A 115343-nucleotide genomic window follows, 5' to 3' on the forward strand; every position below is an offset into this window, starting at 1 on the left:
CCAGCCTTGTTTTCTTTCTTCAACGAGCCGGATGCCTAGTGTCATAATAGCGGATCCCATCACACTAAACGCAGCCATTGACATTAAATAATGAGCTTGCCATAACTGCTGATCGTCCATTCCTGAATTAAAAATTCTTGTAAAAACGACGTAAAAAACGATGGGCATGAACAATGACCAAAATACATAGTAGGGATTACGGAAAATTCTCAAAACCTCGAACTTACATTGCATCAAAAAACCGTTCATTTTAGATTACCTCCCTTTTTTCTACTAGCTGTTCAAACGCATCCTCGAGACGTCCGCGTTCAATTTCGATATTTTCAACGGAAAGTTTCTGAGAAAAAATAGAGGCTAGGACTCCATCTGTATGATCCGTTAATAAAAATATCCGACCATTCTTTTCATACAAATCTGTTACATGCGGAAGATTTATTAATTCCTCATAGTTAATTGCAGAAATTGGCGTAAAAGAAACAGACTGTTTTAATAACCTTGCCTTTATACTTTTGGGGGTTCCGTCCCCGATTATTTTTCCTTCATGAAAGAGAATGACTCTTTCGGCAATATCATCGGCCTCCTGTAAATAATGGGTTGTAAATAGAATCGTTTTACCACGTTCTTTCAAATCGATCACTGTATTCCAAAATAGTTTTCTTGAGGTTACATCCATTCCTACGGTGGGTTCATCAAAAAATAACACATCAGGGTTTCCTGCCATAGCAAGCGCAAAGCCAAGTCGTCGTTTTTGACCGCCTGAAAGTTTATTGGCACGTTTTTGTAACTCATCCTTTGTAAATCCAGTAAAAGCAACTAGTTCCTCATATGATAAAGGGTGTGGATAATAACTTCTAAAAAGCTGGATAACTTCCCGTACCTTTAGTGCATCAATCACACTTACCTCTTGCAGCAATGCTCCGATTTTCTCCCGTACGGCTTGTTTCTTTGGATGACTCCCAAATAATTGAACACTCCCATCACTTGGCTCCAATATCCCAAGCATCATCATTATGGTTGTTGTTTTCCCAGCCCCATTTGGCCCTAGAATAGCAACAACCTCACCCTTTTGAATTGAAAAGGAAACCTGATTAACAGCCATCTTGTTTTTAAACAACTTACTAACTTGGTTTACTCCAATAATAGATTCCATAAAAACACCTCCACCATCATTGTAAAACCGAAGGACCACCAAAATTAGTGGATAATGTCATCAACCTACATGACAATTGTCATCTGGGACACAGGGACAGGTTCCTTGTCCCGCCATTTTTTTCCTGGGACAGTGGACCTGTCCCCTTGACCCACCTCTGACTCACGGGAAAAAAGTATGTTTGATTTTCTTGAAATTCCGTAAACTAGGGAAAATACATATAGATTGTTTGGAGGAGGAGTACGAAAGTATGAAGACGCAAAAGTTGCAGTTGCCACTTCAAACCTCAAGTTTGGTTGTAGGTTTTATGGTGTGGGTGATTCTTTCTTCCTTAATGTCGAGCATTAAGCAGGATATACCTTTAACCGATAACCAGACTGCTATGGTTACGGCCGTTCCTGTCATCTTGGGTTCACTGATGCGAATACTATTAGGATATTGGACAAATAAATTTGGGGCCAGATGGTTGTTTTTCCTTGGATTTGTTATCCTGATCCTTCCTATTTTTTATATCAGTATTGCTGATTCCATGTTTGATTTGATTCTAGGAGGACTTCTTCTCGGTATTGGGGGAGCCCTGTTTTCGATTGGGGTTACTTCCTTACCGAAGTACTATCCGAAGGAACGTCATGGATTTGTCAACGGGATTTATGGTGCAGGTAATATTGGTACTGCAATCACTTCATTTGCAGCACCAGCGCTTGCAATTAGCATTGGGTGGCAAAGTACGGTTCGCTTGTTTTTAATACCTGTCATTTTATTTGCACTTTTAAACTTTTTGCTTGGTGACCGTAATGAACCTAAAGTAAATAAACCATTAAGTGAACAGATAAAAAACGTTTATAAAAATGAAAAGCTTTGGTTCATCAGCTTATTTTATTTTGTAACCTTTGGCTCTTTTGTTGCGTTTACAGTGTACTTGCCGAACTTTTTAGTCACTCATTTTGGATTAAGCTCGGTCGACGCAGGATTACGAACAGCTGGGTTTATTACACTCGCTACCCTTTTAAGACCAGTTGGGGGTTGGCTTGGGGATAAGTTTAATCCGTATCTCATTTTGTTTATTGTTTTTAATGTGATCACGTTCGCAGGCGTGCTCTTGGCGTTTACACCCGATATTGTTTTATACACAATAGGCTGTTTACTCATCTCTATATTTGCGGGAATTGGGAACGGAACAATCTTCAAGCTCGTCCCATATTATTTTTCGAAGCAAGCTGGGATTGTTAACGGAATTGTGTCCGCAATGGGGGGATTAGGTGGTTTCTTCCCACCAATTGTTCTCTCAATTGTGTTTGGTATGACGGGACACTATGCGATCGGGTTTATGTCGCTCGCGATGTTTGCACTATTAAGCTCTGTATTCGTTGTGTGGATGTTCTATACGGAAAGAATTCAACTTGAGGCAAAGCTTATCGAGAATGTTGCTCAAGGAATGATGGTTACGAATCCGAAAGGCATTATTCAAAAAGTTAACCATGCATTCACAACGGTTACCGGATTCGAACCGAACGAAGCAATCGGAAAATCCCCAAGTATTCTCCGTTCAGGAAAGCATGATGCTGCGTTTTATGAACAAATGTGGGATTCAATTCGCTCGAAGGGATTCTGGCAGGGAGAGATTTGGAATCGACGAAAGAACAAAGAACTTTATCGAGAATGGCTGACCATTAGTGAAGTGAAAAATGAAGCCGGCGAGGTTAAATATTATGTTGGTCTCTTTAACGACTTGACTGAAAAACAGGAGACATGATAAAGGGCTGGGGTGCAAACCTCGGCTCTTTTTATGATGGTGGAACCACTTTATAACGCAAATATTAATAATAAAACGCAATTACAAAAAATAACACGCAAATCCACGAAATAAAGCGCAATTATCCAAAATAAAACGCATATCTACGATTTACGAAATTAACCCCAATTCGAAAACACCCCTTTTTCAACTCCAACTAACTCGGTAACCCAAATTTATGACATTTTTCGCAAAATGTAAGCTCGTAAGTTTAACGGGAATTAAGATGGAAAGGATTATGAAGGAAGAAAAAATAATCTTTTGTAAATGATGAAAGGATGATAGTTATGTCAACAGGACCAAGTTTACGAAAAACAGATTCTCATTCAGCGATACACGAGGCGGCACTTCATGAAGCGAAGGAGCTTAGAAATCTATTTAGAAAGTGTGTTGAACAAGGAGATAAGGAAAAAGCATTACAAGTGGCGGAGATTGCAATTGACCATTGGGAATCAAGAACACTCAAGCATGCGGATTCCGAAGAAGAAGGATTGTACAAAGAAATAATTGAACAAAACCCGAAACTTGAAAAACTAGTGAATCAATTAACCCGTGACCATGATTTAATGCGCCGCATAGTTGCAACGATGAAGAAAAGCCTTGAGACACAAGAAGCGGATTACCGGATGATTCCACTACTAGATAGCCTAATTATCATCGATGAAATCCATAATGATGATGAAATGAATAAACTGCTAGCATCTAACGAATAATAAAATGAAAAATTAGGAAATAGAGGAAAGGGGATGTAAATGGGTAAAAAAGATGTAATTGAGGAAAAGATGCTGCGTTTTGCGGCTCCCAACTTATATAAGAAGATGGTTGAAACATTTTTAGCATATAACATTCATTCTTATGACATCTACGCCACGGTTGTGAAGCAGGAAAAAGGGTTTGAGCTCACTTTGCGATTCTCTGAATCATTTTCACAAGCTGTCACAGGCTTCGTAAGTTTTGAACAGGCAGAGAATCCGGATGAAGAGGTTACGAGCTTTTTTAAGGAAACTGCAGAGAAATGTAAAAATCAGTTGATTTCCGACTATTACAAGATGATTAAACTATAGAGCTATTAGTATAAAAATTCTACTGACTCTAATACTTTCAAGGAACAAAGAGTGATAGGTTCTATTAAAAAAAGGAAGGGGTTGATTGATTGTTTTCAATGGAGAATGACGTATTGTTAATTGATGATCGGGAAGATTTGATTGCTGTTCTAAGAATGAGATTTGGTGACATCCCTGGAAAAATAATTGAAGAAATCTATCAAATTCAGGATATTAGTACACTTCAGCGACTTATTCTCGCCGCAGCAAATGCATCAAGCTGGAAAGTCTTCCTCGAAGAATTCCAAGCGGGAACGCAAAGCTTCAGGTTAGTGGGTGAAGATTTTAACCCATTGGCAAATATTCTAAAGGGAAGGGATGGAGACTTTGGCAAAACAGAATAGTCTCTTCCACTCGCTAAAGCATTTAGTGCGTGGAGAGCGTATTAACGATGGTTGGACAGAAGAAAATCCACGCCCGCGTGACTGGGAATCAATTTATCGCAATCGCTGGGCCCATGATAAGATTGTCCGTTCCACACATGGGGTGAACTGTACAGGTTCATGTAGCTGGAAGATTCATGTGAAGGATGGAATCATTGCCTATGAAACTCAGCAAACAGACTATCCATCTACTGGTGATGATTTCCCAGATTACGAGCCCCGCGGATGCCCACGTGGTGCGAGCTTTTCATGGTATACATACAGCCCTACTCGGGTGAAATATCCATATATACGTGGTGACCTTCTCGCTCTTTGGAAGGATGAGCTTAATAAAGCGGACAACCCTGTACAAGCTTGGGAAAATATTGTCACCAATCCTGAAAAACGTCAATCATACGTATCCGCCCGCGGTAGAGGTGGTTTCGTAAGAGGAAATTGGAAAGATATATGCCAAATGATTGCAGCATCGACCATTTATACGATTAAAAAATATGGTCCCGACCGGGTAGTAGGTTTCAGCCCAATTCCAGCGATGTCGATGGTGAGTTATTCAGGTGGAACAAGATTCTTATCGCTAATCGGTGGAACCATTCTTAGTTTCTATGATTGGTATGCAGATTTGCCGCCAGCATCTCCACAGGTTTGGGGCGATCAAACTGACGTGCCAGAAAGCGGTGACTGGTACAATACAAAATATTTCATTATCTGGGGTACGAATATTCCGCAAACAAGAACCCCTGACGCACACTTTATGGTGGAAGCACGCTATAACGGAACGAAAGTAGTTGGAGTAAGTCCAGACTATGCGGAGTATGATAAATTCGCTGATATCTGGTTGCCTGCCAAAGCAGGGACAGATGGAGCACTTGCAATGGCTATGACTCATGTCATTTTAAAAGAATTTTATGTCGATAAAGAAACACCTTATTTCCGTGATTATGCGAAGCAATACACAGATTTACCGTTTCTGATTACCCTTACTAAAAAAGGAGAGAACTACCGTTCAGACCGGTTCCTGCGTGCATCTGATTTTTCCACTGAACACGAGCTTGGTGAATGGAAGACAGTCGTTTGGGACGAGAACTCTAATCAAATCGCCGTGCCAAATGGAAGTCAAGGATTCAGATGGGATAGTAGCTCGAAATGGAATCTTGATATGACAACAGAAGACGGCACAAGCATCAATCCAAAGCTTAGCTTTATTAAGATTTGCGACGAAGTAGCGATGGTAGAGTTCCCTTATTTTGCAGAACAAGATGGCGGAAAAATTGAGCGTGGTGTTCCAATCAAACGTATGAAGGACCAATCCGGTAATGAGTTGATTGTAACAACTGTTTATGACTTGATGCTCGCACATACTGGTATAAACCGCGGGTTAAAGGGAGACTATCCGACTGACTATAATGATGCTGAAAGACCCTACACACCTGCATGGCAAGAAAGCATTACAGGTGTGAAAAAGGAACACGTCATCCAAGTTGCGCGTGAATTTGCTGAAAATGCGGCATTAACACAAGGTAAGTCGATGATAGCAATGGGTGGAGGTACAAATCACTGGTTTCATAGTGATCAAATCTATCGCTCCATATTAAATCTAGTTTTACTTACAGGCTCACAAGGTGTGAATGGTGGAGGCTGGGCTCACTATGTTGGACAGGAAAAGGTGCGTCCGTTAGAGGGCTTCTCTCAAATTGCATTTGCCAATGACTGGGTAAAAGCGCCGCGTTTTATGAACGGAACATCTTTTTTCTATTTTGCAACGGAGCAGTTCCGCTATGAATATGACTTTGATGAAAGAGAAACGGACTGGGGTAGCCAGTATTCAAATATGCATCCGGCTGATTTTAATGCGCTGTCTGCACGCCTAGGGTGGTTACCAAGCTTCCCATCCTTGTCACAAAACACGCTTGATGTCATGAAGGATGCTCGTGCAAAACATAGTGATGACAAAGCTGTAACGGAGTATATTGCGAAACAGTTGGTCGATGGAAACCTAGAGTTTGCCATGGAAAATCCGAACGATCCCCGAAATTTTCCAAGAGTCTTCTTTAATTGGCGCTCCAATTTATTAGGGGACAGCGGAAAAGGCCATGAGTATTTTGTAAAGCACTTGATTGGTTCAAAGGATACGGTGTTATCGGATCCTGAACAGTCGTGGCAGCCTAAGGATGTTAAGATTTCTGAAAAACCTCCTGAAGGCAAAACAGATCTTTTCGTGAGTATGGATTTTCGAATGACAAGCTCAGGATTGTTCTCTGACATTATCTTACCTGCAGCGACATGGTATGAAAAACAGGATATCAGTACCACGGATTTACATCCATTTGTACATCCATTTAACGCGGCGATTAGTCCACCTTGGGATACTAGAAGTGACTGGGATGCATTCCGAGAAATTGCAAAAGCTTTTTCTGAGCTTGCAAAAGACCATCTGCCGGCCCAAGAGGATCTCGTCATTTCACCACTCGCTCATGACACAATCAATGAAATTGCTCAGCCATTTGGAAAAGTGAAAGATTGGCGCAAGGGTGAAGTAGAAGGAATTCCGGGAAAAACAATGCCGAACTTTAATTATGTGCAGCGTGATTATCCAAATGTGTATGACATGTGGATAACAGTCGGACCGAATATTAAAAATGGTTATGGAACGAAAGGTGTAAAAATTCCTGGGGATAAAGTGTACCAATCCTTATTAAATCGCCTAGGACCGTCCAAACATGAAGGAGTTGGAAAAGGCTACCCGTCCTTATACACAGATGTACAAGCAATTAATGCAATTCTTCTCATGTCAGGAGCAACGAATGGGAAGCGTGCTGTTGAAGGCTGGAAATCAATGGAGCAAAAGACTGGGAAAAAGCTTGAACATATTGCTAAAGAGCGTGAGGAAGAGGACTTTACACTAGATGCCCTAACGATTCAGCCTCGACAAACCCTTTCAACACCTGTTTGGAGTGGCCTTGAAAGTGATGGCCGTCGTTACTCACCTTTTACCGTAAACAAAGAGTACCACATTCCGTGGCACACACTTACTGGACGTCAAAGCTTTTATTTAGACCATGAGGTGATGCTCGATTACGGTGAAGGTCTTCCGCTATATATTCCACCGATTAACAAAGGTCCTTTTATAAAAGGGGAAAAAGAGGTGGAGAATACCGGAAAGTCGATAACGCTTCGGTATATGACACCTCACCAAAAATGGGGTATCCACACGATGTTCACAGATACCCGAAACATGATCCAGCTATTTAGAGGCTGGCAGGTTGTCTGGTTGAATGAAGAGGATGCTGCTGAAATCGGCATTAAAGATAATGACTGGATTGAGTTATACAACCGTAACGGTGCAGTAGTAGCAAGAGCAGTTTTAACATATAGAATGCCTCGCGGTGCTGTCTATATGCACCATGCCCAAGATCGGGTTATGGGTGTACCTGGTAATACAATCAATAAAAACCGTGGTGGAACACATAACAGCGTGACAAGAATTTATCCAAAGGCAACACATATGATTGGTGGTTATTCACAGCTCAGCTATGGATTCAATTATTATGGACCAACTGGTAGCCAAAGAGATACGTTGACAATTGTTCGCCCATTAAAGGAGGTCGACTGGCTTGAGAATTAAAGCACAAGTGGCAATGGTCATGCACTTAGATAAGTGTATTGGCTGTCATACTTGTTCTGTCACATGTAAAAATGTATGGACGAATCGACCGGGTATGGAGTACGTCTGGTTTAACAACGTTGAAACACGTCCAGGACCAGGGTACCCGAAAGAATGGGAAAATACGGATCGCTATAAAGGTGGTTGGACATTACGAAATGGAAAACTACACCTACGAGCCGGTGGTCCAATTTCCAAACTTGCAAACATTTTTTACAATCCAAATATGGCAGAGCTTGATGATTTTTATGAGCCATGGACATACGATTTTGAACATCTGCATAATGCAAAAAAAGGGGAAAACATCCCTGTAGCACGACCAAAATCAATGATCACCGGAAAATACATTGATAAGCCTGAATGGGGGCCAAACTGGGATGATGACCTTGCCGGAGGTAGTGAGGTCGTCCCGATGGACCCTAACGTGCAAAAGCTTCAAGAGCATATTGCCATGGAATATGAAAAAACATTCATGATGTATTTGCCGCGGATTTGTGAGCACTGTTTGAATCCATCCTGTGTTGCGTCCTGTCCATCAGGTGCGCTGTATAAAAGGGATGAAGATGGAATTGTTCTTGTTGACCAAGATGCTTGCCGAGGCTGGCGTTTTTGTATGAATGGTTGCCCTTATCATAAGGTGTACTATAACTGGAACACACATAAAGCGGAGAAGTGTAATTTCTGTTACCCACGAACAGAAGCTGGTCTTCCAACAATTTGTTCAGAAACATGTGTTGGTCGTATCCGTTATATTGGGGTTGTTTTATATGATGCTGACCGTGTAAAGGAAGCTGCATCCGTTGAAGACCCGAAGGACTTATATGAATCACAGCTCTCTGTCTTTTTAGACCCATTTGATCCAGAAGTAATTGAAAAAGCAAAAGAGCAAGGTATTAATGCAAGCTGGATCAAGAGTGCACAGGAGTCACCAGTTTATAAAATGGCAATGAAGTGGAAAATTGCGTTACCGTTGCATCCTGAATATCGCACAATGCCGATGGTGTGGTATGTTCCGCCACTTAGTCCAATCATGAACCACATCACAAATGAGAATGGCTTAAGTGCAGATGGATATATTCCAGCAGTTGATGATATGAGAATTCCGATGGAGTATTTAGCGTCGATTTTATCAGCTGACGATACGAATGTCATTCGCCGAGTGTTACTTAAAATGGCAGCCATGCGTGTTCATATGCGTGCCAAAACAGTTGGGGGAATTGATGAAGTGAAGAAATCGAAGCTCTTAAAAGAAGCAAATACAACTGTTGAGGAGCTTGAAGAAATGCAACGCCTATTGGGTGTAGCAAAATACAATGAACGCTTCGTTATTCCGACAGGTCGTCGTGAAATGGATGAAGACCTCCATTACAAACAAGGCGCATGTAGTATTGAGGATTTAGCACCACCTGAAGGAATGGTGACTTATCCATTTGAAAGAAGTGGAAATCAATGACCAATAAAGCAAAAGCAATATTAATAATCATGTCACGAATTCTCGAATATCCGGACAAAACCCTTCACGAAGGGTTTCCGGAAATTGAGGAATATGTGAAAGCAGAAGTTGGCTCAGTAAAAATGAGAAATGAAATCTTAGCAAGGATTGCACCACTTTTTAAGATGCCATTATTAGAATTACAGGAGCTCTATGTAGAAACCTTCGATTATAAGGATAAAACAGGTCTTTATTTAACAGCCCATGAATTAGGTGATAGTAGAAAACGTGGAGCAGCATTAATTAAGCTCCAAAAGTTAATTGTCGAAGGTGGGTTTGAATATCACGGGCAGGAGATTGTGGATTATATTCCAATGTTATTTGAGCTATTAGCTCATGCTCCAGATGGCGAGAATTTTGAACGATTATATCGCCGCTTAGCTTTTGCGGTTGATCGAATCCACAAAAACCTATTCGATTCAAATCCATACCACCGGATTGTGGACTTGTTAATGATGTTTGTCTTTGAAGCACCAGAAGCAGAAGAGATCACATTGCTGGAAAATCAGCGTGAGGAAGCAGATTTAGAAGAGCTTCCATATCCAATGCTTTATCAATAAATGTTCATAACTTGTGGATGATGTGGATAAGTATGATGCTTTTCTGTGGATAACGTGGATATTGTGGAAAAATAAAAATGTGAAACGCTCATCACGATCCACAAAAGGATCCACAGGTTGTGGAAAACAAATGTTCTTATGTGGATAAGTATATACCACAATTTGTTGAAAGGGGGTCATTAGATGGAATTACACTTCTGGTGGACGGCCTATCCTTATATATGCATTGCGATCCTTGTAGTTGGGACATTTTATCGCTTCGTGTTTCGAGGGAAAAGCTGGACAGCGCCATCGACGGAAATTTTTGAGAAAAAGTGGTTACGTTATGCTTCCGTTATATTCCACTACGGGATTATCTTTGCCTTTATCGGTCATGTGATGGGGATGTTGATTCCCCTGGAATTCTACAACGCGATTGGAGTGGATGACCACACGTACCACCTATTTGCAATCGTAGGCGGTGGGTTTGCCGGACTGATGGTTGTCCTCGGATTGCTCTTATTTTTAATTCGAAAGTTTGTCATTGAACGAGTCCAAGTTCATACTTCAGCGGGTAGTTATTTCACAATCATTCTATTGTTACTAATAGCCGGTTTGGGTACATATATGACAATCGTCTACAATACAACAGTAGCAGCTTATGAATACCGAATTTCAATCGGGCCATGGTTTCGAAGTTTATTCACATTAAATCCACAGCCTGAATTAATGCTTGGAGTTCCGACATTATTTAAAGTGCACGTTATTTTGTCTTTTCTATTATTTGCATCTATTCCATTTACAAAGCTTGTGCATATGTTTAGCTTCCCGTTGCGTTATCCAACAAGAGCACCGCAGCAATATCGCGCACGTAATGGATTTTCGAAAAATACACGTCAGAATTAAGGGGGAGGGCTATCCTCCTCTTTTTGTTTTGGAATCCATACATGGAGACAAATCAGGAGTTTTATTAATAAACAGAGTCGGAAAGAGTTGGTGATTGAGACACACTCTTTAATTATTGAGCAGTATGAGTCAGAAAGCGGTCTTGAATCTGACAGAGAATTTATTGTTTGGTTGGGGGGTGTCGGAAAGAGTTGGTGATTGAGACACACTCTTTAATTATTGAGCAGTATGAGTCAGAAATTGGCCTTGAATCTGACAGAGGATCTATTGTTTGGTTGAGTGGTGTCGGAAAGAGCTGGTGATTGAGACACACTCTTTAATTATTGAGCAGTATGAGTCAGAAATTGGTCTTGATTCTGACAGAGAATCTATTGTTTAGTTGGAGGGTGTCGGAAAGAGCTGGTGATTGTGACACACTCTTTAATTATTGAGCAGTATGAGTCAGAAAGTGGCCTTGATTCTGACAGAGAATCTATTGTTTCGGTTGAGTGGTGTCGGAAAGAGCCGCTGATTGAGACACACTCTTTAATTATTGAGCAGTATGAGTCAGAAAGTGGTCTTGATTCTGACAGAGAATCTATTGTTTAGTTGGAGGGTGTCGGAAAGAGCTGGTGATTGTGACACACTCTTTAATTATTGAGCAGTATGAGTCAGAAATTGGCCTTGATTCTGACAGAGAATCTATTGTTTCGGTTGAGTGGTGTCGGAAAGAGCCGCTGATTGAGACACACTCTCAAATTACTTAGCAGCTTAAGTCAGAAAGCAGCCCTGATTCAGACAGAGATTCAAATAATTAGTTGAACCCGTCAAAAATTGACAAATTATTTTATTTTTTATAATATTACCTTGAACTCGAGATAAATAAAATTAAGATAATTACATTGAATACATTCATATATAGTTGGAAAATAAATGAGATAGATAGTAATGGAGATAATTACTATGAAAACAGCGGGCATTCATCATATTACTGCGTTTGTTGGACTTCTCCAAGAGAATGTTGACTTTTATGCCGGTGTTTTAGGCCTTCGCCTTGTAAAACTCCGAGTCCAATCGATTTGTGACGTCAATATCAAGTGAAGGTACGCTAAATGGTGCACCTTTCAGTTATTTTAATATAGTATCTTCAAATCCGCCCCTTGTTTCAATATCGGTCCAAAGAAAAAAATGGGGTAATGAAAGACACAGCTAGAAACATTATAGAAGGAAAAGAATTTGTCGTTCATATTGTGGATGAAAGCAATGTCGAACAAATCAATAAGACGGCAGCAAGTCTTCCTCCAAATGAAAGTGAAATTGAACTTGCTGGACTGACTCCAGTAGAAAGTAAGAATATAAAAGTACTGGGAATCAGGGAATCTAAAATTCGCTTTGAATGTATTTTAGAGCACTCCATTGAATTAAGTGGTCAAGAGGAAAATTCCGGTTGTGATTTGCTAATCGGAAAAGTGGTCTAGTTTTATGTCAATAAGGAACTGTATAGTAATGGAAGGATCAATCAAGAAAAATTAGGGGCAGTAAGCCGATTGGCAGGAAATTATTACGCGAAAATAGGAGGTTTTTGAAATTGAGAGACCAAAGTAGTCATGATTGGTCTCTCTTTTTCTTTTTCCTTTGATTTTGACTTTGGTTCTGATTTTGACGTTGACTATGGTTCATGTTTTGACTTTGATTTTGTTTCATATTTTGACGTTGACTATGGTTCATGTTTTGTCTTTGATTTTGGTTCATGTTTTGGCTTTGACTAAGATTTATGTTTTGACTTTGACTATAGTTCATATTTAGGCTTTGATTTAGGTTCAAGTTTTGACTTTGGTCCTGGTTCAGGTTCTGGTTTTGGTTATTTTTAATGATTTCTTCAAGCTGTTTCACTTTTTCCTGAAGACTATCAATATCTTCCTGCATCTTTTTCTTATCTTGATCTGACTGGTAATCGTCTACTTGAGATTGAAAGTCCGCAGCAGTATCTGTATTTAGCTGAATGATTGCACCAATAGTTGCTAAAGCATCACCGGTAGCAGATAAAACACCGCCAATTATTCCTAAGATGGTTCCGCTATTGTTAGGTGGTTTATATACAAAGTTGTTCGGAGTTGAGTTCGAGTTGTTTACATTTATTTCAGGTTCAGCAGCTGAGGTGATAACAGTAGCCCTTTTATCCTTTTCCATGAACTCCCCCCATAACTATTTCAGATATTATAGGGTCACAATTAGCCCATTTCTAATATATTCACCCAGACTTATAAAGGTGTAGAATTAGTTTTTAATAATCAAACTCTATCCTGTTTTTGTTTTAGGTACAATCTTACGAGGAGTAAAATTGATATCCTCTGATGAATAGACGGTTACGATAAGAGTTCCTCCATGTACCTTTGCACGAATTAAAATCGGCTGATTGTATGTATTCTTAAAAAGAAAGTCAGGCCCATACCAACTCACCGTTGCATCGCGCCCAGGTGGTACATAGCCAACTCGTTTGGTGTGAGAATAGCGTTTTACAATTTCAACACCTGCACGATCAACGGCATTAAAGAGTGTGGAGGAAGTCTGGCATATTCCACCCCCGATTCCTTCAATTAGTTCTCCTCGAATGATTTCAGGTGCAGGCTGATACCCTCTAGCAGCAGTTCGTTTTCCAACAACTTTATTAAAAGAGAAGGTTTCATTTTGAAAAAGAACATAGCTATCGATGGCTGCTGCTGATAGAGCGATATTTGTGGAGCGCTTCTTATTGGAAGAGTTAAAGTGCGTCACATACTGCCCAATCTGTTTTACTCGAATCGTTGATAATAGCTCGCTATCTACACGGGGATAAATACGCTGTATCGGTACTTCAAGGTATTCTCCTTTTCCGAAGAACGAAGAGTAAAACAATCTTGAAAATTTGTCTTTATCTAATTTTATACCCACATGTTCTTTGATAATTTCATTTGACTTGCCAATTTTTGCATCCTTTGGCTCCTCATATACCTGTTCTTCTAAATAGGTAAGAAAGTCTGTGAATTTTTTTATGTTTAAGGTGGGTATGCCGAGCAGTGGTATAGAGTATTCAGAACGATTAATAGTTGCGATTGGTTCTCCTTTATAGGTTATGTAAAGATTATCCTGAGGATGGAACTGCTGTACAGAAAGGAAAAACAACATTGCCAACAATATTTTCAGTGTCCCCACCACCTTTTCGAAACTCTTTTTTTATAGTATGGATGGTTACTTCAAATTCCATTAAAAATAGGAGAAGTTTTTTCGTTTTAAAATTTGTAACAAATTGTTCAAATTCAAAAAAAAGCCTGTGATTTGCGTCACAACAAGGTTTAAGGCATTTATGTTAAGATAATTATTTTTTACAAATACTTCCTTCCCTTTTCTGTAACAACTTTTTGATATCTCGCATGTTATCATCATTTACACAGTGATAAGCTTTATAAAATAATTTCGCGAAATAAAATTTAGCTTCAATTTTTTCAAGATATTACGAAAAAAACAAGTAGCTAAAAAATTTTTGACAACTTTGTGAAGTTGTACACATATTCGTCACAAGCCACATAGTTGTGAATGAAGAGCATCCATTCGGAAAGGAGTACACTAATGAAAATCAAATGGTTTTTCTTATCGATGGTTATTACTATTGCCACAGTGCTTGCAGGTTGTGAACCCGTAATGGTTCTTGATCCTAAAGGCCCACAAGCCGAGAGGCAAGCCCATGATATCTTACTCTCAATTGGAATCATGGCATTCGTAATTATTGTCGTTTTTGTATTGTTAGTTTATATGCTTGTAAAATATCGAGCTTCTAAAATGCCAGAGGATTACGAGCCACCACATATTGAAGGGAATCCGTGGGTTGAAGCGATTTGTATTGGTATTCCAATCTTAATTGTGGGTTATCTATCAGTTGTTTCGGTTCAAAGTAACTACATTGTCGAGTCAGCTCCTCAAGGCTATGAAGAGCAAGAGCCATTGGTTATTTATGCATCATCCTCCGATTGGAAATGGCACTTTAGCTACCCTGAAGAGGATATTGAAACAGTCAATTATCTATACATCCCAACTGATCGTCCACTTGAATTCAGACTTTATTCATATGGTCCAATCACAAGTTTTTGGATTCCACAACTTGGTGGGCAAAAGTATGCCATGGCCGACATGATCACAACTTTGCATCTTGCAGCCGATGAGCAGGGTGAATTAATGGGACGAAATGCAAACTTTAGTGGTAAAGGATTTGCGGAAAATAGGTTTAGTGTAAATGCCGTATCTCCAAAGGATTTTGAAGAATGGGTAGATGAGGTTAAAGAAACTGCACAACCTCTCACTGAAGAAAAGTTTGAAGAGATACTAGAACCAGGTCATCTCGGACAAATGACGTTCACCGGAACTCATTTAGGGTTCGCACCACCGCCAGAGCATAACCATGGATCAGATGATACTGAAAAAGGTCATGAGGACCATGAGCAGGAGCATTCAGAGCACGAAGGTCATTCAGAACATAACAATCATTAATAACAGAAATAAATTGAACGCCGAATTTATACTTCAGATAGGAGTTTAAAAAGGAGGATGAAGAGGACCACGTCAACAAAAACGCCACGGCCTCATGTCTTGTCGGCACTAGCACGTCCTGTGCGTCGAAATTTCAAGTGTCTTATTCACCGGACTTTTTAAACATCATCTTCATTTGAAAGGAGTAACAACGGATGGAATTCTTCGAACGTTTTGCCATACCACATCCAAGTCCCGCCATCTATGCAGCGATGGTTGCAATTGGACTTACGGTAATTGGAATTATCGCCGGATTAACCTATTTTAAAAAATGGGGTTACCTATGGCGTGAATGGTTAACAACCGTTGACCACAAACGAATTGGTATTATGTATTTAATCTCCGCATTAATCATGCTGTTCCGCGGTGGGGTAGACGCGGTTATGATGCGTGCACAGCTAGCTTCACCTGAGGCGAAGTTATTAGATGCGCAGCACTATAATGAAATTTTTACAACACATGGTGTAGTCATGATCATGTTCATGGCGATGCCGTTTATCATTGGATTCATGAACTATGTTGTTCCACTTCAAATTGGTGCGCGCGACGTAGCATTTCCACGCTTAAATGCGATCAGCTTCTGGCTTTTCTTTATGGGGGCAATGCTATTTAATATCTCCTTTGTAATTGGGGGATCACCTGATGCTGGTTGGACATCATACTTCCCACTTGCTGGTAACGAGTTCAGTAAATCAGTTGGAACAAACTATTATATGCTCTCGTTACAAATTTCGGGTCTTGGTACATTGATGACTGGTATCAATATGATTACCACCATTCTAAAAATGAGAGCACCTGGTATGACATTAATGAGAATGCCAATGTTCACATGGTCTACATTAATAGCTAACTTAATTATCGTAACGGTTTTCCCTGTATTAACAGTTGCATTAGCAATGGGTACAATGGATCGTCTATTTGGAACACATTTCTTTGCAAGTACAAACGGTGGAATGGATATGCTTTGGGCAAACCTATTCTGGGTATGGGGACACCCTGAAGTGTATATTTTAATCTTACCTGCGTTTGGTATTTACAGTGAGATCATTTCAACCTTCTCAGGAAGAAACTTATATGGTTACAAATCAATGGTTGGTTCAATGGTCATTATCTCAGTTCTTTCATGTCTAGTTTGGGCGCACCATTTCTTTACAATGGGGCAAGGAGCAGCATCAAACAGCTTCTTCTCAATCACAACAATGGCGATTGCGGTTCCAACTGGTGTGAAAATCTTTAACTGGCTGTTTACCTTATGGAGAGGTAAAATCCGTATGACAGTACCGATGCTTTACTCAATTGGGTTTATTCCACTTTTCACAATCGGTGGGGTAACTGGGGTAATGCTCGCGATGTCAGCAGCTGACTATCAGTATCACAATACAATGTTCCTAGTGGCACATTTCCATAACACAATTATTCCTGGTGTAGTATTCGCAATGCTTGCTGCACTCACATACTATTGGCCAAAAATGTTTGGCTTTATGTTAAATGAACGAATCGGAAAATGGGCATTCTGGTCTCTATCAATTGGATTTGTTTTAGCGTTCTTCCCAATGTATATTACTGGATTAGACGGTCAGGCTCGTCGTATGTACACATACTCTGAGTCAACTGGATTTGGTCCATTGAACATGCTTTCATTCATTGGTGCTGGAATCATGGCGATTGCCTTCATTTTAATTGTGTATAACATTTATTACAGTATCCGTTATTCACCAAGAGATATTGGAAGCGACCCATGGGATGCACGTACTTTAGAGTGGGCAACACACACACCTGTTCCTGAGTATAATTTCGCATTTACACCAAGTGTGAATTCCAGTGAGCCATTCTGGGATGATAAGAAGAAGAAGCACAAGCTCTTCCCAGGTAAAATTGAAAAGATTCACATGCCGAACAATAGTGGTGTTCCATTTATCATGAGTAGTATCTTCTTTGTATGGGGCTTCTCGTTCGTATTTGCGATGTGGCCATTGTTGATTATTTCAACAATTGGTATCTTTATTTGTATGGCATACCGTTCATTTGAACAGGATCATGGACGATATATTACTGTTGAAGAAGTAAAGGAAACAGAAGAAAAATTAGGAGGTGCTAAGTTATGAAACTAGATCACTCGCAACCTCTTGAATATAGTACGCACGAAAACGAGTTAAATATTTTTGGTTTCTGGATTTTCCTTGGTGCCGAAATTATGCTTTTCGCAACCTTGTTTACATCTTATTTTACATTAGAGAACCGCGTCGGCAGTGGTCCATCAGGTGCAGAGATTTTTGAAATCTCACCTGTGCTAATTGAAACATTTCTACTATTAACAAGTAGTTTTACAATTGGTCTTGCAGTTCATGCGATGCGCCTTGGCAGACAAAAGGAAATGATTGGATTCTTCGTAGTAACATTGCTTTTAGGTTTAACCTTCCTAGGTGTTGAAATCTATGAGTTTGTTCACTATGTCCATGTCGGAGCTGGACTACAAACAAGTGCGTTTACAGCGATGTTATTAACAACATTAGGAACACATGGACTTCATGTTACATTTGGTTTATTTTGGGGAACGATGATTATCCTCCAAATAAGAAAAAGAGGCTTAACTGCACAAACTGCTGGTAAATCGTTTATCTTTTCATTGTATTGGCACTTCCTAGATGTAGTCTGGATCTTCATCTTCAGCTTCATCTATTTGAAAGGAATGATGTAATATGAGAGAACTATTTCCAGCAAAACAAGTCATGGGCTTCGTATTTTCATTAGTTCTTACGCTTATTGCTCTTTCGGTGTACTTCTTAGATTTATCCTTTACGGCAGGACTAACAATTCTGATTGTAACGGCATTTGTGCAAGCATTGCTGCAACTAATTGTATTCATGCATGCTGGTGAATCAAAGGATAAATGGGCAATCTACGGAAATGTATACTTCATGATTTTTATAGCGTTAATTACAATACTTGGTACATTATTCCTGCTTATTTGGGATATGTAATGAAAGTAAGAGTGTCTTTATAGGCACTCTTTTTTTTATGGAGAATAGTAAGGTTAAGGGTTTAATATAGATTATGAGAGGAGGGGGGACCGTTGTATGCTTCGTTTCGATTGAGGTTCAAAGCTTTCATGATTGATTATATATTAATTTTGTCATATTTAGGTTTCCTGTTTATTGCGTCAGTATTTTTGTTTCCGAGTTTGCAAGAATTATTCAAGGGCTCATTAGTAGTCGCGCAGTTCTCAGGATTTATAATGGTGACTTTGCCAGTTTCTCTTTATTTCATAATTAGCGATTCAAAAAATGTCGGACAGTCATTTGGAAAACGTAAATCAGGAATAAAAGTGGTCAAGAAAAGTGGCGAAGCCGTGCCTTTGCTGCAAATGGCTTTTCGGACAATCTTAAAGTTATTACCTTGGGAGTTTTCACATTTTCTTGTATATCGTTTAATTGATATGGGCGATGGGGAGTTTCCTTTCACTTACACAGTGATTGGTGGGCTCATCTACGCGCTTATGTTTTCTTATATTTTGACATGTATTTTTACAAAAAGGAAACAATCTATATATGATCTACTAGCGAAGACGTATGTGTTAAAGGTGCAGTAATACTGCATCTTTTTTTGCAAAATAAAAAGCTTAGCCGAATGAGTGGCTAAGCCTATACATAATTAATTGATTTATTTATTTAATCTTGTTTGCGCCTTGTGCCTTAAGTAACATTTCTTCAGACGCGATCAAAAATAACCCCATTAAAAAGACAAAAATAGCTCCCATGACCGTTCCGATTCCGATTGGTGTTAGCACACTAGAACCGCTTCCGAAGAATCCAAGACAAAAAATAATGATACCGGCAATAAGCACTGTTCCCCCAAAATACTTAACAGCCTCAAGCATAGTAGATTTCATTTTTCCTCATCCTCCTACTATATATTATTAATCTTGTTCACAAAATTGTCAAATATAATTCACTAAATGTTCAAAAGTTATATTTTGGGCGAGGAGTGCCGAAGAAACATTAAATGAAGTTGGCTCGAGTTCAGACATGATTATGGTATTCGTAGCTGTCATGTCCGAGGTTAGTTTGGTTTCAGACATAATCATGCTATTTTGGAGCTGTCCTGTCTGAAGTTAGCACATCTTCAGACACGCACTTGCTATTTCTTAGCTGTCATGTCCGAAATTAGTTTGAGTTCAGACACAATCCTGCTATTCTGGAGCTGTCCTGTCTGAAGTTTGCACATCTTCAGACACGCACTTGCTATTTCGTAGCTGTCTTGTCCGAAATTAGTTTGAGTTCAGACACAATCCTGCTATTCTTGAGCTGTTGTGTCCGAAGTTAGCTCAGCTTCAGACACAATCCTGCTATTTTGGAGCTGTCGTGTCCGAAGTTAGTTTGAGTTCAGACACAATCAATCTATTTCGTGGCAGTTCTGTCCGAAGTTAGCTCATCTTCAGACACAATCAATCTATTTTGTAGCTGTCCAGTCCGAAGTTAGCTTGACTTCAGACACAATCCTGCTATTTTGGAGCTGTCCAGTCTGAAGTTAGTTTGACTTCAGACACAATCATGCAATTTCGTGGCTGTCTTGTCCGAAGTTAGCTCAGCTTCAGACACAATCCTGCTATTTTGTAGCTGTCCAGTCTGAAGTTAGTTTGACTTCAGACACAATCATGCAATTTCGTGGCTGTCTTGTCCGAAGTTAGCGCAGCTTCAGACACAATCCTGCTATTTCGAGGCAGTCCAGTCCGAAGTTAGTTTGACTTCAGACACAATCAAGCTATATCGAGGCAGTCCAGTCTGAACTTAGCGCAGCTTCAGACACAATCAAGCTATATCGAGGCAGTCCAGTCCGAAGTTAGCTCAACTTCAGACACAATCAAGCATCCTCGTCGCCCCCTTGTCCGAAGATTGCCCGATTTAAGACACAATCATGCATTTTCACCTCAAACTTGTCCAAAGTTAAACTGATAGTAAAACCGACACAATTTATACTCAGGTCGCGCTAGGAGCATTTACAAACTAATTATGTTACCATGGTGAAAACTAACTTAAATGAGGTGTAAAAAAATGAAAATTGAGGTTTGGTCAGATTATGTATGTCCATTCTGTTATATAGGAAAGCGACGCTTGGAACAGGCTCTTGAGCAATTTCCACATCGTGATCAAGTCGAAGTAGAATTCAAAAGCTTTGAGCTAGATCCGAATGCAAAGCCATATTCAGGTCAAAGTATTCATGAATTACTTGCTTCAAAATATGGTATGCCAGTGGCTCAGGCCAAGCAAATGAACGAAAATTTAGGTCAGCAAGCTGCGGAACTCGGTCTAAACTATAATTTTGATGAAATGAAAAACACAAATACCTTTGATGCCCACCGTCTTACAAAGTTTGCGGCGACCGTCGGCAAAGAAAAAGAACTCACTGAGCTTCTTCTTCACTCGTATTTCATTGAAGGAAAACTAATCAGTGACCACGAAGTATTAGCGGGTCTTGCAGAATCTGTAGGGTTGGAGCGACAGGCCGCGTTAGAAGTGTTAAAAGATGAGAAGAAATATGCGAATGATGTCCGAATTGATGAAGCGACTGCTCAACAAATCGGTGTTACCGGCGTTCCGTTTTTTGTAATCAATCAAAAATATTCTATTTCTGGTGCACAGCCAACTTCCACTTTTCTTGGTGCACTCCAACAGGTTTGGAAAGAAGAACATCCAGCACCAAAACTTCAAGACCTTTCAGGTGGCCAAGGTGCAGTTTGCACAGATGAAAGCTGTGAGATTCCTACAGATAAATAATAACCATGTGCAAAGCCCTTGTGGTTTTGCACATTTTCTTTTACCTGAAAAGGGAATTCAAAGTATCATTCCGAATATATATGAAGGTATAAAAAAAGGGGTGGTATCCATAACGTTCCAGTTAGATTTTGAAATTAGCCTCGTTTCAGTTATTACGTTATTAATTGGATGGGGAATCATTGGTTTTTTATCTTTTAGGATTTATAGAAAACAAGATGTGAAACCAACTATATGGAAGATAATTCTCGTTTTACTTATTGGGCTTTTTTCTTTTTCCTTTAATATGAATTTCTTTGATACATTCATGAAACTTCCAATTTTACCCTTAGGTGTATGGATTCTCTACTTTTTTCTTAAATCAAAAAAAGGGCGCTGGGATAGATTCCGGAAGTATGCATGGCTCGGCTTTTTCGCGAACTTTCTATTTTTAGTATTATCCTTTGCCTCGATTGGTCTCCAGCATGTTATTTATTCGCCTAGTAATCTATCAACCTATATTTCTAATGTGGAAAATGCAACAATTATCAACACTCACCCTTCTGCAGGGGATGTAACTTTACAAAAAGATCAATTACTAAAACTACTTCCTGTTATGAAAGAAACTAAGTTTTTTAGTGATAAATGGTATGAGGAAACGTATATGAGTGGAGAGCCGAATACTCGAAAAGAACGATTTCCATATCAAGTGGTGGGTGTTAAGGAAAAATGGGGAAGTGGGGTTGTTACCACCATTGTTATAGAAGATGATGGGAAAGGTTTATTAATTACAACACCTAAAAACCAATATTATTTTCGCTCCCCAGAAGTTTTTTTAGAAGGGGTGAAAAGTAAATGAGACGAAGAACGATACTAAGTTTACTTGGATTGGTTGCTCTGCTTTTCGTCATTTATTATTTTTATCTAGCTAGACCTACAAACTTTGCTACGACTGATACTTATAAAAGGTATTCTGAAGTAACTGAGATTCTTGATGTAATAGAGATTGATAAGCGCCACGTTTTTGTACCAATGGTTACAGAAGAAAACGAATATGGAATGAGCTTGTGGGTGTGGAAAAATCATAAATGGAATATGGAATTTGATAGTACAGTTGGTGGCCCTAGGATAATCAAACTAAAAAATAATGATCCAAGTTCCTATCAGGTTTTTTGGAATATTCATCCCGATGACCAAATAAGTTATGGAGAATTATATTTATTGAAAAAACGTAATTATCATATTACAGAAGGAATACATAATTATTATCCTGGTTTGCAATTGAAAACGATTTTAGATTTTGAGGGTACACCCTTTGGAGTAACAGAGCTTCCGGATGAGTGGCAAAAAGTGATGGAAGCATCGATAAAATTGGAAGAAGCAAGGCAACCGGATCCTATTTTTGAAAGCATGTTTCCTGTGATGCAGGATGTGTACTTCGGCTGGATTTCCTATAACAGCGACCATGTAAGGCAACAAGCGGATGCTACTAATGTAGGTGGAGCTTCATGGGGTGGTGGTGTTGATATCCAGCACGTCGTAGATATACCAGAAGAGGAGCTTGAGTATTATAAGGTGGAGGACTAATAAGGAAATTAACAGACCAACTAAGCTCATATAATCATTACTCATCACTGATTAATCTAAAATTGAGATATATATTATTTAAAATTGATATTTGTTAGATTAATTGAGAAGTTATAAAATATTTCTAGGGGATATGAATCAAATATAGGTTGAAATTTATTAATGAATGGATCTGCCCCTAGAAATAATAAAAAAGAACTTTACGTGTGAGGAAGGTGAGCAGCATGCTGAGTATTAATCCTGAGCAATTTATCTTGAAACCATCTCTTGCGACCATTACCTGTGAACCAAACTGGCAATGGAAGCGGAAAGAGCCTATTCCGAACTATGATTTGTTTTATGTTTGGAATGGAGAAGGAAATTTGATTTTAAACGGTCGAGATTATTCAATAAAACGAGGAAGTTGCTTTTTATTCCTTCCAGGCGATTGGACGACTGCCACCCAGAATCCTCAGAATCCACTTACAATAACCTACATCCATTTTGACTTAGAGAACGAACCAAGTCTAATACCAAATTCATATCGCATTATTCAAGACGCAATCCCTTTTGAGTCTCTCTTAACACAATATGTTCGATTATTTTTAATCAAAACATTTGGGGCAGAAACGGAGGCAAAGCTGATTCTCAAACAGTTGATGATTCAGCTTTTGCGAGAGGAGCATCAGGTCGAAGAACGAAACGACCAAGGTCAAACTTCTCTCCTGTCAGCGATTAGGGAAGTGGCAAATTATGTGCAGCAACATCCTAGCGAGGGACATACGCTTGAAAGTTTGGCGGCTCGTGCGAACTTTTCTCCAAGGTATTTTTCGCTGAAGTTTAAGGAGATTATTGGCAAATCAGTGCGCTCCTATATTGTAGAAGCTCGTATAAAAAGGGCGGAGCATCTCCTGCATTATACAGGAATGACGGTAACTGAAGTAGCTCAAGCATTAGGCTATGATAATCTGCATTTTTTTAGTCGACAGTTTAAAAAATACACAGGGAAAAGCCCTTCTGAAATTCGTTAATTAAAGTAATTACAAGCACCTAACCATTGTGGTTTAGGTGCTTTTTTTTTATCTGAGCTGGGTTCAACACTCTGTTTGAATTATGCACTCATCTGACACTGTGGCCCATGATTATAAGCTGTTAGTCCAAATCATACACCTATTCTGACTGAAAGCGTAGTTTGATCAAAAAGCTCGTCACAATCCCAGACTTATTCTGACTCTTGGACGCAAGATCTCAAGCTGCAAGTCAGAAACCCACACCTTTTCTGACTGTATGCGCCGTTTGATCATTATCCTAGTCGCAATCCCAGGCTTATTGTGACTCTGAGGCCCATGAATCTCAAGCTGTTAGTCAGAAACCCCATCTAATCTGACTGCAAGCGCCGTTTGATCATAGTCCTTGTCGCAATCCAGGCCTTATTGTGACTCTTGGACGCAAGATTTCAAGCTGATAGTCAGAAACCCACATCTATTCTGACTGTAAGAGCCGTTTGATTATAGTGCTTGTCGCAATCCCGGCCCTATTCTGACTCTGAGGCCCATGTATTACACGCTTGGAGTCAGAATCCCATCCTTATTCCGACTGCAATTGTCGTTTGATAATAATGCTTGTCGCAATCCCGGCCCTATTCTGACTCTAAGCCCCATGTATTACACGCTTGGAGTCAGAATCCCATCCTTATTCCGACTGCAATCGCCGTTTGATCATAATGCTTGTCGCAATCCCGGCCCTATTCTGACTCTAAGCCCCATGTATTACATGCTTTGAGTCAGAATCCCACCCCTATTAAGACTTCAAGCACCATTTGATCATACTGCTAGTCGCAATGGGGGCCTTATTCTGACTACAAGCGCCGTTTGATCATAATCCCTGTCGCAATCCCGGCCATATTCTGACTCTGAGATCCATGATATCAAGTTGTAAGTCAGAATCCCCCCACCTATTCTGATTGCAAGCACCTATTAAACGTGACCGTTGTCCCTTAAACAGTGCATTTATTCAAACAGGAAAAATTATGTAAAAAAGTGCAAACTTTACACAGAATAGTCTAAATATTTATGAGAAAGAGGATGATACGATTAAAATGACAGATCAATATACATGTTTGGCTTTTACTGTGAGCAATAAAGCCAGAAAAATTCTTAAGAAAGAGTGATCTCAATGTGTGGAATTACAGGATGGATTGATTGGCAACAGGATTTGAAACACCAAGAACAAATCGTCGGTAAGATGGCGCAAACATTAGCAAAGCGTGGTCCAGATGCTTCTAATGTTTTTAGTGATCATCATGCTGCACTGGGTCATACAAGGTTAATTGTTGTGGATCCTTCCGGAGGAACACAGCCGATGACAAGGAGATCAAAAAACGGGCATGCCTTTTCAATGGTCTATAATGGAGAACTTTATAATACAGAGGATTTGCGTAAAGAATTACAAAGCCGTGGATATACATTTCAATCCCACTCCGATACGGAAGTTCTTCTTACTTCTTATATTGAGTGGCGAGAAGAATGTGTAGAGCGGTTAAATGGTATTTTTGCTTTTGCAATTTGGGACCATCAGCAAGAAAAACTTTTTATTGCAAGGGACCGACTTGGGGTCAAACCGTTATTTTTCAAACATACAGATAGCACTCTTTTATTTGGGTCAGAGCTTAAAGCCATTTTGGCACATCCAAATGTAAAGGCGGAAGTAGATCGCGAAGGTCTTCGGGAGGTTTTTGGGTTAGGACCATCCCGTACACCAGGGCATGGGATTTATAGAGGAATACAAGAATTAAGGCCGGCACATATTCTTATGTTTGATCGGAACGGACTAAAAATTAAACGTTATTGGAACGTCGAAAGCCGCAAACATTCTGATTCATTAGACGATACGGTGGAAGAAGTGAGATTTCTAGTGAAAGATGCCGTTGAAAGACAACTAGTTGCGGATGTTCCGGTCTGTACATTTTTGTCAGGTGGGTTAGATTCAAGTGCCATAAGTGCGATTGCCTCGAACTACTTTAACCAACAAGGAAGAGGAAAGCTTCATACGTATTCGATTGACTATGAGCGAAATAGTGAGTTTTTCAAATCAAGCTTGTTTCAAGTGGATGAAGATAAACCATGGATTGATAAGATGACGCAATATTTGGGTGTCAATCATCATTCAAAGATTATTACGCAGGAACAACTTGCTAGTCGATTGGAGGATGCGGTAAAAGGTAGAGACCTACCTGGAATGGCGGATATTGATTCTTCTCTGCTTTGGTTTTCCGAGGAGATCAAACAAGACTTTACGGTTGCTTTATCTGGAGAATGTGCGGATGAAATTTTCGGTGGGTACCCTTGGTTTTATAAGAAAGAGTTACTGCAGGATAACCATTTTCCATGGATGAAGTCTGAAGAAGAAAGACATAAGCTTCTATTACCTCATTGGCAAAACAAATTAAATCTAAAAGACTATGTTCAAGAACGATACAACGAAACATTACGAGAGGTTCCAAGATTAGAAGGAGAAAGTCCAGAAGAGTCACGACGTAGAGAAATATTTTATTTGAATATGATCTGGTTCATGTCTACTTTATTAGAACGAAAGGACCGCATGAGTATGGCTGCTAGTCTAGAAGTACGTGTTCCATTTGCGGATCACCGACTCATTGAATATGTGTGGAATATCCCATGGGAGATGAAGATGTTAGAAGGAAGGGAAAAAGGAATCTTAAGGAAAGCATTAGAGGGAACTTTACCTAATTCCATTCTGTATCGAAAGAAAAATCCTTATCCGAAAACTCATAATCCAGATTATTTGAATCTCGTAAAAAATATGCTAACTAGCGTAATCGAAAAGAAAAACTCTCCAATTCTAGAATTGGTTTCAAAACAAAGGGTAAGAGATATCATTGATTCTGATGGTGCATCATTCACAGTTCCTTGGTTTGGGCAGCTAATGACAGGACCTCAGCTTATCGCACATTTAGTGCAAATCAATGTGTGGCTTGATTCTTATAACGTGAATATTGTTGATTAAACTCCTATTTCGACAGGCGAAAAGGTAGAGATTATACCAAATGTGAAGGTAAAACAAGTTGTGTCATTCAGTGTAAATTTTATAGCGAATAGTTTAAATATCTTCCAAAATAACGATGCTACTATTAACTTAACAACGAAACAGATAAGGAACAGGGGTGATACAAATGCATCGATTAAAAAGACATGGTTTATATGATCCTCAGTTTGAACATGACGCTTGTGGTATCGCCTTGCTTGCAAATATTAAAGGTGGTAAAACACACACCTTAGTAAGTCAGGCGCTAACAGCTCTTGAACGATTAAATCATCGCGGGGGTCAGACTGGTAGTGAGAAATTAGGAGATGGGTCTGGAATTCTAACAGAGCTCCCGCACGATTTATTTGTACATGAGTGGAAGTTAAAAGGTAAACAACTTCCATTCATGGGTGCTTACGGAGTTGGGATGCTATTTTTACCCCAAGAGTTAGACCTAGCGACAGAATATAAATTGAGAATAGAAGAAATCGTGCAGTATGAGGATCTAGAGATTTTTGGATGGAGAGATGTACCAACGAATGATGAAGAGTTGGGAAGCACGGCTAAACAATCACAACCATCTGTTCATCAATTATTCGTTACTTCCGTCAATAAGGAACTAGACAATGATCAATTTGAGCGGTTGTTATATATGGCTCGGCGAAAAGTAGAGAAAGAATTCAATGACGCTGAAGTAAATCAGGATGACTGCTATATTGTTAGTTTTTCATCAAGAACCATCGTATATAAAGGACTTCTTTTACCGAGCCAGTTAAGAAGCTATTATGAGGATTTAAGGCGAGATGATTATCAATCCGCGATGGCCATGGTGCATAACCGATTTAGTACGAATACCTTTCCTAGCTGGAGAAGAGCGCAGCCAAACCGAACATTAATGCACAATGGAGAGATTAATACGATAACGGGGAATGTAAACTGGATGCTTGCACGTGAACCTGTTCTTCGTTCAGACCTTCTGGAAGATAATGAAGCTCTTCACCCAGTGATTGACCTGGATGGCAGTGACACTGCAATGTTTGATAACGCATTAGAATATCTAGTGATGTCAGGATGGTCACTCGCTAAAGCAATGATGTTGATGATCCCAGAACCTTGGCAGAATAACAAACTTCTATCTGACAAGAAAAGGGCATTCTATCAGTTTCATAGTTGCCTCATGGAGGCTTGGGACGGTCCAGCAGCCATGGGCTTTACAAATGGAAAACAGATTGGAGCTTGTCTAGATAGAAATGGGTTAAGGCCAGCTCGTATTATCCTTACAGATGATGATTTCCTATGTTTATCTTCGGAAGTAGGAGTAGTAGATATTCCAGAAGAAAACATTATTCTAAAGGATCGTCTAAAACCGGGACAAATGCTTTTAGTAGATTTTGAGAAGAAGAAGCTACTACTAGATGAAGAAGTAAAACAACAGTTTATTAACGAACATCCTTATGAAGATTGGGTAGCTGAGACAATTACACCAATTGAAAATCTACCTATAACAAAGAAGAAAGAATCAACAGAAAGCAAAGAGGAACTATTACGTATTCAAAAAGCGTTCGGGTACACCTATGAAGAGTGGGAGAAAATAATTAAACCGATGGCGCAAGAAGGAAATGAACCAATTGGTTCTATGGGATACGATGCTCCGCTAGCCATTCTATCATCAAAACCTCAATTACTATTTAATTATTTCAAACAGCGTTTTGCCCAAGTAACCAATCCTCCAATTGATGCAATCCGAGAAGCATATGTCACATCAATGGAAGTATTACTAGGAGCCGAGGGGAATTTATTACAACCGAAGACTGAAGATTACAAAAAAATAAAGTTAAGCACCCCGATCCTGTCTGAAGTAGAAATGAGAACAATTCAAAGTTTGGATAGTGATGTTTGGAAAGTATCGACTATTTCGATTCTCTTACCTGTACAAGGAATGACGATTCAGGAACGTCTTCAAGAAATACACGCAACTGCTGAAAAAGCAGTAAGGGATGGAAGCAATCTAATCGTGTTAAGCGATCAGGGAATCAATCAAAATCAAGGTGCAATTCCTTCTCTACTAGCTGTATCAGCTCTGCACCACCATTTGATACGACAAGGGCTTAGAAGCAAGGTAAGTATCATTATAGCATCAGGAGAGCCTAGGGAAGTTCACCATTTTGCAGTGCTACTCGGATATGGAGCAAATGCCATCTTTCCATATCTATTATACAAATCGCTTTCGAAACTAAGTGGTGAAAACTTAATCAAAAATTATAAAAAAGCAGTTACAAAAGGAATCCTGAAGATCATGTCAAAAATGGGGATTTCGACAGTTCAGAGTTATATTGGTGCCCAAATTTTTGAGGCTGTTGGGATTAGTGAAGAGGTAATCAACACGTATTTTCCGCGCACATCTTCTCGAATAGGCGGTCTTCAACTCGAGGATATTGCGAAAGAAACCATTAATCGACACAACCAGGCATGGCTAAATGAAGATCCCACCCTAGATGAAGGTGATGACCTCCAATGGCGTGTAAACGGAGAGTCACATTTGTACCGACCAGAAACTATCCACACCTTACAGCATGCCTGTCGAACCGGTAACTATGAGGTTTACAAAAAATACAGCCACATGATGGGGGAAGATACTGAAAAGAGCATTACGCTCAGAGGGATGTTCCGCTTAAAAAGTAACAGAAAGCCGATTCCTATTGAGGAAGTTGAACCAATTGAGTCTATTTTTAGACGCTTCAAAACAGGAGCAATGTCATACGGCTCCATTAGCATAGAGGCTCATGAAGCAATTGCTGTAGCCATGAATCGGATTGGAGGGAAAAGTAATTCAGGTGAAGGTGGAGAGGATCCACAACGTTTTATACCGCTCATTAATGGAGATTCGAAATTAAGCAGAATGAAGCAAGTGGCTTCCGGACGATTTGGAGTGACAAGTCATTATCTTGTAAATAGTGATGAAATCCAAATAAAAATGGCACAAGGAGCAAAACCGGGTGAAGGGGGTCAACTCGCTGGCCATAAAGTCACCGTATCAGTAGCGAAAACGAGGGGATCGACACCTGGTATTGAGTTAATCTCACCTCCTCCACACCATGATATCTATTCGATTGAGGACTTAGAGCAGCTTATATATGATCTGAAAAATGCGAATCCAAGTGCAGATATTAATGTAAAGCTTGTTTCAGGAACGGGTGTAGGAACGATTGCTGCAGGTGTTGCCAAGGCTAAGGCTGATGTCATTTTGGTAAGTGGCTATGATGGTGGAACAGGTGCGGCAGCAAAAACGAGCATTAAGCATGCTGGTATGCCGTGGGAACTAGGATTAGCTGAAGCCCATCAAACCCTCATGCTAAATGGCCTTAGAAATAGTGTGAGGCTTGAGGCTGATGGAAAATTGATGAATGGCCGAGATGTCGTAATTGCAGCATTGTTAGGTGCAGAAGAATATGGTTTTGCAACTCTTCCACTTGTTTCACTTGGTTGTATCATGATGAGAGTTTGCCACATGGACACATGTCCAGTTGGAATTGCGACTCAAAACCCTGAACTTCGAAAGAAAATGATGGGGACAGCGGAACATATTGTTCATCTAATGACTTTTATTGCGCATGAAGTTCGAGAATATATGGCTAAATTTGGTTTTAAAACGATGGATGAGATGATTGGACGCACAGACGTAATCCAGATAGATAATCCTAAAGCTTGGAAACTACAAAATCTTGATTTGTCTCCACTTTTAGTCAGACATGAAGGTGAAAGAGTTTCATCTAAAAAGCAAGACCATCAACTGGAACAAACACTCGATTATCGAGAATTGCTTCCAATAAGCAGCCAAGCGTGGGTTAATCAGCAGACTGCAAGGGATGTTTTCCAAATTTCTAACACAGATCGATCTGTTGGAACATTGACTGGCAGTGAAATATCAAAGCAATTTGGAGCAGTTGGCTTACCTGAGGATACGCTTCACTATCTATTCAAAGGATCAGCTGGTCAAAGTTTCGGGGCATTCATACCAAGTGGACTTACCTTAGAAGTAGAAGGTGATAGTAATGACTATGTTGGGAAAGGCCTATCCGGAGGAAAAATTATTGTCCGCCCATCCAGTATATCCACACTTGTTGCCGAAGAGAATGTGATTATCGGGAATGCGGCGTTTTATGGAGCAACTAGCGGAAAGGCATTTATTCGTGGAAAAGCAGGAGAAAGATTCTGTGTTCGTAATAGTGGTGCAACTGTTGTAGTAGAGGGTGTTGGCGAACATGGCTGTGAATACATGACAGGAGGCAGGGCATTAATCCTAGGGGAAGTTGGGAAAAATTTCGCTGCAGGTATGTCTGGAGGCATCGCTTATATATATGAACCGGCTAATCAACGTTTCCAACATGAATATAATCCAGAACTAGTTCTACTAGAATCCATAGAAGATCTTGAGGAAAAGAATATGGTTTACAGCCTCTTGAAAGAGCATTATGAATACACAAATAGCCCCTTGGCTTATCGCTTAATTCAAAATTGGAAAAAAGAAGCGGCTCAATTTATTAAAGTAATCCCTCGGAATTATAAATTAATTCTTGAAACGCAAAATCTAGTTGTTTAACGACTACTTAATACTAGTTTCCTAAGAAAAGAGGTGTCGATTTGGGAAAACATACAGGATTTTTAGAATATAAGCGGCAGCCCGCAAATTATCGTGAACCACTGCAACGATTGAAGGATTGGAAGGAAATCTCTGTTCTGCCTCCTTCAAGAGATCTAGTTAACCAAGCGGCACGATGTATGGATTGTGGAGTCCCCTTCTGTCAGAACGGAAGTGTTCTTGGAGGGATGACTACCGGATGCCCTTTATATAATCTAATTCCGGAATGGAATGAACTCGTTTATCGAGGAAATTGGAAAGAGGCTTATGAGAGATTAAGTAAGACAAATCCGTTTCCAGAGTTTACCGGAAGGGCATGCCCGGCCCCTTGTGAGGCAGGGTGTGTAGCCTCACTATATGAAAGTTCTGTCACGATAAAAAATATCGAATGGGCTATTATCGATAAAGCCTTTGAGGAAGGTTGGGTAACTCCACAGATTCCAAAGAAAAGAACAGGAAAGAAAGTTGCGATTATCGGTTCAGGACCTGCAGGATTAGCCAGTGCATCGGAACTGAATCAACAAGGACATTCCGTTACAGTGTTTGAAAGGTCAGACCGAGTTGGAGGATTGCTAACGTATGGAATTCCCAAAATGAAAATTGAACAACCTGTTGTGGATCGTCGGATTAATCTTTTAAGAGATTCAGGAATCACGTTTGTGACGAATACAGAGATTGGTAAAGATTATCCTTTGGAAAAACTAGATTCAGAGTTTGATAGTGTGATTATCTGTACCGGAGCAACAAAGCCACGGAATGTGGTGGCGGAAGGAAGAAATCTAAAAGGTATCCATTTTGCAATGGATTACTTGCATCGCAATACGAAAAGCATGCTTGATTCTAACTTCGCGGATGGGAATTTTATTTCTGCAGAAGGCAAAGACGTCATTGTGATTGGTGGGGGAGACACAGCGACAGACTGTGTGTCAACGGCTCTCCGACATAATTGTAAAAGTCTAGTCCAGTTTGATATTTATCCTGAGCGGTCAACCAGTCGTACGGAGGAGAATCCTTGGCCGCAATATCCAATCATTCACAAGCTTGATCATGGACACGAGGAGGCATTAGCGAGGTTTGGAAGTGACCCCCGTGCATATGCGACATCAGCTATTGAATTTTTAGGAGATGAGAATGGGCACTTAATAAGTGTTAAGAGTATCGAAGTTAGGACGATAGTGAATGAAAACGGAGAGAAAATCAGAGAGCAAATCCCAGGTTCAGAAAGAGTCTGGCCTGCCCAGCTTGTTTTATTAGCGGTCGGATTTGAAGGGATGGATCAAGATCTCTTAGAGAAATTCAACCAAGAAGGAAATACAACGAGAGCCGACAAACTAGAAGATCCTTACCAGACAAACAAGGAAGGAACCTTCATAGCAGGTGATGCCCGCCGCGGTTCAAGTTTAATAGTATGGGCTATTCAAGAAGGAAAAGAAGCTGCAGAAGCCTGTCACAACTACTTAATGAGCATTTAACTTTATTCAGTAAAGTCCCCATTCTGTAAATACTGGGATGAAAATAAAGTGAATATAAATTCAGTTTGTGTTCAAACACAGACTGAATAAAGTTAATCCCTCCGGCGGATGCCACAGATTTTTAAAGGGAACTTTTCGATTAAGTAAGATCAAAGACTAAGAACGCCACGTCCTGTGGCAACGTCTTTATGACCCACTTCATGTGGGCCTAAAATCTGGCGTAAATACGCCAATGCGCATTTGATTGATATGGAGGAGTACCAATGACATTAACAGACTATACCCAACAACTCTTTGCTGATCGAATCGGTGGATCGTCGTTCGGACTCAAAGATGAGATTTTTAAATTTGAAAAAATAAAAAGGGCTAAAAAAGCTGCCTTAAAAGAGAATCCCAATATTGAATTAATTGATTTAGGGGTTGGTGAACCAGATGCAATGGCTGATGAAGCGGTTGTAGAAAAGCTGTCATTAGAAGCAGCAAAGCCAGAAAATCGATTCTACTCAGATAACGGAATTTCTGAATTTAAGGAAGCGGCTGCTCGCTACATGGAAGAGGTATTTGGGGTAAGCGACCTTAATCCAGAAACGGAAATCAATCACGTAATTGGCTCAAAATCAGCACTTGCGATGTTGCCAGCAGCTTTTATCAACCCAGGTGACATCACACTAATGCCAACACCAAGTTACCCTGTACTAGCTACTTATACAAAATATTATGGGGGTGAAATCGTACAGCTGCCGCTATTAGAAAAGAATGGATTTTTACCGGATCTTAGTCAAATTGATCAGGATACATTGAAAAAGGCAAAACTACTTTACTTAAATTACCCTAATAACCCAACTGGTGCTGCGGCAACTAAAGAATTTTTTGAGGAAGTAGTTGCATTTGCAAATCAGAATAACTTAATCGTTGTCCATGACGCAGCCTATGCCGCACTGGTATTTGACGGTGAGAAACCACTTAGTTTTCTATCAATCCCCGGAGCAAAGGAAGTGGGGGTAGAGCTTCATTCTTTATCAAAATCCTTTAATATGACCGGATGGAGAATAGGCTTTATCGCCGGACATCCAAATCTAGTTAAGGCATTTGCAACAATTAAAGACAATAGTGACTCAGGCCAATTTATACCTATCCAAAAAGCAGCAGCATATGCCTTGGCACATCCAGAAATTACAGTAAAAACAGCTGAAAAATATTCACGCCGCCATGAATTACTTGTTAACGCGCTTCGTGATTGTGGATTTAAGGCGGAAAAACCGAAGGGCTCCTTCTTCCTTTACGTAGAAATACCTGTTGGAGTTGTCGGAGGTCCGACTTTTACAAATGCAGAAGAATTTGGACAGTACCTGATTCGTGAGCACCTTATTTCAAGTGTGCCATGGGACGATGTGGGCAACTATATTCGGTTCTCAGTGACCTTCCAGGCAGACAGTAGGGAAGGTGAAAAGAAAGTCATAGATGAGATCAAATCACGGTTAAGTAGAGTCCAATTCATATTTTAGAGAAGGAAGGTGAGTGTAAGTGCTTTTTACAAAAATGCATGGTTTAGGTAACAATTATATCATTTTCAATCTCTTAGAATCCTCCTTGAGGGAACAGGACCTTACTAGCCTCGCCAAAGCGGTATCCGATGTGAATTTTGGCATTGGTTCTGATGGGATGATTCTCATCTGTCCATCAAGTGTAGCGGATTTTAGAATGAGAATATTTAATGAGGATGGATCAGAAGGAAAAAACTGTGGAAATGGACTCCGTTGTGTTGCAAAATATCTGGTCGATCACTTGTATGCAGAATCAAACACATTTTCAATAGAAACTCTAGGTGGAATTGTGTATGTGACTGTTACAACCGGACACAAAAATGTCGTCGAGTCAATCACAGTTGACATGGGAGAGCCTAAATTACTAAAAGGAATGGTCCCTATGGCGGGCGACCCTTATTCAACAACAATCAATGAACCTGTAAGTATTGGTGATAATCAATTTCTTTTAACTTGCCTTTCAATGGGGAACCCACATGCAATCCTTTTTGTTGACGATGTTCATGAAGTACCACTAGAGACACTAGGTCCTGCCATTGAGCACTCATACCACTTTCCTGAAAGAGTAAATGTGGGAATCGTCCATATCAGAAACAGTAATGAAATTGATTATAGAGTGTGGGAGAGAGGTTCCGGAATTACAATGGCTTGTGGAACCGGTGCTTGTGCAGCTGTAGTTGCAGCCACGTTAACTGGGAAAATAGCAAAACACATACCTGTAACGGTTCACCTTCCAGGAGGTGATTTGGAAATCAGGTGGGATGAGAACAATCATATTTGGAAAAAAGGGGCTGCAGAGTACATTTGTCACGGTGAGATCGATGTACAGGCATCCTTAGCAAGGCATATTACAAAAATAAATTAGGATTAGTTAGTTTTCGCCCGTATCTAGACAGTGATATCTGATGCCTTGATGAGTAAATAGCAACGATGTGAGCGGTAGCGATACTAATTACAAATATAAGAGGTTGTTCAAAAAGTCGGCCAAAAATGACACATCGAATTTCTGCGTTGGCTTGCTTCTCCGTTCCTCACGTATTAACTGCATACGTTCCGGTACTCGAAGCTGCTCCGCCTTGAAATTCTCGGTCCTTTTTACCCTACTTTTTGAACACGCACTATAAGGAGGAAAATTTTATGGGAAGAACTTATACGAAAGAAGAAATTCTACAAAACGCAAAAGAGGAGAATGTACGCTATATTCGCTTACAGTTCACAGACTTGTTCGGTATTATCAAAAATGTAGAAATTCCGGTTAGCCAATTGAAAAAGGCATTGGATAATCAAATGATGTTTGACGGATCTTCAATTGAAGGTTTTGTGAGAATAGAAGAATCCGATATGTATTTATACCCAGACTTAAATACATGGCTTATCTTTCCATGGAGTGCAGATGAAAGCAAAATTGCACGGCTAATCTGTGATGTATATTTACCTGATGGCAATCCATTCCCTGGCGATCCTCGCGGAGTGTTAAAGAGAGTATTGAGTGAAGCAAATTCCTTAGGGTTTACGGCGATGAATGTCGGCCCAGAGCCAGAATTCTTTTTATTCAAGACCGATGAAAAAGGCAACCCAACTATGGAACTAAATGATAATGGAGGCTATTTCGACTTAGCTCCAACTGACCTGGGTGAAAACTGCAGACGCGATATCGTACTAACATTAGAGGATATGGGATTTGAAATCGAGGCATCCCATCACGAAGTGGCTCCTGGACAGCATGAAATTGATTTCAAATACTCTGATGCTGTTGATGCTGCTGACCAAATCCAAACATTTAAGCTTGTTGTGAAAAATATTGCGAGAAAACATGGGTTACATGCAACCTTTATGCCTAAGCCACTTTTTGGAGTAAATGGTTCAGGGATGCACTGTCACCAATCCCTATTTAGAGGAAACGAAAATGCATTCTTCGATGAAAGTGATGAATTAGGTCTAAGTGAAACAGCGAAGCAGTATTTAGCTGGAATTCTGAAGCATGCGCATAGTTTTGCCGCAATCACAAATCCAACAGTTAACTCCTATAAACGTTTAGTTCCAGGATATGAAGCACCAAGCTATATTGCATGGTCAGCGAAAAATCGTAGTCCGCTTGTACGTGTTCCAGCAAGCCGAGGGTTAAGCACACGTATTGAGTTGAGAAATCCAGACCCATCTGCAAACCCATACCTTGCCTTAGCAGCTATGCTTGCTGCAGGTTTGGATGGTATTCGAAATAAACTTCAATTAGGGGATCCTGTGAATCTAAATATCTATCATATGACAGATGAGGAAATGGCAGAGTTAGGAATTCAAAGTCTTCCGGAAAATCTAAAAGAAGCTGTTACAGCCTTTTCAAAGAATGAGCTACTCATTAATGCCTTAGGAGAACATATTAGCACCCATTTTATTGAAGCAAAACAAATTGAATGGGATCAGTTCCGTACTCAAGTCGACACATGGGAAAGAGACCAATATATGACTCTTTATTAATCTATCCGAATAGAAATTTGTCTAACAGATGAAATAGCCCCGGACACAAAAAAAGTGCCGGGGTTTTTGCTTATTATTTAACTTGGAAAATAAACCTAATATAGCCTGTCAAACACATATTTTGTTAATGGGAAGTTTGATGTATAATATTAAATGATTCAATAGTTGAAAGCGAGTGTTCTAAATGGGACGTAAATGGAACAATATTAAGGAAAAGAAAGCGTCTAAGGATGCAAACACAAGTAGAATCTACGCAAAATTTGGACGTGAAATTTATGTAGCAGCAAGACAGGGCGAGCCTGATCCTGAGTTAAACCAAAACTTAAAGGTCGTTCTTGAACGTGCAAAAACATATAATGTACCAAGAGCAATCATTGACCGTGCGATTGAAAAAGCAAAAGGTGGCGGAGAAGAAAATTACGATGAGCTTCGCTATGAAGGCTTTGGACCAAACGGATCAATGGTTATTGTTGATGCATTAACAAATAACGTGAACCGTACTGCATCTGAAGTGCGTGCAGCATTTGGTAAAAACGGTGGAAACATGGGTGTCAGTGGTTCAGTAGCCTATATGTTTGATGCAACAGCTGTGTTTGGTATCGAAGGAAAAACAGCCGATGAGGTATTAGAATTATTAATGGAAGCAGATGTAGATGTACGTGATATCTTGGAAGAGGAAGAATCTGTCATCGTCTACGCGGAGCCAGAACAATTCCATGCTGTCCAAGAAGCATTTACAAATGCTGGTATTACAGAGTTTGCAGTAGCAGAGCTTACCATGCTTGCTCAAAACGATGTAACCCTTCCAGAAGATGCACAAGCAAAATTCGAAAAAATGATCGATGCACTAGAAGACTTAGAAGACGTGCGCCAAGTCTACCACAACGTCGACCTAGGCGAATAACAAACAAACCAGACCCTTTGGGACAGAGGGACAGGTCCCCTGTCCCAAACCAAGGGTCTTTTTTTGTGTGTATAAAAGTGTGGGTCGAGGGGACAGGTTCCTTGTCCCACACTTTTTTACGAAAAAATTTTTCGAACATTGAAACTTTATAATCCTTTTTGCGTATGGATACTACAGAAGTTTTTTGAGGGGGAAGATTATGTATCCTGGAGATATGATGTTTAATGCTGTTCCAATTTTTATAATGATTGGGTTTATTGTTGTAATCGTACTCGTTATTCTTAATCTAGGAAAGGGAATCAATCAGTGGAAGAAGAACGAGGATTCTCCTAGGCTAAGTGTTCCTGCAATAATAAAATCAAAGCGCACACATGTTAGTAGACATACCCACCATCATACAGAGCCACACCACCACGATCATGTAACATCATCGACAAGTTACTATGTTACGTTTGAGTTTGAGAGTGGAGATCGATCTGAGTTTATGGTATCTGGTGGAGAGTACGGTCTTCTTGCCGAAGGGGATACGGGGAAACTGACATTTCAAGGAACACGTTATTTAGGGTTTGAAAGATTGTGAGCATAAAAGGATTTTGTCGATTTTTCTAGAATTATAGACATGAGGAGGGGTTTTACAATGTCAATTGAACGATTTTTAGAGGAACAAAATAAAGCAATTCGCGAATTACATATTAAAGGTGCAGAAGCATCATGGATGGCCGCCACAACTGGTGAAGAGGAGTGGAATGCAAAATCAGCAGAAGCAGAAACTGCTTACAGTGTTTATTTTTCAGATGCGGAGCGCTTTGAACAGGTGAAAGAATACCTCGAACAGACGGATGATTCAGTTCAAAAACGCCAGCTAGAACTACTATATTCACAAATGCTTGAAAACCAACTCCCGGAAGACAAACTAAAGGAAATGGTTGAATTATCAACAGAATTAGTAGGTGTATTTAATACATTCCGTGCGACTTTAGACGGAAAGCAAGTTTCGGAGAACGATGTTCGCCAAATTTTAATAAAAAGCAATGATCTTGAACTAAGAGAAGAAGCATGGCATGCAAGTAAGCAGATTGCAAAAGAAGTAGAAGAAAAATTATTGAAACTTGTGAAAAAGCGCAATGAGGCGGCCCGTTCACTAGGTTTTGAAAACTTCCATCAAATGAGTTTTGAATCACAGGAACTTGACCGTGAAGAGATTTTTTCTATTTTTACAGAGCTTAAGCAGCTTTCGGATGAACCATTCCGTGAACTAAAGCAGGAAATGGATGAAGAACTTGCTGAACGATTTGGTATCAAAGTAGAGGACCTGCGTCCATGGCATTATGCGGACCCGTTTTTCCAAGAGGCGCCGCCATCTAAGGAATTAGATTTGGATCCGTTTTATGATGGGAAAAATCTTGAAGAATTATCAACACAGACTTTCGCAAAAATGGGTATGGATATTACAGATATGCTGCAAAAAAGTGATCTGTATCCAAGAGAGAAGAAAAATCAGCATGCATTCTGTACCGATATTGATCGCGAGGGTGATGTACGTGTCTTAAGTAACAATGTACCTTCCGATTACTGGTCCAATACAATGCTACATGAATATGGGCATGCGGTTTATTTTAAATATATTGACCGTGATCTACCATTCCTATTGCGCAGTCCAGCACATACACTAACAACTGAGGCAATTGCGATGCTATACGGTCGTTTTGGGAAAAATCCTGAATGGCTTCAGCAGTTTTTAGGGTTAGATCAAGCGCAAGTTGAAGAGTTGAAGCCACTCATTGAAAAATCATTGCGTCGTCAAATGCTGATTGCGGGCCGTTGGATTATGACATTTGTGTTTTTCGAACGTGAGCTTTATGAAAATCCGGATCAGGATTTGAATCGTTTATGGTGGAAAATTGTCAGTGAGATTCAATTGTTAACGCCGCCAGAAAATCAGGATTATCCACATTGGGCTGCGAAAATTCATTTTACGTTGGTTCCGGTGTATTATCAAAACTATTTACTTGGTGAGTTAACAACTTCTCAGCTGCAGCGCTATATCGAGAAGAATATATCAACAGATCTTTTCACGGAAAAAGTGGGAGAATTTTTGTTAAATGATTTCTTTAAGCCAGGTGCGTTATATAATTGGAATGAAAAAATAGAAAGAGCCACTGGTGAGAGGCTAAACCCGCAACATTTTGTTGATCAGTTTGTTGCGGTAAAATAAAATGAGAGAGCATATCTCTCATTTTTTTCTTCAAGAGGAGGGTAAAAATGTTCTCTTTTTTTGGTGCGAAATGTGCGATTTGTAAAAGAAAAATTAAGCCTTTGCGACAATATGTCGATGATAAGGGGAATACAATAAAGGTGTGCATTCCATGCTCGGAATACGCGGAACGGCGGGCTTATAAAATTCGAAGATAAAGAAGGTTGAAATAAGTTGTATTTAACAGTTAAAGAAACAGCAGAATATTTATCAATCCCGGAAGAGCTTATAAAAAAACTTGTCCAAGAAAAAAAGGTACGTGCACTTTTCGATGGGGAACAATACTTATTAAATAAGGAACAATTCAACACTACCCTCGAGCAGCTTGAAAAATACAAAAAGCTCTACCTAGAATGGCTAAACGAACCCATCCCAGAAGATATTGATGTGAAGGATGAAGATTAAGGTGGAACACAGGGACAGGTCCCTTGTCCCACCATTTTTTTACAGGGGCAGTGTACTTGTCCCTAATACCCTTTCTTATAGTCCACGACATTCCTCGGCAGAACTCCGCCTTGAGCGTAGCTTTTTAGATTCGGGATAAAGATATCTTCAATGACACGTTTGGTGTAATGCTCTGTTGAACCAGACGTATGTGGTGTCACTATCACATTTTCAAAGTCCCACAGCGGGCTGTTTTCTTCAAGCGGTTCTTTTGTAAATACATCCAAACCTGCCCCAGCGATTTCTCCTGAGCGTAGTGCCTCAATTAAATCATCTTCAACAACAATTTCACCGCGTCCGATATTAATGAAAAATGCAGAAGACTTCATTTTTTTAAACTCTTCAGCCCCAAACAAATGATGCGTTTCATTAGTCAATGGCAAAGTTACTACGACATAATCACAATGAGGCAGAACATCAGACAGCTGGGCCGTTGTATACATCTCATCCACAAATTCCTCATCCCGGTCAGAGTGGCGAACCCCAATTACCTTCATACCAAAGGCCTTAGCAATCTTCGCCGTTTCCTTCCCAATATGACCGACACCTATAACCCCAATTGTCTTTTCATGAATTTCCAGATTCATATCGGCATGATGCCACTTTTTCTCTTGTTGATTACGGACATATGTATGTATTTTTCTCGTTAACCCGAGGATTAAGGCAAAAATAGTTTCTGAAATCGGATAGGCGTGAACTCCATTTGCGCTCGTCAGAACAATATTTTTCTGCTCCATTTCCTCAAGTGGCATACTATTGACACCAGCACTCCAGCTTTGTAACCAGCGAAGCTTTGAGTCAGCAAAAATGGAATGCTCCGCAATTTCTTTTTTCCAGCCAACAATAACCTCAGCATCTTTTAGATGATCTAACCAAACAGATGAATCTCGTCCCGCAACAATCTCCCAGTCAGGAACAATCTTTTTAATCTGATCCAAATGAAATTCTTCTATGTTTTGCGTAATAACTAGTTTTGCCATGTAAGTCCCACACCCCAATTTTTTATTTTTATCATAATACAGACTGGCACGTATTACCAGCCTCCGGTTCACAGGGACTGGTTCCGCGTCCCACCATATTTTTACAGGGACAAGGGACCTGTCCCTCCGTCCCATTTGTTTTAGTTGTTTGGTGGTACTCCAGCAGGATTGGAGTAACATCGCTATCCAGAAATTAGGAGGATGGAGGTATTCCAGTGGCGTTGGAGTATCATTATTACCCAGATATTAGGAAGGTGGTAGTAATCCAGCATCATTTGAGTAACATTAAAATCCAGAAATTAGGAGGATGGTGGTACTCCAACATCATTGGAGCAACATCAAAATCCAGAAATTAGGAAGATAATGATAATCCAGCCATATTGTAGTGTCACCACCTACCGAATCATAAGAAATTAATGGTACACAAGCCGGTTAGTTTTGCTCCGAGCAAGTAATTTTGACCAAATTTTGATGAAAATATGGCTAAAATGGTAATTCTATTTATTTGTGAAATATTTCACATGACATAAAACTTGTTCCGATGTATGATTGACTTGTAAGAAAGTTTGTTCAGTAGTGAACAAACTAAGTCTTAAAACAAACATATATGTAAACAACCTTTTATAGGATGGAGGTCATTGATGATGAAAGCATGGGATGGTTTTAAAGAAGGAAAATGGCAAAAGGACATTGATGTACGTGACTTCATAATAGAGAACTTTACACCATATGAGGGTGACGATGAATTTTTAGTGGGACCGACCGAAGCGACAAATACGCTATGGAAGCAGGTAATGGAGTTAACAAAGCAAGAGCTGGAAAATGGCGGCGTACTTGATATGGATACGAAAATTGTATCTACGATTACTTCACATGGTCCTGGTTACCTTGATCAGGAAAAGGAGAAAGTGGTTGGATTCCAAACGGATAAACCCTTTAAGCGCTCACTTCAACCGTTTGGTGGAATTAGAATGGCGGTTGATTCTGCGAAATCCTATGGGTTTGAAATAGACCAGGAGATTGTAAAGATCTTTACTGATTATCGAAAAACGCATAATCAAGGTGTATTTGATGCTTATACATCAGAAATGAGACTTGCGAGAAAAGCGGGTATTATTACAGGACTACCTGATGCATATGGTCGTGGAAGAATCATTGGTGATTATCGCAGGGTAGCCCTTTATGGTGTCGATAGACTCATTGAAGAAAAAAAGAAAGACCTTCTTGAAACTGGAAATGGAACCATGACTGACGACATCATTCGTGACAGAGAAGAACTTTCTGAACAAATTCGTGCACTACAGGAATTAAAGGAGCTAGCTGTCTCCTATGGCTATGACATTTCAGAACCGGCTACAAATGCAAGGGAAGCATTTCAATGGCTATACTTCGCGTATTTAGCAGCGATAAAAGAACAAAATGGGGCAGCGATGAGTTTAGGACGTGTGTCCACATTCCTAGATATCTATATTGAAAGAGACATTAAAAACGGCACTCTAACCGAGCAAGAAGCACAGGAAATTGTCGATCATTTTGTCATGAAACTGCGACTCGTTAAGTTTGCAAGAACACCAGATTACAATGAGCTATTTAGTGGTGACCCTACTTGGGTGACAGAATCTCTAGCAGGTGTTGCGCTTGATGGGCGTCCATTGGTTACAAAAAACTCATTCCGTTTCTTGCATACTCTAGACAATCTTGGACCAGCACCTGAACCAAACCTAACTGTACTTTGGTCAGTGAAGTTACCTGAAAACTATAAGAAATACTGCGCAAAAATGTCTATCAAAACAAGCTCCATTCAATATGAAAATGACGACATTATGCGAGAAACGTATGGGGACGACTATGGCATCGCGTGTTGTGTATCGGCGATGACAATTGGAAAGCAAATGCAATTTTTCGGAGCAAGAGCGAACCTAGCGAAAGCTTTAATCTACGCAATCAATGGTGGAATTGATGAAAAACTGAAAATCCAAGTTGGTCCGACATACTCACCAATTACCTCAGAGTATCTAGACTATGAGGAAGTTCTTGAAAAATATGACCTCATGCTTGAATGGCTTGCAGGACTTTATGTAAATACATTAAATATCATTCACTACATGCATGATAAATACAGCTATGAACGATTAGAAATGGCATTGCATGACCGTGAAATCTTACGAACAATGGCATGCGGAATCGCGGGGCTATCTGTGGTCGCTGATTCACTAAGTGCTATCAAACATGCTAAGGTTAAAACCATTCGGGATGAAAACGGAATTGTAGTAGATTACGAGACTGAAGGAGACTTCCCGAAATACGGAAACAATGATGATCGTGTTGACGACATCGCAGTTGAGCTTGTGAAGCGTTTTATGAATAAGATTAAAAAACATAAAACATACCGCGACTCTGTTCACACACAATCCATTTTAACCATCACATCTAATGTCGTGTATGGGAAAAAGACAGGAAACACACCTGATGGCCGTAAAGCTGGGGAACCATTTGCTCCTGGTGCTAATCCACTCCACGGCCGTGACACAAAGGGTACACTTGCTTCATTGAGTTCTGTCGCGAAGCTTCCATATGAATACGCGTTAGATGGAATCTCAAATACTTTCTCAATCGTACCGAGAGCTTTAGGAAGAGAGGAAGAAGCGAGAATTAGTAACCTAGCAGGTTTACTTGATGGATATATGATGAAAAAAGGTCACCATTTAAATGTGAACGTCTTTGACAGAGAAACATTAATGGATGCAATGGAACATCCGGAGTTATATCCGCAATTAACAATTCGTGTATCAGGTTATGCCGTGAACTTTATCAAACTAACAAGAGAACAACAAATTGATGTGATAAACCGAACATTCCACGAAACCATGTAAGGATGTAAGAAAAGAGGAGGACGATTAGCATGAACGGACGCATTCATTCCATTGAAACCTGTGGAACGGTAGATGGACCAGGACTACGTTATGTTATTTTCACTCAGGGGTGTTTGCTCCGTTGCCAGTTTTGTCATAACCCTGATACTTGGAAATTAAATATGGGGAAGGAAATGAGTGTTTCAGAGATTATCAATGATATCAAAACCTATCTTCCTTTTTTCCAAGCATCGGGCGGTGGTGTTACCGTAAGTGGTGGTGAGCCTTTGCTTCAACTTGACTTTCTAATCGAGTTGTTTAAAGAATGCAAGAAGCTTGGTATTCACACTACGATTGATAGTTCTGGCGGATGCTTTACACGTGCTCCTCATTTTATGGAGAAATTAGAGGAATTACTGCCACTAACTGACTTAATTTTACTAGATATTAAGGAAATCGACCCGATAAAGCATAAGGAGTTAACGGGCCTATCCAATGAACATATACTGGATTTTGCTCAGTTTCTATCAGATAAAAATGTTCCAGTTTGGGTTCGACATGTACTCGTTCCAACAATTAGCGATAATGATGAGGATCTTACAAAACTATCAGAGTTTATAAAAACACTAACAAATGTGAAAAAAATTGAAGTCCTCCCATACCACAAACTCGGTATCTACAAATGGGAAAGTCTAGGTCTGGAATACAAACTCAAAGGAGTCGAACCCCCAACCGAACAACGAGTCAAAAATGCAGAAAAAATCCTAGGGGCATAGGGTCTCTCACCTGGGACATAGGGACAGGTCCCGTGTCCCACCATATTTTTACAATCAACTTAACAAGTAAGCGGCGATAGGAGCATATAATCTTCCTCTTGCTGCTTTTTTTGTTGGGATATGAGCCGATTTCAAAGCAGGAGATATGGTACAGATAACGAAATGTAGTTGAGGATAAAAAATTTTAAGTAAGTTGAAACAAATTCGGGGTTGAAACGACTTATTACTGATTGGGGGCGAGGCATTGGAGAATATGTCGTTCGATATAGAAACTATTTATGATACGTATTACCGGGATGTTTATCATTTTGCACTCTTTTATACAAATAACCGTCAAGAAGCAGAAGATATCACACAAGATACTTTTATTAAAATTATGAAAAACTTAGGCAGTCTACAAAATCCAGAAAGATTGAAAACATGGATTTTCTCGATAGCAAAGCATACGGCAATTGATCTTAAACGAAAACAAAAGTTTATTCAATACTTACCAGATTGGATCTACGAAAAGGAATCAGAAGAAGCTACGCCTGAAAAGAAGGCCATCCAAAAGAAAGAATGGGAAGAACTACAAGAAGCTCTCATAAAATTAAAGCCTACTTATCGGTCCATCATTATCTTACGCGGACTAAAAGAGTTGTCTGTTAAAGAAACCGCTGAAATCATGGGATGCAGTGAAAGGAAAGTACGTGTCGATTACCACAGAGCGATTCAACAAATGAAAAAACATATTATAGTACACGAGGAAAGGTGGGGACTCAATGAACAATCGAAATGATGAGAAATGGTTAAAGCCTTTAAAAAATCGTCCTGACCTTGAACCAAATCAAATTTTTGCAAAAGAGCTAAAGAAAACACTAAAGGAAAAACAAATAATAAAAAGAAGAAATTTTTCAGGGCTCAAAATGTGGGTCCCTGTAACAGCGGCAATTCTGCTGTTCTCCATCATATCTATGTCCTATGTGACAAGTAATTTAGATCAAGGGCAGCAGCCAGTAGAAACCGAAACCAAGGAAACTGCAAATGTCATTAATCCGGATTTTGATGCATTGTTGGCCGAGAATCCTGCGTATCAACAAATGTATGAATCAGTCTTAAAGGTAACGACAATAGAAAAAGCTAGTAAGCTAGTAGTCCATTTCTTTGAGGCACTTCATGTCGAAGATAAGGAATTCCTTAAAAATAATGTGTTTTTTGTGGCAAATCCGGAAAAGGAAGTTGATGTATTACTTGATTTTTACAAGGGGATTGATGTGAAATCCATAGCTGTTAGCGAGTTAAATGAAAGTCAGGCAGAACCTAGTCTAGAAATTGTCTTTTCTTACAAACAAAATAATGAGGAAAAACTCCATCATATTCATATTAATTACTGGGATGAAACAACAGTAGAAATTTATGCCCCTCTAGACGAGTATGTACCAGAGGTCAAAAATGATCTAGAGCTTAATGAGGTAGAAAGAGTAGCTTATGAGGAATTCAAGCTTGAGCATGATCTTGAGGCAATAAGAACACTAGAGCCAATCAGTGTTGCGAAACTATATCTCCAAGCGAATGCGGACGGTGATCAGGAAACTTCATATGCTCTGTACACAACAAGAGAAGAGTATGTGATGTGGTCGAAAGAGGAAGATAAGAAGTACTGGGAAAAAGAAACAAGGAATCCCGAAAGCTACAAGGAACCTTTTTACGGTTTAGGTTCAGGAACGTTTCACCAAACGAACGAATATCAAGGATATATTTCCTTTCGTAATCAAAATGGAGACATGGGCTTCCAAATGGTAAAAGATGAAAACGGCGTATGGAAAGTAGCCTTCATGCCAATTCAATAGTGAAATTAAAAAATCCAACCTCATTTAATCGGGAGGTTGGATTTTAATTATTGAAGTCTAAAGCCTTCTTCATATAAATAGTCTTCGGCTTCATCATAGGAGCCAAAGGCTTCTTCTAAGTTTAGGCCGGAATATATATTCCACCATTCATCCTCGAGTACAAGTAGTAATGTATGTCCCTCATCATTAACCCAACGTTCTTCCTGTCCTTCACCAATGATGGCATTTTCCCTTGCTAAAGGAGAGTTCGCAGAAAGGGATTGAATCGATTCTTTCACGATTCGTCTTAGCTCAGCTTCGGAGAAATCCCGTATATTAATAAATCCCTTCGCATCGACTTCGTAGTTTTGAAGGTTTCCGGCGTACACAAAGCCATTACCATTTGGATGAAGATGCTGTACAACAATCTTCTTTTCAAAGACGCTGTCATTATAATGAAAATTAACTCTCCCTAAAGATACATTTTTTCGTTCCAATTCCGGGAATGATTCGATGACCTTAAGTTTTTCCTCGAAAGATAGCATATTCATGTCCTCATTTCTTTTAATAAATAATTTATTGAATGATTTCCTTCACTCGCCCAACTTGTCCATCCTCTAATCGAACCTTAATTCCGTGGGGATGGAAACTAGACTTCGTTAAAATATCTTTCACAATTCCTTTTGTCAGTATACCAGTACGCTGGTCTTTCTTTAACACAATTTGAACTTCAATTCCCGGTACTATATCAGCACGATTCTGCCCATTCATCACAAAAACCCTTCCATTAATTATTTGTCTACCTAGTTTACCCTACATTGGGACAAAGGGACAGGTCCCGCGTCCCACCATAATTTTCCTGGGACAGTGTACCTGTCCCTCTGACCCACCTTCCGGTCGAGCCCACCGAGCTGACTCACACAAAAAAAGATGGCCCTCAGGCCATCTTCACCTTTAATATAGCTGTATAGGATGCATCGTTGATTCTAATGCTTTGAATTCATAGCCTTGCTCTTTAAGATAGTCTAATAGTTTAGGTAAATGCTCGAGTGTCTCTGGTCTTTCGTGCAACAGAATGACAATTGGCTGATTGACACGATTCAATTTAGTTAGCTGCTCAATTACACTATCTACGTACCGGCTATCCCGAAATTGCCAATCCCGGCTGTCAATATTCCAATCCCACATCTTGTAGCCAGCAACATCTACAGCTTCTTTATATGCGTCAGTCATATATGGTGCGCTGCCAAATGGAGTGCGGATGAGATCTGATTCGATTCCTGTTAATTCAAAAAGCGTCTGTTGTGTTTGGTCCATTTCACCAACAACGGATTTCGAAGATTGATAGAATTTGTTTTTATCATGTGTGACACCATGAAGTCCTACGCTATGTCCTTTACTTGCCATTTCCTTGACTGCATCAGGATAATTTTTCATATTGTTGTCTAACATAAAAAAAGTTGCTTTCGCATCATACTGATCGAGTAAAGCAAGGATATCCTTTGAAACCTTATGAGGACCGTCGTCAAAAGTGAGATAAACAGCCCTTGAAGGAGGGGCAGGTGTTTCCTTTGGTGCTACCTGTTCTTGATCGTCTTCCTGTTTCACATCTTCTTTGGGAGTTGTTGGTTGCACAGGATCTGGATCTGGTGCTGGTTCTTTTGTTGGCTCAGTTGTAGGTGCGGAATCTTCTTTAGCGGGTTTTTCCGCTTCAATATTTCCTGTTGGTTTGTCATCAACTCTAAGTTCATCATCTATTGGTTCATATTTTTCAGGAGATTCAGCAGGTGCTACAACCTCAATTATCGGTTCAGATGCATCTGCTTCTAGAAAAAACTTAGTTTTAAGTAGAAAAAAAGAATACAAGAGTAACAACACAATAAAGCCAAACAACGCAATAATTTTGACAATGTTGCCCTTTTTCATTTTTCTCGCATTCGACATTAAGCATACCTTCTTCGCTGTGATATTCTTCAATATATAAGACGTTTATATTGCGGAAACGTTTCAGTTTTATTACAACATTTTTACAAGATTTGTATAGACAAGCCTTATAGTAACATATGGAAAGACTTTGAGGAAGAAGAAATTATGGAAAAAAAAGGTTTTTGAGAATCAAATGCTCGTAGTCTAATATAATAAAGGACAATTTACTTGTTTCAACGATAAAAATAGTTAATAATCCACTTATAAGATCTTTTAATGAAGGGGGATTCTCGATTTGAAAATGAGGGTTTCAGCCGTTCAATATCATCTTCACACAATCAGTTCCTTTGATGAATTTGCGGCTCAATGTGAGCATTATATAAAAACTGCAATGGAATTTGAAGCGGAATTTATTTTATTTCCAGAATTCTTCACTACACAGCTTTTATCAATTGGTAGGGAGGACGGTTCAAGTCTCACTATTGATGATCTACCAAGCTTTACTGAAAGCTACCGACAGCTTTTTTCAAACCTTGCCAAACAATACAATGTCCACATTATTGGCGGAACACATGTCATCCGAAAGGGCGACCACCTCAACAACGTGGCTCATTTATTTTATCCGGATGGAAAAATTGGGGAGCAGGCCAAGCTGCATATTACCCCAACTGAAGTGAACGAATGGAATATGACTCCAGGAGAAGATTTCCAAGTTTTCGATACAGATAAAGGTCGTATTGCAATGTTAACTTGCTATGATATCGAGTTCCCTGAAATTGTTCGAATCGCAAAGGCAAAGGGTGCCGATGTGATCTTTTGCCCATCTTGTACAGATGACCGCCATGGCTTCCATCGTGTGCGTTATACAAGCCATGCAAGAGCTGTGGAAAACCAAGTCTATGTTGTTGGAACAGGCACGGTTGGTACTCTACCAACGGTTGATTTTATGCGTGCAAACTTTGGTCAGGCAGCGGTTATTACACCAAATGATATTCCATTCCCACCAAAAGGAATTTTAGTGGAAGGTGAAGTAAACAACGACATGATTGTAACAGCAGACCTTGATTTGGATCTTCTCTATGAAGTACGTGAACGAGGTGCGGTTACAACATGGCGTGACCGTAGAACGGACCTTTATCCTGATTGGAAATAATTGAAAGAGAGTGAATGAGATGGAATACAAAAGAATAACAAGCATCAATGACCCGTTATTTTTTAAAATGCATGAATTAATGAAAAGTGTGTTTCCTAAAGAGGAAGTTCTAGACTTTGAACTTTGGAAGGAGCCGCTTGAGGACCCTAGTATTCGTGTTTTCGTTGCGGTACATGACGATGAGGTCGTTGGGACAACGGAATACCGTTATTATCCAGACTGGAACATTGCAATGACTGACTTTACGATCATCGGTCAACCAGGATTGAGTATCGGTCGCTTTTTAGCACAAAACCGCAGTAAGGATTTACAGGAGTTAGCTGCTGTAAATGGTAAAGAGTTATTCGGAATGTTTGCTGAAATCTACGATCCGTATCAAGTTGCACACTATGAATTTGGAACAGTTAAACCAATGGATCCGTTCGTGCGCCGTGAGGTTCTGTCTCATCTTGGTTATAAACGTATAGAACTCGACTATGTTCACCCATCATGGAACAATGACGGGGAAGCAGTTAAGGGGCTAGATCTATGTTTCATGCCTAGTGATGACCAAGTATCTGAATTACCAAGCCAATTGGTTGTTGATTTCTTAACAACGTATTATACAGTTCTTCCAAACAAACCAGCAGATTGGCTTGAAATGGTGAACAGTCTAAAAGAAATAGAAACCGTAAACTTACTTCCATTATAATAATAGATCCATATTTAAATCTAAATGGTTTAAATATGGATTTTTTTTGTCTGAAAAATGTCTGAAAAACGACATGTGATATAAATCATATTCCAGCGGGGGAGAGAGGATTTACAATAAAGTAAGAAGTGTATGTTTGGAAGGTTTTTTGGCGTGGAGAATTCAAATTCGCAGGAATGTAACCTTCTGAGCAACCAATATCCGAAAAGCTGGTGATATTGTGATTAGTCAAATTTTAGATGGTTTTAGTTTTCACTCCCAATGGAATGGGGGTATCATCTTTTTTACCTTGATATTAATTGTCTTATATATGTTCCTATTACCAACACCAAAAGATCATCCGAAGCATAAATCCATAGCGTTTGCCGGAAGTATGCTGCTAATTCTTTTGGCTGTGGGAAGTCCTTTGAACCTATTAGGGCGCATGCTGTTTCGTGCTCACATCATACAGATTGTTGTTGTACTTCTTATTGCAGCACCTTTGATTGTAATGGGATTAAAGACCAATCTGCTTGAAAAAGCACTTCGAAAAAATAGTGTGAAAAAGGTTTACAGTGTTTTAACTCATCCCGTGTTTACAATAATTCTCTTCCACGGTTTGTTAATTGGATATCACGTACCTGTTATGTTTGACTGGATTCGAACAGGATACTTTACAAACTATTTCTTTTTAATTGGCTTGATAGTAGCAGCCGTCTTACTGTGGTGGCCAATCATCGGACCGATCAAAGAGCATGATCAGATGACTTTTAAGAAAAAGCTCATTTATATAGTGGTCAACATCGTATTGTTTTTACCAGTGACTCTGTTTTTATGGCTCGCAAAAGATGCGTTGTATTCTGTATATAGTGACACAAGTCAAATGCTTGCTGCATTGGCATTATGTATGCCTCTTGGGGAAGAGATTCCGCCGGATTTATTAGAAACGCTACTCCCCTATCCACCAATTGGAGAACAAAAAAACGGAGCAATCATCCTATTTATTACACAAACACTGATACTCGGCTTGAGTGCAATATGGTTGTATATGAAAAAAGGCAGGAAGTGAATTCCTGCCTTTATTGTTTAACTTAGTTTTCCAATGTAGGCTAATTCTGAGACGTCATTTGAGTCGGTAGAGCCATCAAGAATTTTGCGGATATCGAGTAAAGTATCCTGTAAACTAATCGATTCTCCTTTTTTACCTGTAAAGGCTTCGGCTACATAAAATGGTTGAGTTAAATATGCTTCAAGACGCTCACCACGTTTGTAGGTTTGGACTTCTGTTTCTGGTAGCTTTTCAAGCCCATGCACAGTAACGAGTGAACGGAGCTCGCGGTATCTTCGTAATAGTTTTTTTGCTCGCTGTTGGATTGTGAAATGTGTTTGGTCTAGGTGTGCCCCTTCAAGGACAGAAGAGGTTGAGTATACTGGATTGATTGCAGGATATTGATGTCTTGCAGTGAGGTCAGCGTCAAATTGCCATAAGGTTTCAAGTGGTCCAAATGGAACATCCTCATCTACAACATCCCCTTTTAAGTCCACAAGAACCGTTGTAACAGAGTTAATTCCAATTGAATGTAATTTTTCTTGCAAGATTTGGATATCCCCTGTGATTACATGTGATCGGTCAGCTGCAAAAACAATTTCACTCGACTTTCCAAGCTTTGCAATTTCATCGTAGGCTTCTTTAATTGTTTTTACTTGGAATTGAACTTCATCTAAAACATCAGTAATTCCTAGATGATCCCCTTCCGGTAAAAGCAATACTGTCTTGAAATCATTGTTACGCAAGCGATGGAATAATTCGGCAAGAACTACAAGTTGCCCCATTCCTGGGCGAGCGACAAGACCAACTGTACCACCTTTTGCTAACGGAGCAAATACATCAAGCGTTTTAATCCCAGTTTCAATCATTTCCATTTTCTCCCCTCGAATTAATAATTCATCCACACTACATTCAGCTAAATCAGCAAGCGCCACAAGTGTGCGTACCTCTGCACGACCTACAGGAATTTTTCCAGTACACAGATTGGATACAGTGGCTGGACGTAATCCCACAGAACGGGCAGCAGTTGTTAAATTGGGTACTCTTCTGCGCAGCAATGAAACATTGAGTCGAATATCTTCCAAATTTTTCACCTCCTGTTACTTTTTAGAGTAAACTAAATTCCGCTTTGACGCAATAGATATTTTCCTTACAGCGTAATTTTTTTTACGGTTGTGGGTTAAGAGTTCTAAAATTGATAGAACAAAACTGTCATAAGGAAAAACGTAACGTTTGTCCAATCTTAGTGAACCAGGCCACACATCTTTCAAATGAGTGGCTATTTACATAATCTCAAACTTAATAAAGGCGAACGGGTGGCCATAATTATACTCTCACAAGGCGAAAGCTGAATAAGTGAGGGTACTCAATGAGGCGTATCATACCCTCACAAAGCGAAATCCACCCAAGTGAGGGTACGAATAAGGTGTAATCGTACCCTCACCAGCCCAGAGCCACCCCAGTGAGGGTGCGAAAAAGGAGTAATCGTACCCTCACCATCCACAGAAAACTCTCTCGAGGGTACGAACCCGACCGAATGCGACTATCCCTACAACCTAAACAAGAATACACCCACCAACCGTATCCCATACTAAACCTAAAAACGGAAAAACAAGGAGCTGCCATGACGGAAATCATACCTGAATCATTTTTTCATCAACCTACATTAGAACTAGCAAAAGCTCTCCTCGGATGTAAGCTTATAAAAGAAACCGAACAGGGCGTAGCATCAGGCTATATTGTAGAAACTGAAGCCTACAAAGGCCCACTTGATCGCGCAGCGCATTCTTTTAACAATCGAAGGACGAAGCGGACAGAGGTGATGTTCGGCAAACCGGGTCATGTCTATACTTATCAGATGCACACTCATTGTCTCGTGAATGTTGTCAGTAACGAAATGGACATACCAGAAGCGATTCTTATCCGAGCGGTGGAGCCAGACCAAGGTATTGACCTCATGTATGAACGCCGCGGTCAAATGCCCATCAAAAATCTAACAAACGGACCAGGAAAACTAACGAAAGCATTAGGAATAACAATGGAGGACTATGGACGCACATTTTTTGAACCACCCATATACATCACTAAAGGCTATATTCCAGAAAACATCTCAATCGGTCCACGAATTGGTATCGAAAATACAGGAGAGGCAAAGGATTATCCGTGGCGATTTTGGATCACTGACAATCCGTTTGTTTCCCGTAAAAGATAAGGGTTTGCTCATACCTGAGCAGCCCTTTTTTTCATAAAAACTTACGCCTTCTAAGCCTCAGGTCCTAGTGAAAAATATAACTGGGGCTCATTATAGCAAATCGAAATTCAGGATAAGATTGAATCATGAAAGGAGGAAGTAAACATGAAAAAATTCGGATTGTTTATTCTTGGAGGTATTGCAGCAATTGTGCTTTTATCGCAGGTTGGACCACTGATTGGTTTAGTGATTAGCCTAGCCATTCTGTATTTTGCATTTAAACAGTTTATGAAAACTGATTCAACGCTAGGTAAGGTAATATGGGCCACTGTCGGGGTTATCGCTCTTATTGCATCAGCTTCAAATGCACCTGCAATTCTAGGCGTCGTAGCAGCATACATCCTCTATGTTGTCATTAAAAAATGGAAAAAAGAAAAAAACGAAGTCGTTACTGAATCATCTGACCCATTTACTAACTTTGAAAGACAATGGGCTGAATTGAACAAACGTTAATTAATAGAAATACGATTATTCATTAAAAAGGAGAATGATAAAAATGGCAAACCTATTAACTCGTATCAAGGACACAATTTTAGCAGATTTTCATGGCATATTAGATGAGAAAGAAAAGAAAAACCCAATCTCGTTACTTAACCAGTACCTACGTCAATGTGAGGCGGAAGTTGAGAAGGTTCGCAAGCTTGTCGAGCGTCAGCACTCTCTAAAGGATCAATTTGCAAGAGAACATCGCGAAGCAGCAGAACTTGCTGAAAAACGTAAATACCAAGCGGATGTAGCGCAACAAGCTGGAGAAACGGAATTATATGAGTTTGCTGTTCAGGAACAAGTTTCATATGAAGAACGTGCTGCTAAATTACAAGAAGCAATAAAAAATACAGCAGCAGAACTTATCGGCCTTGAGAAAAAGTATGAGGAAATGAAGCATAAGCTAAAAGACATGCATATTAAGCGTATGGAACTAATGGGGCGTGAGAACATTGCGCGAGCGAATCATCGCATGAACCAAGTTCTGGACACAAATGCATATACGAATAAGGCTTCAAGAACTTTTGAAGAAATGGAATCATATCTTGCTCGTCTTGAACATCAAGTAAATTCTTCTTATCATCGCAATACAATCGATGCAAGAATTGCACAACTTGAAAAAGAAGTGAAAAATGAAGAAACACATTCAATTTCATAGTGAAAACATGGTATTCTAAGAAGGCGTAGACAATCTACGTCTTCTTAGCCCCTATACTTTACGGGCAATAATCAATGCATTCAATGAAATGAAGGGAGGATCCGGACGTGTTAAATAAAATTAAATCAGACAACCTTAATGCATTTTTTCTTCTTGGCATCATTTTATTAATCATTGAAGTTACGTTTTTTAATGGCGGAGTCCTTTTCTCTTTTGTAATATCGTTTGGATGTATTTATATTGGCCGTAAAAAATTGCCGCGAACATTTGGCAAAATCCTGTTTTGGTTTGGATGGATTAGTTTAGCTTTTACCATTCTAAATATGATGACAGTAAAGTTTTTGATTCTTGCCGTTCTTATTTATTTACTTATTCAATTTATACAATCTAAGAAAAAACCTCATTATATTAAACCTGATATAAAAGAATCAGAAAAAACATCTAAACAAGAACCTATTCTTAGACGTCAGCCATTGTTTCAAAACATCGTTATGGGTCAACAAAAAACACCAGAGTATGTGTATGAATGGAACGATGTGAACATTCAGTCAGGAATTGGCGATACGATTATTGATTTAAGCTACACGGTTCTACCTAAAGGTGAATCAGTTATTTTTATTCGAAATGTGATTGGGAATGTTCAAATTTTTGTTCCGTATGAGGTAGAAGTGAAGGTACATCATTCTGTCCTTTATGGAGCCACAACAATCTTTGAAAATCAAGACGCTAAAACGGTGAACCAAACACTTCATTATCAAACTGAACAATATGATCACGCCGAACCTAAGCTAAAGATAGTCACTTCCATTGGAGTGGGGGACCTTGAGGTGAAACGAGCATGAGTACCGTTAAAAAACAAATAATTGTTGGTATTTGTGTCTCAGTGTTTTTATTTGTATTGGCCCATGTCATTGTATTCATGGCTTTTCCTTTAGCGAATTGGGCCGCACTCTGGCAGACAAAGCTTATGGATTTGCCGTATATTATTTTAACCTTGAGTCTAAGCTTAATTGCGGGGCTTGTTTTTGGAATCATGTCGGGGTATTTATGGAGAAAACAGTTGCTCTCTGTTTCTAATGCGATTTATCAAATTGAACAGGGGAGAACCATTTCTGAGATCCCCGTCAACCAAACTGCGGAATTCAACACCATATGGGAGCGGATTAAAAAGCTACAAACTCATATTGCGGAGCAAACAAAACTTTCCCAAAAACTTGCAAATGAAAAGGCTGAGGATCAGGAAAAACGAATACAACAAATTGTTTCCGATGAGCGTAACCGTTTAGCGAGAGAACTCCATGATTCCGTTAGTCAACAACTCTTTGCTGCATCGATGATGATGTCTGCTATCAACGAGTCTAAGCCACGAACTGATGAACGTGAGGCAAAACAGTTTAAGCTTGTTGAGGAAATGATTCATCAATCACAATTAGAAATGCGGGCACTCTTGCTCCATTTACGTCCAGTTGCATTAAAAGGAAAGACACTCCAAGAAGGAATCCAGGAGCTATTAGTTGAATTATCACAAAAGGTACCTGTAACCATTGAAACAAAGATAGAGGACTTTCAAATTGATAAAGGGGTCGAGGACCACTTATTTCGCATTCTTCAAGAGTCTGTTTCAAACACCCTCCGCCACGCAAAAGCAAATCGGTTAGAAGTCCTGCTCATTAAAAGGGATGAATTTGTCATTTTACGAATCGTTGATGATGGTATTGGATTTGATGTGGAACAAGCGAAAACCGGTTCCTATGGTCTACAGAATATGTATGAACGTGCTGTGGAAATAGGCGGTACAATGCGGACCGTTAGTCTTAAAGATAAAGGAACACGGATTGAAGTAAAAGTACCTGTGTTAGAGGGTGGAGAAAATGATTAAAGTATTATTTGTCGATGATCATGAAATGGTAAGGATAGGAGTTTCTTCCTACTTATCGGCACAGCCAGATATTGAGGTCGTTGGTGAAGCAGATGATGGAAAAATAGCGGTTGAATTAGCGCTAGAGCTTCGACCTGATATCATATTAATGGATCTCGTAATGAAGGAAATGGATGGCATTGAGGCGACAAGAAGAATTATTGAGAGCTGGCCTGAAGCAAAAATCATCATCGTCACAAGCTTTATTGATGATGAAAAAGTCTATCCTGCTTTAGAAGCGGGAGCAACGAGCTATATGTTAAAAACATCAAAGGCAAGTGAAATAGCTGAGGCCGTTCGTAAAACCTATCATGGACAGTCTGTTTTAGAGCCAGAAGTTACAGGGAAAATGATGGTTCGAATGAGACAAAAGGAAAAACAGCTTCCACATGAAGAATTGACAAACCGTGAAATGGAAATCTTGCTTTTAATCGCTGATGGAAAAACGAATCAAGAGATTGCTGATGAACTTTTTATCGCACTAAAAACGGTAAAAGTACATGTAAGTAATATCTTAAGTAAGCTAGAGGTACAAGATCGAACACAAGCGGTCATATACGCATTCAAACATTCTCTAGTACAATAAAATAATTTTTCGACAAAAAACGCAGATTTCTTTCTGTGTTTTTATTTTTGTATTAAACTGAAAGAACGTTTTTATCTAGTGGGTATTATGACCTATACGTCAATTACCATATTTTATGCGATTCAGGAAGATTTTTATACCTAATTAACTATTTAGTTTGTAGTACAGATGGTTTATAATTGAAAAGTCGATATTTGACGAATTGCGTCTGTGACTTTTGGCCCTTTTTTGTAATAAAAAAAGGATTATTGCATATATATCTAGAAATATAAGAGAAAATGGAGAAAAAGAGATGCAAAAAATGGATAAAAGAACGGTATTCTTATATGAGGAAAAAAGAACCGTAACCTGGTTTAGTATTTTATTTTTTATCATACTAATTGGCTACGATATCTTTTATTATTTTATTTATCCTAGATATGATTCAATAGTATCATATGGTTTTCCGACAGATTTTGTCTATGTAATGTACTTCTTTATTCTATTATTAATTCCTTTGATATTTTTTAATAATCGTAATAAAAAGCAACATTATACTAAATATTATTTTTTCTTTACCTATACAATTTTAAGCTTTATTAATGAACTTTTTACTTATTGGAATAAACCTGAATCATTTTCAAGTGGTAATGCTGTAGAAGTTTTCTTTGTTTTATTTTCTCCAATTTTTGTGAGCAAAAGATATTTCTGGACAGTTACAATAGGTTTAATAATTAAATATTTATTACTAGGTGGTCTACTCGCAAATACATTAGTTGCTTTCCCTATTGTATTAACAATTGTACTTGGGGTAATTGCTTATATTTTCTTAAACAGATTTCAAAGTTATATCACTGCTTTAAGCACCTCTTATGATCAACAAATGGAAGGAATAGTAAAAGGTGTTATTGCAGCCCTTGAGCTAAAGGATCCATATACAAGAGGCCATAGTGAACGAGTAGCAAAATATGCGATGGTGTTAGCGAAAGAGTTAGGATCATTTACGAAGGATGAATTAAAATCCTTTAACTATGCCTGTCTTTTACATGACATTGGTAAGGTGAATATTCCTGATTCTATATTAATGAAGCCAGCGAAATTAACAAATGAAGAATATGAAATCATCAAAACACATCCTGTTGTAGGTGAAGAAGCAGTAAAAAACGTAGAAGGACTTGGCTCGAGTATTAGTATAATTAGATCACATCATGAAAGATGGGATGGAAAAGGATATCCTGACCAGTTAAAAGGAAATGACATTCCGTTAAATGCTCGAATCACAGCGATAGCGGATGCTTTTGATGCAATGACCTCCTCTCGTTCTTATCGTGGGGCACTCCCTGTAGAAGAGGCTTATGAGCGGATCCTTCAAGGTGAAGGTACTCAATTTGATCCGAACCTTGTAGCGATATTTAAAAAGGTATACCAACAATGGATATATATTCAAAAAGAATCCTAGAAGAAAAGATTAAAAATCGGGAGGTGAAAATATATGAAAATCAAAAAGCTAAATAAACTTTTAGCTACTTGCTGGTGGTGCGGATTTGTACCAGGTGGACCAAGAGGTTAATTTATAATGAAGGATGCTTACAAAAAGTGGAGCATCCTTTTATTTTGAATAAAATAGGTAGGTGTGAAAAATGCAATTAACTGCTGATTCTATTATATGTTTACACGAGTTATTGATACGTACAGATAATAAGAATTTTATTATTGAAGATCTAGTAACTCATGAATTTTATGAAATGCCAGTGGTATGCATTGATGCAATTGAGTTGATTAACGACGGTTTATCACTTGGTGAAATTGAACACCTACTTATTGAAAAATATCCAGATGAAGAGATTGATTTACTGGATTTTGGCCAACAATTGCTGGAGTTAGATTTAGTAGAAATGGTAGATGGAGCAAAAGTAAGTCTAGAAAAGACACGTAATCATGAAGAATTAGGCCTTAAATGGATATCACCGAAACTAGGGAAGATTTTCTTTAATCGGTTTACTCGTTTTTTCTATCCATTACTTTTGTTAGTGAATCTCTTTCTTTTTGTGAAAGATACTGATCTTTTTCCTCGTTATCAGGATCTTTTTGTCTTTGATACAATGATGTTTAATATTCTTTTGTATGCCGGAATTTCAATTGTTTTAATCTTTATTCATGAATGTGGACATATTTTGGCTATCCGTTCTTTTAATCTTCCAACACGATTACAAATTGGCAGTCGATTGTTTTTTGTTGTATTTGAAACGGACCTTACACAAGGGTGGAAACTCTCCTCAAAGGACCGAAACTTGTTGTTTTTAGCAGGCTTGTATTTTGATAGTTTCATTCTTTTTATTGCCCTAATCTTAAAAATGTCTAACGCATCCTCACACGGGTTTATTAATGGAATTATTAGTTTGATTATTTTCGATATTGTCATCCGGATTATTTATCAATGCTGTATTTATATGAAAACAGATCTTTATTATGTTTTTGAAAATAGTACGGGGAATTATAATTTGATGGAAAGTGGAATTGAATACTTAACAGCATTATTAAATAGAAAACGAAAAGCAGTAAAGAATAAAATAATTGTTTTCTATTCCTTTTTCTTTTTGATTGGAATTTTGTTGACCTTCTCTATGTTTAGCTATTACTATTTACCTCAATTAGTATATATTATGATAAATGTTCTCCCTGGGTTTACTGAGTCAGTATCATCACTAAAATTCTGGGATGCTCTCGTTTTTTGTGCACAAATGTTGATATTCCTTTTACTACTCTCCTACTCATTATTTAAAAAATTCGAAAGTAAGAGAGAATATAGGACTATATACTCAGGTGAGGAAAATAATATATAATAAAAAAAGCATAATCATTTAACTAAGTGAGGATTGATATGTCTTATCAAAAACATAGCACTCTTCTTTTACATGAAGAGAAAAAGGCTTTACGTCTATATTTAATATTGTTTTATAGCATTTTAGTGCTATATGATTTTTTCTATTATTTTATATACCCTTTATTTTTTAACGAAAAGATTGGACTTCCTACTGATTTTGCTTATGGAGCCTATATATTAATAATTGTCCTTATTCCAGTCTCTTTTTATTTAATGAAATTAGGTAAGCTACATTTAATCAAATATTATTATGTGCTGGCATATCTTTTGGTTTCTGGAATGGATGATGTACTCACTTATTGGGGGAGTAATGAAGTTTTTAAGAGTGGGAATGCAGCTGAAATTGTCTTTTTGCTATTCTCTCCTATCTTTATTAATAAGAGATTTTTTCTGACAGTATCAATTGCCATTACAATGAAATATGTATTGATTGGCCTATTATTAGGAAATGGTATTGTAATGGCACCAATCCTGCTAATTGGTATGTTTGCACTTATTGCCTATATCCTCCTAACCCGTTTCTACTCGTATATCGAAGCACTATCGGTAACGCATGAGGAGCTCCGTAATAAGGAGAAGCTTGCTTTTATCGGGCAGATGGCAACTACAATTGGTCATGAAATTCGTAATCCGTTGGCATCTTTAAAAGGGTTTACCCAGCTTCAGCGGGAGAAACATAAAGAGGATGAGGCACAATATATGATCATGGAGCAGGAAATTGATCGGATTGATTCAATTCTTAATGATTTACTGGTTATCGGCAAACCAAGGCAAATTAATGTGACGAAATGTAATCTAAAGAAACTTATTGAGTATGTCCTTTCAATCTTTGAGCAATCTGAGAACGCGAGGAATGTTGTAATTGATCTGAAAATGGATGAAGCTGTTTTAGACATCGATTGTGATGAAAAACAAATGAAGCAGGTATTCTTAAATCTCATCAAAAATGGCTTTGAATCCATGTCAGAGGGTGGTAAGCTAACGATTAATGGCAGCCAAACTGCCAATAACATGTTATCGATTATCATTCTTGATGAGGGCAGTGGAATACCTGAGGATGTACAGGAAAAGCTGTTCCAACCATTCTTTACAACAAAGGATTATGGAACCGGCCTAGGCTTAATGGTGTCTAAAAAAATCATTGAAGATCATAATGGACAAATTAGCATTAATAGTAACCTAGGAAATGGAACAAAGGTAGAGATTATATTACCGATTACGCAATAAAAAAGTCGACTCTGGAAGTCGGCTTTTATTTTTTACAATAAAAATATAATGCTTATTTTTGAAAGATTAAGATAATTTAGCTAAGAAATCGATATGATAGACTTTCTTTGGCCTGCCTCTTAATTTTTTCTGCTTTTTATAAGAAACTTCTGCTACTCCCCTTTCCTCAAGCTTTTGTAAGATACGGTTTGCAGCTCTTTGAGATATCCCAAAATGAATGGCAAGATCATCAGAAACAAGTTCAGTTGTTTGAAGTTTTTCCATAACGGCCATTACTTTTTGGATATGTAATGCAGAAATGCCTATTTGGCTACTAAATTTTTCAATTTGAATGTTCAGTTGATTTGGAATTTGTAAACATGTCTCATCTCCAAGAGGTCCGATTAATTGATCATCTTCGGTCATAATATAGGATGTCCCGCGATCCATTCTTCTTTCTTTGTTGGCGTGTTCAGCATTGAAACGAGCCTCTTGCAAAGTATTTCCGATTCCCCAACCAATATCTATTTCGTATGGTAATGTTTGTTTAAGATCGGACAAAAGCGAACATTGTGTAAACTCATTTGTAATGTCCTTCAATGCCTTATAGTTTGTAATGACTTCAAAATTTAGGAAGTTCCTCTGAATAATAAAGCCATATTGATTTTTTCGATTGTATTCTAGCAGGGCTTGATTCAACATTAACATTTTCCGTTCCAGGTCATGATTCGTATCGGGGCTTATTGTTATCTTTGAAATAGCAATATTCCCAATCACAACTTGATTTTCCGTTAAACGCATCAGTTTGATTTGATTAATAAAATCATTCACTTTTTTAATCATTGATTCTAAGGAAGGATAAACGACTACATGCTTGATTCCGTATTCAGTTAATTTTTTTGATATACTACTAACCCTCGTAAAAGAAAAATCGATTTTGCCAGCTTCATATAAGGTTACATGCTGTTGAAACACGTCATCATATACTGTCTCTGTGTCAAATGACTCAATATCTTCGTTATAAAAGTAGGGGAATTCTTCTTCTTCTAACCATTCCTTTAATCCTAGAAAATTATTTTGTTCAAAAATAAAATCAATTAATGTTCTTGAAATATCAAAATTCTTTTCTTTTAAAATTGTTTTGCATAATGTTTTATAAAAATCACTTTCTTTTAAATCAAAGTAAATGGTAGGTTTTTCAAAGCTCTTTAATTCCTTTTTCATATAAAAATAGGGGACCTGACCACTAAAGATGATGCCATCCATAAAAAGGGCGTTTTTCTCATACATTTCTTTAATTTCATCAAAGTTTTCGTATGGAAGAAACGTAAACTTACATTGCCTTTCAAAAAAGTTTTCTAACTCTCTAATCCACGTTAATGAATTTTTTGCAGTGATGATTCCTAGTTGAAACATCTATTAACTCCTTGTTTTTATCTTTTATTATACTATAGCAAAAATAGGCATTATAGAAAATAGTCAGAATCTTACATTGAAATTATTTATTTTTTCAATTATGATAGAAACCATATTAGGAAGTGGACAAAAGGTGTCCGAAAATAAACCAAAATAAAAGAGGTGATGTGATGGCTCAACCAACAGTTGAAACTCAGAACAATCAAAATCAAAAAGGATATATGCGAATATTAAACTTTATTGAAGTGTTAGGTAATAAACTACCACATCCATTTATGTTATTCGTATATTTAGCAGGATCAATGATTCTGTTATCTTGGGTCGTTAGTCTATTTGATGTGACTGTTGTCCATCCAGGATCTGGTGAAGAGCTAGAAATTAAAAGCTTAGTTTCTGGTGAAGGGCTACAGTTTATATTAACTACAATGTTGGATAACTTTACTGGTTTTAAACCGTTAGGCCTCGTTTTAACAATGATGCTAGGGATTGGACTAGCTCAGAAGGTTGGATTGCTTGAAAGTGCTATAAAACAGTCTATTATGAAAGCGCCTAAAGCGATTATTACCTATGCTGTGTTTTTTGTAGCAATTATGGGGAACATTGCATCTGATGCTGCATTTGTTATCATTCCACCACTTGCAGCTGTTATCTTCCATACTATGGGTAGACACCCGATTGCTGGATTAGCTGCAGGATTTGCGGGGGCAGGGATTGGTTTTACGGCAAACATTCTTGTTGCTGGAACTGACGCACTCCTTTCTGGAATTTCCACAGAAGTAGCAAAAACAATAGACCCAAATGTAGTAGTTACTCCTATTGATAACTGGTTTTTCATGAGTGCTTCTGTATTTGTTCTTACTGTAGTTGGGGTATTTGTCAACGATAAGATCGTTGAACCAAGGCTTGGTTCATATGAGGGTGGCAAGGTTAGCAAGGAATCGCAGGAAGTAGATCCGTTAGAAAAGAAGGCACTTAGAAATACATTGATTGCTGCACTTATTTATATTGGTGCTATTGTAACTTTGATTTATATTCCTAATTCTCCATTAACAAATGAAGATGGAGGTTTAATTCCTTCTCCATTCTTAAGTGGAATCATTCCGATTATTTTTCTTTTCTTTGTTGTCTGCGGTGTAACTTTTGGGGTAACAATGAAGAAAATAAAAAGCACATCTGATGTACCAAAGTATATGACTTCAGCCATTACCGAAATGGCTCCTTATATCGTACTTGTATTTGCAATTGCACAATTTATTGCCTATTTTAACTGGAGTAATCTTGCTACATGGATTGCTGTTAATTGTGCAGAATTCTTAAGTCATGCAAATATCTCGGGCTTAGCTGTTATCATTGGTTTTGTGCTCTTAACGGCATTGCTTAGTTTATTTGTTACGAGTGGTTCGGCATTATGGGCACTCGAAGCTCCAATCTTTGTACCAATGCTAATGCTATTAAACTATCATCCTGCTTTTGTTCAGGTTGCTTATCGTATTGGGGAATCATCTACCAATATGCTGACACCACTTAATCCATATATTGCGATTATCCTCGCATTTATGAATGAATATGATAAAAAAGCTGGAATTGGTACATTGATGGCATTAATGATTCCATACACAATCGCATTTTTAATTATCTGGATTATTATGCTAGTTGTATTTGGTCTATTGGGTATTCCAGTGGGGCCAGGTGTAGGAATGTACATGAACTAATATTAAAAAGTTAGTAGATTATTTGTTTTAGGAGGAGGGATTAATACCCTTCTCCTATAAACATTTAACATCTAAAAGGGGTGACCAAGATGTCAAGAAACTTTTCACAATTGGTAGAAGAGATTTATCCATCAATGGTTGAATGGAGACGCGATTTTCATAAATTTGCTGAATCTGGTTGGGTCGAATTTCGAACTGCTTCCATTGTTGCTTCCAAACTATCAGAATGGGGTTATGAGGTTAAGATTGGTAAAGAGGTAGTCGATCATAATGCTCGAATGGGTGTACCGCCGCAATCAGTACTTGAAATGCATGAAAAAAGAGCGTTAGAGCAAGGCGCAAAAGAAGAGTGGCTCCCATATTTATCTGGGGGATATACAGGCGTAGTTGGTGTATTAGATACAGGAAAACCAGGTCCAACTGTTGGTTTACGATTTGACATGGACGCACTAGATATTCAGGAATCTAACGCAGAAGATCATTTTCCTGTTAGACAAGAATTCCAGTCTGTTAATTCTGGGATGATGCATTCTTGTGGACATGATGCGCATACATCAATCGGTCTTGGACTTGCCAAGCTATTAACAGGAATGAAAGAGGAACTGACGGGTAAAATTAAACTCATTTTTCAACCAGCTGAAGAAGGCGTACGTGGTGCAAAATCCATGGTTGAAGCAGGAGTCGTCGATGATGTTGATCTATTTATTGCAGCACATGTTGGTACAGGTATTCCTTTAGGCGAGGTTGTTTGTGGTTCTAATGGATTTTTATCAACGACGAAATTAGATGTTACGTTTTCTGGACAGGCTGCACATGCTGGAGCAAAACCAGAAGAAGGTAAGAATGCTCTACTTGCTGCTGCTTCTGCGGTTCTTGGCTTACAAAGTATCCCTCGTCATAGTGGTGGAGCATCTAGAGTTAATGTCGGGGTACTTCATGCTGGAAGTGGAAGAAATATTATCCCACAACATGCTCATTTAAAGGTTGAAACTCGCGGAATCAATACTGAAGTGAATGAATTTATGTTAGAAAGTGCAAAAAATGTACTAAATGGCGCTGCTTCTATGTATGGAGTAGATGTTGAATATGACATTGTTGGGGAAGCGCGTACTAGCGATTCAAGTGAAGAATTAATCGAATTTATGCATGAGAGCATCGGGAATGTGACAGGCGTACAGTCTATCGTCAAGGCGTCTTCTTTTGCTGCGGGGTCAGAAGATGCAACCTACATGATGGCTAGAGTAAAAGAAAATGGGGGACTTGCAACCTATAGCATTCTAGGAACTACTTTAGCTGCAGGCCATCATAATGAAAAGTTCGATATAGATGAAACAGTCATGAAAATTGGAGTAGAATCATTTCTACACATCTTAACATCAGTGAAAAATCGACAATGGGGGTAAGTGAAAATTGAACTTTGTTCAGAAAATAAACGACTATATTGAGGCAAAAAGAGACACTTATATCAAAATTAGTGACCAAATTTGGGATTTGGCTGAAACAAGGTTTGAAGAGCATAAGTCTGCGGACGTTTTATGTCAGGCACTTGAAAATGAAGGCTTTAAAGTTGAACGTGGAGTAGGTGGAGTCGAGACTGCATTTACTGGTACCTTTGGAAGTGGAAAGCCTGTTATTGGGATTTTAGGAGAATTTGATGCCCTTTCAGGAATGAGTCAAAAAGCAGGGTCAACCACATATGAACCTCTCGAAAAAAATGGTAATGGTCATGGTTGCGGACATAATTTGCTAGGAACTTCTCCATTAGCAGCGGTTATTGCTGTTAAGCAATATATGGAAGAAAACAATGTATCTGGTACTATTAAATATTTTGGATGCCCTGGTGAAGAAGGTGGTTCAGGAAAAACATTCATGGCAAGAGAAGGCGCGTTCGATGATATTGATTGTGCACTCACATGGCATCCTCATTCAACGAGCGGAATATTTACCCTATCAACTCTAGCTAACTATCAAGTTTATTTTACATTCAAAGGAGTAGCTGCTCATGCTGCAAACTCCCCACATCTAGGTAGAAGCGCATTAGATGCGGTTGAATTAATGAATGTAGGTGTTAATTATTTACGTGAACACATTATACCAGAGGCACGAGTCCATTATTCGATTACCAATACAGGAGGATTTTCTCCGAATGTTGTCCAAAGTGAGGCACAAGTTCTCTATTTAATTCGAGCACCTCACATGAAGGATGTAAGAAGTATATATGAACGTGTTGTAAATATTGCTAAGGGCGCAGCCTTGATGACGGAAACAAAAGTCGAGGTCACTTTCGATAAAGCGTGCTCAAACTATATTCCAAATAATGCTCTAGGGCAAGTGTTACATAAACATTTGGAGAATGTAGGCCTTGCGGAATATAACGAAGAAGAAATGAGTTATGCGGAAGAAATTAGAAAACAAATTTCAGATGATGATGTTAGTAATGCCCTTAATGAGATGAAAAAAGTGGCTGGATCAAAGGCCAACTTAATTACTAGAGACTTTGCATCAAAAACATTCAACGACCTTGTGGTCCCTTATGAAGAATCAAATGGTATTTTGTTTGGTTCATCAGACGTTGGTGATGTAAGTTGGATTGTACCAACAGCACAATTCTTTGGGGAATGCTTTGTATTGGGAACACCACTCCATTCATGGCAGTTAGTTTCTCAAGGAAGAACATCAATTGCTCATAAAGGAATGCTTCAAGCAGGTAAGGTGTTAGCTAATACAGCATTAGATTTATTCCTTCGTCCTGAGGTAATTGAAGATGCAAAAGTTGAATTAGAAGAAAAATTAGATGGAAATCCATATGAATGCCCTATTCCAAAAGGGGTAGAGCCATCACCATTAGCATAATAAGGTAGACAAAAAAGAGGCGCATGATTCATTCATGCGCCTACGCTATTGGACAACTTATTTTACTTCTGCTTTAGAATCATTCACTTCTTTGTTTTGATGCCACATTTTAATATGAGTTAATAGAGTAAATGTAAAAAAGAAATTCATCGCCAGCACGCTAACTAGTAGTTGTAAGTCTCCAAAATAAATGCCGGTATAACCTTTTAACTTTATTACAATGAAGCCTTCAAAAAGTAATAAAAAGAAACTTAAAAAAACTGCAATACCTGTCCGTATCATCATTAGCTCCCCCTTATGTATTGTAAAACCTATTTATATTTTCAGTAATTGTGGATAATTTGTGAACTTACTTAAAATTATACACTACTCTTTAATAATGCGTAAGATGTAAGCGCTGCTAATTATTTGGCAAACATTTTTTCTCAGTTAAGGTGTTGCAAGCAAAAGTAATAATGAATATTCCATAAAAGGAAAATATAGGTTGCCTTCGTTAATGGTGTATACTATAATCAAAAATACGTCTTTTACATATTGTATCGGAAAAATTAGTTCTTTGAGCTTACTTACCATGGATTATCAGCTAATTCATGGTTTTTTCTTCTTGAAAAATGGAGGTGGATTGATGATGGAGGAGAAACATCCTAACTTCGATGAGGAAGCAGAACGATTGGACTTTACGAAAAAGTATATGGATATTGTCATTCAGGCATCAGAGTCAACCGAGGAGAATTTTCGTGAAAATTTAAAGGGAGCCTTAGATGGTGTAGATTTCAAAGACAGTAGCTTGAGCTATCTTAATATGTTAACGAATTCAACCTTACTAAGACGAACGCATGAAGAGGTGCGGAATCTGAAGAGAAACCGCAATAAACCTTACTTTGCGAGAATTAATTTTAATCGAGAAGAAACGGGAAAAGAGGAGGTTCTCTACTTTGGCAAGGTCTCTCTCTTTGATAAGGAAACCCAACAGCCTATAATTGTGGATTGGCGCTCACCTGTTGCAAATCTCTATTATGATGGCCGCCTAGGAGATGTATCATATGAGGCTGAGGGTGAAGAGTATAATGGGTATTTAGCATTAAAGCGCCAGTTTATCATTGAGGATGGGGAACTCGCGGAGATTCGAGATGTTGATTTAACAACTACCGATGAGCTTCTGCAAAAATCGTTGTCTGAGAGTGCGAGTAACCGCTTAACCGATATTGTATCAACCATTCAAGAGGAGCAAAACAGTATTATTCGTGCGGATCTGAACAAACCCATTATTGTCCAAGGCGCCGCTGGAAGTGGGAAAACAACAATTGCCCTACACCGCATCTCTTATTTTATATACACCTATGCAGAATATTTTTCTCCTGACCAGCTGATGATTCTAGCACCGAACCGCCTTTTTATTGATTATATTTCTGAGGTGCTTCCCGAATTAGGTGTTGATCACATCCAGCAAACGACGTTTGTTGATTTTGTGAAAAAATGTCTTGGAAAACCCATTAAGCTCACAAAAGCAGATTCAAAGCTACTCGGATTCATCCATGATGAATATAAAAATGCTGAAATGATTAAATGGATTTCAGCTTTCAAAGGCTCCCTTGAGTACCGTGATATGCTTGAGCATTATGTGGAGGATATTTTAAGCTCGTTGCTACCAAAAGAGGATTTCTTTGTTTCAAAATTTCGGCTATATAAGGCGAGAGATATTCATCATTTAATGACCTATGAATATCGCTATCTTCCATATTATAAGCGAATCGAAAAAGTGAAAAAGGTGCTTCAAAACACAGTCCGTTTGGAAAAGAAAAAAATGCTTCATAAAGTGACAAAGTTTTATGATGATAAGCTTGATAACGTATTATTCAAAACTCAAATTGATCCGGAAAAGCGTCGTCGCTATGTGACAAAAGCGCTCGATAAAAAGGCAGAGCTTATTGAAGAAATTACGAAGCAATCCCGTACAGCTGTTAATACCTATATTAAGAAGCTTCCACATCACGATGTATTCTACTATTTTCAAAGGTTTGTGACGGAACTATTTCCCACCTACGCTTCAGGGTATCTGACGGATAAGCAAATCCAATTCTTTATGGACTATCAGAAACAATTAAAAAAGTCATATGAGCTTGAGGATTTAGCTGGGCTTTTATTTTTGAAAGCAAAACTTTATGGTGTTAAAAAGGAGCTGAAGGCTCGCAATGTTGTCATTGATGAGGCGCAGGATTATAGCTATTTTCAGCTAGCAGCATTAAAAACAGCACTTGAAACTGACATGTTTACGATCGTAGGGGATTTAGCCCAAGGAATTCACTCTTACCGAGGCATTAACAACTGGGCAACAGTTAGGGACAATATTTTTCCGAGGGCAACCTATAAAACGCTACAAAAAAGTTACCGGACGACAATTGAAATTATGAATGCAGCAAACCAATTACTTGAGCTACTGCACTTAAATCTGCCAATGGTTGAGCCGGTTGTCCGTCACGGAAAAAAACCTGTTTTTCATCAAATTAGTGGGTCTGAGAAAGAAACTGTTCACACCATGACTGAGGTAATTAAGACTCTTTATGATGACAATATGAAAACAGTGGCAATCATAGGCAAGACCAATAAAGAGTGCCAAAAACTAGCGAAAGCCTTCAATAAGTATAGTGCTCTTCCCGTGCAGTTTTTAAAAGAGAATGAGGAAATTAATAAGGAAGAGGTCGTTATTGTCAGTTCGCATCTATCAAAAGGATTGGAATTTGACGCAGTGATGATTTACTCTAACGAGGAAGTCTTCGATCATAATGAAATAGAGATCAAGCTTCTATATGTATCCATGACCCGTCCATTGCATCGGCTACACTTTTTCGGAACGGATCTTACGAATTTTTTACTAGATAAAGTGGATGAGGAGTTATATGAAAAAACGCAAAACACTTGATAAGTGCTTTGCGTTTTTTTGTCTAGCTCCAGGCGCCACCGGCTCTCTGGTCTAAGCCTATCGATTCGGAAGGTTGGGGTTGTCTTTTGCTTGTCGCCTAAAGCTGAGTGCCCTTCACTTTTCTTTTTAAAATACTTTTGTTGTCCAAGATTCAACATTCCATACATCTGTCACAACATCATGATAAAATTCAGGTTCGTGGCAAATAATCAGGATGCTTCCTTTGTATTCTTTAAGGGCACGCTTTAGTTCATCTTTTGCATCAACATCAAGATGGTTTGTCGGCTCGTCAAGAAGGAGGATGTTTGTATCTCTATTAATTAATTTACAGAGACGTACTTTTGCTTTTTCCCCACCACTTAATACTTCAACTTTGCTCTCGATATGCTTTGTAGTCAAGCCACACTTTGCAAGTGCTGCACGAACTTCATACTGGTTGAAGGAAGGGAATTCACTCCAAATTTCTTCAATACAAGTATTATAGTTAGCTTCTTTAATTTCTTGTTCAAAATAGCCGATTTCTTGGTTCTCACCTAGCTCAACTGATCCAGATAGTGGCTTATTCATGCCAAGGATGCTTCGTAATAGAGTTGTTTTTCCAATCCCGTTTGCCCCAACCAACGCAATCTTTTGGCCTCTTTCCATGCGAAGATTTAGTGGTTTTGAAAGTGGATCATCATACCCAATCACAAGGTCCTTCGTTTCAAAAATAAGCTTACTTGACGTTTTACCTGTTCTAAAATGGAATTCTGGCTTCGGCTTTTCCTTCGCAAGCTCAATGACTTCCATTTTATCGAGTTTCTTTTGGCGTGACATTGCCATATTTCGTGTAGAAACACGCGCCTTGTTTCGGGCAACAAAGTCTTTAAGCTCAGAAATTTCTTGCTGCTGCTTTTTGTAGGCAGCCTCAAGCTGTTGTTTTTTCACCTCATAGACTTTCTGGAAGTTATCATAATCCCCAACATAGCGATTAAGCTCTTGATTTTCCATATGATAAATAAGATTAATTACACTATTTAAAAATGGAATATCATGCGAAATCAGGATAAATGCATTTTCATATTCTTGAAGATAACGTCTAAGCCAGATAATGTGCTGCTCATCCAAATAGTTGGTAGGCTCATCGAGTAATAAAATATCTGGTTTTTCAAGTAAAAGCTTCGCAAGCAATACCTTTGTACGCTGACCACCACTTAAATCTTGAACATCACGCTCAAGTCCTATATCCTCTAAACCCAGTCCACGGGCAATTTCATCTACCTTCGCATCAATAACATAGAAGTCATTGTTTGTAAGAGTATCCTGGATAGTTCCTACGTCCTCAAGCATTTTTTCAAGTTCTTCAGGGGTTGCGTCACCCATTTTTCCGTAGATTTCATTCATTTCAGCTTCCATATCAAAAAGATATTTAAAGGCATTATTTAATACATCGCGGATGGTCATTCCTTTTTCGAGCACCGTATGCTGGTCGAGATAGCCAACGCGAACATTTTTTGACCATTCAATTTTCCCTGCATCCGGCTCAATTTTACCAGTGATAATATTCATAAATGTTGATTTACCTTCACCATTAGCTCCAATCAACCCGATATGTTCACCTTTTAACAAACGAAATGAAACATCATTAAAAATTGCACGATCACCAAAACCATGGCTCACATTTGAAACTGATAATATACTCATCTATTTACACCTTTTTCATAGTTTAGTTTCTCGACAAATTGCACTATTACGATTATAAACGAGAAATCAAGCGGTTGGAAAGGGTACTTTATTAGTAGAACAGTAAAAATTTTCTTTTCGTTAAATAATCTGTGGACTTGCCTCATATCTATTTAGTATTGATAAAAAAAGATAAGGGGCTACAGGATGAAGACTTTCTTTAAAGGAACATTGTTACTGATTATTGCAGCATTTATTGGTGAGTGTGTTGAGTTCTTAATTAATCTCGTTCTGGCAAAAGAGCTTGGTGGGCACGGAATGGGATTATATATGACCATTTTGCCCTCCATCTTTTTGGTTGTCATTTTGGCAAGTCTTGAGCTACCTATTTCCATTTCGAAATTTATTGCCGAAAAAGAGGACAGGTATCACAAGAGCATGCTAAAGCATGCCACTGTTTTAACAACTGTTTTTACAGCGATTATTATTTCACTCGCATTTGTGATTCTACCGGTCATCCCTGTTTTTGATGATTACCATCCATTTGTTAGATGGCTAGTTATATTGTTTATTCCTATCGTTTCATTTCTCTCGATTGCCAGAGGATATTTTATGGGCATTCAATCGATGGGGCGAATTGCATTTGCGAATTTCCTCCGTAAAGCAGTCCAGTTAATCTTGTTAGTGTTTATTTATCAATTACTTGAATTTGAGATTCATACTTCAATCCTTATCGCTTTGTGTACACTTGTTGCAAGTGATTTAATCGTTTTTGGTTATTTAGGATATGAGTACCTTATTCACTATCGCAGATTAGGTCACCGGCCGACATCATCACTAAGTGGAAAAGCTGTACGCAAAAACCTGCTTGCTGTTTCCTTGCCGACAACTGGAATGCGGATTTTCCATGCTATTTCACATGCTGTTCAGCCATTTTTAATAAAGGCAGCCCTTCTAAAAGCAGGCATGCCCGCAGCAGTAGCAACTGAGCATTTTGGGTTGATGACTGGGGTCGCGTTAACAATTGGCTTTTTCCCAGCGTTTATTGCGCACTCATTATTGATTGTGTTAATACCAACTGTATCTGAGGCATACGCAAAGAGAGATATGTCTATGTTGCAAAACCTGCTAAAACAGGTGATGAGAATGACCTTTTTGTACGGGGTCCCAGCCTGTGTAATTTTTTACTATTTCGCAGAACCACTGACACATATATTCTTTGAATCATCAGCAGCAACCGTGTATTTGCAAATGTTATGGCCATATTTCTTATTCCACTTCTTCTTAATCCCGATGCAAGCTTATTTAATTGGGCTAGGGTTGGTAAAGGATGCGTTTATCCATAATGTATGGTCAACTGTCGTATCATTTGGGATTATGTTTGCCTTGGGCTCCCTTCAAACACTCCAAATGGAAGGAATCATCATTGGCATGAATATGGGCGCTGTTTTACTTGCATTTATGCATTACGTAACAATCTGTAGGAAAATTGGTGTTTCAGTGTTTTCAATCAAGTTTTTACACACGGCGCAATAGTTTGTTTTGTTTGTCTTTATAGTAACTTTGTGATAAAATGAGCATGATTAATGTCTAGCAGTCATTAGTCACATTTTTTATCTTAATAAGAAAGTATCATTTTAATAAATGAAAATGCATTTTTAAAAAGATTGGTAAATGGTAGAATACGATTAAGTCTAACCATGGCCTAGCTTCTATTTGTGTAGAAGTTAGGCCATTTTTTATTGCTTTTTAGGAGGATAATAGATCGGATGTTTAGGAGTTACATGACAAAACAGGAAGAATTAACACAAATCAGCAGCTATGTGAGCAAACAAATAAAATCAAAGTTTGGTAAAGGACCCGAAACTTGCTTTACGTCGATTTCGGAACAATACATTGTGGTTCACATAAAAAGATTCATGACAAAAATTGAATATGAGCTCGTTGAAAAGGAGGATATTGAAACCGCCGAGAGAATCCGAAAAAATATTATGGAAGACCTATTTGTTCCTATTCAGGAAACGTTAGAGGAGCTATTGCATATAAAGATCAACCAATTGTATCAAGACTGGAACTTCCAAAAAAACACGGGTGTGCTTCTGGTGGAAGTGGTTCAAGAAGAGAGGACGCCTTCGGAAAATTCGCTTGAATTTAAGTTGCTACGAAACGAGATCAGCAGACAAAGTGAATTTTATCAATATCAGCCAAAAGAGCTTGAGTTCACAAAAATCGGTTCAACAATTTATATTATTAGATTTGCGGGATATTTACTGCCAATTGAAAGGTTGTTAATAGAGAAAGGTATGCACATTCTCTCAGAAAGGGAAAATAGAGTTCGAAACAACTACAATGCAAATATAAAGAGATTCAGCAAGATTACAAAAAAAGAAATAGATGATATCTTTATGATTTGGAATTATGACAAAGATGTAAGCTATAAAGTTTTTTATTGTAAGTAAGAATTTCCTAATAAAACCTACCGAAAAAGGCAAACTAAACGTGTATGTGGAAAAGCAAGGGAAACGATGCTACAATAATAGAGGCTAATGAATATAAGGTCATTGGTTATTGTAGTGAATTCCCTAAAGGTGGGAATCACATGGATTTACAGGAAGGATTAAAATACATAAGTAGTTACACAAGCAAACTTCTTCGTAATAAATTTGGACGGGGACCTGAAGCCTGTTTTGCGGCTACAGCCGACCAATTTTTAGTTTTGCAAATCCGTGGTTTCATATCTCCAATGGAAGAGGTCCTTTTACAGGAGAATCAGCGTATTCAAGTGGAACATGCAAGAGATGTTATTATCAAAAGTATTGTAGCAGAATTAAAAGGTGTATTTCAGGTAACCCTTGAAACGGAAGTAAAGACATTTTTTCATGATTGGAACTTTCCGAATAATACAGGCGTCATTATTGCAGAATTGGAAAATCCATTAATACCAATGAAAAAGAGTGAGGAAATTAATTTTTCACTTCTTGAATCCGAAGTCGCAAGGATTAGCGAACTCGTTGAAAAGACTCCTGAGGAAACGTCTAGTTTCCAAATTTCCCCGAAAGTTATTATCGTGAAGCGTGAAGGAATATTGGTTCCTATTGAAAAGGCGTTAATCGAGGAAGGCTTTAAAAAAGAGCTCCATTTTACAAAGGACGATCTTGAAAAAAATATCTGCACCGCTATGGAAAGTTTGATCAAGTATTTCAGCGTACGGTTACCGATATCTTTGTTGACTGGAACTTTAAAAATGATAACAGCTTAATTTGTTTTATTTTATAATAAATATGGTAAATGCGAGGATGTCCTATTTGGACAAGCCTTCGTCATGGCCTAACTTCTATTTATGAGGTTAGGTCTTTTTTCTTTTTGGCTATTTTCGTAAACTTTGTTGCTTTTTGATCCGATTATGCGAGGGATATATTATTGTCCATTCAGTGATTTCAGTGGATGGTACGAGATCCTCGAAAATGCTGGCATTTTCTTCGTGCGGTGTAGTTTCAAGGAAGCAATTCAACGTCCTGCGGGAATAGCGAGCCAGGCGAGACCCCGCAGTGAAGCGAGGAGGCTTGCGGATCGCCCGCGGAAAGCGAGTACCAGGAGCGGAAATCACCCTACAATTAAAAACAACAATCTGTTAGAAAGGAGCCTTCTTTTTTTAATAAAATAGAGAAAAGGTTGGGGAGAAAATGGGAAAGAGAAGATGGAAGGCATTAAATTTTGCGATATTTCTGTGTTCAGTGATTTTGGTATTGGGTCAATTCATTTTTGTTGGTTTTATGAATCGGTGGGAAGTGTATCTCTTCCTAATCGTATTAATTGCATCACTATTTTCTATTTTTGAATCGCGTAAAAATCGAGAGTTCCGCTTTTTGGTGGAAAATGCTCCATATGCAATTGTTCTGATGCGTGAAGAGAAAATTTTCTATATAAATGACATGGGGAAATTTCTTATCGGTGCTTCAGACAATCATTCAGTCATCGGACATCCGCTGTATGATTTTGTCCAATATGAAGCTAATGAGACAACGAGAAAAGTAGAAAAAGGACATAAATTTAAAAAGATAACAGAAGGAACAATTGACCATCCGGTATTAGGCGAAATTTTTGTAGAGTTAAAAGTAATGCCGATTACCTACAAAGGTGATAGTTGTCAATATATAGTCATCCGAGATGTTACGGAAGTGAAGAAGAGCCAAGAGCTTCTTCAACAAACGGATAAACTTTCGATGATTGGTGAAATGGCAGCAGGGATAGCCCACGAGATTCGAAATCCACTTACAAGTTTAAAGGGGTTTGCACAACTTTTACAGGATGAAAAAGCTACAAAAATGATTAATGGTTACTCCGAAATCATGGTATCCGAAATAGACCGGATTAACACTATTGTTGGTGAAATGCTATTACTCGCTAAGCCCAAAAAACTTGAGCTTAAGAAAGCAAAGCTCACAACGATTTTGAATGAAGTGGTGTTTCTCTTAGATACACAGGCAATTCTGCATAATATCCGAATCAAAACAGCCTATGATGATGAAATAAAAAATGCGTTCATCAATTGTGAAGAAAATAAACTGAAGCAAGTCTTTATTAATATTTTGAAAAATAGTATCGAGGCAATCGATGATGGAGGAATCATCGATATTACGTTATATCCAAAAGGGAATAATGCGATACTTCGCTTTGCTGACGATGGGTGTGGGATCCCAAAGGACAAATTGGAGAAAATCGGCAAGGCGTTTTTCACAACTAAAGAAAAAGGCACAGGCCTTGGTTTAATGATCTGCCAAACCATTATTCAAGAGCACGGCGGCCAACTAACAATCGATAGCGAGGAAAACAAAGGCACAACCATAGAAATTACATTGCCGTTAATATCTGCAGGTCTTCATCTGGGATGAAGACTTTTTATTTTGAGCTGTTGGGCGAGTGAGGGGCATTGGTGGGATGCAAGATTTGAGCTCAAGCTGAGCCGCTCGTGTGAATGAAGTCCCGAACGCGACTGGAGCTGTCGTGCAAAGTCCTTCATGATGCTGATGAAGTCCCGACCACAGGCAGGGTCCGCGTGCAAAGTCCTTCATGGCGTCGATGAAGTCCCGAGCGCAGGGAGAATCCGCGCGTAGAGTCCTTCATGGTGCTGTTGAAGTCCCGAGCATCAACAGATCTCATGCACAAAATCCTTCATTGCAATGACGTAGCTCGTTAGGTGTGCTCTTTTTAAAAGTTAAGGTCTTCATCAAACGATGAAGACCTTAACACAAGACACATAATGAACTTAGTCATCCGAATCCGATGGCTTTACAACTTTTAATCCACTATCAGCATCTGGACTTTTCTCCGCGATATACTTTAACACCGATAGCTTATTATTCCAGAACTGGTCGAAATAACTTAGCCACTCGTGCAGCTCTGATAACGATTCGGGCTGGAGGCGATAGCGTTTTTCTCTACCAATTTTTTTGCCGCTCACTAAATTGGCCTCGGCAAGAATGTGAAGATGCTTTGCTACGGCTGTCCGGCTCATCGAAAAGTGACTAGTGATCTCTGAAATAGGGAGTTCCTGATTTGAAAGTAAACGGAGCACCTCTCTTCGTGTTGGATCAGCAATCGCTTGAAAAACATCATATTTCTGGGCCGTCTCTGCCACTAATTAGTCGCCACCTGACGAAGTTTTTGTACAATACCTGCCCAACCGCCATTCATTGTTTCGCGGATTTCTGAAGCTTTACGATTTGCTTTACCAATGGTTTCTTCAGAATCTTTCCAACCACCATGAATGAGAGTGAACTCAGTTTTTCCATCGACTTCTTTTAATAGAAACTCCACAACCCAACCTTCCGTGTCCCAGGCAAAAGTAAGAAGATGTGGCGCCTCTACTTTTAACACTTTACATGGAGAGGGTCCGAAAGGAGATTGGATATGAAATTCATGGCCTTCCTCCGCTACTAAATCATTGGGCATGAACCAAGTCCCAATTCCTTCCCCGTTCGATACAAGGTCCCATACTTTTTCAATAGGTGCTTCAATTAAAACAGTTTGTTTTATATCAGGTGTTTTTGCCATAATAAAATCTCCTTTACGATTATATAAAACCATTTGGTTTCGTATTATGATTATATGAAACCAAAAGGTGTTATGTCAATAGATTTTCATATGTAGTATAAGCATCATTGTTGTGGATAATTCTGGTGGTTTTGCAAGAAAGATTTTGTCCCTGATATATTGAATGTGACAAAAAATAGGAGTATGCTAGAATATGTAATTTATAATTTTGCTATTTTACCATATTATATTGAGGGGGAATTACCCTATGGATATGCTGACGATTCTTGGACTAGCTATCTCTTCTGGAGCGACAATTGCTCTATTAAAAATTATCGCTATTGATATTATATTATCTGGAGACAATGCTGTAGTAATTGCAATGGCTACCAGAAACCTTCCAAAAGACCAACAAAACAAAGCTATCTTTTGGGGAACGGCAGGAGCGGTTATTCTACGTATTTTATTTGCGGCCATCATTGTTTACTTGCTAAAAATTCCTTATGTGAATGTGATTGGTGGAATATTACTCCTTTTCATTGCCTATAAGGTTTTAGTTGAAGAAGAAGGAGAAGCACATGTGAAGTCTACAAATGGCATTATGGCAGCCATTGGTACGATTATCATGGCAGATGCTGTAATGAGTCTTGATAATGTAGTTGCAGTTGCGGGTGCTGCCAACGGTCACATTGGTATGATTGCACTAGGTGTTTTCATTAGTATTCCTATTATGATCTTTGGTTCTAAGTTCATCGTAAAAGCAATGGACAAATATGCTTGGATTTCATACGTCGGTGCAGGTATTCTTGCATGGACAGCAGGTGAAATGGTGATGAAGGACAAGGGATTTACTAACTTCCTTCACATCGAACATGGTCCAGTTTCATACTTAATCGCAGCAGTATTAACCGTTCTAGTATTAGGACTAGGATACTTGAAAAACAAAAAGATTGCTGCCAAAAAAGAGATTCAAAAAGCAGCTTCAAAAACAGCATAATAAAAAGTAGTAGTAAAGGCCGAATCGTTTAGAGATTCGGCCTTTTTCTTTTACATATGACAATACCAGAGGCTAATTGAAAAAACCCCATAATGTCTTTTATGGGGCAAGATTAATTATTTTGCAATTTTATGAAGCTTTGTGATGATGCTTAACGAGCGACCTGTTCCGATTGCAACTGATTCGAGTGGATTTGGTGCAAGGTGTACCGGGACAACAATTTCTTGGCTGAGCCAATCCTGCATGCCATTTAATAACGCGCCGCCCCCTGTTAAAATAACCCCACGATCCACGATATCACCACTTAATTCTGGTGGGCAATCCTCTAGGGTTGCGCGGATTGCTTCTAAAATATGAAGTAGTGATTCTTTTAGTGTTTCTTGAATTTCGGTTGAACGCAATGTAATGGTTTTAGGAAGGCCAGTGACAAGGTCACGTCCACGAATATCCATTGTTTTTGCTTCGTGTTCAACAAGTGCATAGCCGATTTCGAATTTAACCTGCTCAGCAGTATGCTCTCCGATAAGGACATTGTATCTTTTTCGTACGTATTGGATAATATCTTCATCAAACTGGTCTCCGCCAATTCTAACAGAGTTGCACGTAACAACACCACCAAATGAAATAATGGCGACCTCTGTATTGCCTCCACCGATATCTACGATTACGTTTGCGACCGGTTCATCAACTGGTAAATCCGACCCAACGGCTGCTGCAACTGGTTCTTCAATTAAATAAACTTGTTTGGCACCACATTGTCTAACTGCGTCTTGGATCGCACGTCGCTCGACAGATGTAGACCCAGAAGGTGTACAAACGACAACATTCGGTTTACGTAGCGAGTAACCTGTCTTTTGACTCACTTTTTTCATGACATGACGAAGCATGTCCGCAGTCATATTGAAGTCAGCAATTACACCCTTACGCAAAGGGCGAATGGCTACGATTTTTTCAGGTGTCTTACCAATCATCCTTTTCGCTTCTGCCCCAACGGCAATGACTCTGTTACTTTCGGTGTCAACCGCCACTACTGATGGCTCATTAACGATGATTCCTTTATTTTTCGTATATACAAGAATATTTGCAGTTCCTAAATCAATTCCGATTTCCACGTTTGAAAACATTGTTTATCTCCATCCTTTATAAAGTTTGGGGTTATATTTCTAATAGACTAAAAATGGTTTTCCGAAACACTTTAAGTCCACATTGTATTTATAAAAGTAGTCATTTCAACCCACTCACTCTATAATGATTCACAAAAAAATGTCGATTTTTGGGGGTTGTTGTCAGATTGTAAAAATTGAAATATAGGAGAAATATATGAGGAGAATGGCAAAATGTTCAAAAAACACGTAAAATAGTATTAGATGTAACACTCCAAAAAGGAGGGCGAAAACAATGGATTTTTCAAGTATAGTGTCAGAGGATAAAATTCGTAAGGCCTATAAAGAAGGGGAGTTTGATAACTTACCTGGATATGGGAAACCTCTCAAGCTTGATGATGATTCTGCAATTCCTGAGGACCTTCGAATGGCTTATCGAGTCATGAAAAACTCAGGGTTCATTAATGAAGAAACCGAAATTAAAAAAGAACTCCTTACAATTGAGAACCTCATTGATAACTGTGAGGATGAAGTTCAGCGACAAATCTACCAGAAAAAGCTAAATGAAAAACAATTTCGCTTAAACCAAATTCTAAAAAATAGAAAGACTTCGCATTCAGCCGTTTTTAAAGACTACCAAATGAAATTGCATAATAAATTTAAATAATGGTTTAAGGGGTCAAAACATTGCGTTTTGACCTTTTTTTATAGGAGGGAAAGAGAGTTATGAGTGAAAATGTAGTGTTAAAACGTATTTATGAACCAGCTAGTAAAGAAGACGGAAAACGGATCCTAGTTGACCGTATTTGGCCACGGGGCATTTCAAAGGACAAAGCACAACTCGATTTGTGGATGAAAGAAATCGCTCCTAGCACCGAGCTTCGCAAAGAATTCAACCACAAACCCGAAAGATTTGAAGAATTTAAGGAACATTACATAAAAGAACTGCAACAGACTGAGGAGAAAGAAATGGCGCTAAATCAGTTGCTTGAGATGGCGAAGGAAGAAAAAGTTACTCTTTTGTATGGTGCAAAGGATGAAGTACATAACCAAGCGGTCGTGCTAAAGGAAGTATTGGTACATGCAATGGACGAGGCCCAAAAGGGTTAGTGGCAGTATTTTTGAAATAGCAGCAGTAATTCAGAGTTAGTGGCAGTATTTTTGAAATAGCGGTAGTATTTCTGCGATAGTGGCACTATTTTGAAATAGCACCTGTATCAGTAATTAAATCCACCATATCAGGTTGCTACCTTCCACCAAATCAATAATAGCAATTATTTGACTAACTTGTATATACAAGTTAAACTACAACTACAAATAAGTTTGTTTCCTTTATGAAATACTACAAACATGAATTACTTATATGGTGGTGTAGCAATTGAAGCAGCCTTGGTGGAAGAAGTCTGTGGTTTATCAAATTTATCCAAAGAGTTTTAAAGATACAACTGGAAACGGTGTCGGTGACCTACAAGGGATCATTGAAAAGCTTGATTACCTGAAAAACCTTGGTGTGGACGTCGTTTGGCTAACGCCGATTTACAAATCTCCACAGCGGGATAACGGGTACGATATTAGCGATTATTTTGCGATTCAAGAAGAATACGGTACGATGGAGGATTTTGACCGCTTGCTAGAGGAAGCTCATTCACGCGGTATTAAAATCATCATGGACATCGTTGTGAATCATACCTCGACTGAAAACGAATGGTTCAAGCAGTCCAGACAGTCAAAGGACAACCCGTATCGCGACTATTATATTTGGAAAGACCCTAAAGATGGTCGTGAGCCAACGAATTGGGAATCAAAGTTCGGGGGGAATGCCTGGAAGTATGATGAAACAACAGGTCAGTACTATCTCCACCTTTTTGACGTAACCCAAGCGGATCTTAATTGGGAAAATGAAGAGGTTCGTCAAAAAGTATATGACATGATGACTTTTTGGTTTGAAAAAGGGGTAGATGGTTTCCGTCTAGATGTAATCAATCTTATCTCAAAAGACCAGAGTTTCCCGGATGATGACGGATCTGTCCCTCCAGGTGACGGCCGGAAGTTTTATACAGATGGGCCGCGCGTCCATGAGTTCATGCACGAAATGAATCAGAATGTTTTTTCGAAATACGATAGTATGACTGTTGGGGAAATGTCCTCAACAACCATTGAAGATTGTATTAAATATTCAAATCCTGACCGTGAAGAATTGAGCATGACCTTTAATTTTCATCATTTAAAGGTGGATTATCCGAACGGTGATAAGTGGACAGTTGCCGACTTTGATTTCCAAGCCTTAAAGAGAATCCTTTCAACGTGGCAGGTTGAAATGCATAAGGGTGGAGGTTGGAATGCACTGTTCTGGTGCAACCATGACCAACCACGGATTGTTTCAAGATATGGGAACGATGGTGAGTATTTAACGGAATCCGCAAAAATGCTTGCAACTACCATTCATATAATGCAAGGTACGCCTTATATTTACCAAGGTGAAGAGTTTGGAATGACCAATCCGAAGTTCAATGACATCTCTGAGTATCGTGATGTTGAGTCCATCAATATCTACAATATTAAAAAAGAACAAGGAATGAGCAACGACGAAATTATCGAGATTCTTAAACATAAATCTCGTGATAATTCTCGGACACCTGTGCAGTGGGATGCAAGTGAACATGCTGGATTCACAAGCGGAACGCCATGGATTAATGTTGCTTCAAATTACAAAACAATCAATGCGCAAAATGCGTTAGAGGATAAAAACTCAGTCTTCTATCATTATCAAAAATTGATAAGGCTCCGTAAGGATTATGACATTATTACGTATGGAGATTATGAATTATTGCATGAGGACCATCCTGAAATCTTTGCGTATGTTCGTAATGGTGAGAATGAGAAGCTTCTAGTTGTAAACAATTTCTATGGAAGAGAAACAACATTTGAAATTCCTGCAGGATTAAATGTAAGTGAGTATACAAGTGACTTACTCGTTTCCAACTATGAGAATTCGCAAATAGATATTTCAAAAGGAATCAAATTACGTCCATACGAATCCGTTGTCTACCATTTGATAAAATAAACAATGAGCCATACCTTAGGGTGTGGCTCATTTTCATAAACGTTATTCTTTTTCATTCGGTAGAGGGTCGATTCTTTTTGAATCATCGTTATCCATCGAAGTGGCGACAAAGTAAAACCAGAATCCAGCGGAGATAAAATACAACACAGACATGCCAATGAGCGTTAGCCAAAGTCCTAGCAAATGTATTCCCCCCTTTAGATGGGACACAGGGACAGGTCCATTGTCCCAAAGTTACAATGCCCTTTTTATAGATATATGCAAGGGGGAAAAGTTATTGACATAATCTTATAAATTATGTAGCGCCACAATAAAAAAACCGCCATAAGCGGATTTTAATAAGGGTTATTTTGGTTTTGGGTCCAATCTCCTTTTGTAAGGTAAAAATAAATTAGGTTTTCTCTTAGGACGGCGTCTCTTTTAAAACCTAGGCGATTTATTAGGGCAATTGATTTTTCATTACGTGGGTCTACGGTTGCGTCTATGGTTTCAAGGGACATTGCATTAAATCCATATTCCAATAATAATTTCATAGCTTCAGACATGAACCCATTTCCCCAATGCCCTTTGGATAGATCAAATCCAACCTCACCAATAAATTCATTATGATTTCTAATATAGTGGAAACCACAGGTACCAATAAACTCCTCTTTTTCTTTTGTGAATATTCCCCAACGGCAACCGGTATCTTCTAAATGATAAGTAATAATTTCTTCCGCTTCAGTAAGACTTTTGCATGGTTCGATATCCATATAACGTGTAATGTCCTCATCGGAAAATAGCTGAAAAACCTCTTCGGTATGCTCCAATGTGAGCACTTTTAGGTATAACCTTTCCGTTTCAATATCACGGTATTTCAATGATTTTATTAACATTTTATCCCTCATTTTCCCTCAAAAAAACTATCCAAACAAAAATGTCCAGATAGTCATATATGGTTCTATGTATTATTTGTTTTTGCGCAAACTTCCGAGTTCTTCAACAAGTGCCTGCATTTCGTTAGGGCTAAATGAGTTCTTTTTCATGGTAAGGTCGTAAATGTCTTTTAATTCTTCGTACATTTCTTCATCGAAATGGGAAGGCTTAATGGCACCAAGGTTAAGAACTTTAAGTTTTTCTTTGATTTTTTCTATCATAAACTCTACGTTTTCGACCGACTTTTGTGAGAGATCCATGTTTTCATCCTTTCAATTTTCAGTGTATTCTTATTGTAACACGTTTCTGCTATTATTTAATATGGCGAGGTACGGAAAAATATGACATGAAGGAGAATGGACAAAAATGATAAAGGTATTATTCGTATGCTTAGGGAATATCTGTAGATCACCTATGGCAGAGGCTATTTTTCGTGATTTAGTACAAAAAGAAGGGCTCGCGGATCGAATCCAAGTAGATTCAGCGGGTACTGGGGACTGGCATATTGGACATCCGCCACATAAAGGCACTCAAACCATTTTAACAAAATATAATATCTCATTTGAAGGGATTAAGGCACGTCAAGTGATGCCGGAGGATCTCGGTCAATTTGATTATATTATTGCAATGGACTCAGATAACTTAGGAAACCTTCAAAAAATGATAACTGGCGAAAAAACAGGTCGGATTCAACGGCTACTTGATTTTGTTGATGATAGTAAGGTTGCAGATGTACCTGACCCGTACTACACTGGGAATTTTGATGAGGTGTACGAGCTTGTGACCAACGGTTGTAAACGATTGTTAGAGGTCATCAAAAAGGAAAACCTAGTTGGAAAGGAGTAATACGAATGGCGAAACGTAATAAAATGGTGGAAGGCATGGTCATAGGTGCTGCCATTGGTGCAGCAATTTCTTTACTTGATAAGGAAACAAGAGAGCAATTTTTACATACTAGTAAAAGAGTGAGTAAAAAGGCAGTTGAAGTGATGAAAAATCCACAACGATATACAGATCTTGTTAAGGAACAGTTCAATTCCGTTCGTACAACAGTGGAGCAGGTTGCAGAGGATGTTCGTATCGTAACCTCAAAAGTAAATGAAATCGTTGAAACAACACCAGAAATTGTCGAAGTTGTAAAAGAAACAAAGGATGTAATTGCTAATAAAACGGAAGGTATGAGGGACGATAATATAGAGAGGTGAAGAAATGACCGAAGTTCGAACCTTAGATTTGCGGTTTATTAAGGAATTAATTTTGCGATATAAGGAAGATGAAGTAGGGAGTATGTCTGCAGAATTAGCCTATTTTTTCTTGCTTTCTTTATTCCCATTTTTAATCTTTCTCGTGACACTTATTGGATACCTGCCAATATCCCAAATAGATGTGTTGGCGTTTGTCAGACAATATGCACCTGAAGGCACAGTTGATATGATTGAAGAAAACTTAAACGTTATAGTTAATTCAAATAAAGGCGGGCTATTATCAATAGGGATCATTGGTACCTTGTGGTCATCATCCAATGGAATCAACGCGGTCGTTAGGTCGTTCAATAAAGCATATGATGTAAAAGAAACCCGGAACTTCTTTATCACTCGTGGGATTTCAATACTTCTCACATTTGGGATGATATTTGTTATTATAGTCGCTTTATTATTACCCGTCTTCGGAAAACAAATTGGGATTTTTATGTTTTCGTCTTTTGGCTTGTCTGATGAATTTCTAGATGTGTGGAATGGAATTCGTTGGATTGTGAGTGCAGCTATCCTGTTTCTTGTATTTACGTTTTTGTACTGGGTGGCGCCAAACCGTCCATTAAAAATCAAAGAAATAATATCAGGCTCCTTTTTTGCGACTTTCGGTTGGATGTTCGTTTCCCTGGCGTTTTCCTATTATGTGAACAGCTTTGGCCATTATTCCACGACCTATGGCAGTCTAGGTGCCATCATTGTACTGATGATTTGGTTCTATCTATCAGCAATGATCATCATCATCGGAGGAGAAATCAATGCCATTTTGAATTGCCATCGAATTAGGGATGGCCGTTAATTTTCCGTAAGTTACCTTCATGGAATGTGAGGTAGCGAGAGATAATAGAGGTGTAAGTACAGTACAAGGGAGGCCTTTATTATGTCTAAAAAAGACGGTGGAACAAAGCAAAAGGGAAAGAAAAATAGCCCAAAACAAAAAACTAGCAGTTCTGCAAACGGCAGCAACGGCTATCACTAAAAAAGAGGACTTGACCGATGGGGTCAAGTCCTTATTTTATGACTTCAATAAGCGTAGTCCGTTTAAAATAACGAGAATGGTGCTTCCTTCATGGCCAATGACGCCAAATGGGAGGTCAATGATTTGAAAGAAGTTTGACAGGATTAACAGCATAATCACACTGATAGAAAAAATAATATTTTGTTTGATAATACGGTTCATGCGTTTTGAAAGCTTTACGGCTTCAGCAATTCGCGGAAGATCATTTTTCATCAGCACGACATCAGCAGTTTCAAGCGCAACATCCGTTCCTTGACCCATTGCAATTCCAACATTCGCAGTTGCCAAAGCAGGTGCATCATTGATTCCATCTCCAACCATCGCAACAGTCTCATAATTAGAAATAAGGCCTTTAATGTGGTTCACCTTTGTTTCTGGCAAACATTCTGCAATATGTTGGTCAACATGACTTTCAGCCGCAATGGCTTCAGCTGTTTTTTCGCCGTCTCCAGTAAGCATAACGGTATAAATCCCAAGGTCTTTTATGTCAGAAATAGCTGAAACTGTATCATCGCGGACAACGTCTTTAAGTGCGAGAATACCAGCAATATCTTCACCTGATTTTACATAAACAATCGTTTTACCTTCAGAAGCCAGTTGTTTCGCGATACCATTTTTAAAAGTAGCTACAGCTTCTTTTCCAACAAGATCAGCTTTACCAATTAACCACTGTGTCTCACCGACAATTGCTTTAACTCCATATCCAGGCATATCCTCAATGCCATCTATCGAGATAAGCTTCTGACCATTTGTCTTAGCATGATTCACAATCGATTGTGCTAATGGATGTGTAGATTGATTTTCAATTGAAGATACAATTTGTAAAAATTCGTTATGATCAATTGAATCAGATACAATTACATCGGTTACGACAGGTTTTCCTTTTGTCAGAGTCCCTGTTTTATCAAATGCAATAGCTTTTAGATTACCTAACTGCTCAAGGTGAACCCCACCTTTAAACAGGATCCCGCGTCTTGCTCCATTAGAAATCGCCGATAATGTTGCTGGCATAATGGAGGCAACCAGAGCGCATGGGGATGCAACTACTAATAAAATCATTGCTCGGTAGAAGGTCTCGTTCCATGTCCAACCTAATACAAAGTGTGGAAGAAACATCATTAAACCTACCGCAATTAAAACAAATTTGACGTACGTACCTTCAAATTTTTCAATAAATTGCTGGGAAGGGGACTTTTCACTTTGAGCGGATTGGACCAGCTTAATAATTTTTTGGAACAATGAATCTTCATTCGGCTTTGTCACTTCAACAGTGATGGACCCACGAAGATTAACTGTCCCCGCAAATACATCGTCACCAAGGGATTTGCGTACAGGAATTGACTCACCTGTAATGGCCGCCTGGTCCACGTTTGTGTCGCCTTTTAAAAGCTTACCGTCAGCTGGAATGCGCTCACCTGGTTTGACTAAAATCGCATCGCCAATTTGTAGAGAAGAAACATGTACGATTCTCTCAAGGCCATTTACAACAAGTGTCGCTTCTTCAGGCTGAAGGCCCATAAGTGAAGAGATTTCCTTATGACTTTTATTCATTGTATAGGTTTCAAGAGCACCACTTAATGCGAAAATAAAGATTAAAATCGCACCCTCATTCCAGTATCCGATGATTGCAGAGCCTATGGCTGCAAAAATCATTAACATTTCTACATTTAATTCTTTTTCCGCAATCGTATCAGTGATACCTTCCTTTGCTTTTGCATAACCACCTATTACAAACGCGAGAAGATACATAACAATGGAGGTGGTGTTGTGTTCGAAATGCCCTAATGTCCAGGCAATCGCAATTAAAACACCACTCGTTAGCGCTGCTATTAATTCACCGTGCTGCTTTACTTTTTCAAGGAGCGGAAAAGATTCATTATCTGTTTTATATACTTGCTGTCGTCTTGGCGCAGTCTTTACTTCTGTACTCATTTCGTTCGCCTCCATTTTCTAATTGAGAAAAACAATCAATTATACATATCTAATTGAGAATAAAAATCAACTTGACAATGCTAATTGAGAAAGGGAATCACAATCAATTGGCCATTTAAACAAGAAAACTGCAATCTTTTCGATAGCAGTTACTAATTTAATTGATTTTTACTTTATAATTATTATTAATTATAACATAATACCCAATTTTTAAAAGTGTTTTTTATAATAATTTTAAATAAGCTTACATGTTCATAAAAAAACAACTCGCCAACGAATGACGAGTTGTTCTACTTTATTATTCTGCGATTTCCTCATAGTGAAAATAGGTGGTGTTATAGATATGCTCAATATCTGCATCGGTCATATACATAAGCTCCGTTTTAGTAATTCCCCTAACTTTCTCAATAAACTCCATCATGTTTTTGCGCTCTTGCCTACTCATTACAATCATCCCCTTAAATTAATTTTCGTTCAATACACCTGTGTTAGAACAGTATATTAATTTATAATGTATTATATAACAGATTCTCAAAAAGCGTCAATAAGATTCTGAAAAATAGGCAGAAAATCATAGAAAAACAATAATAGCTCAAGGTGCCTTACGATTGGCCAATGACCTCGATCCAATGGCACTTGGAGCTAGATAATAAAAAAGACTCCCTATATAAGGAAGTCAATTTTCAACAGTTTTGGTTGCCGTCCTCGTACCAAAGACAGAGAGAATAATAAATATTAAAAACAGAATCGTACCTATGACATTGAAAAAGCTGATACTTTCAAAGAATTGGATAAACAGTCCACCAACAAACGGTCCAACAAGGCTTCCGATGCTAAAGAAAACGCCACATAGAAGGTTTCCGGTCGGCAACAAATTCTTTGGCATTAAGTCTGTCATATAAGAGATTCCAAGTGAGAACGTTGATCCAACTGCCATTCCTGCAAACGTAATGCAGAGCCAAAGTCCGACATGAGAGTGCTCAAGGAAGCTTGCAATGGTAAAACTTAAAAATCCTAAAAACAGTACAATAATTAAAATATTCCTTCGGCCAAACTTATCACTTAGAATTCCCAATGGAAGCTGGGTAATGATACTACCGAGCGCAAATGAAGTTAGTAGAATTGAAACAAATCCCACATTTAAATCAATACGTAATCCATAAACCGGGAAGCTTCCGTTAAGAGAGGACTCAAGAAAGCCATAAGCCAATGGCGGTAGAAAGGCAACCCATGCATACTTCCAGGCTTTTGAAAAACGATTGAATGTCTCTCTAAATGAATTCACCCCTAAATCCTGTTCCGGAAACTCATTATTTAGTAGAAATAAAAAGAACCAACCAATTAAACAAAGGACAGAAGATAGAATAAATGGCAGGGTTTCATTAATATTAACCAAAGGTGTCATTAACGGACCAGTTGCAAAGCCAAGCCCAAAGAATAATCCGTATAAGGAAATGTTTCTTCCACGCTTATTTTCAGGAGAAAATGATGTAATCCATGTTTGTGTTCCAAAATGCAAGGAGTGATCCCCAATTCCGATAAAGAGTCTTAGTACAAACCAGAACCAAAATGATTTCCATAATGGGAACATGGCAAGTGACACGACAACGAGCAATCCTCCAAATAGAATGACAGGTTTGTAGCCATATTTCCTTAACGGATATTCCATAAATGGCGAAACAAGTAATATACCTATATATAATGCAGTTGCGTTTAATCCATTTAAGGTAGATGACATTCCCTTATTCTCAAAAATAACCGCAATTAAAGGAAGCAGCATACCCTGGCTAAACCCAGAAACTGCAACAATACTAACTAATATCCAAAACCGTAATCTCATGTTGTATTTCCCCCAGTTTCATTTCACAATCTAATGATACAAAATTAATCAGGGGTTGGAAATGGAAAAGAATGATTCTCTTTTCTTTTCATTCTTTGGAGAATTTGAGTAAACTTAAGATATCAGACAAAGACAGGGGGCATTTTTCATGATTTTTAAGATGCAAGAAGTCGGCTTTTACACAGATGTTGAATTTGGTAAGTTACAAGTTGCAGGAGACGAAACATATGGGTTTCGACCATATCAGCTTCTCGTTTCGTCTATCGCAGTTTGTAGTGGGGGAACACTTCGCAAGGTCCTTGAAAAAAAGAGAATGCAGGTAGAGGATATCACCATTAAAACTGAAGTGGAGCGCAATGAGGCTCATGCGAACCGGGTCGAGAAAGTTTACATTCACTATGTGATAAAAGGAAAAGATTTAGCCGAACAAAAAATCCAGCGTTCGATTGAAGTTGCTCATCGAAATTGTCCGATCGCCCAATCCGTAGAGGGAAGCATCGACATTATTGAAACATTTGAGATTGTGGATGCATAAAAATACTTAAATAGAACATAATTTTTAAAGATAAAAACTACGCTAATTATGGGCGTAGTTTTTTACATTTTCGTTTCGCTAAGTTAAAAGAAGGGTAGTGTTCCTATGAATCGAATCTTCTTGATTATGGTGATTATCGGTGTACCTTTATCTATCATTGGAGGCCTGCTGCATTGGCCAGCTGTTATCATGTTTATTGTGTACTGTTTAACCATTATCGCTTTGGCTGGATTTATGGGAAGAGCGACGGAAAGCCTTGCCATTATTGCTGGTCCAAGAATTGGTGGTTTGTTAAACGCAACTTTTGGAAATGCCGTTGAACTTATTATTTCTATCTTTGCTTTAAAAGCGGGGCTTGTCACAGTTGTGCTTGCATCACTAACTGGTTCAGTGCTTGGTAACCTATTACTAGTAGGCGGTCTTTCCTTTTTAGTGGGAGGTATTAAGTTTAAAAGGCAGAAATTTAGTGTACATGATGCGCGACACAATTCAGGTCTATTAATTTTTTCTGTCATACTTGCTTTTGTTATTCCAGAAGTTTTTTCAATGGACATGAATGATAGTGATACATTTACACTAAGCGTTGGAATTTCAATCATTTTAATCATGTTATACTTAGCTGGTCTTTTCTTTAAGCTTGTTTCACATCGAGGCATTTATCAGGAAGATTCCGAACAGGTAGAAAAAGAAAATGAAGAGCATGAAGAACCTGAGTGGGGGAAATGGAAGGCATTAATTATCTTGGCGCTGTCAACGATTGCGGTAGGGTATGTGTCTGAAAACCTCGTTCATACCTTTGATGTCGTGGCGGAAGCGTTCGGTTGGAGTGAAATATTTATCGGAATTATTATTGTGGCAATTGTCGGAAATGCTGCTGAGCATGCATCAGCCGTTATGATGGCTTATAAAAATAAAATGAATGTTGCCATTGAGATAGCAATTGGTTCAACGTTACAGGTAGCGATGTTTGTTGCGCCGTTACTGGTATTGATTTCTTTATTCCTAGACACACAAATGTCGCTTGTTTTCTCTATGCCAGAACTTATTTCTATGATAACAGCGGTATTCTTAACTATTGCACTAACAAATGATGGTGAAACGAACTGGTTCGAAGGTGGCACTCTATTAGCTGCATACGCCATCATGGGAATTGGATTTTATTTATTATAAGAAAAAAACGACTCTGTGTAGAACCTCCACACAGAGTCGTTTGGTTTTGTTTTAATCTTCTAAGTACTTTTTAAGGGATAACTTAACTTTTTTCAATGGTGTTCTCATCGTCCGGCAACTCGATAGCATACCCCCTCCATTAAGGTATGGTCTCCTTATCCCTCCTTCATTTAAGGTATACTTAATAATATTTACGCAACATTAAAAATATTCAATTTAATTTTAAAAAAATGAAAAAATATCGATTAATTTTTTTAAGTTGATTATAATAAAATCCAATGTTTGAACTTTTTTTGAAAAAATTTAACCTTTAGGGAGCTCGTTTATGATCACACGGCGAATCTTATTTTTTTGCGTTGGGTTATTTGTTTTAGCATTGGGAATCAGTTTAATGATCATTGCAGATATTGGGGCTGGCGCATGGGACGCACTCAATGTTGGACTTTCAGAGACAATCGGCCTTACTGTAGGAAATTGGGTTATGATTGTTGGTATTTTTGTCATGCTTTTAAATGCATTTTTACTTAAGGAACGGCCAGCGTACTTATCAATTGGAACTATCATTTTAATTGGCTTTTTTATAGATTTTTGGTTATTAATTGCACTAGATGAAATGAATTTAGAAGGATTTGTAGTGAAGGCCATTGTTTTGCTAGGAGGGTTAGTAATCGCATCACTTGGGATTGCAATCTACCTGCAAGCTAAGTTTCCACTCTCACCGCTCGATAATCTGATGCTCGCGATCAGCAAGCGATTTAAGTTAAGATTTGGGATTTCAAAAACAATTGGTGAGGCAACAGGTTTGGTATTGGCCCTTTTATTTGGAGGACCAATTGGCATTGGAACTTTGGTTGTTACTTTCGGAATTGGACCGATTATCCAATTCTTCTATCCTCATTGTGAAAGGTTGATGGAAAAGGGCTTCAGTTCTAAGATAAAACCGAAAATTAGTTAGTCTGCCTTCCGGGTGAACCGGAAGGCTTTTTATATTGGAACAAACCTCGTTTTGTCCGATATATTGGGGTTTAAGTCCGATATAATCTGATTTATGTCCGATAAAATGTGCTCAATGTCCGATATATTCAAATATATGTCCGATATCGAAATAGAAGCAAAGAATAGTTAGTCGGGCCTTCCTGTAAACCGGAGGGCTTTTATAATGGAGTAAACCTCGATTTGTCCGATAAAATGGGGTTTATGTCCGAAATAATTTGATTTATGTCCGATAAAATGTGCTCAAAGTCCGATATCTTATCAACTGTGTCCGATATATTCAAACATATGTCCGATATCTAAATTGAAAGCAAGGAATAGTTAGTCGGGCCTTCCTGTAAACCGGAGGGCTTTTATAATGGAGTAAACCTCGATTTGTCCGATAAAATGGGGTTTATGTCCGAAATAATTTGATTTATGTCCGATAAAATGTGCTCAATGTCTGATATATTCAAATATATGTCTGATATCTAGATTGAAAGCAAAGAATGGTTAGTAGGCCTTCCGGGTGAACCTAAAGGCCTTTATAATGGAGCAAACCTCGATTTGTCCGATATATTGGGGTTTAAGTCCGATATAATCTGACTTATGTCCGATAAAAAGTGCTCAATGTCCGATATCTTATCAACTTTGTCCGATATATTCAAATTTATGACCGATATCCAGATTGAAAGCAAAGAATGGTTAGTTGGCCTTCCTGTGAACCGAAAGGCCTTTATAATGGAACAAACCTCGTTTTGTCCGATATATTGGGGTTTAAGTCCGGTATAATCTGATTTATGTCCGATAAAATGTGCTCAATGTCCGATATATTCAAATTTATGACCGATATCCAGATTGAAAGCATAGAATAGTTAGTCGGCCTTCCGGTAAAAACGGAAGGCTCTTATAATGGAACAAACCTCGATATGTCCGATATATTGGGGTTTAAGTCCGATATAATCTGACTTATGTCCGATAAAATGTGCTCAATGTCCGATATCTTATCAACTTTGTCCGATATATTCAAATATATGTCTGATATATAGATTGAAAGCAAAGATTAGTTAGTAGGCCATCCGGGTGAACCGGAAGGCTTTTTTGTATGCAATTTTTCGTAATACTTATTTGCCCGAGAAATTTCTAATAAAAGGATGGATAATCCGCAAATACTTCGAAAAAACTAAACACAAAGCCAAGGAAAGGAGTACCGATCTATGAAACGATATTTTCATTTTATAGTTGCCGCCATTTTTATGTTTAGTTTTGTTGCAGGAACAGCGATGGCGGAAGGTACCGAAAAGTCAAAGGGTAATAAAGCAGATAAATTCAAAATTCCTAGTTCTGTTTTAGACATATCACAAGATAATACGTACCCGAACCCAACGCAGGATTTGCCATACCTACAACCAAGTAAGCTTACAAAAGAGCTTATTAAGAGTGCTGATGTAGAAATCGAAAATCCAGATCTCATTCGTATCTTAAATGAGTCGGCAATTCAGACGACACCCCTAGCGGTTGGGTATCGCGCAACGATTTATTTAGGCCAATGGCCACTGAACTATGAATCGTCTGAAACAAGCACGAATTGGGAATATGAAAAAATCAATACGAATTATTATGACAATCGTGGTGGAAAGACTCCATATAAAATCCACTACAAACAGGAAATGCAGAAGTTTGTCAAAGGTGGACTAACAGCGGAGATTCAAGATGCTGAAGATGTAAAGAAAATGATGCTGATTGAGGCTGCGAAAAAGTCGAAGCTTCCACTTTCCTTTAAAACGATTATTGGTGGAGGAACGAAAAAAGATCAAATTTATAATGTACCCCCGAAAAAGCTAGGATACTTATATGCCTATGCGCCAGCCGTTAATGAAAAGGGGAAGGTTACATATGGTGAGGTTTATCTCGTTCTAAAAGGAAGCAAAAAATCAATCGTTGTTAAAAATGTAACTCATCAAGGAATCGGTGCATGGATTCCAGTCCAAGACCACGTTTCTTACGGTTTCCTCGTATCAGACACCCCAAGATAAACCCGTTAATACGGGATAAAAAAATTCGGGCGACACTCTGCGCCCGAATTTTTTATAGATTTGTACTCCGTTTTGTAAAGTCATCCTCTTTGTAATACGCATTTTTCACGAGAATATTTGGTCCAAGGCATTTGACTGCAGAGCAGTGGCAACTAATTTCCTTCGCAATTTTTGTTTGTGACCAATTGTCATATGCATCTTGTAGCGAGGTTGTCTGGATATTACCCAGTGGCGGAGTGTCTCCGAAATCAGTTACGATAATATCCCCGTTGAAAATATTCACATTCAATCGAGAGCGACCATCCGGGTCATTACGCACTGTTACATTTTTACTTGAATAAAGTCTCTTTAGTAAAGTAAGATCATCCTCATTGTGACTGCACGGATAAAATGGCAAGGTGCCAAACAACATCCACACATCCTCATTGCGAATATCAAGGAGATGATAAATGGCGCTCCTAATTTCTTCAAGTGACAACACCTCTAGATTGCTTGCAAAATCGCTTGGGTACATAGGATGCACCTCATGTCGGCCGCACTCCATTTCCTCTACAATTTGTTTATGAATGGTTTCCAAATGTGGAAGAGTACGTTTATTTAACATGGTTTCTGCAGCAACCATTACTCCAGCTCTCGATAAAGCTTTACTATTTTCAATCATGCGCTGAAAATAACGTTCGCGTTGTTCAAATGATGGCTTTTTCTCCATCATCGCAAATCCACCTTCAACAAAGTCATCGACCGTTCCCCAGTTATGAGAAATATGTAGCACATCTAAATACGGAACAATTTTTTCATAACGCGCGAGATCCAGTGTGAGATTTGAATTGATTTGAGTACGAACCCCTCTTTCATGGGCATACTTAAGAAGAGGAACCACATAATTCGCAACCGACTTCGTCGACAGCATTGGTTCGCCACCTGTGATACTTAAGGACCGAAGCTTCGGAATTTCATCTAGGCGTTTTAACAATAAATCGATGGGTAAAGCATTTGGATCCTTTGGTTGTAATGTGTAGCCAACTGCACAATGCTCGCATCTCATGTTACAGAGATAGGTCGTTGTAAATTCAATATTGGTAAGTTGCATTGAGCCATACTGCTCAACATCTAAATAAGCCTCCCACGGGTCATGTGCGGGAGAAATTCGAATAGAAGATTGTAATTTTGACATATGTAACTCCTTTATACAGATTTGTTAAAACACAAATCGCCATAGGCATTGTATTGAAAAGAATAATAGTTGTCAATGCAAACATCTTTTACTAAGATATTAAGATATCGGAAAATGAAAGGAACGTTGTCACTTGGGAAACGCAATTCAAGATAAGGACTTACAAATAACCTATTTAAAAAATCGACTAAATATGTTTTTAGAGGTAATTGATTCATTGGACCCTGAATCAACTGATCTAGAAGACATCGACCGTCTAATTGGGATGCTCGATGACTTGGAAGGAAAATACGAACGATTTAAAAAGGATTGGAAAGAATAAAAGATTGAAGGACGCTCAGCATTCGTGCTGGGCGTTTGTTTGTTTTTGAATCGGTAGACTGAAGGGTAGCGAAAAAACTTCGAATCGTGCCCGATTGTCGTGCGAGAAGGAGCGAAGGGTAACGCACGGATGTGGATCGTGCCCGATTGTTGAGTGAGAAGGAGAGAAGGGTAACGCAAGGATGTGAATCGAGCCCGATCGTTGAGTGAGAAGGAGAGAAGGGTAACGCAAAGATGTGGATCGAGCCCGATCGTCGTGCGAGAAGGAGCGAAAGGTAACGTAAGGATGTGAAACGTACCCTATCGTCGAGTGAGAAGGAGGGAAGGGTAACGTAAGGATGTGAATCGTGCCCGATTGTCGTGCGAGAAGGAGCGAAGGGTAACGCAAGGATGTGGATCGTGCCCGATTGTTGAGTGAGAAGGAGAGAAAGGTAACTCAAGCATGTGGATCGTACCCGATCTTCGAGTGAGAAGAAGAGAAGGGTAACGCAAGCATGTGGATTGTACCCGATCTTCGAGTGAGAAGGAGAGAAGGGTAACGCAAGGATGTGAATCGTGCCCTATCGTCGTGCTAGAAGGAGAAAAGGGTAACGCAAGCGAGTGAATCGTGCCCAATCGTGGAGTGAGAAGGGGCGAAGGGTAACGCAAGCGAGTGAATCGTACCCGATGGTGGAGTGAGAAGGAGGGAAGGGTAACGCAAGCGGTGGAATTGTGCCCGATCGTTGAGTGAGAAGGAGCGAAGGGTAACGCAAGCGAGTGAATTGTACCCGATCATCGAGCGAGAAGGAGTGAAAGGTAACGCAAGCGAACAGCAACAGTACATAAAAAAACAGTGGATTTAAGAAAATCCACTGTTACTTAGTTTATATGGAACCGTCCTCGTGCCCTTGGTTCTTCGTCTCTAAAGTCAATCCTTCGACAACAACGTCTTCATCAATTTCCAATAGCAAGCAGCGCTTGCCTTGGTACATAATGTATTTGACGTATTTGAGGTCTTTTGGACCAAGTGTGAGCTTAGCAACTTTGGTGTTGATTTTGATTGATTTTGGAACGAGATTCGCTGCTTTGAATTCATGTCGCTCATCATCGACTACACTTTTAAAAGCATGTTCCACCTTTACGGTGTCCACATTTTCTACGCCGCTCACCTTTAAGATGCGCTCCACGTCTTGGTAGTTGATCATCGGTGGTTCGCTTTCTTCCTGTTCCTCTTCTTCTTTTTCTTGAACGAAGCGGTCAATTTCCTCATACACGTTTGAAATAACCTCAGATTCTACCTTGTCCCCAATGACGTTTTTCAAGATCATTTCAAAGCCAATTTTATCATCTTCCGCTGTCATGATATCTTCACAATTCAACACATCGGAAATAAACGTATAGCTAGGCTCATTCGCCTTTCCAGATGCATAAAGGATATGATTTACGTCGGCTGCATTGTCGTTAAAGGCTGGAAAAAGAAAACCTGTTAACGGAGCAGTCAGATTTATTACTGGGTCCAGCTCAGTATTTGGTTTAAATGTTCTCTCAATATAGTCAAAAACCAATGACTTTTTCGGTTGGTCCATTTTATTCACACTGCAAAGAATGAGCGGGCTAAAATAAACCTCATCAGAGCCGCCAACCTCAGATTCTGGGTCACGTTTTCGAGTTGGCTTACGGTATTCGGCACGGATGAATGTCACTACAGTGTCAAACTCGTAAACCTTATGGGCGTACATTTTCTCCACGATTTGTAGCATTTGCTCCAACCATTCTTCGGTGTCCTCCATTTGTAGTCCGTCGTACAGAAGATCGCGTGTGCTATTCTCCACACCGTGTTGGAACTTCAATTCAAACAGCTTTGTATCAAGTTGACCTGCTAATGTCTTTTTAAAGTTATCTAAAAACAATTCTTGCGCTTCCTGCTCAAGTAGCTCGAATGGCTGGCAAATATGATGATAAATCTCATTGGATTCTTTTTTAACATATACATTGAAAATCTCTTTGATGTTTAAGTATTGATTATTTAGCTTAAATTGCTTTCGGATGTTTGCGATATCTTTTTTATTCACTAATCTCAACTCCCATTTTCTGATTATACATGCTGGCATCAAAAATTGTAATGATTGATTTTTTCGTTTATGTATGAGCACTACCGGTATGAAAACCCATATATATAAGGTAAAAAGCAAACAGGGGAAGATATCATTGGGCATACAAACTAGTAAATTTAGATGGGTTATTTTTGCTTCTGTTTTGTTTACGTATGTGGTCATGTCAAGTCAGCGAACCGCACCAGGATTGATTACAGACCAACTGATGACGGATTTTCAAGTAACAGCTACCACGATTGGACTCCTCACGAGTATCCAATTTTTTGTGTACACAGGTCTACAAATGCCAATGGGTATCTTGGCGGATCGATATGGACCAAACTTTTTTCTGATACTAGGTGCCATCCTTACAGGCGTTGGAACCATCATTTACAGCTTGGGAACCCACGAAGTCATCCTCTTTTTTGCAAGAATTCTAACTGGGATAGGGGATGCAACCATTTGGGTGAACTTGGTGCTGATTTTAAGCAGATGGTTTAATGAAAGAGAATTTACCCGGCTAATTGGTGTCGCAGGCATGACTGGTAGCCTTGGTTTCTTAATGGCAACTGTCCCTTTTTCAGCATTAATTGTTTTACTAGGTTGGCGAGGCGCTTTTCTTTCAGGGGGAATTCTACTTTGCTTGTGTGGGATTTTTCTTTACATTGTACTTGTCAAAAAGCCGGGCCACCCGATGATTGAGAAAAAAGAAGTTCAGCGTGAAAAAACATCAGTTTTACTCCGTCGAATTTTTACCAATCGGCAGGCATGGGCATTGTTCTTATGTCATTTTGGGCTTGTTGGAGGGTATTTAGGTTTTATAGGTTCGTGGGCAGTACCTTATGGAATGGATATGTATGGCTTGACACGATTGGAAGCAAGCCAGCTTATTATGTTTAGTTTGATTGGTGCGCTAATGGGTGCACCGTTAATCGGCTGGATTTCAAGTCGATTAGGGTTAATCAAACAACCTTATATCATTTTTCATATTGTAACGGTGTTATGTTGGTCTACTTTTCTTGTTTTCAGAGAGGGACCTCCATTATTCTTGCTCATTTCACTTTTCTTTATTATCGGATTTTCGTTCGGTTCAAATTCTCTAACCTTTGCCGTCGTTCGCCAAACGTTCCCGACAAGTGAATCAGGTATGGTTTCTGGATTTGCGAACACGGGTGGGTTTTTAAGTGCCGTATTGCTTCCGGCCATTTTCGGTGGTGTGTTAGACCACGTTACCTTTGGATATTATTATGGCTTTATCATTCCTTTGATTTTTTCAGTCTTCGGTTTGATAGGAGTGAACCTTATAAATGAAAAACCTCAGGTTGCAACGATTCCCGTAAGATAAAATCTGGAATCGTTTGCAAATCCCTTCCCGAAAAAAATAGATAGGGGTATAATGAAAATTGGATTATAAATAACATGTATAAAAATGGGGATATAAGGGAAAGGGGAATACAGATGGATAAGCTACAACAAAGTATGTACAAGTTAATTGTAGAGACATCAACAAGACTTCCAAAGGATGTACGTAGAGCGGTTGCTCGCGCAAAAGCGAGTGAAAGTGCGGGTACTCGTGCTGCTATGTCTCTTTCAACCATCACCAATAATATTTCAATGGCAGACGTAAATGTATCACCAATCTGTCAAGATACAGGTCTACCAACTTTCAAAGTGAAAACTCCTGTTGGAGTGAACCAATTAAAAATCAAAGCTGCGATTCGTGCAGCCATTGTGGAAGCGACTAAAGACGGAAAGCTTCGTCCAAACTCAGTTGATTCATTAACTGGTAAAAACAGCGGGGATAATCTTGGTGAAGGTGTTCCGGTTATTAAGTTTGAACAATGGGAAAAAGACTACATCGATGTTCGCCTTATTTTAAAGGGTGGCGGCTGTGAAAACAAAAACATTCAATACAGCTTACCATGTGAATTAGAAGGACTTGGTCGTGCGGGCCGTGACTTAGACGGTATTCGTAAGTGTATCATGCACTCTGTGTACCAAGCACAAGGACAAGGCTGTAGTGCTGGATTCATCGGCGTTGGAATCGGTGGAGACCGTACATCTGGCTATGAATTAGCGAAAGAACAACTTTTCCGCTCTGTTGAAGATGTTAATCCAAACGAAGATCTTCGCAAACTTGAAGAATACGTAATGGAAAATGCAAACAAGCTTGGCATCGGAACAATGGGCTTCGGCGGCGAAACTACTCTACTTGGTTGTAAAGTGGGCGTTATGCACCGTATCCCAGCAAGCTTCTTCGTATCTGTTGCGTACAACTGTTGGGCATATCGCCGTCTAGGTATCACTCTTGATGCTGAAACTGGTGATATCAAAGATTGGTTATACAATGAAGGAGAGGAAATCGACTTCTCTAAAGAACAAGAAGAGGTACAAGAAGTAAAATCAGAAACTCGTGAAGTTGTGCTTCAAGCTCCAATCACTGAAGAGCAAATTCGTGAACTAAAAGTAGGTGACGTGGTTAAAATCTACGGCCGTATGTTCACAGGTCGTGACGCTATCCACAAACATCTATCCGAAAACGATGCACCTGTTGATCTAAATGGACAAGTCATTTACCACTGTGGTCCGGTAATGCTTAAGGATGAAGATGGAAACTGGCACGTAAAAGCTGCTGGCCCAACAACAAGTATCCGTGAGGAACCTTACCAAGGAGACATCATGAAAAAATTCGGCATCCGTGCTGTAATCGGTAAAGGCGGAATGGGACCAAAAACGCTAGCTGCACTTAAAGAGCATGGTGGAGTTTACCTAAACGCAATCGGTGGAGCTGCACAATATTATGCAGACTGCATCAAGTCAGTCGACGGTGTTGATCTAATGGAATTCGGTATTCCGGAAGCAATGTGGCATCTATCTGTTGAAGGTTTCACTGCCGTAGTAACAATGGATTCACACGGCAACAGCTTACACGAGGATGTTGACAAATCTTCATTAGAAAAACTAGAACAATTCAAAGAGCGTGTATTCGCTTAATTTGATTAGTGCCCGTTACGTATTGTGCGTAGCGGGTTTTTTAGGTTGGTTGGAGGTTAGGGCACAAATAATTGGAGTTAGGTCACAATTAGTCAGACTTAGGGCAGAAATAATGAAGGTTAGGGCACAATTATTCGAGAATAGGGAACAAAAACCATTTAGTATCACTCAGCTAGTGTTCACAACAATGCATTTCTAATAAACGTTCAACAAAAATTGAAATAGACTATCATAAATGGTTTTGTGGAGCATACACACTCAAAATAGGAAGAGCATGATAGTTAAAACCTTTTTAAAAGTACAAGCTAAAAGTAATTACTCCTAAGTATGTATGGCAAGAGGAGGCTCGCGGTACACGCTCAAAGCGAAAATGCTCAAGCATGTATGTTAAGAATGGTTTAGCGGTACACGCTCAAAGCGAAAATGCTCAAGCGTGTATGTCAAGACCAGTTTAGCGGTACACGCTCAAAGCGAAAATGCTCAAGCGTGTATGTCAAGACCAGTTTAGCGGTACACGCTCAAACCCAAAATGCCCCAGCATGTCCCGCAAGACCAGTTTAGCGGTACACGCTCAAAGCCGAAAGTCCCAAGCATGTCCCGCAAGACCAGTTTCAAGGTACACGCTCAAACCAAAATAGCCACCGGCATGTCCTGCAAAACAACCTCACGCTACAAGCTCAGCCAAAAATACACCCCAGATGTCCAGCAAACCCAACCAACAACCCAACTCCACCCCACAAATTTTATTCAAAAAACCCATCAAAATCTTTTTGGCAATGTATTCGTGCATGAACTCCCTAAATGTGGTAAAAACTAACTCTACTACTAACGGAGTTTGGGAGGTTTTACTTTTGAAAAGGCTTTTGGGCTTACTTCTTCTTTTAACTGTTACCTTTTCATTGGTTGGTGCCCACCAGGCAGCAGCAGCTTATTCAAATGCGCCCATCCATTGGGGCTTCAAAAAAAGCAAGAATCATGAACCGGCATCAGCTGGTGAGGAGTATGATAAACTACTCGCAAAATATGGGGCATTTTATATTGGGGACACAACTAAGAAAGATATCTATCTAACCTTTGACAATGGCTATGAAAATGGCTATACCGAAAAAGTTCTTGATGTGTTAAAAGAGAAAAAGGTTCCTGCAACATTCTTTGTAACCGGACATTATCTAAAAGATCAGTCCGACCTCGTCAAACGAATGGCAAAGGAAGGACATATTGTTGGCAATCATTCATGGTATCATCCGGATTTAACAAGAGTGAGTGACGAGCGACTCCGAAAAGAGTTAGATTCAGTTAGGGAGGAAACGAAAAGGCTGACTGGGCAGGATGTCGCCTATCTTCGACCACCGCGCGGCATTTTCAGTGAACGTACCTTAGCATTATCGAATGATTTGGGCTATCAAAATGTATTCTGGTCACTTGCATTTGTTGACTGGCATATCAATAATCAAAGAGGTTGGGAGTATGCCTATAACAACATCATGAGACAAATTCATCCAGGTGCAATTCTATTGTTACATACAGTATCAAGGGACAATGCGGAAGCGCTTGGTAAAGCTATCGATGATTTACGGGAAGAAGGGTATACCTTCCGAAGCTTAGATCACCTAATGGTTGAAAGATCCATTAAAGAAGAGCTGCTATTAAACATGAATTAAATCGGAAAAGGACTTAGAATTTGTCTAAGTCCTTAGTTATTAATGTCTAGCTTCAGGCGCCATCGGCTCGAGGTCATAAGCCAATTGCTTCGGAAGGTAAAAGACACCTTCTGTCAGCGCTTGTCTTATGCTTGTCGCCTAAAGCTGAGCGCCTTGCACTTTTCTATTTTACATATATTTTTCAACTAATTCATAGCATCTTTCTTTGGTGACCTGTGCTAGAGTACTTGTCTTTACTAAAGCCTCCATTGTACCACCTTTGTACTGTTCTGCTTCGTCACTTGCCGCCTTATATTTTTCTTTAATCCATCGGCGTTGTTCTTCACGTAACTCATCCATTTCTTCAGTCGGAAGTTGTTTCTCAAGTTCCTTCCAGATTTTATTTAGCGCATCGTCCCAGGCTTTATAGTTTGCTGCCGCGATTTCATCCATCTCAACTTGAGTTTCTCCCTCAGGCTGGCTTTCGATTTCCTTCTCAATCGCTTCAAGTTCACTTAAATATTGGATCTTAAGAGGACTGTCTTCTGTCGTCCCTTCGACGTTAGTGTCAGTAGACTCTGCATCAGCATTTTCCTCAGTGGTATTTGCCACGTTACTTTTTTCAGTGTTTTCAACAGTCTCATTTGGATCTGCTTTCTCTGAGTCTGAAGTATTTTCTTCGTTTTTAATTGGTTCTTCTGGTGTTAGACTTGTCTCCTTATCTGTATTTGCACAAGCAGCCAGCAAACCTAATATGACAGTTAACAGTAAAAACTTCTTCATGATAAAAACTCCTTGTAAAAATTTGTTTTATGTAAACTACTTTAACAAAAATGCATGTATCGTCAAATTATAACGCAAAAACGATAAAAGAGCTGTAAGTTTTCAGCTCTTTTTCTGTGGTACTTTTTTCTTCCGCCAAGGTTTAATGTAAGAAATTATAAAAATAAAAATGGTAACCGCCACTTGAAAATAGACCGCATATTGTCTAAATAAGTGGTTTTGAATAAACTCGGGATTGGTCAATGCTATTTCCCGTTGGGTCTCAAGGAGATCCATATTAGTCATCATTAGCTTATCTATAATAAAAATTCCAACAATCGTTTGAATTAAATATAGTACGAATTTTACGCCAACCCATCGATGTTTGAAAAATCCCCAGTTTGTAAAGAATCCATAGGTGAGCCCCACTAATAATGTGCCAATCGCACCCCAGCGAACAATATGATCACTAATGATTACAATATTTTTATATCCCAAATAAGACTCATCAAATTTTGAGAAATCAAGATGTATATTAAGTGCAAGGGAGCTCAATATTCCTCCGAAAAAGACCACGACTAGAAAAACATGAATTATTTTTAACCATTTCATCCCTTTAGGTCCGATTTTTCTCATGTTTCAATACCTCCCGTGTTATCTGAACAACATCATTCATTTTACGCGGAGGAGGAACATATAAAAATATGCCACAGACGTAACTTTCGCTACAACTGTGGTCCTATATTTTCTACACTTGACCGAGGAGATAAAATGGAGAAAGAGACTTTTTTATGGTAGGAGGAATCACAATGAATCCATACATCCTTTTGGTTTTTGCGATTATTAGTGAAGTGTTTGGCAGCTCGATGCTCAAAGCAACAGACGGATTCAAAAAGTTCCTGCCTTCTTTAGGAGTCATGGTTGGATACAGTCTAGCATTCTACGGTTTATCACTTTCTTTAACAACTTTACCACTTGGAATGGCTTATGCAATCTGGGCCGGAGTAGGGACAGCACTAACTGCATTAGTCGGAATCATCATCTATAAGGAACATGTTGATCGGAAAAAAATCCTTGGATTCTTCTTAATCATCGGTGGAGTCATTTTACTAAATGTCGGAGGGGGTCATTAAATGAGAGGATATTTTGCATTATCTATTTCAATTATTTGTGAGATTTTTGCAACAGCCATGCTTAAAATGTCCGAGGGATTTACTGTACTTTTCCCCTCAGTCGGTGTCATCATTGGGTACGGACTCGCCTTTTATTGCTTATCCTTATGTTTAAAAACCCTTCCGTTAAGTTTGGCGTATGCAATTTGGTCGGGTGTTGGAACCGCACTAACGGCAGTCATTGGTGCCCTTGTGTAGGGAGAGGTTTTTAGCACTCTTAAACTAGCAGGGATCATTTTGATTATCGGTGGAGTGATTTTATTAAATTCTTCGAAAAGCGAAGAAATTGAGGAATCGAAAGCTAAAGCACTTTAATAAAGAAGCATTACCTTTTATAATTGTAAGGGAATACATAGTAAGGGGGACAAGGAAATGGTTGGAGAATGGGAAAACGCAGAACCAGGGGTAAAACGAAAAATTTTCCCTCCGGGTGAATCAGTGATGATGATGGAAGTGCACTTTGAAAAAGGGGCAGAAGGCTACCAACATAGCCATCCTCATGAACAGTTCACGTACGTCATGAAGGGAAGCTTCCAGTTCACAATTGAAGGTGAACAAACAACGGTATCCCAAGGAGAAACGATTTTTATTCCAGGAAACCATAAACATGGAGTCGTTGCACTAGAAGAAGGTATTTTACTAGATGCATTTACACCGCTTCGTGAAGACCTACTTAATAGATAACAGGGAATCCTCTTGCTTGCAGGGGGATTTTTTTTGTGCTCAAATGGTATAATGTGTATTAACACTTATTGAATTGAGGTAGGTTTCCATGTAGGAGAAAAATGTGCATGTACAGCCGCCATATAATTTCGATCGCGTCCTAGACCGGCTATCGATAAATCCACTTATCGATTTAAATAAAGATGAACGCTCCGTGAAGGTACCATTTTATATAAAAAATGAACCTGTGGTAATCACGGTAAAAGCAACTGGAACAACGGAGAATCCAATTTTCGTAGTCACTGGTACTCAAACTGGTTTAATGGAGCAGGCATTACAACATGTTTCTCACATTTTTCAATGGGACGTACCGTTAGATAAAATCCAGGATCATTTTTTACAAACAGACCTCAGAGATATTTTCATAGAACATCGCGGGACACCGTTGGTATTAGACTTTGATCCATATTTTTGCTTGATGAAGTGTATCATCCATCAGCAACTCAATATGACATTTGCCTATACATTGACATCACGGTTTGTAACGACATTTGGCGAAGAGATTGAGGGAATGTGGGTGCATCCTCGACCTGAAAAAATAGCGGAGTTAACGGTTGAAGATCTGAGAGAGTTGCAATTTAGTGGTCGGAAGGCTGAATATGTGATAGATACCTCCAAACTGATTGCAGCAGGAGAGCTAACACTTAATGACCTCCAATCGAAAACGGATGATAAAGTCATAGAGACGCTTGTAAAAGTCCGTGGAGTTGGAAAATGGACCGCTGAAAATTTTCTATTATTTGCGTTGGGACGGCCCAATCTATTCCCGATGGCAGATATCGGAATCCAAAATGCCATCAAAAAATTATACAATCTTGAGAAAAAGCCATCCTATGAACAGATGGAAGAATACAGCAAGCCGTGGGAACCATACTTAAGTTATGCCTCCCTGTACTTATGGCGAAGCATCGAATAGAAAGTTGTGTGTAATGATGAAACAACAAAAGGAAAACCAAGCAAAATTACAGGTGGGACAAACATTTCCCCTTACTATAAAAAGACTCGGAATTAACGGAGAAGGTGTCGGATATTTTAAAAGACAGGTCGTCTTTGTTCCGGGAGCACTACCGGGTGAAGAGGTAGTCGTTGAAGCAACAAAGGTCCATCCAAAATTCTCTGAAGGAAAGATTAAGAAAATCCGAAAAAAATCAGAGCATCGGGTGAAGCCACCTTGTCCAATCTACGAATTGTGTGGCGGTTGCCAACTGCAACACTTAGACTATCGTCAGCAATTGAATGAGAAGCGGGACATTGTCGTTCAAGCTTTTGAGCGCTACGGTAAAACGCCGATTGATAAGCTGAATATTAAGGACACGATTGGCATGGACAACCCGTGGAACTATCGAAATAAAAGTCAGTTCCAGGTAGGACTGGATAAGCAAAAAGTGATCGCGGGACTTTATGGCCTTAATTCTCATAAGCTAATCGATATTGCTGACTGTATGATTCAACACCCTGCAACAAGCAAGGTCACTCAAACAGTCAAAATGATCTTACAAGATTTAAAAATCTCAATCTATAATGAAAGAACTCGAAAAGGGCTTGTCCGCACAATCGTTACACGAGTAGGCGTTCAGTCTGGAGAGGTTCAGGTTGTCTTAATTACAGCTCAAAAGGAAATCCCACGTAAACAATTATTAATAGAAGAAATCTCGAAACGTTTACCAGAAGTGAAATCAATCATCCAAAACATCAATGGACAAAAGACTTCACTCATTTTTGGAGACGAATCGATTCATTTACATGGGAATGAGGTCATTCAAGAAACCCTAGGAGACCTTTCATTCGAACTGTCAGCACGTGCATTTTTCCAGCTGAACCCGGAACAAACCGTCAAACTATATGATGAAGTAAAAAAGGCAGCACAATTAACCGGTAAGGAAAAAATCTTCGATGCCTATTGTGGAGTAGGAACAATCGGACTCTGGCTGGCAGATGGGGCAGCAGAAATCCGCGGCATCGAAATCATCCCAGAAGCCATTGAAGACGCAAGAAAAAATGCAAAAAAACATGGCTTCCAAAACGCCACCTATGCCGTAGGAAAAGCCGAAAAGCTCCTACCAAAATGGGTAAACGAAGGCTGGCGCCCAGACGTCATCGTCGTCGACCCACCGCGCACAGGCTGCGACGATCAATTCTTGCAAACTGTGTTAAAAGTGAAACCGAAGAAAATGGTGTATGTATCTTGTAATCCGTCTACATTGGCGAAGGATATTCAAGTGTTATCGAAGCTTTATCGGGTGGAATATGTGCAGCCGGTGGATATGTTTCCTCATACGGCTCATGTTGAGGCGGTCGCGAAGTTGGTGTTGAAATAAAACCCTAAAACAAACATTTGACCGTGAATTCGTTTAAAGATTTTTTTACGAATTCACGGTCTTTTCAATTGTAAAATACGTTCTAATAACCTTGATTATGAGTACTAATTTGAAACTAACAACTACAAAGCTCAATGAGTGTAAAGGACCCAGAACACTATGAAACAAAAGGGTAATATAGCAAAAATCTAGAGATTGTAGGAAAGTACAATATATAACAACAAAACTCTACAAGCTTAAATGGCTATTTTTTTGTCAGGAATTATTGTAAAATGGGAAAAATTGCGAATTTGCAATTTATTTCAAGGTTAAATGATAACATTATTAATTATAAGTTTAATGCAAGATTTATTAATGTATAATATAATTGCAATTGGAAAATTATTCATTTGGAGGTAATGATATTTGAGAATACAAGATATAAGTGAAAGCTCCAATTTTGTAAAAATTGGAGCTAGACCATTAAGTATAGGGCAAGCTGAAATTCTATTACCGTCTTTTCAATCAATCCTTAACCAAGTTAAAAAATTTAGACAAAATGCTAAAACGCTTGATAGATTAGATTTTAATAGAAAAAGAACTAGGGCTTTTGAAGATAATTTTAGTAACGTTATCTCAATTTTAGGTGTTAGGGGGTCAGGAAAAACCTCGATTCTTTTAACTTTAAAAGATTATTTTAGTATGAATGAGTCAAGTAATATAATTCTTCCTATGATTATCCCAGAATTTATTGGTAAATCGAACGATACTTTAGGATGGATTTTAAGTTACTTAGAGGATGAGATAAATAAGATTGAAGAATTAGACAAAAAGGAACGTTATTATAGGGGAGAAAGTAATAAGTATTATGAAAGAAGATACCAAGATTATCCTGAAGGAAATATACTAGAAAAATTTAATAACCTTTGTAAAACCTATTTTTTTAGAAAAAAAAGTTATGGAGAATATATCCAAAATAAGAATGAGGGGACAGCTGATTATATTAGAGATAAACAACTTTCCTTACGCTCTGACCAATTATTAATTGAACAATTTAAAGAATTTATTGATTTGTTGATTTATAAGAAACGGATATTAAATGTAGACCATTCAGATGAACCTTTATTAATGCTCTTTTTTGATGATGTTGATATTAGTTCTGAAAGATGTAGTGAGGTGTTGGATGTTATTAGAACGTATCTAACACATAAAAATATCGTTGTATTTGTAGCGGGAGATTACAATACTTTTTCAGAATCATTAACATTAGAATTCTTACAACGTGAACAGATACCACACATACATTACAATGAAGTATTTGTTCCAAGTAGCCGCGAACAATTGTTATCGGGTTTAGCAAGGAATAGAACTGTTTTAGAAAGCAGAAAGCAATTAAGTCAGGAGTTCCTAAAAAAAACACTTCCCCCATCATTAAGATTCGAAATGAGAGCATTAGATAATTATGACAAAACCAATTTCAAATATGAGTTGAGGGCTGATACCGAGAATGAATTAAACAAGACCCTAAGTGAATTAATTATTCAAAAACTCTTTAGAAAAAAAGGCAATGATATAAGCACTTTGCAAGAATATCATTTTGATATTTTTGATGAAAATCCCCGTGGATTAATTAATGTTTATTATTATCTAAATTACCTTGAAAGGCCTGAAACTGAGTATCAAAGAATTGGATATATAAAAGATTTTTTGAAAGTTTTATTAGATTCTTCGCCTAAACTGAAAGAATATTCAACTGAAGTATATAAATTTATTAAAATAGATACTAAGTCTGAAGTTACTAAGATAGAATTTGAATATTTAATAAATTTAGCTAAAAACTACATAAACATAGAAAAACATAATGCTAGAAAAGAACTACCTGAAATAAACAAAACACAAATTATTGATGATATTATCAACTTATTTGTGTTAGGAGACTTGATTTCTGAGTTAATTGGTGAAGATGGGAATGAAAATAAAAGTAGTATCTTTGTTTCACTATTAAATCAATTTAACGAACGTTTATTGCCTCAAATAAAGGGAAATTCAGATAAGAGTCGATTTATATTCACAAATAAAGACTATACTTTAAGTTTTTTAATCAACTTTACAAGAGAATTAAATAGAAATTTAAGTCCTATAGAATTACAGGACCTTTTTGAAATAAAATCAAATAAAGACTATTATTCAGAGAAGTATTTCTTTGAAACATTCTTTGATTATTACACTAATTACATAGGTGAACATGATCATGATCATGATCATGGTTTCGAGAAGTATAATATTGTTAATATTTTCTTTGAAATTTATAATCAAGATGAAAAGTGGATAAAGGATAAATTAGACTTTGCATTTAAAACTTCAAAAAATGAAAAATCAATTATTGGTAAAGCAATAGACCAAAATTTAAAAATTTTGAGCGCTTCACCTGTTTTGAAAGATTTCCTACAGGATAAAACCGAGGAGATACGATTTAAATTATTATCGGAAAAAAGTGTTATGGATGTTATAAAACAAACTGAAACCTCAATTTTACAGTTTGCAAATAAACAAAAATTGGAAGTTTCTGGATTATTAAGTCTTGAAGATTATAAAAATATAATAGATATAGGTATTGAAATCGTAAATGGTTTAAATATTAAGGATTTAACTTCTACTATAGATTATGTACTACAAGCAGCATACGAACATATGGGTTATTATTCATCAAAAAAAATGGTTTGGGTAAGTGAAAAATTTTTGGAAAACATAATTAATTGGTTAAGAGAATACTTGCCTCAGGATATAGTTTATTTGGAGTTTATTGATGATTTAAAAGATAATAGAGTGATAGATTACGAGAGATACAATATGTTTTTAAATTCTTTAGAAAAACGAAGTTATGAGTTTCCTCCTAGAGCTAGAAGAAACATAATAGATCAGATTAATGAAATAAGGCTGCATGCCGAGACAGAAAATATGGTTTTAGAAAAAAAACATGAGTATTTTGAGATAGATTTGAGTGATGATCAAATCCATGAAACATTGATGTGGGAAATCAACATACTTATTGGGATGACTGTTCTAATTAAATACTTCGAAATTTTAAATAATGATAGCCTAAATTATTTCTTTACTCTTAATAACCAATTTTATGATTGCAAAATTACAAGTGTTAACGGAATCAATAAAATTAAGAAAGAAAAATTTAGAAGACAAATACAAAATATTCAGGGTGGTATTAATGAGTATCACTAAACACACATTAAAAATGGATACCCGAGCAAAATTGTTAGTATTCCCTCTGATTGATAGTCAGTTTTATAAACACGATCCTTTTAAAGAATATATTAATAATAGTGAAAAACAAAAAGAATCGAGCTATCAAAAATTCATAGATGAGTTGTTAGTGACTAACGTTTACCCACTACTGGCTAAAAGTAATAATATTAATCATCTGGAAGAAATTAGATTATTGATAGAGCAATACTTTCCGAATGAGAGATTTGTATCGTATGCTACTAATAGTAAACTCTACTTTAGTTATTTAACAGAACTTTCTAAAGTATTCTTAACTCATAGAGATGGACAAATTTCTTTAAAGTATTGGGAAAGTACTGAACATAACGAAAATGAAAATAAAATATTAGGACCGTATCGTGGTATATACAAAATTGCTATGTGGAACTCGTTAAATAGAATATTTACAACGGATTTACTTGCTATTTTGTATTTATTAGATTTAGATATGACAGAAGAGTATTATTTAAAGTCATTTGTAGCTGGCATTAATGTGGCTGATACCCAACTTGATAAGGTTCTAAGTAAGGGAATTGCAGAAACACATCTTCACTTAAATGCGGCCGGTAGTTTTGATTTAACATGGCAAACGCTAATGGCAAATCAAGAAGTAAAAGATAGTATATATATTAGTACCTTTTATAATGATAAGGAAGTTAAGTACTATGTTAAGGCAATGAGCATTGTAAGAATTGTTCTAGCCATGTATTTAAAAGAGCGGGATTCAAATCAATATATTACTCTTTCTGAATATATGAAAAAACATATACCGCATGGGAAAAAGGACTTTAAAACAAATGATTTCTTACACTGGATTACTAACGGAGAGAGTCTAAGTGATAAAATTACTGAACGAAAATTGTCGGAAATAATAGAGGATTTAAAACTTAATCTTAAGCTATTACCTGATAATCTTGTCGAGCCAGACTTTGTTTCTCGTTTAGGACAGAATGATATTATTCATAAATTATTAGAAACTTACGGGGAAGATAACACAGTCGAGCGAGTTTTTCTATTGCATTCAATTAAGTATTTAACTTCAAAGGGTGAAGTAGATGAACTATATAGCGATATCTTCTGGCAGTATATTCGTGTGAAAAATCTAGTCTTTCAGTTACATGTTCAACAAAATAGTATTAATGGTTTAGAATATTTTGTAGAATACTTTGGAAGATCTACTGACGTAAGAATAGATAATGAAGAACAACGTTTAAACTATTTATTAAATTATCAAGTACGAAATCGATTTTTAAAAAAATTAGAGGTCCGTATATCAGTTGGCCCAGGAGAAAATGATAAAGCAAAGAAATTATCATTAGCAAGAAAGTTAAAATCTTTCTTTTACGCATATCTCGAGTTGATTAAAGAGTTCGAATATACTAATACTTCCGCCCCTGCTATTGGAATAATTACCCACTTTATTAAGTCTCGTATAAAAGTAGATGATAATGAATATATTTTCGATGCATATGAAAAAAAAGTTAAAGAATATCATAATGAGATGTTGGCGCTTGTAGAATTAAGAGGAGAAATCGATGGGCTGTCTCATTATCTAGTAGGAATAGATGCTGCAGGTGAAGAATTAGTAACAGAACCGTGGATATTTTCAAATATTTTTAGGGAAGCACGTGATAGTAAAAGTCAAAAGCTATTTTATAAACATGTAGGAAATAGACAGATTCAAAATCTTGGGTTAACTTATCATGTAGGAGAGGACTTTCGTCATATATTAACGGGTTTACGGTGGATAGATGAAGTTATTGAACATTTTCAGTACCATGCAGGAGACAGGATTGGTCATGCTGTGGCTTTGGGGATTGATGCAGATAGGTGGGCTGATGAGAATCCAGTAATTACTCTACCACGCAATGAACACTTAGAAAATATGCTTTGGATATGGGATTTGTGTGTAAAAGGTAGGTGTCCTATACATATTGATATTCCATATATTGAGAATGAAATTATTAAATATGCTAAGCAAATTTATACAGAAAATAATTGTAATCTAACTGTACATGGTCTACTTCAAACTTATAAAGACAAGTTTAATTTATTTGATTTTAACATGAGCGAAGGTCAGCCTAAAACTATAAAGCCTAATATATATATAAAAATGAAAGAACCCATTCAAATTAAATTGGAGAAAAAAGAAATAATCCTAATAAAGGAAATCCAAAGTATACTAATAAATGAATTAAGCATTAAAGGAATTATAGTTGAAACAAATCCATCATCAAACACTGCAATAGCAAGTTTAGGAAGTGTTTTTGAACATTATATTCAGCAACTAAACGAAATGAACTTAGAAAATGGGAAAAAAATGATGCAAGTTACAATTAACACTGATGATCCAATAATATTTAATACAAATATTAATAATGAATTTGCATATATATTTTTTGCTTTACAAGAAAAGGGATATGCTCGTGAAGAATTGCTACAGTGGATTGATAAGGTTAGAGAAAATGGTATACAGTCAAGTTTCATTAAAAGTAGAGATATAACTAATGAGCAAAGAATTAAGGAAATTGAAGATATACTAAAACAACTGGAAAATTACACTTAAAAAGGGAAACAAAAGGTGCTATGTTTGTTAGCACCTTTTGCTTATATTATTATACATAAACCATATTTTGTGAGAAATTTAAAGTTTCTCTAAGGAATTATTCTCTTGGAATGTAAATAATTAGCCCGTATAGAGTACAGTCAAAAATGAATGTAAAATACATATTTTCTTTTATATAGGATATTCGAGTTGTTTATTAAATTGATAAAGGATATTAAAAACCTTTTATTAATATCCAAGAAGAGAAAGGAAATATAAGAATTTGAAAAGAGATATTAAATTTGGTAAAAAGGTAATTGTTTGCGAGAGAGAACAAGAAAATAATAATAACGAATTAGTAACTCCTTCTGAAATAAATAAGAGGTTGCAGTTTATCACCTTAACCTTTTAGAACAAGAATGTTATACAAAAAAACTCAATATGCAAGTAATGAACCTATATGGTTATTCAGACTCTAACCTGGGATGGTCATGAGCTTAGATTCTATAAAGAATGATAACGTCTGGGTAAAGGTAAAGGAACGTATCAAATCGGAGGGTTTGAAATCGGTTAACTTTCTTTTAAAGTAATAAAAGACTACGCGGTTTTCGAGTTTAATATGGTTAAAATCTAAAAGCAATTTCCAACAACTCTTTAGATAACATGTCCCTGAATCTTTCCAATACTAATTTTGTGGCGATGCGTACAATGGAGCAATCACTTTAAAAATTTGATAATTGGCGATCTTATGATCTTACAAAAAGGTAAACACCACTACACCATTTGTTTGCTGTTCCTATTCTTATTTTTGTAGTTTATTTAAAGCAAGGATAGCTCTTCTAGTTTAGCAGGAAAATATCTTCTTTTGTCGAAATGTTGAAGTACAAAGGAGAGTGAAAAAATGAAAAGAGATATGGATATGGTAAGGGATATACTGTTAATTATTGAAGAGAGCGATGACGATAAAGAACTTATTATCCCATCGGATTGGGATAGAAAAATAGTAGCTTACCATTTAAAAATATTAGACCAAGCTGGATTCGTAAAAAACTATACTAAGTGGGCAGGCAATCAACCAATGTGGATATCAGCTTCTTT

The 115343-nt window shown here is 38.3% G+C and carries 100 protein-coding genes and 3 pseudogenes (2 of these 103 cut by a window edge); 77 read left to right on the forward strand and 26 right to left on the reverse strand.

Features of this window, described 5'->3' with window-relative positions; all coding sequences use genetic code 11:
• A protein-coding gene (locus tag NST91_RS02710; protein WP_341329909.1) for an ABC transporter permease crosses the window boundary here: on the reverse strand, positions 1-249 show its beginning. The gene continues 492 nt to the left of window position 1, outside the view; only the first 249 of its 741 coding nucleotides appear in the window; it begins with the start codon at positions 247-249; its stop codon lies off the left edge, out of view.
• A 1-nt stretch (position 250) separates the two neighbouring features.
• On the reverse strand, positions 251-1150 hold the full coding sequence (locus tag NST91_RS02715) for an ABC transporter ATP-binding protein (protein ID WP_341329910.1): 900 nt from the start codon (positions 1148-1150) through the stop codon (positions 251-253).
• A gap of 250 nt (positions 1151-1400) precedes the next feature.
• Between NST91_RS02715 and NST91_RS02720 the strand changes: the two genes are divergently transcribed.
• The 11 genes and pseudogenes from NST91_RS02720 to NST91_RS02770 all read left to right on the forward strand — a co-directional run.
• Entirely contained in the window at positions 1401-2903 is a 1503-nt protein-coding gene (locus tag NST91_RS02720; RefSeq protein WP_341329911.1) for a nitrate/nitrite transporter, read from the forward strand.
• 326 nt (positions 2904-3229) lie between these two features.
• A complete protein-coding gene (locus NST91_RS02725; protein ID WP_121446769.1) occupies positions 3230-3655 on the forward strand; it encodes a hemerythrin domain-containing protein in 426 nt (141 codons plus the stop codon).
• A 39-nt stretch (positions 3656-3694) separates the two neighbouring features.
• Positions 3695-4006, forward strand: coding sequence for a hypothetical protein (locus NST91_RS02730; protein ID WP_341329912.1), 312 nt, complete (start codon positions 3695-3697; stop codon positions 4004-4006).
• Positions 4007-4104: 98 nt separating this feature from the next.
• Positions 4105-4389: a hypothetical protein gene (locus NST91_RS02735; RefSeq protein ID WP_121446871.1), complete on the forward strand. Its 285-nt coding sequence runs from the start codon at positions 4105-4107 to the stop codon at positions 4387-4389.
• Positions 4373-8050, forward strand: coding sequence for a nitrate reductase subunit alpha (locus tag NST91_RS02740; protein ID WP_341329913.1), 3678 nt, complete (start codon positions 4373-4375; stop codon positions 8048-8050). Before NST91_RS02735 ends, NST91_RS02740 begins: the two co-directional genes overlap by 17 nt.
• Complete coding sequence (narH, locus tag NST91_RS02745; protein ID WP_121446766.1) at positions 8040-9542, forward strand: nitrate reductase subunit beta; 1503 nt, start codon at positions 8040-8042, stop codon at positions 9540-9542. Before NST91_RS02740 ends, narH begins: the two co-directional genes overlap by 11 nt.
• On the forward strand, positions 9539-10141 hold the full coding sequence (gene narJ, locus NST91_RS02750) for a nitrate reductase molybdenum cofactor assembly chaperone (RefSeq protein WP_341329914.1): 603 nt from the start codon (positions 9539-9541) through the stop codon (positions 10139-10141). Before narH ends, narJ begins: the two co-directional genes overlap by 4 nt.
• A gap of 183 nt (positions 10142-10324) precedes the next feature.
• Entirely contained in the window at positions 10325-11026 is a 702-nt protein-coding gene (narI, locus tag NST91_RS02755; protein ID WP_341329915.1) for a respiratory nitrate reductase subunit gamma, read from the forward strand.
• 408 nt (positions 11027-11434) lie between these two features.
• Positions 11435-11614, forward strand: a complete 180-nt coding sequence (locus tag NST91_RS02760) for a hypothetical protein (protein WP_341329916.1) — start codon at positions 11435-11437, stop codon at positions 11612-11614.
• 354 nt (positions 11615-11968) lie between these two features.
• Positions 11969-12076: pseudogene (locus tag NST91_RS02765) on the forward strand (VOC family protein); the annotation flags it as partial.
• 7 nt (positions 12077-12083) lie between these two features.
• Positions 12084-12610: pseudogene (locus tag NST91_RS02770) on the forward strand (flavin reductase family protein); the annotation flags it as partial.
• Here the strand turns inward: NST91_RS02770 and NST91_RS02775 are convergent.
• Together NST91_RS02775 and NST91_RS02780 are read right to left on the reverse strand one after the other, a co-directional pair.
• Complete coding sequence (locus NST91_RS02775; protein WP_341329917.1) at positions 12611-13195, reverse strand: hypothetical protein; 585 nt, start codon at positions 13193-13195, stop codon at positions 12611-12613.
• A gap of 108 nt (positions 13196-13303) precedes the next feature.
• Positions 13304-14170, reverse strand: a complete 867-nt coding sequence (locus tag NST91_RS02780) for a VanW family protein (RefSeq protein ID WP_341333472.1) — start codon at positions 14168-14170, stop codon at positions 13304-13306.
• A 441-nt stretch (positions 14171-14611) separates the two neighbouring features.
• Between NST91_RS02780 and qoxA the strand changes: the two genes are divergently transcribed.
• The 5 genes from qoxA to NST91_RS02805 all read left to right on the forward strand — a co-directional run bounded on the left by qoxA (position 14612) and on the right by NST91_RS02805 (position 19154).
• Positions 14612-15526 carry a cytochrome aa3 quinol oxidase subunit II gene (gene qoxA, locus NST91_RS02785; protein WP_341329918.1) on the forward strand — a complete coding sequence of 305 codons (915 nt, stop codon included), beginning with the start codon at positions 14612-14614 and terminating at the stop codon, positions 15524-15526.
• A gap of 194 nt (positions 15527-15720) precedes the next feature.
• Entirely contained in the window at positions 15721-17670 is a 1950-nt protein-coding gene (gene qoxB / locus NST91_RS02790; RefSeq protein WP_341329919.1) for a cytochrome aa3 quinol oxidase subunit I, read from the forward strand.
• Positions 17667-18263 carry a cytochrome aa3 quinol oxidase subunit III gene (qoxC, locus tag NST91_RS02795; protein WP_341329920.1) on the forward strand — a complete coding sequence of 199 codons (597 nt, stop codon included), beginning with the start codon at positions 17667-17669 and terminating at the stop codon, positions 18261-18263. The genes qoxB and qoxC overlap by 4 nt, the downstream gene beginning before the upstream one ends.
• Position 18264: 1 nt before the next feature.
• Entirely contained in the window at positions 18265-18546 is a 282-nt protein-coding gene (qoxD, locus tag NST91_RS02800) for a cytochrome aa3 quinol oxidase subunit IV (RefSeq protein ID WP_341329921.1), read from the forward strand.
• Between the two features lie 92 nt (positions 18547-18638).
• Positions 18639-19154: an RDD family protein gene (locus NST91_RS02805; RefSeq protein WP_341329922.1), complete on the forward strand. Its 516-nt coding sequence runs from the start codon at positions 18639-18641 to the stop codon at positions 19152-19154.
• A 75-nt stretch (positions 19155-19229) separates the two neighbouring features.
• Here NST91_RS02805 and NST91_RS02810 read toward each other — a convergent pair whose 3' ends face one another.
• A complete protein-coding gene (locus NST91_RS02810) occupies positions 19230-19454 on the reverse strand; it encodes a hypothetical protein (RefSeq protein WP_121446754.1) in 225 nt (74 codons plus the stop codon).
• Between the two features lie 1162 nt (positions 19455-20616).
• On the opposite strand from NST91_RS02810, the gene NST91_RS02815 reads away from it, so the two are divergent.
• The 14 genes from NST91_RS02815 (at position 20617) to NST91_RS02880 (ending at position 40618) form a co-directional block, all read left to right on the forward strand.
• Positions 20617-21339 (forward strand): DsbA family oxidoreductase, encoded by a 723-nt coding sequence (locus NST91_RS02815; protein ID WP_341329923.1) that lies wholly within the window; start codon positions 20617-20619, stop codon positions 21337-21339.
• Entirely contained in the window at positions 21293-22174 is an 882-nt protein-coding gene (locus NST91_RS02820; RefSeq protein ID WP_341329924.1) for a hypothetical protein, read from the forward strand. The genes NST91_RS02815 and NST91_RS02820 overlap by 47 nt, the downstream gene beginning before the upstream one ends.
• Complete coding sequence (locus NST91_RS02825; RefSeq protein ID WP_341329925.1) at positions 22171-22902, forward strand: hypothetical protein; 732 nt, start codon at positions 22171-22173, stop codon at positions 22900-22902. The genes NST91_RS02820 and NST91_RS02825 overlap by 4 nt, the downstream gene beginning before the upstream one ends.
• A 224-nt stretch (positions 22903-23126) precedes the next feature.
• The gene (locus NST91_RS02830; protein ID WP_341329926.1) at positions 23127-23912 is read left to right on the forward strand and encodes a helix-turn-helix domain-containing protein; all 786 of its coding nucleotides are present in this window, start codon (positions 23127-23129) and stop codon (positions 23910-23912) included.
• A 1144-nt stretch (positions 23913-25056) separates the two neighbouring features.
• Positions 25057-26907 carry an asparagine synthase (glutamine-hydrolyzing) gene (gene asnB / locus NST91_RS02835; protein ID WP_341329927.1) on the forward strand — a complete coding sequence of 617 codons (1851 nt, stop codon included), beginning with the start codon at positions 25057-25059 and terminating at the stop codon, positions 26905-26907.
• Positions 26908-27073: 166 nt separating this feature from the next.
• The gene (gene gltB / locus NST91_RS02840; protein WP_341329928.1) at positions 27074-31525 is read left to right on the forward strand and encodes a glutamate synthase large subunit; all 4452 of its coding nucleotides are present in this window, start codon (positions 27074-27076) and stop codon (positions 31523-31525) included.
• Between the two features lie 41 nt (positions 31526-31566).
• On the forward strand, positions 31567-33036 hold the full coding sequence (locus NST91_RS02845) for a glutamate synthase subunit beta (protein WP_341329929.1): 1470 nt from the start codon (positions 31567-31569) through the stop codon (positions 33034-33036).
• A gap of 263 nt (positions 33037-33299) precedes the next feature.
• Positions 33300-34541, forward strand: a complete 1242-nt coding sequence (locus NST91_RS02850; protein WP_341329930.1) for an LL-diaminopimelate aminotransferase — start codon at positions 33300-33302, stop codon at positions 34539-34541.
• 19 nt (positions 34542-34560) lie between these two features.
• Positions 34561-35445 carry a diaminopimelate epimerase gene (gene dapF, locus NST91_RS02855; RefSeq protein ID WP_341329931.1) on the forward strand — a complete coding sequence of 295 codons (885 nt, stop codon included), beginning with the start codon at positions 34561-34563 and terminating at the stop codon, positions 35443-35445.
• A 272-nt stretch (positions 35446-35717) separates the two neighbouring features.
• Entirely contained in the window at positions 35718-37055 is a 1338-nt protein-coding gene (gene glnA / locus NST91_RS02860; RefSeq protein ID WP_341329932.1) for a type I glutamate--ammonia ligase, read from the forward strand.
• Between the two features lie 184 nt (positions 37056-37239).
• The gene (locus NST91_RS02865) at positions 37240-37959 is read left to right on the forward strand and encodes a YebC/PmpR family DNA-binding transcriptional regulator (protein WP_341329933.1); all 720 of its coding nucleotides are present in this window, start codon (positions 37240-37242) and stop codon (positions 37957-37959) included.
• 199 nt (positions 37960-38158) lie between these two features.
• Complete coding sequence (locus NST91_RS02870) at positions 38159-38539, forward strand: DUF2500 domain-containing protein (protein ID WP_341329934.1); 381 nt, start codon at positions 38159-38161, stop codon at positions 38537-38539.
• Between the two features lie 57 nt (positions 38540-38596).
• A complete protein-coding gene (locus tag NST91_RS02875) occupies positions 38597-40174 on the forward strand; it encodes a M2 family metallopeptidase (protein WP_341329935.1) in 1578 nt (525 codons plus the stop codon).
• Between the two features lie 213 nt (positions 40175-40387).
• A complete protein-coding gene (locus NST91_RS02880) occupies positions 40388-40618 on the forward strand; it encodes an excisionase family DNA-binding protein (protein ID WP_341329936.1) in 231 nt (76 codons plus the stop codon).
• Positions 40619-40680: 62 nt separating this feature from the next.
• On the opposite strand, the gene NST91_RS02885 is transcribed toward NST91_RS02880, so the two are convergent.
• Positions 40681-41637, reverse strand: a complete 957-nt coding sequence (locus tag NST91_RS02885; protein ID WP_341329937.1) for a D-2-hydroxyacid dehydrogenase — start codon at positions 41635-41637, stop codon at positions 40681-40683.
• Positions 41638-42281: 644 nt separating this feature from the next.
• On the opposite strand from NST91_RS02885, the gene pflB reads away from it, so the two are divergent.
• The 4 genes from pflB to NST91_RS02905 all read left to right on the forward strand — a co-directional run bounded on the left by pflB (position 42282) and on the right by NST91_RS02905 (position 47094).
• Positions 42282-44510 carry a formate C-acetyltransferase gene (gene pflB / locus NST91_RS02890; RefSeq protein WP_341333473.1) on the forward strand — a complete coding sequence of 743 codons (2229 nt, stop codon included), beginning with the start codon at positions 42282-42284 and terminating at the stop codon, positions 44508-44510.
• A gap of 29 nt (positions 44511-44539) precedes the next feature.
• Positions 44540-45265, forward strand: a complete 726-nt coding sequence (gene pflA, locus NST91_RS02895; protein ID WP_341329938.1) for a pyruvate formate-lyase-activating protein — start codon at positions 44540-44542, stop codon at positions 45263-45265.
• Between the two features lie 253 nt (positions 45266-45518).
• Positions 45519-46043 (forward strand): RNA polymerase sigma factor, encoded by a 525-nt coding sequence (locus tag NST91_RS02900; RefSeq protein WP_341333474.1) that lies wholly within the window; start codon positions 45519-45521, stop codon positions 46041-46043.
• Entirely contained in the window at positions 46027-47094 is a 1068-nt protein-coding gene (locus NST91_RS02905; RefSeq protein WP_341329939.1) for a hypothetical protein, read from the forward strand. Before NST91_RS02900 ends, NST91_RS02905 begins: the two co-directional genes overlap by 17 nt.
• A gap of 47 nt (positions 47095-47141) precedes the next feature.
• Here NST91_RS02905 and NST91_RS02910 read toward each other — a convergent pair whose 3' ends face one another.
• The 3 genes from NST91_RS02910 to NST91_RS02920 all read right to left on the reverse strand — a co-directional run bounded on the left by NST91_RS02910 (position 47142) and on the right by NST91_RS02920 (position 49017).
• Positions 47142-47618, reverse strand: coding sequence for a hypothetical protein (locus NST91_RS02910; RefSeq protein ID WP_341329940.1), 477 nt, complete (start codon positions 47616-47618; stop codon positions 47142-47144).
• Between the two features lie 31 nt (positions 47619-47649).
• Positions 47650-47844, reverse strand: coding sequence for a YwbE family protein (locus NST91_RS02915; protein ID WP_099354078.1), 195 nt, complete (start codon positions 47842-47844; stop codon positions 47650-47652).
• 183 nt (positions 47845-48027) lie between these two features.
• Positions 48028-49017, reverse strand: coding sequence for a polysaccharide deacetylase family protein (locus NST91_RS02920; RefSeq protein ID WP_341329941.1), 990 nt, complete (start codon positions 49015-49017; stop codon positions 48028-48030).
• Positions 49018-49294: 277 nt separating this feature from the next.
• On the opposite strand from NST91_RS02920, the gene NST91_RS02925 reads away from it, so the two are divergent.
• From NST91_RS02925 to NST91_RS02935, 3 genes are all read left to right on the forward strand, one after another.
• The gene (locus NST91_RS02925) at positions 49295-50152 is read left to right on the forward strand and encodes a carbon-nitrogen hydrolase family protein (protein WP_341329942.1); all 858 of its coding nucleotides are present in this window, start codon (positions 49295-49297) and stop codon (positions 50150-50152) included.
• A 19-nt stretch (positions 50153-50171) separates the two neighbouring features.
• A complete protein-coding gene (locus NST91_RS02930) occupies positions 50172-50843 on the forward strand; it encodes a GNAT family N-acetyltransferase (RefSeq protein WP_341329943.1) in 672 nt (223 codons plus the stop codon).
• Between the two features lie 220 nt (positions 50844-51063).
• Positions 51064-51891, forward strand: coding sequence for a cytochrome c oxidase assembly protein (locus NST91_RS02935; protein ID WP_341329944.1), 828 nt, complete (start codon positions 51064-51066; stop codon positions 51889-51891).
• Between the two features lie 17 nt (positions 51892-51908).
• Here the strand turns inward: NST91_RS02935 and NST91_RS02940 are convergent, their stop codons facing one another.
• A complete protein-coding gene (locus NST91_RS02940; RefSeq protein ID WP_341329945.1) occupies positions 51909-52955 on the reverse strand; it encodes an ATP synthase beta subunit C-terminal domain-containing protein in 1047 nt (348 codons plus the stop codon).
• A 539-nt stretch (positions 52956-53494) separates the two neighbouring features.
• Between NST91_RS02940 and NST91_RS02945 the strand changes: the two genes are divergently transcribed.
• From NST91_RS02945 to NST91_RS02985, 9 genes are all read left to right on the forward strand, one after another.
• On the forward strand, positions 53495-54082 hold the full coding sequence (locus NST91_RS02945) for a DNA-3-methyladenine glycosylase (RefSeq protein ID WP_341329946.1): 588 nt from the start codon (positions 53495-53497) through the stop codon (positions 54080-54082).
• 144 nt (positions 54083-54226) lie between these two features.
• Positions 54227-54574, forward strand: a complete 348-nt coding sequence (locus tag NST91_RS02950; RefSeq protein WP_341329947.1) for a lmo0954 family membrane protein — start codon at positions 54227-54229, stop codon at positions 54572-54574.
• 43 nt (positions 54575-54617) lie between these two features.
• Positions 54618-55265: a PspA/IM30 family protein gene (locus tag NST91_RS02955; RefSeq protein WP_341329948.1), complete on the forward strand. Its 648-nt coding sequence runs from the start codon at positions 54618-54620 to the stop codon at positions 55263-55265.
• 107 nt (positions 55266-55372) lie between these two features.
• The gene (gene liaF, locus NST91_RS02960; protein WP_341329949.1) at positions 55373-56107 is read left to right on the forward strand and encodes a cell wall-active antibiotics response protein LiaF; all 735 of its coding nucleotides are present in this window, start codon (positions 55373-55375) and stop codon (positions 56105-56107) included.
• Complete coding sequence (locus NST91_RS02965) at positions 56104-57144, forward strand: sensor histidine kinase (RefSeq protein WP_341329950.1); 1041 nt, start codon at positions 56104-56106, stop codon at positions 57142-57144. Before liaF ends, NST91_RS02965 begins: the two co-directional genes overlap by 4 nt.
• Positions 57137-57769, forward strand: coding sequence for a response regulator (locus tag NST91_RS02970; protein WP_121446724.1), 633 nt, complete (start codon positions 57137-57139; stop codon positions 57767-57769). Before NST91_RS02965 ends, NST91_RS02970 begins: the two co-directional genes overlap by 8 nt.
• Before the next feature lie 292 nt (positions 57770-58061).
• The gene (locus NST91_RS02975; protein ID WP_121446723.1) at positions 58062-59207 is read left to right on the forward strand and encodes an HD domain-containing phosphohydrolase; all 1146 of its coding nucleotides are present in this window, start codon (positions 58062-58064) and stop codon (positions 59205-59207) included.
• 181 nt (positions 59208-59388) lie between these two features.
• Positions 59389-60591, forward strand: a complete 1203-nt coding sequence (locus tag NST91_RS02980; RefSeq protein ID WP_341329951.1) for a hypothetical protein — start codon at positions 59389-59391, stop codon at positions 60589-60591.
• Between the two features lie 38 nt (positions 60592-60629).
• Entirely contained in the window at positions 60630-61859 is a 1230-nt protein-coding gene (locus NST91_RS02985) for an ATP-binding protein (protein ID WP_341329952.1), read from the forward strand.
• 66 nt (positions 61860-61925) lie between these two features.
• Here NST91_RS02985 and NST91_RS02990 read toward each other — a convergent pair whose 3' ends face one another.
• The gene (locus NST91_RS02990; RefSeq protein WP_341329953.1) at positions 61926-63254 is read right to left on the reverse strand and encodes a helix-turn-helix domain-containing protein; all 1329 of its coding nucleotides are present in this window, start codon (positions 63252-63254) and stop codon (positions 61926-61928) included.
• A gap of 170 nt (positions 63255-63424) precedes the next feature.
• Here NST91_RS02990 and NST91_RS02995 point away from each other — a divergent pair, with 170 nt between their 5' ends.
• From NST91_RS02995 to NST91_RS03005, 3 genes are all read left to right on the forward strand, one after another.
• Positions 63425-64966, forward strand: coding sequence for an AbgT family transporter (locus NST91_RS02995; protein ID WP_341329954.1), 1542 nt, complete (start codon positions 63425-63427; stop codon positions 64964-64966).
• Between the two features lie 89 nt (positions 64967-65055).
• A complete protein-coding gene (locus NST91_RS03000) occupies positions 65056-66369 on the forward strand; it encodes an amidohydrolase (RefSeq protein ID WP_341329955.1) in 1314 nt (437 codons plus the stop codon).
• Between the two features lie 7 nt (positions 66370-66376).
• Positions 66377-67819: a M20 family metallopeptidase gene (locus NST91_RS03005; RefSeq protein ID WP_341329956.1), complete on the forward strand. Its 1443-nt coding sequence runs from the start codon at positions 66377-66379 to the stop codon at positions 67817-67819.
• A 57-nt stretch (positions 67820-67876) separates the two neighbouring features.
• Here NST91_RS03005 and NST91_RS03010 read toward each other — a convergent pair whose 3' ends face one another.
• Positions 67877-68104, reverse strand: coding sequence for a hypothetical protein (locus NST91_RS03010; RefSeq protein WP_341329957.1), 228 nt, complete (start codon positions 68102-68104; stop codon positions 67877-67879).
• 340 nt (positions 68105-68444) lie between these two features.
• On the opposite strand from NST91_RS03010, the gene helD reads away from it, so the two are divergent.
• A complete protein-coding gene (gene helD / locus NST91_RS03015) occupies positions 68445-70739 on the forward strand; it encodes an RNA polymerase recycling motor HelD (RefSeq protein ID WP_341329958.1) in 2295 nt (764 codons plus the stop codon).
• Positions 70740-70865: 126 nt separating this feature from the next.
• Here helD and NST91_RS03020 read toward each other — a convergent pair whose 3' ends face one another.
• Positions 70866-72422 carry an ABC-F family ATP-binding cassette domain-containing protein gene (locus tag NST91_RS03020; protein ID WP_341329959.1) on the reverse strand — a complete coding sequence of 519 codons (1557 nt, stop codon included), beginning with the start codon at positions 72420-72422 and terminating at the stop codon, positions 70866-70868.
• A gap of 186 nt (positions 72423-72608) precedes the next feature.
• Here NST91_RS03020 and NST91_RS03025 point away from each other — a divergent pair, with 186 nt between their 5' ends.
• The 4 genes from NST91_RS03025 (at position 72609) to NST91_RS03040 (ending at position 77293) form a co-directional block, all read left to right on the forward strand.
• Positions 72609-73937, forward strand: coding sequence for a polysaccharide biosynthesis protein (locus tag NST91_RS03025; protein WP_341329960.1), 1329 nt, complete (start codon positions 72609-72611; stop codon positions 73935-73937).
• Positions 73938-74170: 233 nt separating this feature from the next.
• The gene (locus NST91_RS03030) at positions 74171-74860 is read left to right on the forward strand and encodes a Na-translocating system protein MpsC family protein (RefSeq protein ID WP_341329961.1); all 690 of its coding nucleotides are present in this window, start codon (positions 74171-74173) and stop codon (positions 74858-74860) included.
• Between the two features lie 140 nt (positions 74861-75000).
• Positions 75001-75660 (forward strand): Na-translocating system protein MpsC family protein, encoded by a 660-nt coding sequence (locus NST91_RS03035; RefSeq protein ID WP_341329962.1) that lies wholly within the window; start codon positions 75001-75003, stop codon positions 75658-75660.
• A 424-nt stretch (positions 75661-76084) separates the two neighbouring features.
• Entirely contained in the window at positions 76085-77293 is a 1209-nt protein-coding gene (locus NST91_RS03040; RefSeq protein WP_341329963.1) for an ATP-binding protein, read from the forward strand.
• A 374-nt stretch (positions 77294-77667) separates the two neighbouring features.
• Here the strand turns inward: NST91_RS03040 and NST91_RS03045 are convergent, their stop codons facing one another.
• Both NST91_RS03045 and NST91_RS03050 read right to left on the reverse strand, forming a co-directional pair.
• Positions 77668-78039 carry a metalloregulator ArsR/SmtB family transcription factor gene (locus NST91_RS03045; RefSeq protein WP_121448764.1) on the reverse strand — a complete coding sequence of 124 codons (372 nt, stop codon included), beginning with the start codon at positions 78037-78039 and terminating at the stop codon, positions 77668-77670.
• The gene (locus NST91_RS03050) at positions 78039-78455 is read right to left on the reverse strand and encodes an SRPBCC domain-containing protein (RefSeq protein WP_121448763.1); all 417 of its coding nucleotides are present in this window, start codon (positions 78453-78455) and stop codon (positions 78039-78041) included. Before NST91_RS03050 ends, NST91_RS03045 begins: the two co-directional genes overlap by 1 nt.
• Positions 78456-78702: 247 nt before the next feature.
• Between NST91_RS03050 and NST91_RS03055 the strand changes: the two genes are divergently transcribed.
• A complete protein-coding gene (locus NST91_RS03055) occupies positions 78703-79431 on the forward strand; it encodes a TerC family protein (protein ID WP_341329964.1) in 729 nt (242 codons plus the stop codon).
• Between the two features lie 116 nt (positions 79432-79547).
• Here the strand turns inward: NST91_RS03055 and mreBH are convergent, their stop codons facing one another.
• The gene (gene mreBH, locus NST91_RS03060; RefSeq protein WP_121448761.1) at positions 79548-80555 is read right to left on the reverse strand and encodes a rod-share determining protein MreBH; all 1008 of its coding nucleotides are present in this window, start codon (positions 80553-80555) and stop codon (positions 79548-79550) included.
• Between the two features lie 274 nt (positions 80556-80829).
• Here mreBH and NST91_RS03065 point away from each other — a divergent pair, with 274 nt between their 5' ends.
• The 3 genes from NST91_RS03065 to treC all read left to right on the forward strand — a co-directional run bounded on the left by NST91_RS03065 (position 80830) and on the right by treC (position 83598).
• On the forward strand, positions 80830-81201 hold the full coding sequence (locus tag NST91_RS03065) for a DnaJ family domain-containing protein (RefSeq protein ID WP_121448760.1): 372 nt from the start codon (positions 80830-80832) through the stop codon (positions 81199-81201).
• A gap of 59 nt (positions 81202-81260) precedes the next feature.
• Entirely contained in the window at positions 81261-81644 is a 384-nt protein-coding gene (locus tag NST91_RS03070; RefSeq protein ID WP_341329965.1) for a DUF488 domain-containing protein, read from the forward strand.
• Positions 81645-81912: 268 nt separating this feature from the next.
• The gene (gene treC / locus NST91_RS03075; protein ID WP_341329966.1) at positions 81913-83598 is read left to right on the forward strand and encodes an alpha,alpha-phosphotrehalase; all 1686 of its coding nucleotides are present in this window, start codon (positions 81913-81915) and stop codon (positions 83596-83598) included.
• Positions 83599-83640: 42 nt separating this feature from the next.
• On the opposite strand, the gene NST91_RS03080 is transcribed toward treC, so the two are convergent.
• From NST91_RS03080 to NST91_RS03090, 3 genes are all read right to left on the reverse strand, one after another.
• Positions 83641-83781: a hypothetical protein gene (locus tag NST91_RS03080; protein WP_165918260.1), complete on the reverse strand. Its 141-nt coding sequence runs from the start codon at positions 83779-83781 to the stop codon at positions 83641-83643.
• Positions 83782-83933: 152 nt separating this feature from the next.
• On the reverse strand, positions 83934-84473 hold the full coding sequence (locus tag NST91_RS03085; RefSeq protein WP_341329967.1) for a GNAT family N-acetyltransferase: 540 nt from the start codon (positions 84471-84473) through the stop codon (positions 83934-83936).
• A gap of 72 nt (positions 84474-84545) precedes the next feature.
• A complete protein-coding gene (locus tag NST91_RS03090; RefSeq protein ID WP_099355475.1) occupies positions 84546-84773 on the reverse strand; it encodes a DUF1128 domain-containing protein in 228 nt (75 codons plus the stop codon).
• A 106-nt stretch (positions 84774-84879) separates the two neighbouring features.
• Here NST91_RS03090 and NST91_RS03095 point away from each other — a divergent pair, with 106 nt between their 5' ends.
• The 3 genes from NST91_RS03095 to NST91_RS03105 are packed head-to-tail and all read left to right on the forward strand — an operon-like array spanning position 84880 to position 86562.
• The gene (locus NST91_RS03095; RefSeq protein WP_121448746.1) at positions 84880-85359 is read left to right on the forward strand and encodes an arsenate reductase/protein-tyrosine-phosphatase family protein; all 480 of its coding nucleotides are present in this window, start codon (positions 84880-84882) and stop codon (positions 85357-85359) included.
• A gap of 5 nt (positions 85360-85364) precedes the next feature.
• Positions 85365-85718 (forward strand): YtxH domain-containing protein, encoded by a 354-nt coding sequence (locus tag NST91_RS03100; protein ID WP_341329968.1) that lies wholly within the window; start codon positions 85365-85367, stop codon positions 85716-85718.
• Positions 85719-85722: 4 nt separating this feature from the next.
• Positions 85723-86562 carry a YhjD/YihY/BrkB family envelope integrity protein gene (locus NST91_RS03105; RefSeq protein WP_121448744.1) on the forward strand — a complete coding sequence of 280 codons (840 nt, stop codon included), beginning with the start codon at positions 85723-85725 and terminating at the stop codon, positions 86560-86562.
• Positions 86563-86778: 216 nt separating this feature from the next.
• On the opposite strand, the gene NST91_RS03110 is transcribed toward NST91_RS03105, so the two are convergent.
• The 3 genes from NST91_RS03110 to NST91_RS03120 all read right to left on the reverse strand — a co-directional run bounded on the left by NST91_RS03110 (position 86779) and on the right by NST91_RS03120 (position 90553).
• Positions 86779-88713, reverse strand: coding sequence for a heavy metal translocating P-type ATPase (locus tag NST91_RS03110; RefSeq protein WP_341329969.1), 1935 nt, complete (start codon positions 88711-88713; stop codon positions 86779-86781).
• A 298-nt stretch (positions 88714-89011) separates the two neighbouring features.
• Positions 89012-89158 carry a BH0509 family protein gene (locus NST91_RS03115; RefSeq protein ID WP_121448742.1) on the reverse strand — a complete coding sequence of 49 codons (147 nt, stop codon included), beginning with the start codon at positions 89156-89158 and terminating at the stop codon, positions 89012-89014.
• Positions 89159-89389: 231 nt separating this feature from the next.
• On the reverse strand, positions 89390-90553 hold the full coding sequence (locus tag NST91_RS03120) for an MFS transporter (protein WP_341329970.1): 1164 nt from the start codon (positions 90551-90553) through the stop codon (positions 89390-89392).
• A 148-nt stretch (positions 90554-90701) separates the two neighbouring features.
• On the opposite strand from NST91_RS03120, the gene NST91_RS03125 reads away from it, so the two are divergent.
• The 4 genes from NST91_RS03125 to NST91_RS03140 all read left to right on the forward strand — a co-directional run bounded on the left by NST91_RS03125 (position 90702) and on the right by NST91_RS03140 (position 95266).
• Entirely contained in the window at positions 90702-91088 is a 387-nt protein-coding gene (locus NST91_RS03125) for an OsmC family protein (RefSeq protein ID WP_121448740.1), read from the forward strand.
• A gap of 105 nt (positions 91089-91193) precedes the next feature.
• Complete coding sequence (gene cax / locus NST91_RS03130; protein ID WP_341329971.1) at positions 91194-92258, forward strand: calcium/proton exchanger; 1065 nt, start codon at positions 91194-91196, stop codon at positions 92256-92258.
• Between the two features lie 325 nt (positions 92259-92583).
• Positions 92584-93213 carry a YczE/YyaS/YitT family protein gene (locus tag NST91_RS03135; RefSeq protein WP_341329972.1) on the forward strand — a complete coding sequence of 210 codons (630 nt, stop codon included), beginning with the start codon at positions 92584-92586 and terminating at the stop codon, positions 93211-93213.
• A gap of 1234 nt (positions 93214-94447) precedes the next feature.
• Entirely contained in the window at positions 94448-95266 is an 819-nt protein-coding gene (locus tag NST91_RS03140; protein ID WP_121448737.1) for a YfkD famly protein, read from the forward strand.
• Positions 95267-95318: 52 nt separating this feature from the next.
• On the opposite strand, the gene yfkAB is transcribed toward NST91_RS03140, so the two are convergent.
• The gene (yfkAB, locus tag NST91_RS03145; protein WP_121448736.1) at positions 95319-96440 is read right to left on the reverse strand and encodes a radical SAM/CxCxxxxC motif protein YfkAB; all 1122 of its coding nucleotides are present in this window, start codon (positions 96438-96440) and stop codon (positions 95319-95321) included.
• A 133-nt stretch (positions 96441-96573) separates the two neighbouring features.
• Here yfkAB and NST91_RS03150 point away from each other — a divergent pair, with 133 nt between their 5' ends.
• Positions 96574-96762 (forward strand): SE1561 family protein, encoded by a 189-nt coding sequence (locus NST91_RS03150; protein WP_121448735.1) that lies wholly within the window; start codon positions 96574-96576, stop codon positions 96760-96762.
• 862 nt (positions 96763-97624) lie between these two features.
• Here the strand turns inward: NST91_RS03150 and NST91_RS03155 are convergent.
• Positions 97625-98812 (reverse strand): DUF4317 domain-containing protein, encoded by a 1188-nt coding sequence (locus tag NST91_RS03155; RefSeq protein WP_341329973.1) that lies wholly within the window; start codon positions 98810-98812, stop codon positions 97625-97627.
• Positions 98813-98948: 136 nt separating this feature from the next.
• On the opposite strand from NST91_RS03155, the gene NST91_RS03160 reads away from it, so the two are divergent.
• From NST91_RS03160 to pdaA, 3 genes are all read left to right on the forward strand, one after another.
• Positions 98949-100178 (forward strand): MFS transporter, encoded by a 1230-nt coding sequence (locus NST91_RS03160; protein WP_341329974.1) that lies wholly within the window; start codon positions 98949-98951, stop codon positions 100176-100178.
• A 113-nt stretch (positions 100179-100291) separates the two neighbouring features.
• A complete protein-coding gene (locus tag NST91_RS03165; protein ID WP_341329975.1) occupies positions 100292-101827 on the forward strand; it encodes a fumarate hydratase in 1536 nt (511 codons plus the stop codon).
• 899 nt (positions 101828-102726) lie between these two features.
• Positions 102727-103488: a delta-lactam-biosynthetic de-N-acetylase gene (gene pdaA / locus NST91_RS03170; protein ID WP_440272662.1), complete on the forward strand. Its 762-nt coding sequence runs from the start codon at positions 102727-102729 to the stop codon at positions 103486-103488.
• A 168-nt stretch (positions 103489-103656) separates the two neighbouring features.
• Here the strand turns inward: pdaA and NST91_RS03175 are convergent, their stop codons facing one another.
• Positions 103657-104250: a lysozyme inhibitor LprI family protein gene (locus NST91_RS03175; protein WP_121448731.1), complete on the reverse strand. Its 594-nt coding sequence runs from the start codon at positions 104248-104250 to the stop codon at positions 103657-103659.
• A 102-nt stretch (positions 104251-104352) separates the two neighbouring features.
• On the reverse strand, positions 104353-104865 hold the full coding sequence (locus tag NST91_RS03180) for a DUF2269 family protein (protein ID WP_121448730.1): 513 nt from the start codon (positions 104863-104865) through the stop codon (positions 104353-104355).
• 173 nt (positions 104866-105038) lie between these two features.
• Between NST91_RS03180 and NST91_RS03185 the strand changes: the two genes are divergently transcribed.
• The 8 genes and pseudogenes from NST91_RS03185 to NST91_RS03220 all read left to right on the forward strand — a co-directional run.
• Positions 105039-105362, forward strand: coding sequence for an SMR family transporter (locus tag NST91_RS03185; RefSeq protein WP_121448729.1), 324 nt, complete (start codon positions 105039-105041; stop codon positions 105360-105362).
• Positions 105363-105716 (forward strand): annotated as a pseudogene (locus tag NST91_RS03190) (DMT family transporter).
• Positions 105717-105773: 57 nt separating this feature from the next.
• A complete protein-coding gene (locus tag NST91_RS03195) occupies positions 105774-106085 on the forward strand; it encodes a cupin domain-containing protein (protein WP_121448727.1) in 312 nt (103 codons plus the stop codon).
• 103 nt (positions 106086-106188) lie between these two features.
• Positions 106189-107040: a DNA-3-methyladenine glycosylase family protein gene (locus tag NST91_RS03200; protein ID WP_341329976.1), complete on the forward strand. Its 852-nt coding sequence runs from the start codon at positions 106189-106191 to the stop codon at positions 107038-107040.
• 13 nt (positions 107041-107053) lie between these two features.
• Positions 107054-108442 (forward strand): 23S rRNA (uracil(1939)-C(5))-methyltransferase RlmD, encoded by a 1389-nt coding sequence (rlmD, locus tag NST91_RS03205; RefSeq protein ID WP_341329977.1) that lies wholly within the window; start codon positions 107054-107056, stop codon positions 108440-108442.
• A gap of 405 nt (positions 108443-108847) precedes the next feature.
• Positions 108848-111658 (forward strand): hypothetical protein, encoded by a 2811-nt coding sequence (locus tag NST91_RS03210; RefSeq protein WP_341329978.1) that lies wholly within the window; start codon positions 108848-108850, stop codon positions 111656-111658.
• On the forward strand, positions 111645-114266 hold the full coding sequence (locus tag NST91_RS03215; RefSeq protein ID WP_341329979.1) for an amidohydrolase family protein: 2622 nt from the start codon (positions 111645-111647) through the stop codon (positions 114264-114266). Before NST91_RS03210 ends, NST91_RS03215 begins: the two co-directional genes overlap by 14 nt.
• Before the next feature lie 880 nt (positions 114267-115146).
• Positions 115147-115343, forward strand: partial view of a DUF2513 domain-containing protein gene (locus NST91_RS03220; protein WP_341329980.1) — the 5' portion only. The gene runs 166 nt beyond the window's last position; only the first 197 of its 363 coding nucleotides appear in the window; the start codon lies at positions 115147-115149; the stop codon falls past the right edge of the window.

This window comes from Ferdinandcohnia sp. FSL W7-1320 (assembly GCF_038050315.1).
Classification (GTDB): Bacteria; Bacillota; Bacilli; order Bacillales; family Bacillaceae_L; genus Ferdinandcohnia; species Ferdinandcohnia aciditolerans.

Coding starts and splice junctions, on each gene's coding strand:
- NST91_RS02715 (WP_341329910.1), bottom strand. CDS start 1,150: ATGGAATCTATTATTGGAGTAAACCAAGTTAGTAAGTTGTTTAAAAAC.
- NST91_RS02720 (WP_341329911.1), top strand. CDS start 1,401: ATGAAGACGCAAAAGTTGCAGTTGCCACTTCAAACCTCAAGTTTGGTT.
- NST91_RS02725 (WP_121446769.1), top strand. CDS start 3,230: ATGTCAACAGGACCAAGTTTACGAAAAACAGATTCTCATTCAGCGATA.
- NST91_RS02730 (WP_341329912.1), top strand. CDS start 3,695: ATGGGTAAAAAAGATGTAATTGAGGAAAAGATGCTGCGTTTTGCGGCT.
- NST91_RS02735 (WP_121446871.1), top strand. CDS start 4,105: ATGGAGAATGACGTATTGTTAATTGATGATCGGGAAGATTTGATTGCT.
- narJ (WP_341329914.1), top strand. CDS start 9,539: ATGACCAATAAAGCAAAAGCAATATTAATAATCATGTCACGAATTCTC.
- narI (WP_341329915.1), top strand. CDS start 10,325: ATGGAATTACACTTCTGGTGGACGGCCTATCCTTATATATGCATTGCG.
- NST91_RS02775 (WP_341329917.1), bottom strand. CDS start 13,195: ATGGAAAAGGATAAAAGGGCTACTGTTATCACCTCAGCTGCTGAACCT.
- NST91_RS02780 (WP_341333472.1), bottom strand. CDS start 14,170: ATGTTGTTTTTCCTTTCTGTACAGCAGTTCCATCCTCAGGATAATCTT.
- qoxA (WP_341329918.1), top strand. CDS start 14,612: ATGAAAATCAAATGGTTTTTCTTATCGATGGTTATTACTATTGCCACA.
- qoxB (WP_341329919.1), top strand. CDS start 15,721: ATGGAATTCTTCGAACGTTTTGCCATACCACATCCAAGTCCCGCCATC.
- qoxC (WP_341329920.1), top strand. CDS start 17,667: ATGAAACTAGATCACTCGCAACCTCTTGAATATAGTACGCACGAAAAC.
- qoxD (WP_341329921.1), top strand. CDS start 18,265: ATGAGAGAACTATTTCCAGCAAAACAAGTCATGGGCTTCGTATTTTCA.
- NST91_RS02810 (WP_121446754.1), bottom strand. CDS start 19,454: ATGAAATCTACTATGCTTGAGGCTGTTAAGTATTTTGGGGGAACAGTG.
- NST91_RS02815 (WP_341329923.1), top strand. CDS start 20,617: ATGAAAATTGAGGTTTGGTCAGATTATGTATGTCCATTCTGTTATATA.
- NST91_RS02825 (WP_341329925.1), top strand. CDS start 22,171: ATGAGACGAAGAACGATACTAAGTTTACTTGGATTGGTTGCTCTGCTT.
- NST91_RS02830 (WP_341329926.1), top strand. CDS start 23,127: ATGCTGAGTATTAATCCTGAGCAATTTATCTTGAAACCATCTCTTGCG.
- asnB (WP_341329927.1), top strand. CDS start 25,057: ATGTGTGGAATTACAGGATGGATTGATTGGCAACAGGATTTGAAACAC.
- gltB (WP_341329928.1), top strand. CDS start 27,074: ATGCATCGATTAAAAAGACATGGTTTATATGATCCTCAGTTTGAACAT.
- NST91_RS02850 (WP_341329930.1), top strand. CDS start 33,300: ATGACATTAACAGACTATACCCAACAACTCTTTGCTGATCGAATCGGT.
- glnA (WP_341329932.1), top strand. CDS start 35,718: ATGGGAAGAACTTATACGAAAGAAGAAATTCTACAAAACGCAAAAGAG.
- NST91_RS02865 (WP_341329933.1), top strand. CDS start 37,240: ATGGGACGTAAATGGAACAATATTAAGGAAAAGAAAGCGTCTAAGGAT.
- NST91_RS02870 (WP_341329934.1), top strand. CDS start 38,159: ATGTATCCTGGAGATATGATGTTTAATGCTGTTCCAATTTTTATAATG.
- NST91_RS02875 (WP_341329935.1), top strand. CDS start 38,597: ATGTCAATTGAACGATTTTTAGAGGAACAAAATAAAGCAATTCGCGAA.
- NST91_RS02885 (WP_341329937.1), bottom strand. CDS start 41,637: ATGGCAAAACTAGTTATTACGCAAAACATAGAAGAATTTCATTTGGAT.
- pflB (WP_341333473.1), top strand. CDS start 42,282: ATGAAAGCATGGGATGGTTTTAAAGAAGGAAAATGGCAAAAGGACATT.
- pflA (WP_341329938.1), top strand. CDS start 44,540: ATGAACGGACGCATTCATTCCATTGAAACCTGTGGAACGGTAGATGGA.
- NST91_RS02900 (WP_341333474.1), top strand. CDS start 45,519: ATGTCGTTCGATATAGAAACTATTTATGATACGTATTACCGGGATGTT.
- NST91_RS02905 (WP_341329939.1), top strand. CDS start 46,027: ATGAACAATCGAAATGATGAGAAATGGTTAAAGCCTTTAAAAAATCGT.
- NST91_RS02910 (WP_341329940.1), bottom strand. CDS start 47,618: ATGCTATCTTTCGAGGAAAAACTTAAGGTCATCGAATCATTCCCGGAA.
- NST91_RS02915 (WP_099354078.1), bottom strand. CDS start 47,844: ATGAATGGGCAGAATCGTGCTGATATAGTACCGGGAATTGAAGTTCAA.
- NST91_RS02920 (WP_341329941.1), bottom strand. CDS start 49,017: ATGTCGAATGCGAGAAAAATGAAAAAGGGCAACATTGTCAAAATTATT.
- NST91_RS02930 (WP_341329943.1), top strand. CDS start 50,172: ATGGAATACAAAAGAATAACAAGCATCAATGACCCGTTATTTTTTAAA.
- NST91_RS02945 (WP_341329946.1), top strand. CDS start 53,495: ATGACGGAAATCATACCTGAATCATTTTTTCATCAACCTACATTAGAA.
- NST91_RS02950 (WP_341329947.1), top strand. CDS start 54,227: ATGAAAAAATTCGGATTGTTTATTCTTGGAGGTATTGCAGCAATTGTG.
- NST91_RS02955 (WP_341329948.1), top strand. CDS start 54,618: ATGGCAAACCTATTAACTCGTATCAAGGACACAATTTTAGCAGATTTT.
- NST91_RS02965 (WP_341329950.1), top strand. CDS start 56,104: ATGAGTACCGTTAAAAAACAAATAATTGTTGGTATTTGTGTCTCAGTG.
- NST91_RS02970 (WP_121446724.1), top strand. CDS start 57,137: ATGATTAAAGTATTATTTGTCGATGATCATGAAATGGTAAGGATAGGA.
- NST91_RS02975 (WP_121446723.1), top strand. CDS start 58,062: ATGCAAAAAATGGATAAAAGAACGGTATTCTTATATGAGGAAAAAAGA.
- NST91_RS02980 (WP_341329951.1), top strand. CDS start 59,389: ATGCAATTAACTGCTGATTCTATTATATGTTTACACGAGTTATTGATA.
- NST91_RS02985 (WP_341329952.1), top strand. CDS start 60,630: ATGTCTTATCAAAAACATAGCACTCTTCTTTTACATGAAGAGAAAAAG.
- NST91_RS02990 (WP_341329953.1), bottom strand. CDS start 63,254: ATGTTTCAACTAGGAATCATCACTGCAAAAAATTCATTAACGTGGATT.
- NST91_RS02995 (WP_341329954.1), top strand. CDS start 63,425: ATGGCTCAACCAACAGTTGAAACTCAGAACAATCAAAATCAAAAAGGA.
- NST91_RS03000 (WP_341329955.1), top strand. CDS start 65,056: ATGTCAAGAAACTTTTCACAATTGGTAGAAGAGATTTATCCATCAATG.
- NST91_RS03010 (WP_341329957.1), bottom strand. CDS start 68,104: ATGATGATACGGACAGGTATTGCAGTTTTTTTAAGTTTCTTTTTATTA.
- helD (WP_341329958.1), top strand. CDS start 68,445: ATGATGGAGGAGAAACATCCTAACTTCGATGAGGAAGCAGAACGATTG.
- NST91_RS03020 (WP_341329959.1), bottom strand. CDS start 72,422: ATGAGTATATTATCAGTTTCAAATGTGAGCCATGGTTTTGGTGATCGT.
- NST91_RS03025 (WP_341329960.1), top strand. CDS start 72,609: ATGAAGACTTTCTTTAAAGGAACATTGTTACTGATTATTGCAGCATTT.
- NST91_RS03030 (WP_341329961.1), top strand. CDS start 74,171: ATGTTTAGGAGTTACATGACAAAACAGGAAGAATTAACACAAATCAGC.
- NST91_RS03035 (WP_341329962.1), top strand. CDS start 75,001: ATGGATTTACAGGAAGGATTAAAATACATAAGTAGTTACACAAGCAAA.
- NST91_RS03040 (WP_341329963.1), top strand. CDS start 76,085: ATGGGAAAGAGAAGATGGAAGGCATTAAATTTTGCGATATTTCTGTGT.
- NST91_RS03050 (WP_121448763.1), bottom strand. CDS start 78,455: ATGGCAAAAACACCTGATATAAAACAAACTGTTTTAATTGAAGCACCT.
- NST91_RS03055 (WP_341329964.1), top strand. CDS start 78,703: ATGGATATGCTGACGATTCTTGGACTAGCTATCTCTTCTGGAGCGACA.
- mreBH (WP_121448761.1), bottom strand. CDS start 80,555: ATGTTTTCAAACGTGGAAATCGGAATTGATTTAGGAACTGCAAATATT.
- NST91_RS03065 (WP_121448760.1), top strand. CDS start 80,830: ATGGATTTTTCAAGTATAGTGTCAGAGGATAAAATTCGTAAGGCCTAT.
- NST91_RS03070 (WP_341329965.1), top strand. CDS start 81,261: ATGAGTGAAAATGTAGTGTTAAAACGTATTTATGAACCAGCTAGTAAA.
- NST91_RS03085 (WP_341329967.1), bottom strand. CDS start 84,473: ATGTTAATAAAATCATTGAAATACCGTGATATTGAAACGGAAAGGTTA.
- NST91_RS03090 (WP_099355475.1), bottom strand. CDS start 84,773: ATGGATCTCTCACAAAAGTCGGTCGAAAACGTAGAGTTTATGATAGAA.
- NST91_RS03095 (WP_121448746.1), top strand. CDS start 84,880: ATGATAAAGGTATTATTCGTATGCTTAGGGAATATCTGTAGATCACCT.
- NST91_RS03100 (WP_341329968.1), top strand. CDS start 85,365: ATGGCGAAACGTAATAAAATGGTGGAAGGCATGGTCATAGGTGCTGCC.
- NST91_RS03105 (WP_121448744.1), top strand. CDS start 85,723: ATGACCGAAGTTCGAACCTTAGATTTGCGGTTTATTAAGGAATTAATT.
- NST91_RS03110 (WP_341329969.1), bottom strand. CDS start 88,713: ATGAGTACAGAAGTAAAGACTGCGCCAAGACGACAGCAAGTATATAAA.
- NST91_RS03115 (WP_121448742.1), bottom strand. CDS start 89,158: ATGAGTAGGCAAGAGCGCAAAAACATGATGGAGTTTATTGAGAAAGTT.
- NST91_RS03120 (WP_341329970.1), bottom strand. CDS start 90,553: ATGAGATTACGGTTTTGGATATTAGTTAGTATTGTTGCAGTTTCTGGG.
- NST91_RS03125 (WP_121448740.1), top strand. CDS start 90,702: ATGATTTTTAAGATGCAAGAAGTCGGCTTTTACACAGATGTTGAATTT.
- cax (WP_341329971.1), top strand. CDS start 91,194: ATGAATCGAATCTTCTTGATTATGGTGATTATCGGTGTACCTTTATCT.
- NST91_RS03135 (WP_341329972.1), top strand. CDS start 92,584: ATGATCACACGGCGAATCTTATTTTTTTGCGTTGGGTTATTTGTTTTA.
- NST91_RS03140 (WP_121448737.1), top strand. CDS start 94,448: ATGAAACGATATTTTCATTTTATAGTTGCCGCCATTTTTATGTTTAGT.
- yfkAB (WP_121448736.1), bottom strand. CDS start 96,440: ATGTCAAAATTACAATCTTCTATTCGAATTTCTCCCGCACATGACCCG.
- NST91_RS03165 (WP_341329975.1), top strand. CDS start 100,292: ATGGATAAGCTACAACAAAGTATGTACAAGTTAATTGTAGAGACATCA.
- NST91_RS03175 (WP_121448731.1), bottom strand. CDS start 104,250: ATGAAGAAGTTTTTACTGTTAACTGTCATATTAGGTTTGCTGGCTGCT.
- NST91_RS03180 (WP_121448730.1), bottom strand. CDS start 104,865: ATGAGAAAAATCGGACCTAAAGGGATGAAATGGTTAAAAATAATTCAT.
- NST91_RS03185 (WP_121448729.1), top strand. CDS start 105,039: ATGAATCCATACATCCTTTTGGTTTTTGCGATTATTAGTGAAGTGTTT.
- NST91_RS03195 (WP_121448727.1), top strand. CDS start 105,774: ATGGTTGGAGAATGGGAAAACGCAGAACCAGGGGTAAAACGAAAAATT.
- rlmD (WP_341329977.1), top strand. CDS start 107,054: ATGATGAAACAACAAAAGGAAAACCAAGCAAAATTACAGGTGGGACAA.
- NST91_RS03215 (WP_341329979.1), top strand. CDS start 111,645: ATGAGTATCACTAAACACACATTAAAAATGGATACCCGAGCAAAATTG.